This window comes from Arthrobacter sp. 9E16, from assembly GCF_002929435.1.
Classification (GTDB): domain Bacteria; phylum Actinomycetota; class Actinomycetes; order Actinomycetales; family Micrococcaceae; genus Arthrobacter_B; species Arthrobacter_B sunyaminii.
The window spans coordinates 288,358-401,388 of sequence record NZ_PJIU01000001.1; the positions used below are offsets into that span (position 1 = coordinate 288,358).

The 113,031-nt window shown below is 64.7% G+C and carries 110 protein-coding genes and 1 pseudogene (2 of these 111 cut by a window edge); 36 read left to right on the forward strand and 75 right to left on the reverse strand.

Translation table 11 applies throughout. The features are described 5' to 3' along the window. The 3 genes in view from CXR00_RS01275 to CXR00_RS01285 are tightly spaced (at most 47 nt apart) and all read left to right on the forward strand, a layout consistent with a single transcriptional unit that may run on beyond the window. Positions 1-490 carry the 3' portion of a TetR/AcrR family transcriptional regulator gene (locus tag CXR00_RS01275; RefSeq protein ID WP_104052604.1) on the forward strand. 125 nt of this gene lie to the left of the window's left edge, so the window shows 490 of its 615 coding nt (coding positions 126-615); its start codon lies off the left edge, out of view; its stop codon occupies positions 488-490. A gap of 47 nt (positions 491-537) precedes the next feature. Then, complete coding sequence (locus CXR00_RS01280) at positions 538-762, forward strand: DUF3107 domain-containing protein (RefSeq protein ID WP_104052605.1); 225 nt, start codon at positions 538-540, stop codon at positions 760-762. Positions 763-780: 18 nt separating this feature from the next. After that, positions 781-1,083 (forward strand): hypothetical protein, encoded by a 303-nt coding sequence (locus CXR00_RS01285; protein ID WP_104052606.1) that lies wholly within the window; start codon positions 781-783, stop codon positions 1,081-1,083. Positions 1,084-1,093: 10 nt separating this feature from the next. On the opposite strand, the gene CXR00_RS01290 is transcribed toward CXR00_RS01285, so the two are convergent. After that, on the reverse strand, positions 1,094-2,161 hold the full coding sequence (locus CXR00_RS01290) for an SGNH/GDSL hydrolase family protein (protein ID WP_104052607.1): 1,068 nt from the start codon (positions 2,159-2,161) through the stop codon (positions 1,094-1,096). 83 nt (positions 2,162-2,244) lie between these two features. Beyond that, complete coding sequence (locus CXR00_RS01295; protein ID WP_104052608.1) at positions 2,245-2,961, reverse strand: ferritin-like fold-containing protein; 717 nt, start codon at positions 2,959-2,961, stop codon at positions 2,245-2,247. A gap of 395 nt (positions 2,962-3,356) precedes the next feature. Between CXR00_RS01295 and CXR00_RS01300 the strand changes: the two genes are divergently transcribed. Beyond that, positions 3,357-4,973, forward strand: a complete 1,617-nt coding sequence (locus CXR00_RS01300) for a DEAD/DEAH box helicase (protein ID WP_258060292.1) — start codon at positions 3,357-3,359, stop codon at positions 4,971-4,973. Positions 4,974-4,992: 19 nt separating this feature from the next. Continuing rightward, positions 4,993-5,883 (forward strand): site-specific DNA-methyltransferase, encoded by an 891-nt coding sequence (locus tag CXR00_RS01305; protein ID WP_104052609.1) that lies wholly within the window; start codon positions 4,993-4,995, stop codon positions 5,881-5,883. 2 nt (positions 5,884-5,885) lie between these two features. Here CXR00_RS01305 and CXR00_RS01310 read toward each other — a convergent pair whose 3' ends face one another. Continuing rightward, complete coding sequence (locus tag CXR00_RS01310; protein WP_104052610.1) at positions 5,886-6,734, reverse strand: PHP domain-containing protein; 849 nt, start codon at positions 6,732-6,734, stop codon at positions 5,886-5,888. Between the two features lie 124 nt (positions 6,735-6,858). Here CXR00_RS01310 and CXR00_RS01315 point away from each other — a divergent pair, with 124 nt between their 5' ends. After that, positions 6,859-8,430, forward strand: a complete 1,572-nt coding sequence (locus CXR00_RS01315) for an aminopeptidase P family protein (RefSeq protein WP_104052611.1) — start codon at positions 6,859-6,861, stop codon at positions 8,428-8,430. Between the two features lie 77 nt (positions 8,431-8,507). Here the strand turns inward: CXR00_RS01315 and CXR00_RS01320 are convergent, their stop codons facing one another. After that, complete coding sequence (locus CXR00_RS01320) at positions 8,508-9,392, reverse strand: general stress protein (protein ID WP_104052612.1); 885 nt, start codon at positions 9,390-9,392, stop codon at positions 8,508-8,510. A gap of 162 nt (positions 9,393-9,554) precedes the next feature. On the opposite strand from CXR00_RS01320, the gene CXR00_RS01325 reads away from it, so the two are divergent. From CXR00_RS01325 to CXR00_RS01335, 3 genes are read left to right on the forward strand one after another with little or no spacing between them, the layout of a single operon-like run. Continuing rightward, complete coding sequence (locus tag CXR00_RS01325) at positions 9,555-10,841, forward strand: magnesium transporter (protein WP_104052613.1); 1,287 nt, start codon at positions 9,555-9,557, stop codon at positions 10,839-10,841. Next, positions 10,834-11,451, forward strand: coding sequence for a DUF1003 domain-containing protein (locus CXR00_RS01330; RefSeq protein WP_104052614.1), 618 nt, complete (start codon positions 10,834-10,836; stop codon positions 11,449-11,451). Before CXR00_RS01325 ends, CXR00_RS01330 begins: the two co-directional genes overlap by 8 nt. Positions 11,452-11,454: 3 nt before the next feature. Then, positions 11,455-12,597, forward strand: coding sequence for an Mrp/NBP35 family ATP-binding protein (locus tag CXR00_RS01335; RefSeq protein ID WP_258059879.1), 1,143 nt, complete (start codon positions 11,455-11,457; stop codon positions 12,595-12,597). A gap of 36 nt (positions 12,598-12,633) precedes the next feature. On the opposite strand, the gene CXR00_RS01340 is transcribed toward CXR00_RS01335, so the two are convergent. From CXR00_RS01340 to sigE, 3 genes are all read right to left on the reverse strand, one after another. Beyond that, positions 12,634-13,053, reverse strand: a complete 420-nt coding sequence (locus tag CXR00_RS01340; RefSeq protein ID WP_104052615.1) for a Sec-independent protein translocase TatB — start codon at positions 13,051-13,053, stop codon at positions 12,634-12,636. A gap of 73 nt (positions 13,054-13,126) precedes the next feature. Continuing rightward, a complete protein-coding gene (locus tag CXR00_RS01345; protein WP_104052616.1) occupies positions 13,127-14,062 on the reverse strand; it encodes a zf-HC2 domain-containing protein in 936 nt (311 codons plus the stop codon). Between the two features lie 4 nt (positions 14,063-14,066). Next, positions 14,067-14,672 (reverse strand): RNA polymerase sigma factor SigE, encoded by a 606-nt coding sequence (gene sigE, locus CXR00_RS01350; RefSeq protein ID WP_104052617.1) that lies wholly within the window; start codon positions 14,670-14,672, stop codon positions 14,067-14,069. A gap of 242 nt (positions 14,673-14,914) precedes the next feature. Between sigE and CXR00_RS01355 the strand changes: the two genes are divergently transcribed. Then, positions 14,915-15,550 (forward strand): O-methyltransferase, encoded by a 636-nt coding sequence (locus tag CXR00_RS01355; protein WP_104052618.1) that lies wholly within the window; start codon positions 14,915-14,917, stop codon positions 15,548-15,550. Positions 15,551-15,577: 27 nt separating this feature from the next. Here CXR00_RS01355 and CXR00_RS01360 read toward each other — a convergent pair whose 3' ends face one another. From CXR00_RS01360 to CXR00_RS01385, 6 genes are all read right to left on the reverse strand, one after another. Then, on the reverse strand, positions 15,578-17,233 hold the full coding sequence (locus CXR00_RS01360) for a M17 family metallopeptidase (RefSeq protein ID WP_258060240.1): 1,656 nt from the start codon (positions 17,231-17,233) through the stop codon (positions 15,578-15,580). 12 nt (positions 17,234-17,245) lie between these two features. Further along, the gene (locus CXR00_RS01365; RefSeq protein WP_104052619.1) at positions 17,246-17,413 is read right to left on the reverse strand and encodes a DUF3117 domain-containing protein; all 168 of its coding nucleotides are present in this window, start codon (positions 17,411-17,413) and stop codon (positions 17,246-17,248) included. A 155-nt stretch (positions 17,414-17,568) separates the two neighbouring features. Continuing rightward, positions 17,569-18,855, reverse strand: coding sequence for a hypothetical protein (locus tag CXR00_RS01370; protein WP_258060241.1), 1,287 nt, complete (start codon positions 18,853-18,855; stop codon positions 17,569-17,571). Next, on the reverse strand, positions 18,815-19,393 hold the full coding sequence (locus tag CXR00_RS01375) for a DNA-3-methyladenine glycosylase I (protein WP_104052621.1): 579 nt from the start codon (positions 19,391-19,393) through the stop codon (positions 18,815-18,817). Before CXR00_RS01375 ends, CXR00_RS01370 begins: the two co-directional genes overlap by 41 nt. After that, positions 19,390-19,767 carry a DivIVA domain-containing protein gene (locus CXR00_RS01380; RefSeq protein ID WP_104052622.1) on the reverse strand — a complete coding sequence of 126 codons (378 nt, stop codon included), beginning with the start codon at positions 19,765-19,767 and terminating at the stop codon, positions 19,390-19,392. Before CXR00_RS01380 ends, CXR00_RS01375 begins: the two co-directional genes overlap by 4 nt. Before the next feature lie 53 nt (positions 19,768-19,820). Further along, a complete protein-coding gene (locus tag CXR00_RS01385) occupies positions 19,821-20,591 on the reverse strand; it encodes a TIGR00730 family Rossman fold protein (RefSeq protein WP_104052623.1) in 771 nt (256 codons plus the stop codon). Positions 20,592-20,727: 136 nt separating this feature from the next. Between CXR00_RS01385 and CXR00_RS01390 the strand changes: the two genes are divergently transcribed. The 4 genes from CXR00_RS01390 (at position 20,728) to CXR00_RS01405 (ending at position 24,117) form a co-directional block, all read left to right on the forward strand. After that, positions 20,728-21,504, forward strand: a complete 777-nt coding sequence (locus CXR00_RS01390) for an amino acid ABC transporter ATP-binding protein (RefSeq protein ID WP_104052624.1) — start codon at positions 20,728-20,730, stop codon at positions 21,502-21,504. Between the two features lie 113 nt (positions 21,505-21,617). Then, a complete protein-coding gene (locus CXR00_RS01395; RefSeq protein ID WP_104052625.1) occupies positions 21,618-22,463 on the forward strand; it encodes a glutamate ABC transporter substrate-binding protein in 846 nt (281 codons plus the stop codon). A gap of 101 nt (positions 22,464-22,564) precedes the next feature. Further along, on the forward strand, positions 22,565-23,242 hold the full coding sequence (locus CXR00_RS01400) for an amino acid ABC transporter permease (RefSeq protein WP_104052626.1): 678 nt from the start codon (positions 22,565-22,567) through the stop codon (positions 23,240-23,242). Next, the gene (locus CXR00_RS01405) at positions 23,239-24,117 is read left to right on the forward strand and encodes an amino acid ABC transporter permease (RefSeq protein ID WP_104052627.1); all 879 of its coding nucleotides are present in this window, start codon (positions 23,239-23,241) and stop codon (positions 24,115-24,117) included. Before CXR00_RS01400 ends, CXR00_RS01405 begins: the two co-directional genes overlap by 4 nt. Positions 24,118-24,219: 102 nt before the next feature. Here the strand turns inward: CXR00_RS01405 and dapE are convergent, their stop codons facing one another. Continuing rightward, positions 24,220-25,311: a succinyl-diaminopimelate desuccinylase gene (gene dapE, locus CXR00_RS01410; protein ID WP_104052628.1), complete on the reverse strand. Its 1,092-nt coding sequence runs from the start codon at positions 25,309-25,311 to the stop codon at positions 24,220-24,222. A gap of 88 nt (positions 25,312-25,399) precedes the next feature. Between dapE and dapD the strand changes: the two genes are divergently transcribed. The 3 genes from dapD to galE are packed head-to-tail and all read left to right on the forward strand — an operon-like array spanning position 25,400 to position 28,318. Continuing rightward, on the forward strand, positions 25,400-26,380 hold the full coding sequence (dapD, locus tag CXR00_RS01415) for a 2,3,4,5-tetrahydropyridine-2,6-dicarboxylate N-succinyltransferase (protein WP_104052629.1): 981 nt from the start codon (positions 25,400-25,402) through the stop codon (positions 26,378-26,380). A gap of 12 nt (positions 26,381-26,392) precedes the next feature. After that, positions 26,393-27,265 (forward strand): hypothetical protein, encoded by an 873-nt coding sequence (locus CXR00_RS01420; protein WP_104052630.1) that lies wholly within the window; start codon positions 26,393-26,395, stop codon positions 27,263-27,265. Positions 27,266-27,301: 36 nt separating this feature from the next. Further along, positions 27,302-28,318, forward strand: coding sequence for a UDP-glucose 4-epimerase GalE (galE, locus tag CXR00_RS01425; protein WP_104052631.1), 1,017 nt, complete (start codon positions 27,302-27,304; stop codon positions 28,316-28,318). Positions 28,319-28,416: 98 nt separating this feature from the next. On the opposite strand, the gene CXR00_RS01430 is transcribed toward galE, so the two are convergent. The 3 genes from CXR00_RS01430 to fdxA form a co-directional block, all read right to left on the reverse strand. Then, entirely contained in the window at positions 28,417-29,709 is a 1,293-nt protein-coding gene (locus CXR00_RS01430) for a citrate synthase (protein WP_104052632.1), read from the reverse strand. 195 nt (positions 29,710-29,904) lie between these two features. Beyond that, positions 29,905-31,059: a succinyldiaminopimelate transaminase gene (dapC, locus tag CXR00_RS01435; RefSeq protein ID WP_104052633.1), complete on the reverse strand. Its 1,155-nt coding sequence runs from the start codon at positions 31,057-31,059 to the stop codon at positions 29,905-29,907. Continuing rightward, the gene (gene fdxA, locus CXR00_RS01440) at positions 31,056-31,382 is read right to left on the reverse strand and encodes a ferredoxin (RefSeq protein WP_104052634.1); all 327 of its coding nucleotides are present in this window, start codon (positions 31,380-31,382) and stop codon (positions 31,056-31,058) included. Before fdxA ends, dapC begins: the two co-directional genes overlap by 4 nt. A gap of 121 nt (positions 31,383-31,503) precedes the next feature. Between fdxA and CXR00_RS01445 the strand changes: the two genes are divergently transcribed. Then, positions 31,504-31,737, forward strand: a complete 234-nt coding sequence (locus CXR00_RS01445; RefSeq protein ID WP_104052635.1) for a hypothetical protein — start codon at positions 31,504-31,506, stop codon at positions 31,735-31,737. Between the two features lie 73 nt (positions 31,738-31,810). On the opposite strand, the gene CXR00_RS01450 is transcribed toward CXR00_RS01445, so the two are convergent. From CXR00_RS01450 to CXR00_RS01480, 7 genes are all read right to left on the reverse strand, one after another. Next, positions 31,811-32,242 (reverse strand): hypothetical protein, encoded by a 432-nt coding sequence (locus tag CXR00_RS01450; RefSeq protein WP_104096775.1) that lies wholly within the window; start codon positions 32,240-32,242, stop codon positions 31,811-31,813. A 19-nt stretch (positions 32,243-32,261) separates the two neighbouring features. Further along, on the reverse strand, positions 32,262-34,184 hold the full coding sequence (typA, locus tag CXR00_RS01455; protein ID WP_104052637.1) for a translational GTPase TypA: 1,923 nt from the start codon (positions 34,182-34,184) through the stop codon (positions 32,262-32,264). 281 nt (positions 34,185-34,465) lie between these two features. Beyond that, a complete protein-coding gene (locus CXR00_RS01460; RefSeq protein ID WP_104052638.1) occupies positions 34,466-36,175 on the reverse strand; it encodes an ABC transporter ATP-binding protein in 1,710 nt (569 codons plus the stop codon). Positions 36,176-36,189: 14 nt separating this feature from the next. Beyond that, entirely contained in the window at positions 36,190-37,182 is a 993-nt protein-coding gene (locus CXR00_RS01465; RefSeq protein WP_104052639.1) for an ABC transporter permease, read from the reverse strand. Beyond that, positions 37,175-38,101, reverse strand: coding sequence for an ABC transporter permease (locus tag CXR00_RS01470; protein ID WP_104052640.1), 927 nt, complete (start codon positions 38,099-38,101; stop codon positions 37,175-37,177). The genes CXR00_RS01465 and CXR00_RS01470 overlap by 8 nt, the downstream gene beginning before the upstream one ends. A gap of 132 nt (positions 38,102-38,233) precedes the next feature. Beyond that, the gene (locus CXR00_RS01475) at positions 38,234-39,877 is read right to left on the reverse strand and encodes an ABC transporter substrate-binding protein (RefSeq protein ID WP_104052641.1); all 1,644 of its coding nucleotides are present in this window, start codon (positions 39,875-39,877) and stop codon (positions 38,234-38,236) included. 319 nt (positions 39,878-40,196) lie between these two features. Next, positions 40,197-41,996: an ABC transporter family substrate-binding protein gene (locus CXR00_RS01480; RefSeq protein WP_104052642.1), complete on the reverse strand. Its 1,800-nt coding sequence runs from the start codon at positions 41,994-41,996 to the stop codon at positions 40,197-40,199. Between the two features lie 177 nt (positions 41,997-42,173). Here CXR00_RS01480 and CXR00_RS01485 point away from each other — a divergent pair, with 177 nt between their 5' ends. Beyond that, positions 42,174-42,785, forward strand: coding sequence for an NAD(P)-dependent oxidoreductase (locus CXR00_RS01485; RefSeq protein ID WP_104052643.1), 612 nt, complete (start codon positions 42,174-42,176; stop codon positions 42,783-42,785). Positions 42,786-42,811: 26 nt separating this feature from the next. Here CXR00_RS01485 and CXR00_RS01490 read toward each other — a convergent pair whose 3' ends face one another. The 11 genes from CXR00_RS01490 to CXR00_RS01540 form a co-directional block, all read right to left on the reverse strand. Next, positions 42,812-44,443, reverse strand: coding sequence for a glycoside hydrolase family 43 protein (locus CXR00_RS01490; protein ID WP_104052644.1), 1,632 nt, complete (start codon positions 44,441-44,443; stop codon positions 42,812-42,814). Continuing rightward, positions 44,436-46,748 carry a glycoside hydrolase family 3 N-terminal domain-containing protein gene (locus CXR00_RS01495; protein WP_104052645.1) on the reverse strand — a complete coding sequence of 771 codons (2,313 nt, stop codon included), beginning with the start codon at positions 46,746-46,748 and terminating at the stop codon, positions 44,436-44,438. Before CXR00_RS01495 ends, CXR00_RS01490 begins: the two co-directional genes overlap by 8 nt. 105 nt (positions 46,749-46,853) lie before the next feature. After that, the gene (locus CXR00_RS01500) at positions 46,854-47,672 is read right to left on the reverse strand and encodes an ABC transporter ATP-binding protein (protein WP_104052646.1); all 819 of its coding nucleotides are present in this window, start codon (positions 47,670-47,672) and stop codon (positions 46,854-46,856) included. Further along, positions 47,672-48,559 carry an ABC transporter ATP-binding protein gene (locus CXR00_RS01505; RefSeq protein WP_104052647.1) on the reverse strand — a complete coding sequence of 296 codons (888 nt, stop codon included), beginning with the start codon at positions 48,557-48,559 and terminating at the stop codon, positions 47,672-47,674. The genes CXR00_RS01500 and CXR00_RS01505 overlap by 1 nt, the downstream gene beginning before the upstream one ends. After that, positions 48,556-49,479, reverse strand: a complete 924-nt coding sequence (locus CXR00_RS01510) for an ABC transporter permease (protein WP_104052648.1) — start codon at positions 49,477-49,479, stop codon at positions 48,556-48,558. The genes CXR00_RS01505 and CXR00_RS01510 overlap by 4 nt, the downstream gene beginning before the upstream one ends. Before the next feature lie 11 nt (positions 49,480-49,490). Then, complete coding sequence (locus CXR00_RS01515) at positions 49,491-50,480, reverse strand: ABC transporter permease (protein ID WP_104052649.1); 990 nt, start codon at positions 50,478-50,480, stop codon at positions 49,491-49,493. A 65-nt stretch (positions 50,481-50,545) separates the two neighbouring features. After that, positions 50,546-52,231, reverse strand: a complete 1,686-nt coding sequence (locus tag CXR00_RS01520) for an ABC transporter substrate-binding protein (RefSeq protein ID WP_181032447.1) — start codon at positions 52,229-52,231, stop codon at positions 50,546-50,548. A gap of 228 nt (positions 52,232-52,459) precedes the next feature. Further along, positions 52,460-53,491 (reverse strand): LacI family DNA-binding transcriptional regulator, encoded by a 1,032-nt coding sequence (locus CXR00_RS01525; RefSeq protein WP_104052651.1) that lies wholly within the window; start codon positions 53,489-53,491, stop codon positions 52,460-52,462. A gap of 139 nt (positions 53,492-53,630) precedes the next feature. Beyond that, the gene (locus CXR00_RS01530; protein ID WP_104052652.1) at positions 53,631-54,098 is read right to left on the reverse strand and encodes an NUDIX domain-containing protein; all 468 of its coding nucleotides are present in this window, start codon (positions 54,096-54,098) and stop codon (positions 53,631-53,633) included. Next, positions 54,095-54,622, reverse strand: coding sequence for a GNAT family N-acetyltransferase (locus tag CXR00_RS01535; protein ID WP_104052653.1), 528 nt, complete (start codon positions 54,620-54,622; stop codon positions 54,095-54,097). Before CXR00_RS01535 ends, CXR00_RS01530 begins: the two co-directional genes overlap by 4 nt. A 166-nt stretch (positions 54,623-54,788) precedes the next feature. Continuing rightward, positions 54,789-55,799 carry a hypothetical protein gene (locus tag CXR00_RS01540; protein WP_104052654.1) on the reverse strand — a complete coding sequence of 337 codons (1,011 nt, stop codon included), beginning with the start codon at positions 55,797-55,799 and terminating at the stop codon, positions 54,789-54,791. 89 nt (positions 55,800-55,888) lie between these two features. Here CXR00_RS01540 and CXR00_RS01545 point away from each other — a divergent pair, with 89 nt between their 5' ends. Then, on the forward strand, positions 55,889-56,461 hold the full coding sequence (locus tag CXR00_RS01545; protein ID WP_181032448.1) for a TetR/AcrR family transcriptional regulator: 573 nt from the start codon (positions 55,889-55,891) through the stop codon (positions 56,459-56,461). A gap of 259 nt (positions 56,462-56,720) precedes the next feature. Beyond that, positions 56,721-58,646 (forward strand): annotated as a pseudogene (locus CXR00_RS01550) (beta-glucosidase); the annotation flags it as partial. A 22-nt stretch (positions 58,647-58,668) separates the two neighbouring features. Here CXR00_RS01550 and CXR00_RS18480 read toward each other — a convergent pair. From CXR00_RS18480 to CXR00_RS01570, 4 genes are all read right to left on the reverse strand, one after another. Next, positions 58,669-60,159, reverse strand: coding sequence for a glycosyltransferase (locus tag CXR00_RS18480; RefSeq protein ID WP_104052657.1), 1,491 nt, complete (start codon positions 60,157-60,159; stop codon positions 58,669-58,671). A gap of 64 nt (positions 60,160-60,223) precedes the next feature. Next, on the reverse strand, positions 60,224-60,781 hold the full coding sequence (locus CXR00_RS01560) for a dihydrofolate reductase family protein (protein ID WP_104052658.1): 558 nt from the start codon (positions 60,779-60,781) through the stop codon (positions 60,224-60,226). A 46-nt stretch (positions 60,782-60,827) separates the two neighbouring features. After that, entirely contained in the window at positions 60,828-61,046 is a 219-nt protein-coding gene (locus CXR00_RS01565) for a GNAT family N-acetyltransferase (protein WP_258060242.1), read from the reverse strand. A 139-nt stretch (positions 61,047-61,185) separates the two neighbouring features. Further along, the gene (locus CXR00_RS01570; RefSeq protein WP_104052659.1) at positions 61,186-61,539 is read right to left on the reverse strand and encodes a DUF1801 domain-containing protein; all 354 of its coding nucleotides are present in this window, start codon (positions 61,537-61,539) and stop codon (positions 61,186-61,188) included. Between the two features lie 263 nt (positions 61,540-61,802). Here CXR00_RS01570 and CXR00_RS01575 point away from each other — a divergent pair, with 263 nt between their 5' ends. Continuing rightward, positions 61,803-62,447, forward strand: a complete 645-nt coding sequence (locus CXR00_RS01575) for an NAD(P)-dependent oxidoreductase (RefSeq protein WP_104052660.1) — start codon at positions 61,803-61,805, stop codon at positions 62,445-62,447. A gap of 80 nt (positions 62,448-62,527) precedes the next feature. Here CXR00_RS01575 and CXR00_RS18175 read toward each other — a convergent pair whose 3' ends face one another. After that, positions 62,528-62,683, reverse strand: a complete 156-nt coding sequence (locus CXR00_RS18175) for a hypothetical protein (RefSeq protein WP_181032449.1) — start codon at positions 62,681-62,683, stop codon at positions 62,528-62,530. Positions 62,684-63,409: 726 nt separating this feature from the next. Here CXR00_RS18175 and CXR00_RS01585 point away from each other — a divergent pair. Further along, positions 63,410-64,036, forward strand: a complete 627-nt coding sequence (locus CXR00_RS01585) for a hypothetical protein (RefSeq protein ID WP_104052662.1) — start codon at positions 63,410-63,412, stop codon at positions 64,034-64,036. Between the two features lie 218 nt (positions 64,037-64,254). Here the strand turns inward: CXR00_RS01585 and ychF are convergent, their stop codons facing one another. From ychF to CXR00_RS01600, 3 genes are all read right to left on the reverse strand, one after another. Then, positions 64,255-65,340, reverse strand: coding sequence for a redox-regulated ATPase YchF (ychF, locus tag CXR00_RS01590; protein WP_104052663.1), 1,086 nt, complete (start codon positions 65,338-65,340; stop codon positions 64,255-64,257). Between the two features lie 22 nt (positions 65,341-65,362). Further along, a complete protein-coding gene (locus CXR00_RS01595; protein WP_104052664.1) occupies positions 65,363-66,442 on the reverse strand; it encodes a 4-hydroxy-3-methylbut-2-enyl diphosphate reductase in 1,080 nt (359 codons plus the stop codon). 86 nt (positions 66,443-66,528) lie between these two features. After that, positions 66,529-67,344: a hypothetical protein gene (locus CXR00_RS01600; protein WP_104052665.1), complete on the reverse strand. Its 816-nt coding sequence runs from the start codon at positions 67,342-67,344 to the stop codon at positions 66,529-66,531. A gap of 64 nt (positions 67,345-67,408) precedes the next feature. Here CXR00_RS01600 and xseA point away from each other — a divergent pair, with 64 nt between their 5' ends. Together xseA and CXR00_RS01610 are read left to right on the forward strand one after the other, a co-directional pair. Beyond that, positions 67,409-68,698, forward strand: a complete 1,290-nt coding sequence (xseA, locus tag CXR00_RS01605; RefSeq protein WP_104052666.1) for an exodeoxyribonuclease VII large subunit — start codon at positions 67,409-67,411, stop codon at positions 68,696-68,698. A gap of 41 nt (positions 68,699-68,739) precedes the next feature. After that, a complete protein-coding gene (locus CXR00_RS01610; protein ID WP_104053671.1) occupies positions 68,740-68,979 on the forward strand; it encodes an exodeoxyribonuclease VII small subunit in 240 nt (79 codons plus the stop codon). A gap of 17 nt (positions 68,980-68,996) precedes the next feature. Here CXR00_RS01610 and CXR00_RS01615 read toward each other — a convergent pair whose 3' ends face one another. The 11 genes from CXR00_RS01615 to galU form a co-directional block, all read right to left on the reverse strand. Beyond that, on the reverse strand, positions 68,997-70,214 hold the full coding sequence (locus CXR00_RS01615) for a pyridoxal phosphate-dependent aminotransferase (RefSeq protein ID WP_104052667.1): 1,218 nt from the start codon (positions 70,212-70,214) through the stop codon (positions 68,997-68,999). An 82-nt stretch (positions 70,215-70,296) separates the two neighbouring features. Beyond that, complete coding sequence (locus tag CXR00_RS01620; protein ID WP_104052668.1) at positions 70,297-71,259, reverse strand: ABC transporter substrate-binding protein; 963 nt, start codon at positions 71,257-71,259, stop codon at positions 70,297-70,299. Beyond that, positions 71,256-72,041 carry an ABC transporter permease gene (locus CXR00_RS01625; RefSeq protein WP_237688599.1) on the reverse strand — a complete coding sequence of 262 codons (786 nt, stop codon included), beginning with the start codon at positions 72,039-72,041 and terminating at the stop codon, positions 71,256-71,258. Before CXR00_RS01625 ends, CXR00_RS01620 begins: the two co-directional genes overlap by 4 nt. Before the next feature lie 10 nt (positions 72,042-72,051). Continuing rightward, entirely contained in the window at positions 72,052-72,825 is a 774-nt protein-coding gene (locus CXR00_RS01630) for an ABC transporter permease (RefSeq protein ID WP_104052669.1), read from the reverse strand. A 1-nt stretch (position 72,826) separates the two neighbouring features. Beyond that, complete coding sequence (locus tag CXR00_RS01635) at positions 72,827-73,969, reverse strand: ATP-binding cassette domain-containing protein (protein WP_308470487.1); 1,143 nt, start codon at positions 73,967-73,969, stop codon at positions 72,827-72,829. 115 nt (positions 73,970-74,084) lie between these two features. Beyond that, the gene (locus tag CXR00_RS01640; protein ID WP_104052670.1) at positions 74,085-74,537 is read right to left on the reverse strand and encodes an NUDIX hydrolase; all 453 of its coding nucleotides are present in this window, start codon (positions 74,535-74,537) and stop codon (positions 74,085-74,087) included. Further along, a complete protein-coding gene (locus CXR00_RS01645) occupies positions 74,530-75,456 on the reverse strand; it encodes an N-acetylglucosamine kinase (protein WP_104052671.1) in 927 nt (308 codons plus the stop codon). Before CXR00_RS01645 ends, CXR00_RS01640 begins: the two co-directional genes overlap by 8 nt. A gap of 58 nt (positions 75,457-75,514) precedes the next feature. Beyond that, positions 75,515-76,714 (reverse strand): aminoglycoside phosphotransferase family protein, encoded by a 1,200-nt coding sequence (locus CXR00_RS01650; RefSeq protein ID WP_181032450.1) that lies wholly within the window; start codon positions 76,712-76,714, stop codon positions 75,515-75,517. A 25-nt stretch (positions 76,715-76,739) separates the two neighbouring features. Next, positions 76,740-77,810: a hypothetical protein gene (locus tag CXR00_RS18180; protein ID WP_181032451.1), complete on the reverse strand. Its 1,071-nt coding sequence runs from the start codon at positions 77,808-77,810 to the stop codon at positions 76,740-76,742. Positions 77,811-77,897: 87 nt separating this feature from the next. Next, positions 77,898-78,512 carry a GNAT family N-acetyltransferase gene (locus CXR00_RS01655; protein WP_104052673.1) on the reverse strand — a complete coding sequence of 205 codons (615 nt, stop codon included), beginning with the start codon at positions 78,510-78,512 and terminating at the stop codon, positions 77,898-77,900. Between the two features lie 4 nt (positions 78,513-78,516). Beyond that, positions 78,517-79,422 carry a UTP--glucose-1-phosphate uridylyltransferase GalU gene (galU, locus tag CXR00_RS01660; RefSeq protein WP_104052674.1) on the reverse strand — a complete coding sequence of 302 codons (906 nt, stop codon included), beginning with the start codon at positions 79,420-79,422 and terminating at the stop codon, positions 78,517-78,519. Between the two features lie 78 nt (positions 79,423-79,500). On the opposite strand from galU, the gene CXR00_RS01665 reads away from it, so the two are divergent. From CXR00_RS01665 to cpaB, 3 genes are all read left to right on the forward strand, one after another. After that, the gene (locus tag CXR00_RS01665; RefSeq protein WP_104052675.1) at positions 79,501-80,124 is read left to right on the forward strand and encodes a 5-formyltetrahydrofolate cyclo-ligase; all 624 of its coding nucleotides are present in this window, start codon (positions 79,501-79,503) and stop codon (positions 80,122-80,124) included. A 98-nt stretch (positions 80,125-80,222) separates the two neighbouring features. Next, complete coding sequence (locus CXR00_RS01670; protein ID WP_104052676.1) at positions 80,223-80,546, forward strand: FmdB family zinc ribbon protein; 324 nt, start codon at positions 80,223-80,225, stop codon at positions 80,544-80,546. 109 nt (positions 80,547-80,655) lie between these two features. After that, entirely contained in the window at positions 80,656-81,330 is a 675-nt protein-coding gene (cpaB, locus tag CXR00_RS01675; protein ID WP_258060243.1) for a Flp pilus assembly protein CpaB, read from the forward strand. Positions 81,331-81,373: 43 nt separating this feature from the next. Here cpaB and CXR00_RS01680 read toward each other — a convergent pair whose 3' ends face one another. The 11 genes from CXR00_RS01680 to groES all read right to left on the reverse strand — a co-directional run bounded on the left by CXR00_RS01680 (position 81,374) and on the right by groES (position 95,854). Continuing rightward, the gene (locus CXR00_RS01680) at positions 81,374-81,562 is read right to left on the reverse strand and encodes a hypothetical protein (RefSeq protein ID WP_104052677.1); all 189 of its coding nucleotides are present in this window, start codon (positions 81,560-81,562) and stop codon (positions 81,374-81,376) included. After that, positions 81,559-85,518 carry a DUF4011 domain-containing protein gene (locus tag CXR00_RS01685; protein WP_258060244.1) on the reverse strand — a complete coding sequence of 1,320 codons (3,960 nt, stop codon included), beginning with the start codon at positions 85,516-85,518 and terminating at the stop codon, positions 81,559-81,561. The genes CXR00_RS01680 and CXR00_RS01685 overlap by 4 nt, the downstream gene beginning before the upstream one ends. A gap of 84 nt (positions 85,519-85,602) precedes the next feature. Then, positions 85,603-87,192, reverse strand: coding sequence for a glutamine-hydrolyzing GMP synthase (gene guaA, locus CXR00_RS01690; protein ID WP_104052678.1), 1,590 nt, complete (start codon positions 87,190-87,192; stop codon positions 85,603-85,605). Between the two features lie 57 nt (positions 87,193-87,249). Further along, positions 87,250-87,690 carry a DUF3817 domain-containing protein gene (locus CXR00_RS01695; protein ID WP_104052679.1) on the reverse strand — a complete coding sequence of 147 codons (441 nt, stop codon included), beginning with the start codon at positions 87,688-87,690 and terminating at the stop codon, positions 87,250-87,252. Further along, positions 87,687-88,517 (reverse strand): SURF1 family protein, encoded by an 831-nt coding sequence (locus CXR00_RS01700; RefSeq protein WP_258060245.1) that lies wholly within the window; start codon positions 88,515-88,517, stop codon positions 87,687-87,689. Before CXR00_RS01700 ends, CXR00_RS01695 begins: the two co-directional genes overlap by 4 nt. Positions 88,518-88,600: 83 nt before the next feature. Next, positions 88,601-89,041 carry a PTS sugar transporter subunit IIA gene (locus CXR00_RS01705; protein WP_104053676.1) on the reverse strand — a complete coding sequence of 147 codons (441 nt, stop codon included), beginning with the start codon at positions 89,039-89,041 and terminating at the stop codon, positions 88,601-88,603. Between the two features lie 70 nt (positions 89,042-89,111). Continuing rightward, on the reverse strand, positions 89,112-90,836 hold the full coding sequence (locus CXR00_RS01710; protein WP_104052680.1) for a glycerol-3-phosphate dehydrogenase/oxidase: 1,725 nt from the start codon (positions 90,834-90,836) through the stop codon (positions 89,112-89,114). A 63-nt stretch (positions 90,837-90,899) separates the two neighbouring features. Next, the gene (locus CXR00_RS01715; protein ID WP_104052681.1) at positions 90,900-92,039 is read right to left on the reverse strand and encodes a GuaB3 family IMP dehydrogenase-related protein; all 1,140 of its coding nucleotides are present in this window, start codon (positions 92,037-92,039) and stop codon (positions 90,900-90,902) included. A gap of 106 nt (positions 92,040-92,145) precedes the next feature. Then, positions 92,146-93,666 carry an IMP dehydrogenase gene (gene guaB / locus CXR00_RS01720; RefSeq protein ID WP_104052682.1) on the reverse strand — a complete coding sequence of 507 codons (1,521 nt, stop codon included), beginning with the start codon at positions 93,664-93,666 and terminating at the stop codon, positions 92,146-92,148. A gap of 200 nt (positions 93,667-93,866) precedes the next feature. Then, positions 93,867-95,477, reverse strand: coding sequence for a chaperonin GroEL (gene groL, locus CXR00_RS01725; protein WP_104052683.1), 1,611 nt, complete (start codon positions 95,475-95,477; stop codon positions 93,867-93,869). 80 nt (positions 95,478-95,557) lie between these two features. Continuing rightward, positions 95,558-95,854 carry a co-chaperone GroES gene (groES, locus tag CXR00_RS01730; protein ID WP_104052684.1) on the reverse strand — a complete coding sequence of 99 codons (297 nt, stop codon included), beginning with the start codon at positions 95,852-95,854 and terminating at the stop codon, positions 95,558-95,560. 370 nt (positions 95,855-96,224) lie between these two features. On the opposite strand from groES, the gene CXR00_RS01735 reads away from it, so the two are divergent. From CXR00_RS01735 to CXR00_RS01750, 4 genes are all read left to right on the forward strand, one after another. After that, positions 96,225-97,184: a siderophore ABC transporter substrate-binding protein gene (locus tag CXR00_RS01735; protein WP_104052685.1), complete on the forward strand. Its 960-nt coding sequence runs from the start codon at positions 96,225-96,227 to the stop codon at positions 97,182-97,184. An 86-nt stretch (positions 97,185-97,270) separates the two neighbouring features. After that, a complete protein-coding gene (locus tag CXR00_RS01740) occupies positions 97,271-98,308 on the forward strand; it encodes an ABC transporter permease (RefSeq protein ID WP_104052686.1) in 1,038 nt (345 codons plus the stop codon). Next, the gene (locus CXR00_RS01745; protein ID WP_207347917.1) at positions 98,301-99,317 is read left to right on the forward strand and encodes an iron chelate uptake ABC transporter family permease subunit; all 1,017 of its coding nucleotides are present in this window, start codon (positions 98,301-98,303) and stop codon (positions 99,315-99,317) included. Before CXR00_RS01740 ends, CXR00_RS01745 begins: the two co-directional genes overlap by 8 nt. Continuing rightward, positions 99,314-100,072 (forward strand): ABC transporter ATP-binding protein, encoded by a 759-nt coding sequence (locus tag CXR00_RS01750; RefSeq protein ID WP_104052687.1) that lies wholly within the window; start codon positions 99,314-99,316, stop codon positions 100,070-100,072. The genes CXR00_RS01745 and CXR00_RS01750 overlap by 4 nt, the downstream gene beginning before the upstream one ends. On the opposite strand, the gene CXR00_RS01755 is transcribed toward CXR00_RS01750, so the two are convergent. From CXR00_RS01755 to CXR00_RS01770, 4 genes are read right to left on the reverse strand one after another with little or no spacing between them, the layout of a single operon-like run. Continuing rightward, positions 100,069-101,451 carry a hypothetical protein gene (locus tag CXR00_RS01755; protein ID WP_104052688.1) on the reverse strand — a complete coding sequence of 461 codons (1,383 nt, stop codon included), beginning with the start codon at positions 101,449-101,451 and terminating at the stop codon, positions 100,069-100,071. The genes CXR00_RS01750 and CXR00_RS01755 overlap by 4 nt on opposite strands. Continuing rightward, positions 101,448-101,840: a hypothetical protein gene (locus tag CXR00_RS01760; protein ID WP_104052689.1), complete on the reverse strand. Its 393-nt coding sequence runs from the start codon at positions 101,838-101,840 to the stop codon at positions 101,448-101,450. The genes CXR00_RS01755 and CXR00_RS01760 overlap by 4 nt, the downstream gene beginning before the upstream one ends. A gap of 47 nt (positions 101,841-101,887) precedes the next feature. Beyond that, the gene (locus CXR00_RS01765; RefSeq protein WP_104052690.1) at positions 101,888-103,189 is read right to left on the reverse strand and encodes a hypothetical protein; all 1,302 of its coding nucleotides are present in this window, start codon (positions 103,187-103,189) and stop codon (positions 101,888-101,890) included. Then, complete coding sequence (locus tag CXR00_RS01770) at positions 103,189-103,551, reverse strand: hypothetical protein (protein WP_104052691.1); 363 nt, start codon at positions 103,549-103,551, stop codon at positions 103,189-103,191. Before CXR00_RS01770 ends, CXR00_RS01765 begins: the two co-directional genes overlap by 1 nt. A gap of 248 nt (positions 103,552-103,799) precedes the next feature. Between CXR00_RS01770 and CXR00_RS01775 the strand changes: the two genes are divergently transcribed. Further along, positions 103,800-104,099 (forward strand): hypothetical protein, encoded by a 300-nt coding sequence (locus CXR00_RS01775; RefSeq protein ID WP_104052692.1) that lies wholly within the window; start codon positions 103,800-103,802, stop codon positions 104,097-104,099. An 18-nt stretch (positions 104,100-104,117) separates the two neighbouring features. Here the strand turns inward: CXR00_RS01775 and CXR00_RS01780 are convergent, their stop codons facing one another. Next, entirely contained in the window at positions 104,118-105,281 is a 1,164-nt protein-coding gene (locus CXR00_RS01780) for a MalY/PatB family protein (RefSeq protein WP_104052693.1), read from the reverse strand. Positions 105,282-105,335: 54 nt separating this feature from the next. Between CXR00_RS01780 and CXR00_RS01785 the strand changes: the two genes are divergently transcribed. Then, a complete protein-coding gene (locus CXR00_RS01785) occupies positions 105,336-106,559 on the forward strand; it encodes a class I SAM-dependent methyltransferase (RefSeq protein WP_104052694.1) in 1,224 nt (407 codons plus the stop codon). A 10-nt stretch (positions 106,560-106,569) separates the two neighbouring features. Here CXR00_RS01785 and CXR00_RS01790 read toward each other — a convergent pair whose 3' ends face one another. After that, complete coding sequence (locus CXR00_RS01790) at positions 106,570-107,382, reverse strand: shikimate 5-dehydrogenase (protein ID WP_104052695.1); 813 nt, start codon at positions 107,380-107,382, stop codon at positions 106,570-106,572. A 162-nt stretch (positions 107,383-107,544) separates the two neighbouring features. On the opposite strand from CXR00_RS01790, the gene CXR00_RS01795 reads away from it, so the two are divergent. Together CXR00_RS01795 and CXR00_RS01800 are read left to right on the forward strand one after the other, a co-directional pair. Continuing rightward, positions 107,545-108,693: a glutamate--cysteine ligase gene (locus CXR00_RS01795; protein ID WP_104052696.1), complete on the forward strand. Its 1,149-nt coding sequence runs from the start codon at positions 107,545-107,547 to the stop codon at positions 108,691-108,693. Between the two features lie 132 nt (positions 108,694-108,825). Further along, positions 108,826-110,499 (forward strand): HNH endonuclease signature motif containing protein, encoded by a 1,674-nt coding sequence (locus tag CXR00_RS01800; protein ID WP_258060246.1) that lies wholly within the window; start codon positions 108,826-108,828, stop codon positions 110,497-110,499. 64 nt (positions 110,500-110,563) lie between these two features. Here the strand turns inward: CXR00_RS01800 and tsaD are convergent, their stop codons facing one another. The 4 genes from tsaD to tsaE all read right to left on the reverse strand — a co-directional run. Then, a complete protein-coding gene (gene tsaD / locus CXR00_RS01805; protein WP_104052697.1) occupies positions 110,564-111,631 on the reverse strand; it encodes a tRNA (adenosine(37)-N6)-threonylcarbamoyltransferase complex transferase subunit TsaD in 1,068 nt (355 codons plus the stop codon). Beyond that, complete coding sequence (gene rimI / locus CXR00_RS01810; RefSeq protein ID WP_104053679.1) at positions 111,628-112,098, reverse strand: ribosomal protein S18-alanine N-acetyltransferase; 471 nt, start codon at positions 112,096-112,098, stop codon at positions 111,628-111,630. The genes tsaD and rimI overlap by 4 nt, the downstream gene beginning before the upstream one ends. A 38-nt stretch (positions 112,099-112,136) precedes the next feature. Beyond that, complete coding sequence (gene tsaB / locus CXR00_RS01815; RefSeq protein ID WP_104052698.1) at positions 112,137-112,805, reverse strand: tRNA (adenosine(37)-N6)-threonylcarbamoyltransferase complex dimerization subunit type 1 TsaB; 669 nt, start codon at positions 112,803-112,805, stop codon at positions 112,137-112,139. Positions 112,806-112,873: 68 nt separating this feature from the next. Beyond that, positions 112,874-113,031: the 3' portion of a tRNA (adenosine(37)-N6)-threonylcarbamoyltransferase complex ATPase subunit type 1 TsaE gene (gene tsaE / locus CXR00_RS01820; protein WP_104052699.1), read on the reverse strand. It continues 424 nt past the right edge of the window; only the last 158 of its 582 coding nucleotides appear in the window; its start codon lies beyond the right edge, outside the window — the gene reads right to left on this strand; its stop codon occupies positions 112,874-112,876.

Here is a 113,031-nt window from a genome sequence, read left to right on the forward strand (position 1 = left end):
TGCCGAAGCGGCCCAGGTCAGCAAACCCGTTCTCTATCAGCATTTTCCGGGCAAGCGGGAGCTCTATCTCGCGCTGCTCGAGGACCATCTGGGCACCCTGACAGAATTCCTCACCAGCGCCCTGAACTCCACCAGCGACAACAAGCTGCGCGTCCGGGAAACGATGCGCGCCTATTTCCGCTTCGTGGCGCAGGACAGCCAGGGCCACCGGCTGGTTTTTGAATCCGACATGACCAATGACGCGGAAGTCAGCTCACGCATCGAGGAATTCAACGCCCGGTTCGCGTCCAATATTGCCGGCGTCATCGCCGAGGACACCAAGCTTTCACCTGTGGAGGCCACGCTGCTGGGCCGGGCTCTGGCCGGAATGGCCCAGGTCAGTGCCCGTTACTGGCTGGAGACAGATGGGGACTTGGACATCGACGCGGCGTCCGAGCTTATCTACCGTTTAGCTTGGCGCGGAATCAGTCGGTTCCCCAAGGAGATTTAGAGTAGATTTCGAAGCGGATATGTTTCATTAATACAGGAGGCACCACGGTGGAAGTAAAAATCGGCATTCAGAATGTTGGCCGCGAAATTGTCTTTGAATCGAGCCAGAACGCCGACGCCGTTGCTGACGTCGTGGCCGAAGCCCTGAGCAACCAGAAGGAACTGCGCCTGAAGGATGACAAGGGCAGGCTCATCATGGTTCCCGCCGGCGTCATCGGCTATGTGGAAATCGGCGCCGAAGAGGTTCGCCGCGTCGGCTTCGGCGCCCTCTAGGTCCCGGCAGGCCGGACGGTGATCAGCCTGATTATTGCCGCCCTGGCCGCGCTGGCGGCCGGCTTCATCGTCCGGGGCGCGGACCGGCGCCGGACCCGGTACGGTCTTTTCCTGCTGCCGGGCTTGTCGCTGGCGGCAGCCATGATCCTGTGGGTGGGCCTCCAGCTGGGCGGTGTCGGCTCCGATCCTGACCTCTTTTGGCTTGCTTGGGTCCTGCCGCCGGTTGCCGGGGCGGCCGCTGCTGTCATTGCTGCGGTTGTCACAGGTCCCGGGCGCGAAGCCCGGGATGCGGCAGAGCTGGAAAGGGTGCTGCGGTTCTGACGGCCCGCGGCTAGCCGGAGGACAGGAGGGTGCCCAGCTCGCGGGCCAGGATGTGTCCTGCGGCCTGGTGCCCCGCCGCCGTGAAATGGCGGCCGTCACGCTCCCGGTACTCCCCCAGCGAGAACCGGCTCCACCAGTCCCCCACACTAAGGAACTCCACCCCCTGGCTCCGGGCCACCCCGGCCAGCAGGGTGTCAACCGCCGTGCGCCTGCTGCCCGCCGAATCCAGGCCGGAGGAAATGACGCCCACCATGACCAGCCGGGACTGAGGATAAGTACGCCGGGCTTCCCGGATCATGCTCTCCGCCGCTTCGGCAATCTCTGTGTCCGACGCGTTTGAGGCATCATTTCCTCCGCCTTCCAGGACAACGAGCTTTGGGGTTCCCCATGGCAGGACCCATTGCTGCCGTGTCAGGGCTGTGTAGTAGTTGCCAATAGTGCCGTTGCCCTGGACGTAGCCTGTCCCTCCGGCGCCGCGGAGCACAGTCCGGTAGCCCAGCTCGGCCAACCCCTGATCCACCCAGGTGCCCGGCCCTGCCTGTGAGTCTCCGATGACGACTGCGGAACCGGCAATTTCAGGATCCCAGGTCATCACCCGGTCCAATTCCGGGACGCGGATCAGCGAACCGTTCTCAAAATCCGTACGGTAAACGGCTCCCTGGGCGTACTCGGAGGTCAGCGGTTTGCCCAATGAGGAAAAATCGCTCCGTTTGCTGAGGGCATCCACTGATTTGTGAAGCGCCAACGCTCCGTTTCCGGCCGTCCAGAAAACCACTTCGTCGCCAAACTGCCTGCGGCATACGGCCGGTTCCGGACAGGACAAGCCGGATACGGATGGCTCCAGGGGATGTCCTTGCGCTGCCCGCAGCAGCTGGAACGCCCTGATGTCTTTCCAGGCCGTCTGCGGCAGTCCCCCGGCCGGTTCGGCGCTGTTCTTTTCCTGCAGATACCCGGCCAGCAGCGAGATGCGCGGTTGCGTCTGCTGCTGCAGGCCGGAGGTGTCCGTTGCCCCGGCCGAGACGGCGAGCGCCGCCGCGCAGGCCAGCAAAAGGCCGCGTTTAGCCACAGATCTGCTCATGATGCTCCCCCATGCGTTGTAGAGCGCCTGTCGATCATCCGCGCCTGCCGGCTGTTGTGCGGCAGCGGCTGCGGGAGTCGCTGTCAGGCGGTAAGACCGAGCCGGCTCATCCGCCGGGAGTGGTTCCGGGTCAGTTCGGCGAACAGAGTCTTGAGCTCATCCCCGTACACTCCCTGTGCTGGTCCCTGCAGGTGCCCGCCTCCAACCGCACGCTCAAGCACCACGCGCTGGGCCTGGGTCAGCGCTTCACCAACCAGCCGCCTCCCCCACAGGGCCAGACGGGACGCGAGGCGGGGATCATCGGCTAGTGCCTGCTGCAGCCTGGCTTCTAGGACTTCTCCCGCGGGCTCCGCTTCTTCCTTCAGCCCAAGAACCAGTTCTGCCGTGGCGGGATCCAGCCGTGCGGCAACCGACTGATAGAAATCATCTGAAATGGCATCCGTGACGTAGAACTTCATCAGGGACTCAAACCAGTCCGCGGGCCGGGTCCGGTCATGGAAGGCATCCACTGACGGCTGGAAGGGGCGCATGGCCGCCTCCGGATCAAGGCCCAGCTTCACCAGGTGCTCCGTGACGCACTCAAAGTGTTCGTATTCGCGCACGGCCAGCCGGCCCAGGACCGTGCGGTCATGCAGGGTGGGTGAAAAACGTGCATCGGAGGACATTCGTTCGAACGCTGAAAGCTCTCCATACGCCATGACGCCGAAGAGGTCCGCGAGGAAGCGGCGGTAAATATCCCCGTCATCTGAGGATCCCGGGCCGTAGGCGGAGTCTGGTTCAGTGCGGGTCCCGTTTGTCATGGACCCCAGCGTACCGCCGGCACCGGACAGTCGTCTGCGCGCCGCGCCCCGCCAATGCATGGCGGCTGGCACCCACCGGGTAGACTGGTTGGTAGTAAAAGGATGCCCGGTCGTCTGATAGACCTTAGCCAGACCCGCAATACCTACGCGATCTTGAAATTTTTGGCCGCCGGCCGTGCCCGATGCACCGCGGCGGACCTGCAGTTGTTAGCCCGCGATCGGCTTCCGCTGGACGCATCATGCGCCCGCCATCCGCTCCGGTGTGGACTCTTGCAGCCACTCGTCGAGCCTGGCGCCGCGATGCCTAACTGAACGGTACTTAATTGAACACTGAACTTTCCCAGGTGGACGACACCCGTCACCTCACCGCCGATGACAGCAATGAAGCTTTGAACGTGGCTGAAACCCTGGCCACTACGCAGGCAGCGGCCGTAATCCCGGAACTGACCTTCGCGGATTTCGGCGTCCGCTCCGACATTGTGGAATCCCTTTCCGAAGCGGGGATCACCCATCCCTTCCCGATCCAGTCGATGACCCTGCCGGTGGCGCTGGGCGGCCATGACATCATTGGCCAGGCCAAGACCGGTACCGGCAAGACACTGGGATTCGGCATTCCTGCCATCCAGCGTGTCATTGCGCCCGACGACGAGGCCTACGCCTCCCTGGCCGTGCCCGGCGCCCCGCAGGCCCTCATTGTGGTTCCCACCCGTGAACTCGCCGTTCAGGTTGCCGGCGACCTGTCCACCGCTGCTAAGCGCCGCGGTGCACGGATCGTCACGATCTACGGCGGCCGCGCCTACGAGCCGCAGACCGAGGCCCTGGCCGCCGGCGTCGAAATCGTGGTCGGCACCCCGGGCCGCCTGATCGACCTTTACAACAAGAAGCACCTCTCGCTGAAGAACGTGCGGATCGTGGTCCTCGACGAGGCCGACGAGATGCTGGACCTTGGCTTCCTGCCGGATGTGGAAACCCTGATGGCCGCCACGCCCGCAGTGCGCCAGACGCTGCTGTTCTCGGCCACCATGCCCGGCGCCGTCGTCGCCATGGCCCGCCGCTACATGACCAAGCCCACCCACATCCGGGCAGCGGATCCTGATGACGAGGGCATGACCAAGAAGGACATCCGCCAGGTTGTCTACCGTGCCCACAACCTCGATAAGAGTGAAGTGGTGTCCCGCATCCTGCAGGCCAAGAACCGCGGACGCACCATCATTTTCACCAAGACCAAGCGCACGGCCGCCAAGCTGTCCGAGGAACTGGCGGACCGCGGCTTTGCCGTTGCCGCCATGCACGGCGACCTGGGCCAGGGCGCACGCGAACAGGCCATGCGCGCCTTCCGCAATGAAAAAGTTGACGTACTGGTAGCCACCGACGTGGCTGCCCGCGGCATCGACGTTGATGACGTCACCCACGTCATCAACTATCAGTGCCCCGAAGACGAGAAGACCTACCTGCACCGCGTGGGCCGCACCGGCCGCGCCGGCAACAAGGGCACTGCCGTGACGTTCGTGGACTGGGATGACGTCCCCCGCTGGGGCCTCATCAACAAGGCTCTGGGCCTGGACCAGGCCGAGCCGGTGGAAACGTATTCCTCGTCCCCGCATCTCTACACTGATCTGGACATCCCCGAAGGCACCAAGGGCCGGCTGCCGCGCAACAAGCGCACGCATGCGGGTATTGACGCCGAGAAGATCGAGGACCTGGGCGAGACCGGCAAGAAGAACGGTTCCGCTCCCTCCCGTGACGGCGCCCGTGACAGCTCCCGCGGCCGTGACCGGACCCGTACGGGCGGCACCCGCGGCGACCGGCCCCGCAGCGGCGGCGACCGCGGACGCTCCGACAAGCGTGAAGAGTCCCGGCGTTCCGGCGACCAGCAGGCTGCCCCGGCGCGCGCTGCCGAAGCGCCGTCGGCATCCGCTGACACTGCTGCAGAGCGGCCCCGCCGCAGCCGCACCCGTACGCGCCGCCGCAACGGCGAAGTGGTCGGCAACTCCGCACCCGCAGCCGAATAACCGGGCAGCACTCCTTTTTATGAGCACTCCCCTTTGGTCACCGTCCGGCAGGTCGCTGGTGGTACACGCGGACAACGCCGTGTTCCTGCCGACCCTGCCGGACGGCGCCTTCACCATGATTTACGTGGATCCCCCGTTCAACACCGGCCGCTCGCAGCGGCGGCAGCAGACCACCATGGTCCGCAGCACCGACGGCACCGGCGACCGGGTGGGGTTCAAGGGCCGCAGCTACAGCACGGTCAAGGGCCTGCTTTCGAGCTACGACGACGCCTTCGAGGACTACTGGGCGTTCCTGGAACCACGTTTGGCCGAAGCCTGGCGCCTCCTGGCCGACGACGGCACCCTGTACGTGCATCTGGATTACCGCGAGGTGCATTACGCCAAGGTCATGCTGGACGCCCTTTTCGGCAGGGACTGCTTCCTTAACGAGATCATCTGGGCCTATGACTACGGCGGACGGGCGAAGAACCGCTGGCCGGCCAAACACGACAACATCCTCGTGTACGTCAAGAATCCCGCGGCGTACCACTTCGACAATGCCGAGGTGGACCGCGAGCCGTACATGGCGCCGGGTTTGGTCACTCCCGAAAAGGTGGCGCTGGGCAAGCTGCCCACCGACGTCTGGTGGCACACCATTGTGTCCCCCACCGGCAAGGAAAAAACCGGCTACCCCACCCAAAAGCCCGAGGGTTTGCTGCGGCGCACCGTGGCCGCCAGCAGCCGTGAGGGCGACTGGGTCCTGGACTTCTTTGCCGGTTCCGGCACGCTGGGTGCGGTAGCCGCCAAACTGAACCGGAAGTTTGTCTGTGTGGATGCCAATCCCCAGGCCATTGAAGTGATGTCCAAGCGGCTTGGGCATGCGGCCGACATTGTTTCCGGTGACGCGGTTCAGTCCGTGGCCAGCGCCTGATCCTACGGCCGGACGACGGCGGTCCCGGTTGCCAGGGACTCTATCTTGTCCAGCACCTCCGGGCCCGTAGTGAACTCCCCGAGCAGGTTGGGTTTGCCGGTCCCGTGGTAGTCGCTGGATCCGGTGACCAGCAGCGAATGCTCCGCTGCCAGGCTGCGCAGCCACGCCCGGCCTTCCTCCGGGTTGTCGCGGTGATCCGCTTCCACACCCAGCAGCCCGGCGTCGATCATTTCGCGGAAAGTTTCTTCGCCCACCACCCGTCCGCGGGAGGACGCCACCGGGTGGGCAAACACGGGCACTCCCCCGGCCGCGCGGATCAGCTCGACGGCGTGGGCCGGGTCCGGCGCATAATGCGCCACAAAGTAGCGCGAGCGTGCCGTCAGGATGCCGGAGAAGGCAGCCGAGCGGTTGGGCACCACTCCGGCGGCCACGAGCGCATCAGCGATGTGCGGCCGCCCGATGGTCGCCCCCGGAGCAACATGGCGCTGTACCAGGTCCCAGTCGATGGGAAAGTCTTCCGCCAGCCGCTGGACCATCATTTCCGCCCGTGACACCCGTGCGGTCCTGGACCTGGCGATTTCCGCCAACAGTTCCGGGTTCGCCGGATCATGCAGGTAGGACAGCACGTGAACGCTGATCCCTTCGCTGCTCCGGCAGGAAACTTCCATCCCGGGCACCAGGATCAGGCCCTCCTCACGGGCGGCCTGCATTGCCTCTGTCCACCCGGAGGTGGAGTCATGGTCGGTCAGGGCCACCGCGTCCAGCCCTGCCTCTTTCGCCGAACGCATCACCTCCGCCGGCGGCTGCGTTCCGTCGGAGACTGTGGAGTGCGTGTGCAGGTCGATTCTCACCCCATCAATGTACTTGCTTCAGGCCCTTGCGGGATTGCACGCTGCCGCAGGAAGCTTCTGCGCATGTTTGGCCGCCCCGTCCGCACAGTGAGACCATGGAGGGGTGACTACTGATGCGAATCCAATGACCACCGCCGACACGTCGGGACTCGGGGAGTTGTCCGAAGGGCAGCCCTTGGATGACCGCGTAAACAACCGCTCCCAGAAACCGTCCAATGAGGCCTACAAGGCTTTCATGGCAACCGGCTGGGCCGAGGACGACGCCGAGCTTCCCGCGCGCGCAGAAGTTGCCCCCTACGCCGCCCAGCGCCGTCGTGCCCTGTCCGAGCGGTTCCCGGGTGAGCGCCTCGTGATCCCCGCCGGCCCGCTCAAGGTCCGGTCCAATGACACCGATTACCGTTTCCGCCCGCACTCCGGCTTTGCGCACCTGACTGGCCTTGGCCTGGACCGGGAACCCGACGCCGTGCTCATCATGGAGCCGGTCGAACCGGGAACAGGCGACGACGGCGGCAACCACACTGCCGTCCTCTACTTCCGTCCGCTCGCCGGCACGGACAGTGAAGAGTTCTACTCCAACGCCCGCTACGGCGCTTTTTGGATCGGCTCGCGCCTGGGCCTGGAACAGGTCAGCGCCCTGCTGGACCTGCCCACCCGCCACCTGGACGAGGCCGAAACGGCCATCACCTCCAACGTCGGCGATCCGCAGTTCGGCGGCGTCTCCGTCCGCCTGCTGCGCAAGGTGGACGAAATGGTGGATGCACTGGTGGACACCGTCCGCTACAACACCGCCATGGACCCGGAAAACGTTGACCTCAGTGCCCTTGACGCCCTGGACGGCGAGCTTACCGAGGCCCTGTCCGAACTGCGCCTGATCAAGGACGCGTGGGAGGTGCAGCAGATGAAAGCCGCCGTTGCGGCGACGGTCAACGGTTTCACCGAGGTCATCAAGGCCCTTCCCCGCGCAATTTCCCACCCCCGGGGCGAGCGGGTAGTGGAGGGCGCATTCTTTGCCCGAGCCCGTGAAGAGGGCAACGACCTCGGTTATGACACCATTGCCGCGGCCGGCAACAACGCCACCGTCCTGCACTGGATCCGCAACAACGGCACCGTGAACGCCGGCGAGCTCCTGCTCCTCGACGCCGGAGTGGAAGCTGACAGCCTCTACACCGCCGATATCACGCGCACCGTTCCGGTCAACGGCACCTACTCAGAGGTGCAGCGCAAGATCTACCAGGCCGTCCTCGATGCCGCCGACGCTGGCTTTGCCGCCGCCAAGCCCGGCGCCAAGTTCCGCGACGTGCACCAGGCTGCCGTCAAGGTTCTGGCCGAGCGGCTGGCCGACTGGGGCCTCCTGCCGGTCTCCCTGGAGGAAGCCCTCTCGGACAACGGCCAGCAGCACCGCCGGTGGATGCCGCACGGCACCAGCCACCACCTCGGTCTCGACGTTCACGACTGCGCCCAGGCCCGCAAGGAGCTTTACCTGGACGGCATCATCACCGAGGGAATGGTGTTCACCATCGAACCGGGCCTGTACTTCAAGAACGAGGACCTTTCCGTTCCCGAGGAATACCGGGGCATCGGTGTGCGCATTGAGGATGACATCCTCATCACCGCCGACGGTCCGGTGAACCTCAGCGCCGCTCTGCCGCGCAATCCGGAAGATGTGGAAGACTGGATGGCCGGACTCGCCGAGTAACTGACGGTGTCCTGACAGACGACTAAACAGCGGAAGGCTCCGCACCCTTGGGTGCGGAGCCTTCCGCTGTTTAGTCTTTATGCCTGCTGGCGGGGAACCCCGCCTTCTCCTTCGCCGTGCTCCTTCTCTTCGCCGCTGTGCGTCGCGGCGGGCGGGGCTGCCGCCGGGGCGGACGGAAGCCGCACTCCGTACTGCGGACGGCCGTCGGGAAGATCCGGGAACTGCCCCCGGGGGACGGTTCCAGTGGGGGCCTGCTCTCTGCCCGGAGCCTGCCCTTCCTGCCCGGCATCCGCCGGCTGGGTTGGCTGGGTTGGCTGCCCGCCGGTTGCCGCCCCGTACGGGTTGGCCCATCCGGCCGGCCGCTCCGGAGCTGCTCCGGCCCCGCCCTGCGGCGGCCCCTGCTGCCCATGAGGTCCCTGGGGGCCGGTGTACGGCGGACGGTACTGCGGAGGCTGGGGGTGGCCGTGCTGGCCGATCATCGGCAGCTGCTGCAGCAGGCGGCGGGCGTCATTGGCTGCCTGTGGTGCCACAATCACGTCGTAACTCGTGGCAATGACCTGGCTTGTGGAGGTGAAGTCCCGCCGGCCCCGCTGGAGAGCGTAGGCGAGCACACCGAACAGCAGCCAAAACACTGCACCAAGAGCCATGGACGGGATCAGGGAAACATAGCTTTCCCCGCCGGCAAAGAGCATCAGCGCCAGTCCAACGAACAACCCGAACCAGGCACCGGTAGCCATCGAAGACAGCGCAACCCTGGGGTAGGACAACCTGCCGGTCACCCGTTCCACCGACTTCAGTTCGCTGCCGATAATGGAGACCATCTGCACCGGAAACTTGCTGTCTGCCAGATAGTCCACCGCCTTCTGGGCATCCAGGTAGGCGGTGTAGCGGCCCACCGTTTCGCCCTGGGGCAGGGCGCGGCCTTCATCACGTGGCGGCTTTGAACCAAAAAGGGTAGACATCCCTCCATTCTGTCCCACTTACCGCTCCCATGGGGGCCGTATCGCTCGAAGTGAACTTCATCCCGCGGCGGTGCCGGGACCGGCCGTGCATTCCTCCCCGGCCGGTGCTGCGGCGGAGCCGCCGATACGGCGGAAGCGCCGGGCACCCCGTAGCCTAAGAATGTGAGCAAAAATCCTACCCGCGTCTTCATCGCACGCCTGCTCGGCCTCGACGTATTCGACCCCCTGGGTGACCGTCTGGGCCGCCTTCGCGACGCCGTCGTGCTGGACCGCGGGCCCGGGCGTCCTCCGCAGGCCGTAGGCATTGTGGTGGAGGTGCCGGGCAAGAAGCGCGTCTTTGTGCCGCTGACCCGCATCACCTCCATGGATCCAAGCCAGATCATCTGCACCGGACTGGTCAACCTGCGCCGTTTCGAACAGCGCGGCGCGGAGATGCTGGTGGTGGGAGAGCTCTTCGACCGCAAGGTCACGCTGCGGGACGGAAGCGGCGAAGCCACCATTGAAGACATTGCCATTGAGCAGAACCGTGCCGGCGACTGGCACGTGTCCAACCTCTTCGTCCGCCGCAGCGGTCCGGAATCCCGCCTGCGCCCCCTGCGCAGGCGCGGTGAACAGATGATCGTGGACTGGAAGGACATCATCCACTGGGACACCTCCGGCCCCCAGGCCGCCACCTCCTTCGTGGCCCAGAATGATGACCTGAAGGCTGCCGACTTCGCCGATGCCCTGCATGAGATGACCGGCAAGCGCCGGATTGAAGTGGCCAGCGAACTCCAGGACGAGCGCCTTGCGGATGTCCTGCAGGAACTTCCTGACGACGACCAGGTCCAGATCCTGCAGTCCCTGGATGTGGAGCGCGCTGCCGACGTCCTGGAGGAAATGGACCCCGACGACGCCGCTGACCTGCTCAACGAACTTCCGGAGGACCAGAAGGAAGAGCTTCTGCAGCTGATGGAACCCGAGGACGCCCGCGATGTGCGGCGGCTGCTGAACTACGAGGAAGACACCGCCGGTTCCCTGATGACCCCGGTTCCCGTCATCCTGCCGCCGGAGGCTACGGTTGCCGAAGCGCTGGCCCATGTGCGCCGCGAGGAGCTGACCCCGGCCCTGGCTTCCTCGATTTACGTGTGCCGCCCTCCCCTGGAAACACCCACGGGACGGTACCTCGGTGTGGTGCACATCCAGCAGCTGCTGCGTTCGGCTCCCCCGGAGGCGCTGGGGAATATCCTTGATACGGACTTGGAGCCGGTCCGGGACTACGCCAGCATCAGCGAAGTGTCCCGGATGCTCGCCACCTACAACCTCAATTCATTGCCTGTCGTCAATGACGCCGGCCGTCTGGTGGGGGCGGTGACCGTGGATGACGTCCTGGACCACCTGCTTCCGGACGACTGGCGTGCCTCCGACGACGCACCAACCGATGTGAAGCAGGGAAGGACCCATGGCTGAAAAAGTAAAGTCGCAGACCAGCGGCCTGGATACGCCCCGGACCGCCCGTGCACGCTGGCTTCCGCGCTTGTCTCCGAACCCGGACGCCTTCGGCCACGCCACCGAGAACTTTGCCCGCTTCATGGGCACCCCGCAGTTCCTGCTCTACATGACGGTGTTCTGTGCCGTCTGGTTGATTTGGAACACCTGGGGACCGGAGCCCCTGCGCTTCGACGACATAGCCCTGGGCTTTACGCTGCTGACCCTCATGCTTTCGCTGCAGGCTTCCTACGCCGCCCCGCTGCTCCTGCTGGCACAGAACCGCCAGGATGACCGGGACCGTGTGTCGGTTCGCCAGGACCGCGAACGCGCTGAGCGAAACCTGATGGACACGGAGTACCTGACCCGGGAGATCGCCGAGCTGCGGATCGCCCTGCGCGAAGTCGCCACCCGCGACTACGTACGGTCGGAGCTAAGAAGCCTCCTCGAGGAACTGCTCGAAGCCAACAACAGCGAATCATCCGAGGACGCTCCCGCAAAGCGCAGCCAGCGCCGTCGTCCTGATTCCTCAGGATCTTCCGCGGCCACGGAACACATGCCCAAACTCAATCCGGGCGGGAGGGAAAACTAGAGCGTGGCACCACTGCAACACACAGCCGACCGTGCGCTGGCTGCGCTTGACGCGGTCCTGGACCCGGAGCTCCGGCGCCCCATCACTGAGCTGGGAATGGTCAGCGGGGTGTCCGTGGACGACGACGGCGTCGCCTCCGTGGGCGTCCTGCTCACCATCTCCGGGTGCCCCCTGCATGAAACCATTACCGCCGACGTCGAACGCGTCCTGGGCGGCGTTGAGGGCATCACCGGGGTCCGTGTTGACCTTGGTGTCATGACCGCGGAGCAGCGGACAGCGCTTAAGGAAAAACTGCGCGGTCCCGGCGGAGCCAAGGACATTCCCTTCAACCGGCCCGGTTCCCTGACCCGCGTGTACGCGGTGGCCAGCGGGAAAGGCGGGGTGGGAAAATCCAGTGTCACCGTGAACCTTGCCGCGGCCATGGCCGCCTCCGGACTGCGCGTGGGGATCGTGGACGCTGATGTTCACGGCTTCTCCATCCCCGGGCTGCTGGGCATCACCCAGCCGCCCACCCGCGTGGATGAAATGATCCTTCCGCCCGTGGCCTACGGGATCAAGACGATTTCCATTGGCATGTTCGTTGCCGGCAACGCTCCGGTGGCCTGGCGCGGACCCATGCTCCACCGCGCTCTGGAGCAGTTCCTGACCGACGTGTATTTCGGCGACCTTGATGTCCTGTTCCTGGACCTGCCGCCCGGAACCGGAGACATTGCCATTTCTGTGGCGCAGCTCCTGCCGCAGTCGGAAATTTTGGTGGTAACCACCCCGCAGGCAGCCGCAGCGGACGTCGCCGAACGTGCGGGAACAGTGGCTTCCCAAACCGGTCAGAGCGTGGCAGGCGTTATCGAGAACATGTCCTGGCTGCAGCTGCCCACCGGAGAACGGATGGAGCTGTTCGGCTCCGGCGGCGGAGACATCGTGGCCAAACGGCTCAGCGAAGCACTGGGCAAGGACATTGCGCTGCTGGGAAGCATCCCGCTCGATGTTGATCTGCGGACCGGCGGCGATTCCGGTGCACCCGTGGTGCTCTCGGAATCAGCCCTGGTGGAAGGTTCGGCGGGCGCTGAGCTTCGCCGCATCGCCGGTGCCCTGGCCAGGCGTCCCCGGGGACTCTCGGGCTTGAAGCTCGGTGTTACACCGCGCTAGGAGTTCCTGTTCCGCCGCTTTGGCTTCCCAGCGTGTCTAGGTGGCTTCGGTGTCAAAGGGCGCCCGGTCCCCGTCCTGCAGCCGCATGAGCGGCTTCACAGCCGGAGCTCCGCTGGGCGCAGCGGCGCGTCCGGGGGCACCTGCGGTTGCCTGCGGTGCAGCAGGCGCGGGCCGCGCACTGACGGGCTTGACGGCGTCTTCGAAATCATCCAGAAGTGCTTCCTTGATGATCCGGCGCGGGTCATACTGCCGCGGATCAAGTTTGCGCCAGTCAACCTCGTCAATTTCGGGGCCAACCTCTTCCCGGAGCTGTTCCCGGGCACCAGTGGCCATCCGCCGCACTTCACGGACCAAACGTGCAAGCTGGGAGGCGTATTCCGGCAGCCTTTCGGGACCCAGCACCGCTACGGCAAGGATCGCCAGGACGAGCAGCTCATAGCCGTTGATTCCGATCACCTGTGAAGACTACCTTTCATGCTGCACCGCAAGCCAGTTCCCGTTCCGGACGGACGGTTTTCCTGCGGTCCGGTCAATCCTGTCCACCGGTGCCCGTCATGATGGTGAAACCGCTCTTGATGCGGTCCCATACCCCATGGGCCTTCTCCCGGGCATGAAGCGCCAGCCTCGATGACTCGGTGAGGGAAATCTCGCTGACAGCTTCGTTCAGAACGTCCCCGGACGAAGACACCTCCACGGTGTAGGTAACCCGCTTCGAGGCCACAACAGCGCGATGGGGACGCTGGGGATGAATCCATATCTGCGGGCGTCCGGGACGCTCTTCCTGCAGGATGAACCCTTCCTCCGTGACCGGTTTCCCGCTGACGCCGTCCACCACGGTCTCTTCGGACCAGGAAGCGGGGTGGGTCTCATACACGTTCACGCTGGCCCCCTCGCCTTCCAGGGTCATGATGACCGCCGGTTCCCCGTCAACCAGGGCAGCCCGGGCCCCTGCGACGGCCATTCCCGCCGACGCGAGCTCCGGGCAGGCCCACCCGCGGGACCGCAGTTCCGCGAGCTGTTCAGGAGCCAGCTGGTCATCCCGGCCTCCGCCGGTTACGTCGTTCCACACATCGGCCAGACCCGGCGCCGCCTGCTGCGTTACCGGAGGCTGGACCCAGCCTCCCAGCAGGTAGGCGGTGGAAAGGACCAGCCCGACGGCGGCAGCCACTACTCCTGTGGCAGCTGCGAAGCGTCGTCGGCGGTTCCGGCTTGTTCCGGGAGCATGTGCATAATCCGCCGGTGTCCCGTCATCTGCGGGGTGTGCCGTGCGTTCGATGCGTTCGCGCAGCACGGGATCCGGTTCAGGAACCGCAAATGAGTTCAGGCGTGCCCGCTGCCGGCGTTCCCTGGCCGCTTCGGAACGACACCGGGCACACCGCGAAAGGTGTGCCTGCAGTACAGCGGCACGGGCCGGGCTGGCCTGACCGTCCAGGTATTCCTGCAAAAGGCGTTTGGGGTGTCGCATGAAATCAGTTGGCGCCTGCCACGCGCGGCAGCTTGAGCCGCGGTCCGGTTTGGGGGCGGACCTGGGGATCGCGGTGCGCCAATTTCTCTTTCAGCATGGTGCGGCCGCGGTGAATCCGGGAGCGGACCGTTCCAAGCTTGACGCCCAGGGCACGGGCCACTTCGTCATAGGACAGGCCCTCAAGGTCGCACAGGACTACGGCAGCCCTGAAGTCGGGCGGAAGTTCATCCAGCGCCCGGGCAATATCCACGTCGAGGTTATTGAACTCAAAGCTTCGCTCGGGTCCGGGCCCGTTGCTGGGGAGCCGGCTCTCAGCCTCTTCGGTCATACCGTCAAACCGAATGCGGCTCTTGCGCCGAGCCTGGTCCAGGAAGAGATTTGTGGTGATGCGGTGCAGCCACCCGTCCAGGGTTCCGGGCTGGAAATTCTCCAGGGAGCGGAAGACACGGACAAACACCTCTTGCGTGAGGTCTTCGGCGTCGTGCCGGTTGCCGGTCAGGCGGTAGGCCAGCCGGTACACTTTGGCTGAGTGCGCCTGCACTACTTCTTCCCAGGTGGGCCGCACCCACTCGGAGTCAGCCGGTCCGCCGGTTGCTGAGGTCGTGGACATGGCTGCCCTCCTTCCCGTGAAGTAATGTCATCCGGCCCGCGGCCAAACGAAGCCCTTGTTAGCGTCCTGCATAATTATGTTGACGCATCAGTCTGGGAATTCGCTGTTAGCACTCTTGCCGTGCGCACACAAGAGCGGTGTTTTACCGGCTGCCGCGGCCCGCGTCCCGCAAAGCCAACCCGGCCGCCGCCGGGCCTTAAGCTTGACTGAGCATGGTTCCCCAACAAACGAAAGTGACACGAATGAGCGCCGACAAGCAGACCAGCTGGTCCTACACGGAGGGACTGCCCTTCGAGGACGAGGTCCTGCTGCGCGCGCGGGAGCGCTCCTATGAACTGGGAGTTTCGCCCGTCTCGACCGGCGTCGGCGCTGCCCTGACGGTTCTCGCCGCAGCGTCCAAGGCACAGACTGTGGTGGAAGTGGGCACCGGTGCCGGGGTCTCCGGCGTCTGCCTGCTGCGGGGTCTGGGACGCCAGTCCGTCTTGACCACCATTGATTCCGACGTCGACCATCTTCGGGCGGCGCGTGAGGCCTACCGCGAAGCCGGCGTGGCCGGCAACCGGACCCGCACCATTTCGGGCCGTGCCGCCGAGGTCCTTCCGCGGCTCACCGACGGGGCCTACGACATGGTTTTCATCGACGCCGACAAGCCGTCTTTTCCGCTCTATGTGACGCAGGCCGTCCGTCTGCTCAAGCGCGGCGGACTGCTGGTGGTCAACGACGCCCTGGACCACGGGAAAGTCTCCGATCCGGCCATCCGCGAAGAGACCACCAACACCATGCGGAAAGTCGGAAAAGCGATCCGGGACAATGACGCTCTTGTGTCGTCACTGCTGCCCACCGGTGACGGCCTGCTGCTGGCGGTCAAGACCAGCTAGCGGTCCGGGGCTCCCCAGCGGCGGCGGTCAGGGCCGGAGGCCGGGCAGGTTCTGAAGGAAACTGATCAGCAGCCTGGCTCCGAATCCGGTAGCCCCCTTGGCGATCTCATGCCTGTCCGCACGAGCGCTCATCGGCCCGGCAATGTCCAGATGCGCCCAGGGAACACCGTCAACGAACTTTTCGAGGAACAGTGCGGCCACAATTGCCCCCGCACCGAACTTGAGCGCCGGCGGAGCCACGTGCGCCACGTCCGCTGTCACCGAGTCAAGAGCGTAGTCATATTCATGGACAAGGGGCAGCGGCCAGACGCGGTCCCCCGAAGCCTCCCCCGCTTCCTCCATTGCATCCAGCAGAAGCTCGGTATTGGAGAACACTGCACCGTACTGCTGGCCCAGACCCAGGGCTGCAGCTCCCGTCAGGGTGGCAATATCCACCAAAACGTCCGGGGCGAGGCCCGCGGCTGCATAGGCCAGCGCGTCAGCGAGGACCATCCTGCCCTCGGCGTCCGTGTTCCCGATCTCCACAGTCGTGCCGCCGTAAGTGGTGACAACGTCACCGGGCCGGTAAGCGGAAGCGCCGATGGCATTCTCCGCCAGGGCCAGGATTCCCGTAACGCGGTGCGGCAGCTCCAGTTCGGCAGCGGCCTCCACAGCAGCCAGCACCACGGCGGCGCCGGCCATGTCCATCTTCATGGACATCATTGCGTCACGGGGCTTCAGTGAGATGCCGCCGGAATCAAAAGTGATCCCCTTGCCAACCAAAACAACGTGTTCCGCGGTCTCGGCGGAAGGCTGGTAAGTAACCTGCACCAGGCGCGGCGGATTCGCAGAACCGGATCCAACCGCGGTCAGGCCGCCGAACCCCTGCCGCAGGAGTTCGGCCTCCTCCAGGACGGTGATCTCCAGGCCCGCACGCTTCGCAACGGCACGGCTTTGTGCCGCCATCCAGGCGGGGGTTGCGACGTCGGGCGGAAGGTTGGTGAGATCCCTGGCCAGCCACACAGCCCGGGCGGTGATCTGTGCCTGGCGCTGCGCATCTGAATCCAGACCGGTGACTTCCATGGCGCGGGCCATGGCAGGGCCGGCTGGCGTTTTTCCCTGGCGGGGCGCCTGGTATCCGCCCAGCAGGAAGCCTTCGAGAAAGGCCTGCTGCGCGGCGGGACCGAGTCCGTCAACCACCGCGGCGCGTATCCGGCGCGCACCTTTGGTGGCTCGGGCCAGTGCCGCTCCGGCACGGCGCAGGTTTTGGACGGACTCATCGCCGACGCCTACAAAAATCAGTTTGGCCGGCAGGTCAGCGGCCCTGTCCGACGGCGGTTCCACCAGCAGTGTTTCACCGGCTTTGCCGGTAACGCCGGCCGCGGCCGCGCGGGCAGCGACGTCCACGCCATACCAGAGGGCTGTTTCCACAGCGCCCCGCCGGGGCTGCGGCGTGGGATGCAGCGACTCCTCGGAGTCCTCTCGGGGCGAGGAATCAGGAGCGGCGGCCATGGCAACGGCCAGGACATCAACTTCTTCCTCAGGGGCGGGCCGCAGCCCGGTGCCGGCGGTGGGGGCACCGGCACCGGTCAGCAGCTGATCCACCGCTGTCACCGCCGTCATGGCAATGCCAGACAAATCGGTCCCCGGAGCCTCCCCCGCGGAGGAGGTGGCCGGTGAGGATCCTTTGGGGAGTCGCTGCATTGGTTTCGCTTCCTAGCTCGTGGCGCCCAGCAGGCAATCCTTGAGCTTGCCGGCTTCCTCAGCATTGAGTTCGACGACGAGCCGTCCGCCGCCGTCGATCGGCACCCGCAGGATGAGGCTACGCCCCTCCTTGGTGATTTCCATGGGTCCGTCACCCGTACGCGGTTTCATCGCTGCCATGTTCCAGTTCCCCTTTCACAGTGCGCTGCGGGCGATCCCCCAGTCACACATGTAACCTCTGTCGCACGGCCTACAACCTGCTCCGGCGGCAATTGCCTTCATTATTCCGCACAAACATCGTCCAAACGAAATTTCTTGTGTTCCGCGCCACAATCCTAAGGGGGATAATCCCCTCCGCCCGGAAGCGGAGTCCAGCGCCAGAGCCACACCACCCAGACAATCTGCAGCACCAGGAAGGCCAATGCGACCGTGGTCCGGTAGGCCCGGGAACTGCTCAGGGATGCCAGGGCCAGCCCCAGCGGGAACAGCGGCAGCAGCAACCGGAACGTACTGGTCAGCGGATTCAGGAAGGCCAGCAGGTACAGCACATAGGCGGCACACCACACCTGCATTTCCACGCCGAGCCGGCGCACAGGCTCGGAATTGAGGCACAGGACGGTGAGAGCCACCAGGGCAATCAGCGCCACCGGCCCCATGACCGGACCGAAGAGCCGCTCCGCCTCGACAAACCACGGCTTGAAGACCAGCAGGGTATCTCCCCGCCAGGCCGTTTCCGTGTCCGTGTAGGCACCCGCCTCCCCGGTGTACCACCACGCCAGTGCGGGCCAGGCGAGGGCGCCGGCTCCGGAGGCCAATCCCAAGACCACCATCCGCCATGCCTCGGCCGGCGGGAAGGCTTCCTTCCGGCGCAGTATCCAGCGGCGCACAAACAGGATCCCCATCATCAGGGCAAAAGCGACACCCACCGGCCGGGACAGGCACATCACCAGAACCACCGGCACTGCGGACAGGTAGCGGCGGGTGATCAGCAGGTACAGCGATGCCGCCAGCAGCAGCAGGTTCAGCGACTCCGCATAGGGAACCTGCAGGATCGGGGATACCGGGTTGACCGCCACAAACACCACGCCCCAGAGGGCGGTGCCGGACGAGGCCCGCAGCGCGAAAAGCCGGTACACCATCAGAGCGGCGCCGAATCCGGCGGCGGTGGCCACTATGGGTGCGAGGACTTCCCAGCCCAGCCCGGTGAGGGCTGCGAGCGCCCGGACCAGCCCCGGAAAGAGAGCGTAGAACGCCCACTGGTTCTCCTGCGCCCGGCCCGTTTCATCACGGGGAATTTCGGACGGGTAGCCGCCGGCGAAAATGCGCTGGTACCACTCGCTGTCCCAGGCTCCGATGAACTGCAGGTACGACGGCGTTCCCTCCCATCCCCACGGGTTCAGTCCCTGCTGCGCCGCTACGGCAACGAACACCGTGAACGAAAACAAGCGCGCGGCCGCCCAGACGGCCAGGACCTTGATGTACCAGGGCCAGCGGTTGAAGGCCGCGGCCAGGCGCGCTGATGCACGCACCAGCGCGGTGTTGGCGGCCGACGCCGGACGGGTGTCCCCCTGCCGGGCAGCGCTATCCGCCATTGCGGACCCAGCAGCTTGCCAGATGGTCATTGACATACCCGGTGGCCTGCAGCATCGCGTAGGCAGTGGTGGGTCCCACGAAACGGAAACCGCGCTTTTTCAGGGCCTTTGCCAGCGCAGCGGAATCCTCCGTGATAGCCGGAACGTCGGAAATAGTCTGTGGTGCCGGGCGCTGCGGGTCAGCGCGGTGTGCCTCAAGCAGCTTTTCCAGGCTCTCCCCTGCCGGCAGGTCCAGGAGTGCCCGGGCGTTGGCGATGACGGCGTCGATCTTTGCCCGGTTACGGACAATTCCCGCATCATTCATCAGCCGTGTCCGGTCCTCGTCCGTAAACCGTGCCACCGCCGCAGGATCGAAGCCTGCAAAGGCACGGCGGAACGCTGGCCGCTTACGCAGGATCGTGATCCAGCTCAATCCCGCTTGGAAGGCCTCCAGGCTCAGGCGTTCAAAAAGGGCTGCCTCGCCGGTAACCGGGCGGCCCCATTCCTCGTCGTGGTACTGCTGATAATCGGGGCTGCTGACTGCCCAGGGGCAGCGCAGAAGCCCGTCCGAACCTGCCACAGTGCTCATGACGGCATCCCCGGATCCTGCCGCGCATCGTTCCCCGGCTGCGGCGGAACCCTTCCAGGAGCCTGCACGGCAGCCAGAGCGGCATCCCTTTCCGCCAGCACCTCTTCCAGCCGCGCCAGGACAGCGTCCACCTGGTCCATCCGGTAACCCCGGAACGCCACCGAAAATCTCAGCCGCCCAAGGTCAGCGGGCTGCACGTCCTCCGGCAGGAGGACCGGAGGAAGCCTTGGATCCGGTTCCGCCAAGCCGGGATCCCCCGCCGACGAAGGCTCCCCGGACGCCGTCCCGGGTCTGCGGAAAGGCGGAAGCCCGGTAGCGGCAAGCGCCACTGCACCTGCTGCGAGAACGGCCACGAAAATTAGGAAGGTTGTCACAGGACCATCGTGCCAGAGAGCACCCCGTGCTCCCCCCACCGGAAGCCGGTGCGTTAGGGCGAGACGTGCCCGGCACTGTCGGTAATCATCAGTTCCACGGCTTCCGCCGGATCATCCACGATATGGATCAGGGCGAGGTCCTTCTCGGAGATCATCCCCTCGGCCAGCAGCGTGCCCTTGACCCAGTCCATCAGGGGACCCCAGAAGTCCGTGCCGATCAGGACAATCGGGAAGGACGTCACCTTCTGCGTCTGGACCAGGGTCATGGCTTCGAAGAGCTCGTCCATGGTGCCGAAGCCGCCCGGCAGGACGATGAACCCCTGCGCGTACTTTACGAACATGGTCTTCCGCACGAAGAAATACCGGAAGTTGATTCCCAGATCCACCCAGTCGTTCAGACCGGTTTCGAAGGGAAGCTCAATGCCCAGGCCAACAGACAGGCCGTCCGCCTCGACCGCGCCCTTGTTCGCCGCCTCCATCGACCCCGGGCCGCCGCCCGTGATGACGGCCAGCCCCTCTGCCGCGAGCAGCCGCCCCACTTCCTCGCCGAGCTTGTAATAGGCAGACCCCGGCATGCTGCGGGCGGAACCAAAGACGCTGACAGCCGGCCCAAGCTCCGAAAGGCTGCCGAATCCCTCCACAAATTCGCTCTGGATGCGCAGCACCCGCCACGGATCAGTGTGCGTGAAGTGCGTCTGGTCCGAAGAGTCAAGCAGGTACTGGTCCGACTGCGGCGCACGGGCCTGCGCCCTGCGCAGTTCCACCGGTCCGCGTTTGCGGGGGCTGATATCCCGGCCCCGGGAGCTGTTGTCGCTGAATTCCATGATTCAAGGGTAGCCACATGTGTGTTCCGGGCCTCACAGGACTCCCCCGGTACGTTTGGTTGCTCTTGCGTCACGATTATCGGCGTTTTGTGGACTCTGACACATTCCGGACACAATCGTTGGCTATCTTCTTCTTATGACCCGTGACACAACCGAAGGCGCAACGCCTGATTCCGCCGCACCTCTTGTCTCACTCAAGAACGTCAACAAACACTTTGGCGACCTGCATGTTCTGCAGAACATCAACCTCAATGTGGCCCGCGGTGAAGTGGTCGTAGTGATCGGCCCCTCCGGTTCCGGAAAATCGACGCTCTGCCGTGCCATCAACCGGCTGGAGACGATTGACGACGGCGAGATTGCCATCGACGGCAAGGTGCTGCCGGCCGAAGGAAAGGCACTGGCAAAACTCCGCGCCGACGTCGGCATGGTGTTCCAGTCCTTCAACCTGTTTGCCCACAAGACAATCCTCGACAACGTGTCCCTTGGCCCGGTCAAGGTCAAAGGCATGAAGAGTGCCGAGGCAAAGGCACTCTCGATGGAACTGCTGGAGCGGGTTGGCGTTGCCAACCAGGCCAATAAGCTGCCGGCGCAGCTTTCCGGCGGCCAGCAGCAGCGCGTGGCCATTGCCCGGGCCCTGGCCATGAAGCCCAAGGTCATGCTCTTTGACGAGCCCACCTCGGCCCTCGATCCCGAAATGATCAACGAGGTGCTGGACACCATGGTCAGCCTGGCCAAGGAGGGCATGACCATGATCGTGGTAACCCACGAAATGGGATTCGCCCGCAAGGCCGCTGACCGCGTCATCTTCATGGCTGACGGACAGATTGTCGAAGAAGCCACCCCCGAAGAGTTCTTCACCAACCCGAAGAGCGACCGGGCCAAGGACTTCCTCGGCAAGATCCTTTCGCACTAGACCGTCCACAGCAGTACCGGCAGTACCGCAGTACCGGGATTTCACCAGTTGGGGGAAATCCTTATGAGGCTAGGTGCCCCGTCCACCGGAGCACCGCAATGCAAGGAGAAATCATGCGCAAGACCCGTTACGCCGCAGCAGCCATGGCTGCCGTGGCTGCCCTGACCCTGTCCGCCTGCGGCGGAGATTCCGGCTCGGATTCCGGCAGCACCGAAGGTGCCGGCGAGAAGATCCGCATCGGCATCAAGTTCGACCAGCCCGGCGTCGGTTTCAAGGACGGTAACGAGTACACGGGCTTCGACGTTGACGTCGCCAAGTACGTGGCCAATGAGCTCGGCTACCCCGAGGACCGGATTGAGTTCATCTCCACGCCCTCCCCGCAGCGTGAAAACATGCTCGAAAATGACCAGGTGGACATGATCCTGGCGAGCTACTCCATCACGGATACCCGCAAGGAAAAGATTGCCTTTGCCGGCCCCTACTTCGTTGCCGGCCAGGACCTGCTGGTTCCCACCGACAGTGAAATCGGCGGCCCCGACGAGCTCGACGGCAAGAACCTGTGCTCAGTCTCCAGCTCCACCTCCGCCCAGAAGATCAAGGACAACTACGCCGCCGGCGTGAACCTGCTGGAGCAGCCCAGCTACGCCGAGTGCGTGACCGCCATGCAGGGCGGCTCCATTGATGCCGTCACCACTGACGACATCATCCTCGCCGGCCTGGCGTCCACGGACGCCAACAAGGGCAAGTTCAAGGTCATCGGAAACACCTTCTCGGAGGAGCGCTACGGTGTGGGCCTTCCGAAGGAAGACGGACTCGTCAAGTGCGAGGACATCAACACCGCGATCACCAAGATGGTCGAAGAGGGTGCCTGGGAAGAAGCCATCAAGAAGAACACCGAGGGCGTCGACTACACCTACAAGGCCGAGCTGAACCCGCCGGAGACGGACGCCTGCGCCTAACCGGTACCCCCGGTGCCTGAGGCACCGTCCGTTCCACCCCGCGGCCGGGAGGGCATTGCGCTCTCCCGGCCCGGGCTTCGTCCACCATAAAGAGGTGAAACATGGAGGGTTTTACTGCCCTCTTCGAGCAGTACGACGTCGTCGGCGCTTTCTGGGTCAATATCCAGCTCGCGTTCTGGGCGGCTCTCTGGTCGCTGATACTCGGTACCGTCCTGGCGCTGATGCGGATCTCGCCGATCCCCAGCCTGCAGTGGTTCGGTGCCGCCTACGTGAATATCTTCCGGAACACTCCGCTGACCATCATCATGGTGTTCGGTTCGCTGGCACTCTGGTCACAGCTGAACGTCAGCCTGTCTTCGGACTTCAACACCAACTTCTTCCGCCTGGCAGTACTGTCCCTCACCGTGTACCACGCAGCCTTCTTCTGTGAAGCCATCCGCAGCGGCGTCAATACCGTTCCGCTGGGACAGGCTGAAGCTGCCCGTGCCATCGGTCTGGGGTTCTTTGCGGCGGCGCGGATCATCATCATGCCGCAGGCCTTCCGCGGCGCCATCGCGCCGATCGGCAACGTGCTGATCGCTCTGGTGAAAAACACTACCGTCGCCGCCACAGCCGGTGTTGCCGTGGAAACCTCCAGCACGATGAAGACCATGATCGAGTTCTATCCCAACCTGATGACACAGATCTTCCTGACCTTTGCCATTGGCTACGTCATCATCGTTATCCCCATCGGCCTGCTTACCACCTGGGCTTCGAAGAAACTGGCGGTGGCACGATGACACAGAACGTCCTGTTTGACGCCCCGGGTCCCAAGGCCCGGCGCAACATTCGAATCGCAAACATCCTGGGTGTCCTGCTGGTGGCGGCACTGCTCTGGTTCGCTGTCTCCGGGCTGGCGGAGAAGGGCCAGTTCGAGGCCGCCAAGTGGACGCCGTTCCTGGAATGGAGCACCTGGCAGTACTATCTCCTGCCCGGTCTGCTCTCCACCCTGAAGGCTGCCGCCGTAGCAGTGGTGGCGTCCATCGCTTTCGGCCTGCTCTTCGGTATCGGCCGGCTTTCACCCTTCAAACCCATCAGGTGGGTCTGCGGCATCGTGGTGGAATTCTTCCGAGCGGTTCCCGTGCTGCTGATGATGGTGTTTTTCTACCAGTTCCTTTCCAAGTCCACCCCGGTGGACTCGGCACAGGTTCCGTTTTGGGCCGTGGTGATTGCCCTGACGCTGTACAACGGTTCGGTCATCGCCGAGCTGGTACGCTCCGGTGTCTTTGGCCTGCCGAAGGGCCAGCGCGAGGCAGGCCTGGCCATCGGGCTGACCCCGGGCCAGTCGCTGCGCAGCATCGAGATGCCGCAGGCCCTGGTTGCCATGCTGCCGGCGCTGCTGAGCCAGTTTGTGGTCATCCTGAAGGACTCAGCGCTGGGTACCTTCATCGGTTACACGGAACTGCTTGAGTACGCGCGCCGCCTGGCCAGCGGCGAAGGCAACATCCTGCCGGCGCTGCTGGTCACCGCGGCGATCTTCATCCTCCTGAACTGGCTGCTGACCTTCGCCGCCCAGCGTCTTTCACGCCGTCTGGGCGCGCGTGCCGGCAAGGTGCTGAAGATCGAGGACACCATCGAGCCCGAAGGCATTGAGGCTCCGGCTCCGGCCAAGTAGCTGCCGGAACCGGCATAAAGAAGGGGAGGACCGGCACCGCCGGTCCTCCCCTTCTTTATGCCGTGCCTCTGTATGCCGTGCTTCTTTATGCTTTGCGCAGCCTCAGCTCAGCCAGGTCCGCAGCGCGGCCAGGCAGGCCCGCACAGCCGCCGCCTCAACGTGCTCGTTGTCCGTATGCGCCAGCAGGGCGTCCCCGGGACCGAAGTTCACGGCCGGGATGCCCAGGGCGCTGAACCGGGCAACGTCGGTCCAGCCGTACTTGGGTTTGGGTTCCTGCCCGACGACGGCGACAAAACTCGCCGCGGCGGTCCGGTCCAGTCCCGGCCTGGCACCGGCGGCGGCATCAGTGCGGACCAGATCGAAGCCGGACAGCAGGTTACGGACGTAGGCCTCGGCCTGTTCCACCGATTTGTCCGGGGCAAAGCGGTAGTTGATTTCCACGGTGGCTGCATCCGGAATGACGTTCCCGGCGGTTCCGCCCCAGATCTTGACGGCGTTCAGCGATTCCCGGTACTCCAGCCCCTCCACGGAGACGGTGGCAGGTTCATGGTCCCGCAGCCGGGTCAGGATTTCCGCTGCTGCGTGGATGGCGTTCTCCCCCATCCAGGCGCGGGCGGAATGCGCGGCCCGGCCGGTGGTGGTGGCGTGGAAGCGCATGGTGCCGTTGCAGCCGCCCTCCACCGTGCCGTTGGTGGGCTCCAGCAGTACGGCGAAGTCTGCTTCCAGCCAGTCCGGGAAGCTCTCCTGGAGCCGGCCCAGACCGGACAGCGACGCTTCCACTTCTTCATGGTCATAAAAGATGAACGTTACGTCCCGTGTCGGGTTGGCCAGCTCTGCGGCCAGCGCCAGCTGCACGGCCACCCCGCCTTTCATATCCGTGGCTCCACGGCCGTACAGCACCTCGCCGTCCCAGGAGGAGGGAACGGTTCCGCGCGAGCCCGGGACGGTGGGCAGCGGAACGGTGTCCAGGTGCCCGGCGAGGATCACCCGTTCGGCGCGGCCCAGCGACGTGCGCGCCATGATGGAGTCGCCGTCGCGCACCACTTCCAGGTGCGCCAAGGTGCGCAGCGCAGCCTCCACGGCGTTGGCCAGCTCCGTCTCATTGCCGGACACGCTTTCAATGTCCATCAGGTCTGCGGTCAGCAGGGCAACGTCGCGGGTCAGGTCCAGGGTGCGGGATGGCGTTTGAGTCATGTCTCCACCCTACCGATCCCATGCCTGGGCGCCGGAAGCAACCCCCTGCGCCCGCGTCCGGCGGACACCAATCGGTAGACTTGAATCCATGACTTCAAGCTCCTCCTCCCCCACTGCCCGCATCGCCTCCGGCCTCGGCCTGGCCACGATCACCGACGACGGCACAGTGCTGGATGTCTGGTACCCCCGGCCCGTGCTCGAAGCCCGGGACGCGGCCGCTTCGGCTGACGCCAATTCCCTTGCTGCAGAGCTGGAAGCCGCAGCCGCCGCCATGACCGATGCCGAGCGCGGCACGCACGGCGAGGTCCTGCGCACCGAGATTGACCTCGACGAGGCGCCGGCGGATACCGCCGATGCGTACCTGCGCCTGCATCTGCTCTCCACCCGCCTTGCCGCGCCCAACACGCTGAACCTGGACGGCATCTTCGGCAAGCTCCCCAACGTTGTCTGGACCAACTTCGGGCCGTGCGCGGTGGAAGGCTTTGAGACGGTCCGCCTGCGGCTGCGGGCCCGCGGGCCGGTCACTGTGTACGGCGTGGACAAGTTCCCCCGGATGACGGACTACGTGGTTCCCTCCGGTGTGCGGATCGCCGACGCCGGCCGGGTCCGGCTGGGTGCGCACCTTGCCGAAGGGACCACGGTCATGCACGAAGGCTTCGTGAACTTCAACGCCGGAACACTGGGCGTCTCCATGGTGGAGGGCCGCATCTCCGCGGGCGTGGTGGTGGGCAACGGCACCGATGTGGGCGGCGGCGCCTCCATCATGGGCACCCTCTCCGGCGGCGGCAGGGAAAAAATCACCCTTGGCGAGCGTGTGCTGCTGGGCGCCAACTCCGGCGTTGGCATCAGCATCGGCAATGAATCCGTCGTGGAAGCCGGCCTGTACATCACCGCCGGCACCCGGGTGGCCGTGCTGATTCCCGGTGAGGAGCCGCAGACCGTCAAGGCGGTGGAGCTCTCCGGCGTGCCCAATCTGCTCTTCCGCCGTAATTCCACCACCGGTGCGGTGGAGGCCCTCGCCCGCAGCGGCGCGAGCGTGGAACTCAACGACGCCCTGCACGCCAACTAGCACGTTCGCCCCTTGGCCTCCGACCCCAGCCGCCGGCGCAGCACCGGATTTGTTCCGGTGCTGCTGCTGGTGGTGCTCTTCCTGGCAGCAGTCACCGTGTACGCGGTCTCCGTCCTGCGGGAGCCGGAAGACAAGAGGCCGGAACCCGCAGCCTGCACGGCCACAGCGGACGGTGCGGCCTACCATCTGACACCCGCCCGGACGTCCACGGCGGCCCTGATTTCCGGGATCTCCGTTCGGCGGGGCATGCCGGCACGCGCCGCCTCCATTGCCGTGGCCACAGCCATCCAGGAATCCGGGCTGCGGAACCTCGATTACGGGGACGACGCCGGACCGGATTCCCGCGGCTTGTTTCAGCAGCGACCGTCCCAGGGATGGGGCAGCGAAGAGCAGGTGATGGAGCCGGTATATGCGGCAAATGCCTTTTACGATGCGCTGGAAAAGGTTCCGAATTACGCGGACCTCCCGCTGACGGTGGCGGCACAGACGGTCCAGCGCAGCGCTTTCCCTGACGCCTACGCCGATCATGAAGCCGAGGCCAAGGCCTTCGCTTCCGCCCTGACCGGGCACTCCCCCGCAGCGCTGACCTGCACCCTGGCTCCGCCGTCGTCCTCCGGCAGCCCGGAAGCCGTCCTGGCGGCAATGACCACCGTGTACGGGCCGGTGGAGTCAACCGTCGAAGGAGACCGCATTACGGTTGCCGGCAGCGGAACCTACGGCTGGTCCCTGGCTCAGTGGGCGGTTGCCAACGCCGAAGCCCTGTCGCTGGACTCCGTTGCGTTCGACGAACTGCGGTGGACGCGCGCAACCGGCTCCTGGGATCCCGCGCCCGCCCCGGACAACGCCGTGGTCCTTACGGTCCATCGGGCCGCTGAACAGTCCTGAACCGGGGCCCGCGACGGGATCCACTAGTCTGGAACCATGCGAATACTAGTTACCGGAGGCACGGGATACATCGGCTCCCACACGACACTGGCACTGCTGGAAGCGGGCCACGACGTAGTGGTCCTGGACAATTTGGCCAACTCGAGCGAAGAATCCCTGAAGCGGGTTCAGGAGTTGGCCGGACGCAGCGCGGTCTTCGTGCACGCGGATCTGCTGGACGAGGGCGCTGTTGACAGCGTATTCGCAGAGCACGGGATCGACGCCGTCATCCACTTTGCCGGCCTGAAGGCTGTCGGCGAATCCGTCGCAAAGCCGCTGTACTACTACCACAACAACGTGGGCGGCACCCTGAATCTGCTGCGGATGATGGACAAGCACAATGTCCGCACCCTTGTCTTCAGCTCTTCGGCCACGGTGTACGGCGCCAGCGAAGAAGTTCCGCTGACCGAAAAGATGCCCATGGACGCGGTGAATCCCTACGGCCGCACCAAGGAGCAGATCGAAGACATCCTGGCGGATCTGGGCGCTGCCGACGGACGCTGGAATATTGCGCTGCTGCGCTACTTCAACCCCGCCGGCGCCCACGAGTCCGGCCGGATCGGTGAAGATCCCACAGGCGTGCCCAACAACCTGCTGCCGTTCGTTGCGCAGGTGGCTGTGGGCCGCCGCGAGAAGGTCATGGTGTTCGGCGATGACTACCCCACGGAGGACGGCACCGGCGTGCGGGACTACATCCATGTGGTGGACCTGGCCGCCGGTCATCTCGCCGCACTGGAATACATCACCGTAAAGCCCGGCGTGCACCGCTGGAACCTGGGCACCGGCAACGGTTCCTCGGTCCTCCAGGTGCTGGCCGCCTTCTCCAAGGCCGCGGGCAGGGACATCCCGTATGAGATTGCTCCCCGCCGTCCCGGAGATGCCGCCGTCAGCTACGCGGATCCCTCAGCAGCCCTGGCAGACCTCGGCTGGTCCGCGCAGCGCGCGCTGGATGCCATGTGCGAGGACCACTGGCGCTGGCAGAAGAACAATCCCCAGGGCTACGCCGCATCCTGACCCGCCGGCTCTGACGGGCGAAACGCAAAAAGGCCCCCGGAATCCTGAACGGATTCCGGGGGCCTTTGCCGTTACTGTCCTGCCGCAGGCTGTGACGCCTAGCGGACGGGGTAGCTGCGCTCCAGGGAGCCGGTGTAAAGCTGGCGCGGACGGCCAATCTTCGTCTGCGGATCCAGCATCATTTCACGCCACTGTGCAATCCAGCCCGGCAGGCGGCCAATGGCGAACAGGACCGTGAACATCTTCTCGGGGAAGCCCATGGCCTTGTAGATCAGGCCGGTGTAGAAGTCCACGTTGGGGTACAGCTTGCGTTCGATGAAGTAATCATCGGCCAGGGCCTTCTCTTCCAGGCGCATGGCGATGTCCAGCAGCTCGTCGTTGCCGCCGAGCTTGGCCAGGATGTCGTGGGCGGTTGCCTTGACGATCTTGGCGCGGGGATCGTAATTCTTGTAGACGCGGTGCCCGAAGCCCATGAGCTTCACGCCGTCTTCCTTGTTCTTGACCTTCTCCATGAAGGTTTCCGGTGCCATGCCCGTGGACTTGATCTCGCGGAGCATGTTCAGCACGGCTTCGTTGGCCCCGCCGTGCAGCGGTCCGGACAGGGCACTGATGCCCGCGGAGACGGAGGTGAACATGTTGGCACCGGCGCTGCCGACCAGGCGGACAGTGGAGGTGGAGCAGTTCTGCTCGTGATCAGCGTGCAGGACCAGCAGCTGGTCCAGTGCCTTGACCAGGTCCGGGTCAATCTCGTACGGCTCGGCCGGCAGGCCGAAGCTCAGACGCATGAAGTTTTCCACGAGGTTCATGGAATTGTCCGGGTAGAGCATCGGCTGTCCGAGGCTCTTCTTGTGCGCGTAGGCAGCGATGACCGGAAGCTTGGCCATCAGGCGGATGGTGGAAAGTTCCACCTGCTCCTCGTCGAACGGGTCCAGGGAGTCCTGGTAGAAGGTCGACAGAGCGCTGACAGCCGAAGACAGTACCGGCATCGGGTGGGCGTCGCGCGGGAACCCGCCGAAGAAACTCTTGAGGTCTTCGTGCAACAGCGTGTGCCGGCGGATCCGCTGGTCAAAGTCTTGCAGCTGGGCCTCAGTGGGCAGTTCTCCGTAGATCAGCAGGTAAGACGTTTCCAGAAAGCTTGATTGCTTGGCCAGCTGCTCGATCGGGTAGCCGCGGTACCGCAGAATTCCGGCGTCACCGTCAATGTAGGTAATGGCGGACTTCGTGGATGCAGTGTTCATGAAGCCCGGGTCAAAGGTGACGGTTCCGGTCTGTTTCAGCAGTTTGGAGACATCAAAGCCGCCATTGCCTTCCACCGCGTCAACGCGGGGAAGCTCAAGGCTGTCTTCGGTGTTTTCCCCATAGCGCAGCTGTGCACTGGGACGCTCAGTCATTAAGTCTCCTTCAGGAGTTTGAAGAAACCAGAGCTATGGGCCCCGCTGGTTCCGGGCCACCCATAGGGTCAATTCCGCTAGATCTATTTACGCAAAACGCTACACTTTAGCCGGGCTTTAGGACTAATCGGCGGCCGGGTTGTTGTCTAAGCGAAACATACAACCCGCCCGGCCCCGGGTTATCCGCGACGGGGTTTATCCGCCGGCAGCGGTCAGACGCCGGGCGGCGGCTGCCACGCGCTCATCCGAACCGGTCAGCGCAATCCGGACAAAGCCGTCACCTGCGCTTCCGTAAATGCTGCCCGGTCCGGACACAATGCCCAGCTTCGCCAGCCGCTCCACTGTGGTCCAGGTGTCCTCGCCCGCGGTTGCCCACAGGTACAGCCCTGCCTCGGAATGATGGATCTGCAGCCCAAAAGCTTCCAAGGCGGGAACCAGGAGTTCTCTCCGCTTCCGGTACAGGTCCTTCTGCGTTGCCACGTGGGTGTCATCCCCCAGCGCTGCCTCCATGGCGGCCTGCACGGGGGCGGGCACGATCATGCCGGCGTGTTTGCGGCTGTTGACCAGGTTGGCCATGATGGCTCCGTCACCGGCCACGAAAGCGGCACGGTAACCGGCCATGTTGGACTGCTTGCTCAACGAGTAGACGGAGAGCAGCAGCTCATTGCTGCCCCCGCTGACGGCGGGATCCAGGATGCTCGGCACCGGAGACCCTCCACGCGAGGGATCCCAGGAGCCCCAGCCCAGCTCCGCGTAGCACTCGTCGGAGGCAACCACCGCTCCGAGGGCCCGCGCGGATTCCACCACTGAGCGCAGTGAGGCCGCTGAGCGGACAATTCCGGTGGGATTGCCGGGCGAGTTGACCCAGACCAGGCGCACCCGGGCCCGGACGTCGTCGTCGAGCTCCTCCAGATCATCGGCGGCCACCGGGGTGGCGCCGGCCAGGACAGCACCCATGTCATAGGTGGGGTAGGCAACCATGGGGCGGACGACGACGTCGCCCTCGCCCAGTCCCAGCAGCAGCGGCAGCCAGGCCACCAGTTCCTTGGAACCGACCGTGGGCATAATGTCCTGCGGATTCAGGTTCGGAACTCCGCGGCGCCGTGCGTACCAGGCAGCTATCGCTTCGCGGAGGGCCTGCGTGCCGTGGGTAGTGGGGTAACCGGGCGCATCAGCGGCCGCTGCCAGGGCCTCGCGAACGAGCGTGGGAGTGGGATCAACCGGGGTTCCGATGGACAGGTTCACCGCCCCGTCAGGGTGCTGTGAGGCCAGTTGCACGTAGGGAGCCATGGCTTCCCACGGGTACTCCGGCAGATTCAGCCCAAAAGTGCGGGACGGAACGGAGCTCATGCCTCTTGGTTCTGCGGAGGCAGCACGGCGATGATCGGATGGTCCTTGTGCGTGTTGCCGATCTTGGCAGCTCCGCCCGGGGAGCCCAGGTCATCGAAGAACTCAACATTGGCCTTGTAGTAATCGGCCCATTCCTCGGGAGTGTCGTCCTCGTAGTAAATGGCCTCAACGGGGCAGACCGGCTCGCAGGCACCGCAGTCCACGCACTCGTCGGGGTGGATGTAGAGGGAGCGTTCACCTTCATAGATGCAATCCACCGGGCATTCCTCAATACATGCCTTGTCTTTTACATCTACGCATGGCTGCGCAATTACGTACGTCACGTCCCTTGCCTTCCTGATCTGCGGACCGTCCCGGACGGGAAAGATCCACGAAGTGTTGGTTCCACGTTAGTAGCCCGAACCATTATCTCCCAGCCGGGCCCTGCCCGCGTACCATTGAACGGTGAACGTTTCGAGCCCTGCGGCCGTCCTCCGGTCCCTTCCCGACGGTGCCCGCGTGGTGGTCCGTTACCGCATAGACGGCGGTTTCACGGATGTGCTGGGTTATCTGGTTCAGGCCACGGAGGAGTCCGTTACGGTGGCGGGCCGGCTGGAAAACGTCACGGTTCCCTGTGCACTCATTACGGCAGCCAAGCAGGTACCTCCGCCGCCGGAGCGCCGTGCACCGCGGCGCTGACCCGCTGAGCCTGTGACCCGCTTAAACGTAGGAAGGCCGCCGCGGTGTCCCGCGGCGGCCTTCCTTCGTTTATCTAAGCTTCCTGCTGCGCCCCGGCGCGGCGGGCCATGGCCAGCACACGCGAGGTGATCAGGAGGGCGGCAATGGTCGCCAGTGCCTGCCCAAAGAGCCAGATCCGTCCGGCCAGGACAATCCCCGGCTGCTCCTCCAGAATGGTTCCCGTGATGATCAGCGGAGTGTCCCAGAGGTCAAGGGTGAACAGGCCGAGCACCACGTAGGCCAGCAGCCCGGCTGCCGCGCTCCACAGCGCCGCACCGGCCCAAAGCCCGGCAAACACCGTGGCCGCGCAGCTAAGCACTATGGCAGCCGCGGCCCCCAGGGGAAGCGGCGTGTCTCCGATGTAGAGAATCTGGGCGTGCAGCCCTGTTCCCAGCACGGAGGCCAGCAGACCGCCAAGCACAGCTGCCAGCGGGCCCCGCCAGCGCGGGGACCGACTCAGCGGCACTGTTGCCGAGCTAATGGGATTAGCTCTTGGCGCGTGCGCGGGTGACCTTGGCGCGCTCGGAAGCGCCCAGGACCAGCTTGCGGATGCGGATGGACTCCGGAGTAACTTCCACGCACTCGTCTTCGCGGGCGAATTCGAGGGACTCTTCCAGAGTCAGCTTGCGCGGCGGGGTCAGGTTCTCGAAGGTGTCCGAGGAAGCGGCACGCATGTTGGTGAGCTGCTTTTCCTTGGTGATGTTCACGTCCATGTCATCGGCGCGGGAGTTCTCGCCAACGATCATGCCCTCGTAAACCTCGGAGGTGGGCTCCACGAAGAAGGAACCGCGTTCCTGCAGCTTGATCATCGCGAACGGGGTGACAACGCCGGAGCGGTCAGCGATCAGGGAACCGTTGGTGCGGTACTCGATCGGGCCAACCCAGGGCTCGTAGCCTTCAGCGATGGAGGAGGAGATGCCGGCACCGTGGGTTTCCGTGAGGAACTTGGTGCGGAAGCCGATCAGGCCGCGGGCGGGAACGATGAACTCCATGCGAACCCAGCCGGTGCCGTGGTTGGACATGTTGACCATGCGGCCCTTGCGGACGGCCATCAGCTGAGTGACCGCACCGAGGTATTCCTCGGGTACGTCGATGGTCATGTGCTCCATCGGCTCGCACTTCTTGCCGTCGATCTGCTTGGTGACAACCTGCGGCTTGCCAACGGTCAGTTCGAAGCCTTCGCGGCGCATCTGCTCCACGAGGATGGCCAGGGCGAGCTCGCCGCGGCCCTGAACTTCCCAGGCATCCGGACGCTCGGTCGGAAGGACCTTCAGCGAAACGTTACCGATCAGTTCCTTGTCGAGGCGGTCCTTGACCTGGCGGGCCGTAACCTTGGCGCCCTTCACGCGGCCGGCCAGCGGCGACGTGTTGATACCGATGGTCATGGAGATTGCCGGATCATCGACAGTAATCAGCGGCAGCGGCTTGGGGTTGTCGATGTCGGTGAGGGTTTCACCAATGGTGATGTCCTCGATACCGGCAACGGCAACGATTTCGCCGGGGCCGGCGGATTCGGTCGGAACCCGGTCCAGGGCCTTGGTGGCCAGCAGTTCGGTGATCTTGACGGACTTCATGGTGCCGTCGGCACGGGCCCAGGCAACGGTCTGACCCTTGTGCAGGGTGCCGTTGAAGATGCGCAGCAGTGCCAGGCGACCCAGGAACGGAGAAGCGTCAAGGTTGGTCACGTGGGCCTGGAGGACGCCCTCGGGATCGTAGGTGGGGGCCGGGATGTGGTCGATGATCGTCTGGAACAGCGGTTCCAGGTTGTCATTGGCCGGAGCGGAGCCGTCAGCCGGCTGTTCCAGGGAAGCAGCGCCGACGCGTGCGGCTGCGTAAACAACCGGTACGTTCAACACCAGGTCCAGGTCCAGGTCCGGGACTTCGTCCGCGAGGTCCGAGGCCAGGCCCAGGAGCAGGTCCATGGCTTCGCTGACGACCTCGTCGATGCGGGAGTCGGGACGGTCGGTCTTGTTGACCAGAAGGATGACGGGCAGCTTGGCGGCCAGCGCCTTGCGCAGCACGAAACGGGTCTGCGGCAGCGGGCCCTCGGAAGCATCAACGAGCAGCACAACGCCGTCCACCATGGACAGGCCGCGCTCAACCTCGCCGCCGAAGTCGGCGTGGCCGGGGGTGTCGATCACGTTGATGGTAATGGTTTCACCCTTGGCAGCCGGACCGTTGTAGAACACGGTGGTGTTCTTGGCCAGGATGGTGATGCCCTTTTCGCGCTCCAGGTCACCGGAGTCCATCACGCGTTCTTCCACGTTTCCGTGGGCGGCAAACGAGTTCGTCTGCTTCAGCATGGCGTCGACGAGAGTCGTCTTACCGTGGTCAACGTGGGCCACAATCGCAACGTTGCGGAGATCGCTTCGTACTGCGGTGTTTACAGCCGTGTTGGTTTCTGACATGCGTGAGGACTCAATTCATAGGAGATAAGTTCGAAGGTGGTGCACAGTAGCCCAGTCGTGTGACCGGGCTAATCCGGCCGTTCTGTACGAATCCCGCTCTGCACGTATGCTCCGTAAGAATGTACCGAAGGCGCCGCCGTCAGCGGGCACGCTAATATTCTAGTCCGAAGACCATAAGTTCCCTAATGGACCCGATTTGTCCCCGCCGCTGCGCGGATCCTGACACACGGAAGGCAGGCCGCCCGCGGGCAGCCTGCCTTCCGCCGGTATCGGGAAATACCCTAGGCAACTTCCGGAGGAAGCATCAGCCCGGCACCCGGGATGGCCGCCAGCAGAGCCTTCGTGTATTCCTGCTGCGGATTGTCGAAGACATCGTCCGTGGACCCGGTTTCGACGATCCGGCCCTTCTGCATCACGCACACCTCGTCCGCGATCTGGCGGACCACGGCCAGGTCATGGGTGATGAACAGGTAGCTCAGCCCCAGTTCGGACTGAAGATCGGCCAGCAGGTTCAGGATCTGCGCCTGGACCAGGACGTCCAGGGCCGAAACAGCCTCATCACAAATGACCACTTCCGGGTCCAGCGCCAGTGCGCGGGCAATGGCCACGCGCTGACGCTGTCCGCCCGACAGCTCGTTCGGGTAGCGCCGCATCATCGATGCCGGCAGCGAGACCTGGTCCAGCAGCTCCCGGACCTTCTTCTCGCGGCTCTTGGAATTACCGATCCCGTGAACGCGAAGGGGTTCCTCGATGGTCCGGAAGATGTTGTACATCGGGTCCAGCGAACCGTACGGATCCTGGAAGATGGGCTGCACACGGCGCCGGAAATCGAACATCCTCTTGCGGTTCAGAGTGGTGATGTCCACTCCGTCGAACAGGATCTGCCCCTCCGTTGCCTTTTCCAGGCCCAGGACCATCCGTGCCACTGTGGATTTGCCGGAGCCGGATTCGCCGACGACGGCGGTGGTGGTGCCGCGCGGAATCGTAAAGGACACGTCGTCGACGGCTTTGAAGTCGGTGGACTTGCCCAGCGCCCCGCGCAGCTTAAACACCTTGGAGAGCTGCTTTACCTCAATGACGTTCTCGGTCTTGACTCCGTCAGGATGTGCCGCGAGGAGTTCCGCCGAGTCATCCAGGCCCAGTGATTTGGCCGTCTCAATCCGCCGGGAGGCGAGCGAGGGCGCGGATTCCACGAGCTTGCGGGTGTACGGGTGCTGCGGGTTGGTGAGGATTTCCAGTGCGGGACCGGATTCCACCACCTGCCCCTTGTACATCACGACAACCTTGTGGGCGCGCTCGGCTGCCAGGCCGAGGTCATGGGTAATAAGCAGGACTGCAGTGCCAAGCTCGTCGGTCATGCGGTCCAGGTGGTCCAGGATCTGGCGCTGCACCGTGACGTCCAGGGCCGACGTCGGCTCATCGGCGATGAGCAGCCGCGGCCGGCAGGACAGGCCAATGGCAATCAGTGCACGCTGGCGCATGCCGCCGGAGAACTCGTGCGGGTACTGGTTGGCCCGCTCCGCGGCGTCAGGCAGTCCGGCCTCGCTGAGCACCTGAGCAATATCCTTCGCGGTGTGCGGCAGGCCGTTGGCCTTCAGCGTTTCCTTGACCTGGAAGCCGATCTTCCACACGGGGTTCAGGTTGGACATCGGGTCCTGCGGAACCATGCCAATGGAGGAACCGCGCAGCTCAACGATGCGCTTTTCGCTCGCATGGGTGATGTCTTCACCGTCAAAGATGATGCTGCCTCCGGAGACTGCACCGTTGGCGGGCAGAAGACCGATGGCGGCCAGCGCCGTCGTCGACTTTCCGGAGCCGGACTCCCCCACGATCGCGACCGTTTCTCCGGGCATGATCGTCAGGTGGGCGTTGCGCACAGCCGGGACGTCGCCGTTGTTCGTCTTGAACGTAATGGCGAGGTCCCGCACTTCGAGCAGCGGCTTGGGCAACCCGTTCAGGGGCTGCGACTGGTCCATGGAATGCGTGGACATGGTTCCATCCTTAGTCATCGCTTACGCGACTTGGGGTCGAGCGCGTCCCGCAGAGCATCACCGAGCATGATGAAGGACAGCACGGTCAGCGACAGTGCAAGTGCCGGCCAGAACAGGGCCATCGGATTGGTGCGCAGGGAGGGCTTCGCGGAGAAAATATCGTTGCCCCAGGACATGACGTCCGGCGGCAGGCCAATGCCTAGGAAGGACAGTGTTGACTCGGCCACGATGAAGGTGCCCAGCGAAATGGTTGCGATGACGATGACGGGTGCCATCGCATTCGGAATGACGTGCTTGATCAGCGCGGACATCCGTGAGACGCCCAGCGACTGGGCTGCCGTGACGAAGTCCGCGTTGCGTATCTCAAGCACGGCGCCGCGCGTAATGCGGGCAACCTGCGGCCAGCCGAACGTGACCAGGATCAAGACGATGGTCCATACGTTGCGGTTCTCCCGGAAGAACGGAAGCTGCACCACAACAATGGCGCCAAGGATCATCGGCAGCGCAAAGAAGATGTCGCTGACGCGGGCCAGGATGGCATCAACCCAGCCGCCGAAGAAACCGGCAAGGGCGCCAATGACGCCGCCGACAACAACCACGCCGAGCGTGGCCAGCAGGCCGACCATCAGCGATGAGCGCGTTCCATAGACCACTCGGGCCAAAACATCGCAACCCTGCTGGGTGAAGCCGAGCGGGTGGCCAGCAATCGGACCGCCGTCTGAATTGGCCAGCAGGCAGTTGTCGTTGGGCTGTTCGCTGGTGAAGATGCCGGGGAACAGTGCCACGACAATTACGGCCAGAAGCAGCAGGGCGCTGATGATGAACAGGGGCTGCTTGCGCAGGCTGCGCCAGGCTTCGCCCCAGATGCTGCGGGGCGCGCCGTCTGCGGTCGAGCTGTCCACGGGCTGGACCGGAGTCTCCTCCACGTCCGCCACAAAATGCTCGATCGGGTAGGGAGAGACCTTGCCGCGTGAAGCGGGGGTCAGTGCTTTGTCATTCTCAGGCATATCGAATCCTCGGGTCCAGCCACGCGTACAGAAGATCTACCAACAGGTTGGCGAGGCAAAAAATCAGGATCAGCACGGTGACGATGGAGACGACCACCGGAGCTTCACCATTGAGCACGGCGCGGTACAGAGTGTTGCCGACGCCGTTGACGTTGAAGATCCCTTCGGTCACGATCGCGCCGCCCATCAGGGCGCCCAGGTCGGCACCCAGGAAAGTGGCAACCGGAATCATGGAGTTGCGGAGAATGTGCACCGTGACGACGCGCGGACGGCTCAGGCCCTTGGCCGTTGCGGTGCGGACATAGTCAGCGTTGGCGTTCTCAATCACGCTCGTGCGGGTAAGACGCAGCACATAGGCGAAGGAAACCAGGCCCAGCACAATGGCAGGCAGCAGCAACTCAGTGAAGGACGCGTCACCGCTCACGGTGGGGTTGGTCCAGGCGAGTTTGACGCCAAAGACGAACTGCATCAGGAAGCCGAGCACGAAGATCGGGACGGAGATGACCACCAGGGACACCACGAGAACCGTGGAGTCGGAGATCTTGCCCTTGCGCAGGCCGGCGAAGAGGCCGAAGACGATGCCGAAGACGGCTTCGAAGACGAGGGCCATGACGGCCAGCTTTGCGGTGGTCGGGAAGACCTCGGCGATGATGGTGGAGATCTCGCGGCCGGCGAAGTTTGTTCCCAGGTCGAAGGTCAGAACGCCCTTGAGGTACAGGAGGTACTGCATCCAGAACGGCTGGTCCAGGTTGTACTGGGCACGCAGTGATGCTTCGACGGCGGGGGTGCAGCCCTTATCGCCGCAGATGGCGGCCGTCGCGTCGCCGGGAAGGCTGAAGACCAGGAAGTAGAGAAGCAGTGTTGCACCCAGGAAAACGGGGATTAACTGCAGGAAGCGCCGAAGAACGTATCCGGCCATCAGATGTTTGCCTCTGGCACAGTGCGCACACGGGGGCGCTGGTTGGTGAAACTCATGTTAAGAGCACCTTTACATTGGAGCGGCCCAAGGGCCCGGCTGCGGTGTGCGGCCGGGCCCCCGAGCTGTGAGGAATTACTTGCCGGTGATGGCGTAGTACAGGGGTACGCCGTTCCAGCCGAACTCAACGTTGGTCACGTTGGTGCTCCAGCCGCCCTGGGCAACCTGGTACCACAGGGGGATGGCGGGAAGATCTTCGAGGAGCATTTCCTGCGCCTCGTTCATCTTCTCGTTGCCTTCTTCAACGGTGGATGCCGAGAGACCCTCGCTCAGCAGAGCGTCGAACTCGGGGTTCTCGTAACGTGCGTCGTTGGAGCCGGCTCCGGTGGCGTAGATCGGGCCGAGGAAGTTGTACAGCGACGGGTAGTCTGCCTGCCAGCCGGAGCGGATGGCTCCGGTGAGGACAGCGTCGCTGGCTTCGGTGCGGACTTCCTTGAACGTCGCGTACGGCTTGCCGGTGACCTCGATGCCGAGGTTGTTCTTGAGACCGTTGACTACGGCTTCAACCCAGGTCTTGTGGTCGCCCTTGTCCGCGTTGTACGCGATGGTCAGGGGCTGGGACTCGTCGTACGGCGAGATCTTCTCGGCTTCTTCCCAGAGTTCCTTGGCCTTTTCCGGGTTGAACTCCAGGTTTTCACTGCCGGGCAGGTCCGCGGAGTAGCCATCCAGCACGGGTGCTGTGAAGTCTTCCGCCGGGGTGCGGCCGTTGCTGAAGATCACCGAGGTGATTTCTTCGCGGTCGATCGCCATGGAGAGAGCCTGGCGGCGCAGCTTGCCGGCTTCACCGCTCCAGTTCTCCAGGTAGTAGGGGATGGCGATGGTCTGGTTGCCCGCGTACGGGGACTCGATGGAGCGTTCCTCGCCGAGGTCATTCTTGAAGTTCTTGACGTCTGACGTCGGAATGGTCTTCAGGACGTCCAGGTTGTTGGAAATCAGGTCCTGGTAGGCCGTGGTGTCGTTCTGATAGATCTTGAACGTAATACCGGCGTTCTGGGCTTTCTGAGGTCCTTCGTAGGACTCGTTCGGGACCAGGTTGATCTCCTGGTTGTGCTCCCAGGCGCCTTCTCCGTCGAACTTGTACGGACCGTTGCCCACGGGGTTCTCACCGTAGGTCTTCGGGTCTGCAAGGGCTTCGGGGATCATCGGGTAGAACGCGCTGTAGCCCAGGCGCAGCGGCCAGTCGGACTCAGGCTGCTTCAGCGTGACCTCGAACGTGGTGTCATCGATGACCTTCAGCCCGGACATGGTGTCCACTTCCGAGCCTTCGGCGCTGGCTTCGTCGTATCCCTCGATGCTCTCGAAGAAGTAGCTGGAGAGCTGGGCGTTCTTAGCCGCGGCGCCGTAGTTCCAGGCATCCACGAAGGACGAAGCAGTTACCGGCGCACCGTTGCTGAAGGTTTTGCCTTCCTTCAGCTTGATGGTGTAGTTCTGCGCGTCTTCGGTCTCGATCGACTCGGCCATTTCATTCTGCGGCTTGCCGTCAGCGTCGTAGCTGATCAGGCCGGCAAAAAGCAGGTCCAGTACCGCCCCGCCGCCCACCTCATTGGTGTTCGTGGGGATCAACGGGTTCTGGGGCTCTGAGCCGTCGGCAATGATGACACGGCTGGTGTCACCTTCTGCGCCGGATTCCGAGGAACCATCTCCCCCGCCGCAGGCGCTCAGCGCCAGAACGGCCACGGCCGCGACGCTCAGCATTTTGGAAGTGCGTGTGAAGCGCATTCCGCCTCCTATGTTGTCTATGGGTGCCAACGTGTTGCGTCGGCATTGCGGCTCGCAGACAGTGAGCCGACTCACAAGGTCAAAAGCATATTGCTTTGGAGTACACCGTACTCACCACGGGGAGCCGTGATTGACTCCCGGGACGCCTCCGGCGGCCCATAGCAAGGCAAAAAGGTGCCCCTCGTCTGGAATTATATAGAAAGACATGTCGAGATAACGATTTGGCATACCCCTGACGTGTTACGACACAATGGTGTCCTTTTGCCTTCCGACCTGCCATTATGCCGACGGTCGCGGGGGCATGCCATGACCAACGTCACTACCGGGCTACGGACCACTCCCAGAGGTTCCACCACAGTCCGGTCTGGTTGGGCATGTATTCGACATGCTCGATGGTGTCCGCTGAAGCTTGCAGCCCCGGCACCTGATAGAGGGGCAGTCCGTAGCGCGCGTCCCAGATGAGCCGGTCTATCCGGGTCTGAAGCTCATCCCGGCGCTGGGCATCAGTCTCCGTCACGAGTTCGTCCATCAGCGCATCCGCTGCGGGACTGGAAAAACCGTTGAAGTTGGAGGCCGAGCCGGTTCGGAAGACCTGAGGCACTCCGGACACCCCGACCCCGGAGGCAGTCCAGCCAAAGATGGCAGCGTCATGGCTGTCCGTTCCCAGTTGTTCCGCCCAGTCAGAGGCGGGAAGTCCGCCGTCGACGACGGTGAACCCGGCTTCGGACGCTGACTCTTGAATCAGCTTGAACGCAGCCGCCCGGTTGGTGTTGTCACGGTTGTAAAGGATGCGCACCTCGGGTGTGGCGCCGTCGAGCAGGTCCCGTGCACGGTCCGGATCCACCGCGGCGAACTCCCGGGAGCCGTTGGTGGCGGCTGCCTCCTCATAGGCGGACTGGTCGGTGAGGAACACTTCAGAGTCCAACGGCTTCGCCTCGGGCTGCAGCGGCTGCACGGTGGCCTCCACGATGGCTTGGCGCGGCACGGTATGAAGAAAGGCTTCGCGGACAGTCTTGTCCGTGAAGACGCCGTCGAATTTCAGGTCCAGATGGTCATAGGCAAGCTGGTTTCCCCGGTGCAGGTTGATGTTGCCCATCGACTCGAGTTCAGTCAGCGTGCCGCTGTCCGCCGGCGGAGAGATGATGTCCACGGTGCCGTCTTTCAGGGCTGCCGCCTGGCCGGAAGAATCCTGGAGGAACCGCACCGTGATCCGGTCCAGCTCCGGCTGGGGACCCCACCGGTAATCGTCGTTCCGCACCAGCGTCAGGGACGTTCCCGGTTCGATGCTCTGAACTATGTAAGGGCCGCTGGAAAGATAAAGCGCCGGGTCATCCGGAAGTCCGTCGGTGGTGAAGGCTGTGTTCCAGTAGTCTGCGACAGCCCGCAGTTCCGGGTTGACCGGAGCAGGATCCAGGGCATCGCCTGCGGGGGTGTTCCGGATCAACCGGGTCAGTTCTTTTTCGTCTGCCAGCCCTGCACCCTGGGCGACGACGTGCGCCGGGACGCCGATCCCGCCGTCGTCGGCCAGTGATCCGAACGCTGTCTCCCAGTCCGCGTACGGCTGTGAATAGGTCAGGGTGATGGACCGGTTGTCATCACCGATTTCCGGAAGGCCGGTCAGGGCCAGGGCCTCAGTGGATCCCGCGTAGTCGAAATAGCGCGTGCCTGAGAGAACAGTGCCGTTGCTGGCCGTGAGCTCGTCATCGAACCGCCCGGATGCTGCGGCCCAGGCGAGCATCATGTCATCCGCACCCACCGGAGCTCCGTCGGACCAGGCCACCCCCTCATTGACCGTGTACTTTACCGTCAGCGGATCCTCGGAGATTCTTTCGTAGGTGCCGAAATCCTCCAGCGGAACAACGTCCAGGTTGTTGTCCACATAGTTGAAGCCCGAGTGGGTGGCATAGGCAATGCGGTTGTTGATGTCCGTGTTCCCGTCCGCAGTTTGCGGATTGAAGGAGCTGAAGGCGCTGGTCTCCGCCACGGAGATCTCACCTCCCGGAGTCGGCGAGGTGCCGGGCACTTCCTCGACGGCATCCGGCTCAGCGGTGCAGGCACCCAGGACCAGGACCCCTGCCGCGCACGCAGCGATGAGTTTGGTCAGGCGGTCAAAACGCATAGTTGCTCCCCGGGACGTTATGGCGTTGATCGCACACCCTGTGATGATGACACACGGCGCCCTGTTCCCACGAGCATCAGCCGGGTGAGCCGATGTTGGAGTCAGGCGTAGTCGGCCTGGGCGCCGATAAGATAGTTTCAGGCTCTGAGAGCACGTCACAACGAATAAGAGGACCCTGTGAAGATCACCATTGTCGGCGGCTCAAAAGGCACCGGAGCACAGCTCGCCGCGCTCGCGCAGGCAGCAGGCCACGAGGTTACGGTCGTTTCCCGCAGCGGCAGCGCACCCGCAGGCGTACACGCGGTCACCGGCGATGCGACCGACCCCGCCGTAGCAGCCCGGGCGGTGGCGGGAGCCGACGCCGTCGTTGTCACCGTGGGCGGCGCCAAGGGTGTTTCCCGGCAGCGGACGGCTGTCACCGAAAGCGTCATCGGTGCGATGCAGAAAGCCGGCGTGCACCGGCTCCTGGTGCAGTCCTCGCTGGGTGCCGGAGATTCCGGCTCGCAGATGCCCGCACCGCTGCGGCTCGTCATGCAGGCAGTGCTCGCCAAGGCCCTGGCGGATCACAACAAGCAGGAGGCTGCCGTGCAGAGTTCCGGCCTGGAATGGACGATCGTCCGTCCCACCGGCCTCACGGACAAGGAGCCGACCGGCACCTGGAAGGCGCTGACAACGGGCGACGGCGGCCGGCTGGGCGGGTCGATCCCCCGCCGTGACCTGGCCGCCTGCATGCTCGGGTTGCTTACTGACGATTCGAGCGTGGGCAAGGCCCTTGGGGTGAGCAGCTAGCTCAGGCAACTCCAGCTGCCCCGGGGTCAGTGTTCGTAGACCATCTCCGCGAAAACCGCTCCGGTACCGGCTGTTCCCATCGAGTAGACCGAGGCCACGGCACCGACAAAACCGCCGGCGGCTTCAGTGCTGAGCACCCGTGCCGGGAGGTCTGCGCTAAGAACACCGGCCCCGTCTGTTCCTGTTTCCACGCGCACCGTGGCACCATCGAGAACGGCCATCCGCAGTTCGATACCGGCAGGTTCACCAGCCACAAGACGGTCGAACGTTTCGCCGTCGAGGTTCCGGGATTCAACTATCCGGCTCACACCGCCCGCCACCTCTACGATGTCGATACGAGCCTCCTTCTCCACGCTGAGCTCGGCCCGGATCTGTGATTCCGGGCTCTGCGACAGACTGATTCCCACCAGGGTCTGCATCGGCCCGCCAGCCGCCGGGGACCTGAGCAGGCGTTCGACCGTGGCGGCGAACGCGGCCGTGTGGTGGGAGAGGCGAACCCCCAGCGCCGCGGCAGGTTCCGTCCGGTCGACGCGCGCCCCCGTGGACAGCAAGGCGATCCTGTTCTCGCTGCCCGCCTCCCCCATATGCTGAGCCGGGAATCCCCGGGCCGTTATCCACGGTTCGTCCCGGCCCAGGACCCTGCGCACCGGGTTGGGGGAGGTGATGAGAGGTTGCTCAGCCGCTGCAATGGTTTCAGCAGTCACAAACGCAGGCACTTCTCCCGATTCAGGCAGGCATCCCAGACCGGGGTTGAACACCGGCCAATCGTTCTCCCACGCCACCGGCGCCAAGAAGGTCTCCCGGCCCAGCAGCGTCAGACTGTGCCGTGGTCTCGTCGCGAGCGCCACGGCCCACCAGGATCCGTCGGTTGCCTGAACCAAGTCGGCGTGGCCGACGCATTGAACGGCGGCGGTGCCGCCGAAGTTCCGATGCGTGAGCACCGGGTTACGGGGATTGCCAAGGTACGGACCCGTGACATGGTTCGCGCGCGCCACGCTGACGGCATGGTTGTCGCCCGTGCCGCCTTCCGCGGCGAGCAGGTAGAAGTACTCACCATGTTTATAGAGGTGCGGCCCCTCCGCCCATATGGCCCCTTTGACTGCCCCGGTCCAGAGAATGTGTTCGGGCCCCGTCAGGCGGCCTTCGACAGGGTCAAGGCGCTGCAACCAGATCTCGGTCTGTCCCTCGTATTCCGGCTCAACAACCTGTCTGCAGCCCGCCCACCAGATATCGTCACCGTCGAAGAAGATGGTGGGATCGATGCCAGCGGCGTCGGGCAGCCATACGGGGTTGCTCCACGGTCCCGCAGCGCTGGCGGCTGTGATGTAAAAGCTTCCCGACGGTCCGTCAACCCCCACCGCGGTGCAGGCGATGTAGAAGAGGCCGTTGTGTTCCCGGATTGTCGGCGCAAACAGGCCGCCGGAGGCCCTGGCAGAGGAAAGGTCGAGCTGTTCCGGCCGTGTGATGGCGTGCCCGATCAAGTCCCAGTGCACCAGGTTGGTACTGGCGTAGACAGGAAGTCCCGGCAGGTACTCAAACGTGGAATTTACCAAATAGAAGGTGTCACCCTGTCGACAGATCGACGGGTCCGGGTGCATTCCCTCCAGCAGGGGGTTCGTGAAGGTAAGGGACTGCTCCGGGGCCGGGACTTTACTCATTGTATACGGCGACCGGCGTGGTCAGGACCCGGCCGCTGCTGAGAATCCGTCGCTGACCCGTCACGGCAATGCGTGCGTTCTGGCCGTCATCCTCTGCATTGTGGGCGACGGCGAGAGTGGCTTCGAGCGGACCGATCTCCCACTGTCCCGACTGTCCCACATAGCTGAGGCGATCAGCAGACACGGTAAACGTGACGGTCCGGCTTCCGCCGGCCTCGATGTCCACAGCGGCATAACCAATGAGGGTCGAGACGGGACGCGTCACGTGTGCCGTGACCTCGCGGACGTACAGCTGCACCACGTCGGTGCCGTCCCGTTCACCGGTGTTCTGTACCTTGACGGCCACCTGCAGTGTGCCGGTGCTGTCAATCTCATGTGCATCGAGTATCAGGCTCGAGTGGGTGAAGGTGGTGTAACTCAGGCCGTGGCCAAACGGAAACACGAATTCGGCGCCCAACGAGGTCACCGCCGACGTCCCGGCGAGAGCCGGTCGCAGATAAGTAGCTGGCTGGCGGCCGGCGGGTCCCGGGTAGGACAGTGTGGTGCGGCCACGCGGATTGATGCGGCCGGACAGGGCGCCCGCCACAGCCGATGCTCCTTCCTGCCCGGGGAACCAGGACTGCACAATAGCGGCGCAGCGGTCCGCCGCCCAGGACAGGTCATAGGGGCGGCCGGTGATGAGGACGAGGACAACAGGTTTTCCGGTGTCCAGCAGCGCCTCGACGAAGCGGCGCTGCACACCGGGCAGCTCGAGGCTGTCCACGTCGTTGCCCTCTCCCACCGTGCCGCGGCCGAACAGTCCGGCTTGGTCCCCCATCACGGCCACCACAACATCGGCGGCACCGGCCTGGGCTACGGCGGCGTCGAATCCCCCGGCATCGTCACCTTCAACCTCGCAGCCGCGGGCGTAGTCAAGGGACGGGAATTCGTTCCTCAGGGCGTCCAAGACGGTGGGGATATCGATCCCGGCGGCAACATCGGGGTAATGGGCCTCCACGTGGTTGGTGAAGCTGTAATCTCCGAGCAGGGCGGTCCTGCTGTCCGCATTGGGCCCTACCACGGCGATCCGGGCGGCGGCTTCCAGCGGCAGCGTGCCGTCATTCGCGAGCAGGATGATCGATTTCTCGGCCACTTCCCGTGCGAGGTCCCGGTGGGCTGCGGGGTTGAGGTCCGGAGCCACGGCCTCGGTGCCGGCGCGCTCCGCGTAACCGGCGGCGGCCGCGAAGCCGGCCGGCAGCAGCCCGTAGTGCTGCTTCTGCAGCAAAACCCGGCGGAGTGCGGCGTCAACCGCTTCCTCCTCCAAATCCCCCGAGCGAACGGCGGCAACCAGGTGCGGGAATGCTGCGGCGTCCGGGAGCTCGACGTCGACGCCGGCTGAAATGGCGCGCACCGCGGACTCCGCGCGGGACCGGGTAACGCCCTGCGTTGTCTGCAGGAAATTCACGCCGAAGTAGTCGGAAACCACGGTGCCGTCGAACCCGAAGCCGGTGCGCAGCACATCCGTGAGCAGGTGTTTGTCACCGTGCGAAGGCACGTGGTCAATCGCGGAGTAGGACGGCATGATGGACCGTGGCGAGCCTTCGCGGATGGCAACTTCAAAGGGATAGAGGAAGACTTCGGCCAGTTCCCGGGGCCCGGCGTCCACGGGTGCGTGGTTGCGCCCGGCCCGGGAAGCGGAATACCCCACAAAATGCTTAGGGGTGGCGATGATGTCCCTGCTTTCCAGGCCCCGGATGTAGGCGGCACCCAGGGTTCCCACCACGTACGGATCCTCGCCCAAGGTCTCCTCGGTGCGGCCCCAGCGGGCGTCACGGGCGACGTCCAGCACCGGTGCGAGTCCCTGGTGGACCTCCAGCCCCTGCAGGCTGTCGCCGATCGCAGCACCCACGCGCTCGATCAGTTCCGGGTCCCAGGTTGCTGCATACGCGGGAGGTGACGGGAAGGTGGTGGCTCCCCATGCCGCCACGCCGGTCAAGCATTCCTCGTGGACGATCGCACCGATTCCGTGCGGGGCGGCGTCGCGCAGTCCTGCCTGCAGCCGGCGCAGTGTTTCCAACCCGTACTGGGCCGAAACCGGGCGCGTGCCGTAGAGCCGCGTGATCTGGCCGAGGCCCTCGGCCTCCGTCTCCGCCCAGGCCTTGGCCCGGCCAGTGTTCTCGGCCTGGGCCGGTGCCACCTCGCCGCCGTCGGCCACTCCGATCCAGAGGCCGACCAGCTGGGCCACCTTCTCTTCCAGGGTCATGGCGTTGATCAGGCTCTCTACGTCGGGGGCCTCTGTCAGGGTGTGCGCAGTCTCGTCAGTCATGGGGTGCTTCCTTTGGACTCGGTGAATCGAAGATCGGTGAAGAAAGGGTTCGGTGCGTGGCCGGGCAACCCCGGAGCGAGTGTGCGGCCGCAGCGGTGCGCAGGGTCAGGCTCTGCCCTGCAGCTCGGCGAACCGAGGATGTGTTCCCGGGTCGGGAGCAGCCGCCAGCAGCCGCTTCGTGTATTCGTGCCGGGGATCGAGGATGACGGCGTCGGACGGTCCGTGCTCAACCACCTCGCCCCGGTACATCACCAGGATTTCGTCCGAAAAATGGCGGGCTGTGGCCAGGTCATGGGTGATGTACAGGACGGCCAGGTCCTCCTCCCGCTGCAGCTGCGCCATCAGGTTGAGCACGCCGAGCCGGATGGAGACGTCGAGCATCGAGACTGGTTCATCGGCGATGAGCACCCGCGGTTTCGGGGCCAGCGCCCGTGCAATGGCGACCCGCTGCCGCTGTCCGCCGGAGAGCTCATGCGGGCGGCGGTGGATGAAATCAGGAGCCGGGGTGAGGTTCACCCGTTCCAGCAGCCGGAGCACTTCCCGGTCGTATCCGGCGGCGGATTCGGCCTGCCGGTTCAGCTGCAGCGGCCTTCGCAGATGATGGCTGATGGAGTGGTAGGGGTTCAGCGAGGCGAACGGATCCTGAAACACCATCTGCACTGCGCTCCGGTACCGGCGCAGCGCACGGCCGGCGGATGCGATCTTGAGACCGTCGAGTTCAATGCTGCCGGCGGTGGGTTTTTCCAGCTGGGCGATCATGCGTGCCACGGTGGATTTACCGCTCCCGCTCTCCCCCACCAGGGCAACCGTCCGTCCCGAAGTCAGTTCAAAGGAAACGTCGTTGACTGCACGGAATCTGCCCCTGGCGCCGCCGGAACGGGAGGGGAAGTCCTTGATGAGGCCGTTGACTGAGAGGGTGGACATCAGATTGCCCCTGCCGTTGTGGTTGAGCTGTTGATGGATTCCCCGGTGCGGATGAAGTCTCCGCGTGCTCCGGTCAGGGAGGGGAAGGACTTGAGCAGCTTGCGGGTATAGGGATGGTCTGCGTCGGCGTAGATTTTCTCCGCCGTCGCCAGTTCAACGATCTCCCCGGCGAGCATCACCGCTATCCGGTCGGAGATTTCCAGGAGCATGGGCAAGTCGTGGGTGATGAAGATGACCGCAAAGCCGAACTCGTCGCGCAGCCGCTGGATTTCGCCCAGGATTTCCCGCTGCACCACCACGTCTAAGGCTGTCGTCGGCTCGTCCATGATCATCAGCTGCGGGTTCAATGCGAGCGCCATGGCGATCATGACCCGCTGGCGCATGCCGCCGGAGAGCTCGTGCGGATAGGCCCGCATCCGGTCGGCTGACACCCCTACCAGTTCAACGAGGTGGCGGATGCGGTCGCGGCGTTCAGCGCGTTTCATCTTTGGGCGATGCGTCGTTAGAACGTCGTCGATCTGGTCCTGCACCGACAGCACCGGATTCAGCGAGTTCATCGCTCCCTGGAACACCATGGATGTCTTGTCCCACCGGTAGCTGCGCAGCCGTTCACCGGACAGTGCGAGAACATCGATGTCACTGCCGGAGGCGTCGTGAAAGGTCACCGCACCGTTTTCGATGACGGCGGGCGGCTTCAGCAGCTGGTTGATGCCGTACGCGAGGGTTGATTTGCCGCAGCCGCTCTCCCCTGCCAAGCCGAGGATCTCTCCGCGGCGGACGGTGAGGCTAACGTCCTTGACCGCATGAACCCGGGTGGCGGCGTGATAGATCACGTTGAGGTTCTCAATGGTCAGCAGCGCTTCGGCGGTATGGGGTGTCTCGCTCATCGGGTGGCCTTTCGTGCGGCTTTGGCGGCGGTGGCCAGGCGGAGCTTGGGGTTGATGACCTCGTCAATGGCAAAGTTGATCAACGCCAGTCCGGCGCCGAGCAGCGCAATCATCAGTCCCGGCGGAATGAACCACCACCAGGCGCCCAGTCTGAGCGAGAAGGCATTCTGCGCGTAGAACAGCATGCTGCCCCAGGAGAACGTGCCGGAAACACCCAGGCCAAGAAAGGACAGGCTCGATTCGCCGAGGATCGCGAAGATGACCGCGAAGACAAACTGGGAGGCCAGGACGGGCAGCAGGTTGGGCAGGATTTCAACGAGGATGATGCGCCAGGTCGGTTCGCCCGCCACTTTGGCTGCCAGCACGTAGTCCCGGTTGCGCATGGACAGGGTCTGGGCCCGCAGCACCCGTGCGCCGCCGGCCCAGGAGGTGAGGGTGAGGACAACGATGATCATCAGCAGCCCTTTTTGCTCCACATAGCTGGCGACCACAATCATCAGCGGGATGCCCGGAATAACCAGGGCCACGTTGGTGAAGAGGGAAAAGCTTTCATCCCAGCGTCCGCCCAGGTAGGCACCGAGGATCCCGACCAGCCCGGAAAGCGCCACGGCAAGGAACCCGACCGTGACGCCCACAATCAGCGAACCGCGCGTGGCGTGGGCGAGTTGGGCGAGGACGTCCTGCCCCGTCTGGGTGGTGCCCAGCAGGTGCTCTCCGGAGGGCCCGGAAAGTCCAATGTTGCTGATCGCCATGGGATCGGTGACCAGCAGCGGCCCGATAAGCCCGAACAGCGCAATCGCAAAGGTGATCCCCAGGCCGATCACCAGTTTGGGCGTCCGGGGCGGAAGGCTTCGCCGCATCCCGTCGAACCGCCGCTGCGGCTCGGGGCTGAAGGTGGAAAGTTGAGCGGTGGACGTCATGATCTGGCCCTCTATCCTTGGTGCCGGGTTCGGGGATCGATGAGTCCGTAGACCACGTCGACGAAGAAGTTGGTCAGCAGCACCGAGGTGGTGATGATCAGGAAGACACCCTGCATCAGGGCGTAGTCATTGTTCTGGACCGACTGCAGGAGGGTCTGGCCGATACCGGGGTAGGAAAACACCTGCTCGGTGAGAATGGACCCGCCCACGACGGCGCCCAGGGCAATGCCGAAGCCCGCCACCGAGGGCAGGATGGCGTTGCGGCCGGCGTACATGGTCATGATGCGGCGGGGCCGCAGCCCCTTGGCCTCGGCGGTGACGACGTAGTCCTCGGCCATGGTGGAGACCATCATGTTGCGCATGCCCACGAGACCGGCCCCCAGGGAGCTGATCACGATGGTCAGGGCCGGCAGGGTGCCGTACTTTACCGCGCTGGCCAGGAACTCCCAGCTCCAGCCGGCGCTCACTGTGCGGTAGTCGTATCCTCCGCTGATGGGGAAGAATCCCAGCGTCACGGCAAACACGTAGCTGAGGATGAGGGCGAGCCAGAAGTAGGGCACCGCCTGCAGGACTGTCGACGTCGGGATGAGGCTGTCGAGCCAGCCCCCGCGTTTCCAGCCGGCCAGCATGCCAAGCAGCTGGGCGATGACAAACGAAATCACGGTGGCGATGCCCACCAGCAGGATGGTCCAGGGCAGCGCCTGCCCGATGACGGTGACCACCGGCGTGGGAAAGAAGGTGACCGAGACGCCCAGGTCGCCGCGGAAGATGTTGACCAGGTAATCGCCGAACTGGGAAAGCAGCGATGCGTCATCGGTGGTTCCCAGCATGGCCTCAATGGCCTCGCGGGTTTCGGGTGCAACCTGGCCGCGCTGGGCCAGTTTTGCCAGCATCACGTCCACGGGGTTGCCCGGGAGCAGGCGCGGCAGGGCAAAGTTGATGGTGATCGCCGCGCAGAAGGCAACGATGTAGAAGAGGATTTTCCTCAGGAGGTATCTCACGCGGTTCTCGTTCCGACATAGATCAGTGGCGGGCCCGAAGCCCGCCACTGATCTCGATGGGATTTTTACTTAAGGGTGAGGTTCTTGAGGACCTGACCGTAGTCAGGTGCCTGCCACACCATGGGAAGCGCGTAGAGATCGTCGTCGCTGGGCCAGCCCGTGACGACGTCCGTGCGGAATGTGCTCAGGCTGCCGTAGGACTGGATGGGAATGTACGGCATGTCCTCGGCAATGGCTTCCTGGATGATGGCGTACTGCTCCATCTTCAGGGACTCGTCGGTGGTGCCGTTGAGCACATCCAGCGCTGCGTCCACATCCGGGTTTGAGTAGCGGGCCCAGTTCGGGTTGGCCGACTCGCCCACCGGCGCCGTCGATTCGCTGTCGAAGAAGGCCTTGTACAGGTAGTAGGGCTCGGAGCCGGCGCCGGGCCACAGGTTGTTTACCAGCATCTGGAAGTTTCCGGTGTTGGTGGCTTCGGTCCACTCGTTCCAGGACATCTGCTCTGCTTTCAGCTCAATCCCGACCGGCAACAGCTGCTGGGCCATCGTCTCGATTCCGGCAATCCAGTCCGTCCAGCCGGTAACGGTCTTGACCGAGAAGCTCAGGCGCTCGCCGTCCTTGGCGTAGATGCCGTCGGCGCCTTTGGCAAAGCCAGCGTCGGTCAGCAGTTTCTCGGCCTTGGCGGCGTCACCCTTGTTGGAGGCAACCGGCTCCTTGATCGACGGGGAAATCCACTTCTCATCCCGGGGAAGCAGCGCGTACGTGGGGCTGACGTCGCCGTTGAGGTTGGAGAAGGCCAGGGAGTTGAGCTGGTCGCGGTCCATGGCCGCGTAGATCGCCTGGCGGACAGCCGGGTCCGTCTGCGGACCGGTGCAGCCGAGCTCAACATTGGAGCAGGTCACCAGGGACAGCTGGTTCTGGACGGTGTTGACGTATTCCACGTCCTCCTCCGGGCCCAGGAGGGTATCCACCTCGGGGATGAACATGCTCATCCAGTCAACGTCGCCGTTGAGGATTGAATCGACGCCGGCCTGGTTGCCGGACAGGGACACGTACCGCACGCCGTCCAGCTCGGGCTTGCCCGCTTCCCAGTACTCTTCATTCTTTTCCAGCAGGTAGCTCTGCGGGGAGAAGTCGGACACGACAAACGGCCCTGTTCCGACGGCATCCTGGTTGATGAACGTGGCCGGGTCCTCCACGTCGGCCCAGATGTGTTCGGGAACAATGTAGATGGAGCTCAGGGCACCAATCGAGTTGAGCACATCGGGCTTGGGGTAGGTGATGGTGAGCTCGGTGTCGCTCACGGCCTCGGCCACGCCGTCGAACCCGCCGGTGTTCAGCGCGGGCGTGTTGGCGATCAGGTTCAGAGTGAAGACCACGTCGTTGGCGGTGAACGGTTCACCGTCGCTCCACGAAACCCCTTCGCGGGTTTTGATGGTGAGAACGTTGCCCTCGTCGTTGTACGAGTACTCGGTGCCCAGGACCGGGACGGGGTCCCCCTCGGCCGCCCGGTTGACGAAGAACAGGGTTTCATAGACGGTCGACTGCACGCCCAGCAGGGCAGTGGTGGAGAACGGGTTAAAGTTCTCGGTGAACTGAGTGGATGAAGCGCCGGGCATTGTCAGAATGGCGTCACCGCCCCCGGAAGCGCTTTCCTCGCCTGCACCCCCGCCCGACTGGCAGCTGGTGACCAGCAGGGCCGTGGCGGCCAGCGCCGCAATGCCGGCGAGTCTCTTTCGTGAAGTGAACATCATTGTCCTTTCGACGATCGAGACCACCCCGACCGCTGTGTGCCCGAACTCACATCCAAGCCTCCGGCCTGGTGTTCAGTAAGCGCTATCTCGGAGACTAACGTCGATGTTTTGGCGCGTCAATGGTTTCTTTTGGCGCTCCATAAACGGAACATGTGCAAAAGTGGCGGATCACCGGTAAGCGCGTGCTGAGAAGGACGCGCTACAGACGCCGGCGGAATAAGCCGCTTAGAGGGAATCCCGGCGGGTGAGGCTGCTCGGCAGGACGCGCTGCACAACGGAGGTGCCGGAGCTGGCCATGAGGGCGGCGAGCGCATCAACCATCTCTTCACCCATTCGTTCCAACGGCTGGCTCACCGAGGTTAGCGGCGGATTCGCCACCTCAGCCAGGACGGAATCGTCATAGCTCACCACTGAAATATCGTGGGGTACCCGGCGTCCGGCCGCGGCCAGAACCTGCAGCGCTCCGGAGCCCATGTAATCCGAGCAAACGAAGACACCATCAATGTCGGGGTAGGCGGCAAGAAGCCGTGTCATGGTCTCCGACCCTCCGGCCGGCGAGAACGCCCCCCGGGCAATTCGATGGGCCTCGAGGCCGTGCTCGGCCATAGTTGACCGCCACCCCTCGAGCCGGTCTCTCGCCGCCGTCAGCCGATCGTTGCCAGCCAAGATGGCAATTCGGGACCGGCCTGCTTCGATGAGAGCCTCGGTGGCCAGCCGGGCGCCGCCCACGTTGTCAACGTCGACATAAGACTGGGCTTTTGCATCTCCCAGCGGCCTGCCCAGATAAACAACGGGCACACCGGCATCGCGGAGAAGCTCAGGAAGGTGTGAAATCTCGTCTTCCAGGATGACCATCGCTCCGTCCACACCGGTTCGACGCAGATACTCGAGGAGGTATGACTCCTGCTGTGCGCTTCCGGAAAGAAGCATCACGATCTGCAGGTCATGCCGGGCAACTGCGGACAGCACACCGTGCAGCGGCGCCGAGGTAAACGAGTACGGCTGGGAGAGATCGGCCTCAGAGATAATCAGGGCAACGGCCCCGGTGCGTCCGGTGGCCAGCGTGCGGGCAGCAGCATTGAACTGGTAGCCCATCTGCCGGGCGATGGCCTCCACCCGAAGCGCCAGATCCGCATTGACTGTAGGCACGCGGTTCATCACGCGGGACACTGTCGCGGTGGATACCCCTGCAGCGGCCGCCACATCGGCAAGGGTGGTGACGGCACGCCCGGGGCGCCGCGCTCGAGTCTCGCTCATGGCTACATATTGCCACAGTGCCGCGGCACTGAAGCGCCGCCGGGTAAGCGCTTACGTCATTTGTCCTGACAATCCAAAGACAAGCCAGGCGCACTCCCGGTTCGATGCCCGCTAGTAAGCGCTCTCTCGGGAGCTTGCGTCACCGCGGATGTGACACGTCAAGAACAAGCTCCCCCAGCCTGGCACCGAAACCCGCACAGAGAACATGGGCGTTCTCCAGGGGCGCCCACCAGCACGTCCAAGTGTGAGCTGCACCGCCGTCTGACGGGTGCTCTTCCCCAGCAATCCAGCGCTCACGCGGCGGCGTGTCATCCAGAAGCTCGAGCTGGAAGAAGTGCCGTTCATGAATGTCCGGTTTCGCGGGCCACACGTCATAGCGGTCCACTCCGAGCGCACGGACGACGCGCGTTCGCATCCCGGTCTCTTCGAGTACCTCGCGAACCACAGCTTCCTCGGGTGCCTCACCCGGCTCGATAGTTCCGGCGGGGACCTGCACGCCGGCGGCCTCGATCGGCACGTGATGGTGAGTGAACACCAGCAGCCGCTCCCGGTGGACAACATAGCCGACGGCCTTCCGCACGGAACGCCGGTGCAGATGGCCGGTCATGCGATATCCGGCGTTCGCGCGCCCGCCCCGCTCGGAGTTAGCGGCTTCACCATGATCAGGCAGGGCGTGTCCGCGCCCCAAAGGTCCGTTTCCTCCAGGGGAAGAAAACCCCGTCTCTCGTAAAAGTGACGGGTCCACGCATACCCGGTATCCGGATGAGAGGGGCCGAGGGTCTTGACCTCCAGCAGGCGGACACCCCGGGCGACGGCATCTGCCTCGATGGCCGCGAGCATCGCCGTTCCAACGCCGAGCCCGTGTGCTGCTCGTCCGACCACTGTGAGATGGATTTCCGCCACGTGGGGAAAGTGGCGATCAACGAGAGTGGCCCCGACAACCCTCCCGTCGGCGTCGCGCGCGGTCCACGTCTCCTTGGTTCTTGCCGCCTCGATGTATTCGGCATTTGAGTCCGGCTGCCCAAACCACTCGGGGACCGTTGCCAGCAGCCGGGCGACGTCGTCGGGCACAGGCTCGTCCCGGACTGCAATCCAGTTGCCATTGGTCTGCTTTACGCCAGTGCCACCCATGAGTCCTGTCTACCAAGACATCTGTCGTCCGTTTGCCAGCGACACAGTCCGGCGCACGCACGGGTGCCCTGCACGGACGGTCCGAAACGGCGCCCGTTGTTCTTCAGCAGCAAAAAGGGAAAGCCCCACCAAAGGCGGGGCTTTCCCTTCCAGCCCGCACAGGCGTTTAGACCGTGGCGGGTGCTGCCTCTTTCCGGGTCTTGGCAGCCGAGATGCGCGGACCGCTAAACCACAGCACGATCCCCGCCAGAACCCAGATACTCAGGGTCAGGGCCGCAGCGCCTCCGCCGACGCCGTCGAAGTACGCCACGGAACGGACCAGGGTGCCGGCAGCGCCGGGCGGCAGGAGCTGGCCGACCATGGCCACCCCGGCGGGCAGCCACTGGGCGCTCGTCGAGATGCCGGCGAAGGGGTTGCCCACAAACATCATGGACATTGCCGCAATAGTGAACCCTTTGGTGCCAAAGCACTCATTGAGGCCGGCCAGGGGCAGGGCCAGTGCTGCGATGCCAAGGGCAACGCTTGCCGCCACCGGGACCAGGGGGCCCTCGATGCTGCCAAAGAGGTACTTCAATACGGCCGCGACCACGAACCCGCCCGCCACCGAAAAACCGGTGAGGCCGGCGAAGATCCACCAGCGCTGGCCGGACAGCATGGAACGGAACGCCACGGCCGGCACAATGCCGCCGAACACCAGCGGAAAAGCCAGACCGCCGATGCCCACGCCTGTCGGGTCTCCAGAGGGAAGCGGAACCACGTCCACGATCTCGGCGGTCTGTCCCATGCTGCCCGCCATGGTGGCCCCGACATTGCTGACCGTGCCGGAAACGGCCGTTGAGCCGGCGCTAGCCACGTAGACGGTCATATCCGGATCGGTGAAGTCGAATCCGCCAACGATCTCCCGGTTACGGATGCCCTGCTCGAGGTCCTCGGCATTCTCGTAGGACTGCACCACGAAGGCCCCCGGTGACTGGTCCTCCAAGGTTTCTGCGACTGACGCTGCCCGGTCCTGCGGCCCCACCACACCTAGACCCAAATCACGGGGTCCGGAATGGAGCGAGGGCGAGATGAACAGCATCAGGAGGGCCAGCAGGATGACGGAAAGCCCGGTGGTTAAACCGACCCAAACGGCCGCGTGCTTTCGATGAGAGCCGGATGACGGCGTTTGTGTTGTCATGATCCTTCTTCTTTTCGGAGGAACTTCCTCCGCTTCTACGGATGATGTTCCTCCGGTTTAGACTGAAGGTCAATTTGAAGGGAGTGCGGATGAGAGCTGACGCTGCGCAGCGAAGAGATGCGATCATCACCCAGGCGAGGCACCTGTTTGCCGAGCGGGGCGGCGATGTTGCACTAGAGGCTGTAGCCGCTGCAGCCGGGGTGGGGATTGCCACCCTGTACCGCAACTTCCCCTCCCGTGGGGACCTTGTCCACGCCGTGGTCCAGGACATTGTGGAACAGATCATCCACGCTGTGGATCAGACCCGGAGCACGCTGAACACTGATCCGGCTGCGGCATGGAAGGACCTGCTGTCCAGCCTGACGGCAATGGAACTCGGTGCGCTAACGGACGGGCTCGCGCTGCAGGCTGGGGCCGTCCAGGATTTGGAAGCCACACCTCTGGCGCAGGTTCAGCAGCCGGCAGTAGATGCCCTCAACGATGTGCTTGCAGAGCTCAAGCGGCACGGTGCAGTGCGGGAGGCCCTCTCTGCCCTGGACGTAATAGTTGCGGTCGCGACGATCACCCGTCCACAGGTCTCCCCCATCCGAGGAGCAGCACCGGGTGTGCCGGACCAGCTGGCCGAGGCGTATCTTCTCTGGAGCCGAAGCCAAAAGACCTAACCCACGGGCGGCGCATGATCCCCCGGGTCCAGGCCCGGGAGAAGCGGCTAACGCGCGCTGCGCAGACGCAGGGTGGAGAATGCAGTGCATGAACATCACTCCGGAGGCCAGCGCGTACGGTGAGGCAGTCCGCGCGGTCCGGGAGGGCGCGCTCGGTCCGGACCAGGCAGCCGAGCAGCTCATCAGCCAGATGACGGCAACGGAGCTTCTCGGGCTGCTCGACGGCGACTCCCCCGGGCTGCTGCTCCCGCTCATCCCGATGCTGCTGCGCCGGCGGCCGTTCGTCGCCGGGGCGGTCCCGCGGCTGGGCATCCCGGGAGTCCGGTTCAGCGACGGCGGCCGCGGCGTCGTCATCGGCGCCTCCACGGCCTTCCCCGTGACCATGGCGCGGGCCGCAACCTGGGATCCGGCACTGGAGGAACGGGTCGGGCTCGCGGTGGGCTTGGAGACCAGGGCGCGGGGGGCAAACTACTCCGCCTCCGTCTGTGTGAACCTGCTTCGCCACCCGGCGTGGGGCCGGGCGCAGGAGTGTTACGGGGAGGATCCGGTGCTCACCGCCCGAATGGGATCGGCGATGACCCGGGGTGTGCGCGTGCACGCGATGGCGTGCGTGAAGCACTTCGCGCTGAACTCGATGGAGGACGAGCGCTTCGAGGTGGATGTGTCCGTCGACGAGCATGCCCTGCACGAGGTGTACCTGCCGCATTTCAAGGCCGTTGTGGAAGCCGGTGCCGATTCCGTGATGAGTGCCTACAACCGGGTGCGGGGCGAGTACATGGATGTCAATCACGCCCTGCTCACCGACGTGCTGCGGGATGAGTGGGGCTTCCGGGGATTCGTGACGAGCGACTGGGTTTTCGGCACCCACGACGCCGTCACCAGTCTCCAGGCGGGGATGGATGTGGAGATGCCGCTGCGGCTGCTCCGCGCCCGTACTTTGCCTGCAGCGCTGCGGAGCGGTCAGCTGGCGCGCGCGACTGTAGTGGAGTCCGCGCGCCGCATCCTGCGCACCAGCGTGCTGCACGCCGCAACACGGGAGACGGCGGAGCCGGGCGCGGACCTGATCGCTTCCCCGGCGCACCGGGCGCTTGCCCGCCGGGTCGCCGCGGAATCGGTCGTGCTGCTGAAGAATGAAGTTCTTGGCGAAACACCGCTCCTGCCGCTGGCGCCCGCCATTTCCCATCTTGCGGTGATCGGACGACTAGCGGCCCGGGCAAACCTGGGCGATCACGGCTCCTCACGCGTCCGGCCTCCCTCCGCGGCTTCGGTGCTGCAGGGGCTGCGTGAGGCGCTCCCCCGGGTGCGCATCACGACCGACTCAGGACGGAACGAACGCGCCGCGGCCGCGCTGGCAGCCGCCGCAGACACGGCGATCGTCGTCGTCGGCCTGGACCAGCACGACGAGGGCGAGTCCGTTGTCACCGGAGGCGTTAACGTGGGCGTGCTCGGTCCGGCCTTCGGGTCGGGTGCCCTCAGTCGGGTCGTCACCGGTCTCGCGCATCTGGCCTCTCGGTTCGTCCGAGGCGGCGACCGCAGCTCACTCGACCTGCGCCCCTCCGATGTGCGCCTCATCCGTGCCGTCGTGGCTGCGAACCCGCGGACCGTCGTCGTACTAATCGGCGGCAGCGCGATCCTCACGGAGGAATGGCGGGAACAGGTGCCCGCACTCGTCCTCGCCTGGTACGGCGGTATGGAGGGCGGCCGCGGGCTGGCGGACGTGCTGACCGGTGCTGCGGACCCCGGCGGGCGGCTGCCGTTTGTGCTGCCCACGGACCCCGCGCATCTGCCGCCCTTTGACCGCACGGCGAAGTCCGTGGTTTATGACGACTTGTGGGGTCAACGCCGGCTCGACGGCGAGGGACACGCGCCGGCGTTCCCGTTCGGGTTCGGCTTGAGCTACACCACATTCGAACACCGGCTTCTCGAGCATCGCTTCGACGACACGGGCGGCTGGGCTGACGTGCTCGTCACGAACACCGGCGGTCGCCGGGGGTCCACTGTTGTTCAGGTCTACGCCGCAGACGTGTCAGTCCGCAGGCCGGTGGCTCAGCTCCTGGGTTTCCAAAAGGTGACGCTGCAGCCCGGCATGGAGACAGCTGTGCGGGTTTCCCTGGATGCCGGGCCTACGCTGCAGCGCGATCCGGACACCCGGTGCTGGTCCCCCCGCGCCGGGGACTGGGCCCTGCTCGCCGGCCAGCACTGCCCGGTCAGCTGGGCGGACGCGGTCCGATTGCGGCGCCCTGCGGAACCGGCCGATGAGGACGGGATCTCTCAACACGAACGGCCAGCGTGTCATCCCCCCGCAGGATGGCGCGGAGCAGCCGCCGCTCCTCCCACCTGAGCGACCTGAACGCTTGGCTGCGCCGCAGCACCAGGCTCCCGTCCGGGGTCCCGTACCGCTTCTGCAAATCCTCCAGCTCCTGGGCCTGCAGCAGGGCGACCGTGCTGCCCGTAGCCGAGTCGATCAACCGGACCAGCGCGGATGGTCCGCTCAGATCCGTCGCCACAACGCGGTCCTCACTGGCGGAGAGGATTGTCTTCTGCGCCGCGCGGGTTATCACCAGCGGACGGGACGGCCCGTCCAGCAGTCGGGACAGCACATCTGCCGCAGCTTCAGGTCGGCCCGTCCTCTGCGCCGCGGCCTGCATCTGCTGCAGGCGGCCAGGCTCGCGCAGCACCTCGTCGATCTTCCAGCCAATTGTCGCTGAAGTGTTGCAGCGGACCGCCGCCCCCTGTTCCAACAGGTAGTCGCCGTTGCGGACCTCCTGCCCCGGAATGGGGTTCACCATCACCATGGGCAGGCCGGCAGCCATGCACTCCGACACGGACAGCCCGCCGGGCTTGCCCACAAACAGGTCGGCGCGGCGCACCAGCTGCGGCATCTCCGTGGTGAAGCCGAGCACGCGGTAGCGGTTCCCGGCGGGTGCCACCAGCTGCTCGATACGCTGCCGCAGGGCATCGTTTCGTCCGCACACTACCGTTGCCGTGAAGGGCGAGCGCATGTGCAGCGTCTGCCGCACCACCGCGGCGGCGTAGTCGCCGCCGGACGCGCCCGCGGAGATCAGCAGCATGGGGGGCTCGCTTGCATCGCGGGAGGGCGCGGCCTTCAGCTGTGTGGCGATGGGAATCCCCGGAGCCGCAACCCGATCGGAAGGCAGGCCAAGCGCCATCAGTTCCACCCTCCCCTCCTCCCGGGCCAGGAAAAGCGCATGGAACGCGCCGGTAAGGGACAGCCCCTGGAAGTCATAGTCCGTCGTGACGACGGCGGTCCTCGCGTTGGTCACGCCACGAAGGAGCAGCGACGCCAGCAGCTGGGCGGGCAGGAAATGCGTGCACACGATCGCGGTCGGCCGGAACCGCTTAATGGCATCAATGACCGGAACGGAGTTCATCCGTGTCCAGGGGTCTATGGGGCCCCGGCGCCGGAAGGGACGGTCACTGATGTCGTAGCCCCAGTCAATCAGCCACGGCAAGCCCTCGACCAGGACGAAGTAGCCCTTGTTCAGCAGTGCCCGGTAGAGCACGCTGCTGACCTGTAGCACGTCCAGAACCTGGACCTCGGCGACGTCGGCACGCGCGGCGCACGCCTGCTGCACCGCTGCTGCGGCACTGTTGTGCCCGGCGCCCACGCCTGCGGACAGGATCAGTACGCGCTCCCCTGCAGCGGTCTTGGGGGTTCGTCCCGGCGTTTTGCGCATGAAGCGAGGCTAGCAGGGGCTGCATCGCCGTCTGGACGGAAGCGCAGCATCAGCGCTGTGGGTCTCAGTCAGTCCGCCGGTAGTGCATGGAAACTGCACCGTTGCTCATCGGTTCCGCCGAGATCAGCTCGAGGCGGCGTGTGCTGTCGAGAAGTCCCTCGTAGAGCGTGGGACCGTGGCCGGTGATCATGGGGTGCACCAGGAACCTGTATTCATCAATCAGGTCCAGCCGGTCAAGTCCCGCCGCAAGCCGGCCGCTGCCGAGGAGCACCCCCTCCGGGGTCCGGTCCTTGAGGTCCTGCACCCCGGTGCGAAGGTCGCCGTCGATGCGGTGGCTGTTGTTCCACGGGAAGTTACTGCGGGTTGAGGACACGACGTACTTCGGTTTGGCCTCCAGCGTGAGGGCCCAGTCGCGCACCGCTGTCGGCGCTTCGACCTCACCCCGCGCAACTGCCGGCCAGTAGCTCTCCATCATTTCGTACGTGGTGCGCCCCCAGAGCATGGCGCCGGACTCGTTCAGGAGCCGGGTGTAATGGGTGTGCGTCTCGTCGTCGACGATGCCCTCCTGGTGGTCGGCGCAACCGTCCAGGGTGACGTTGATGCTGAAAGTCAGAGCGCCCATGCAGCGATTCTAAATCTCGGGCCCTCCCCTGCAACCGTTTGCGGAGTCAGCCGGTCCAATCGCGGCGCAGAAGGCCGTATATCCAGGAATCGGAGACCTCGCCGTTGACGATGCAGTCCTCGCGCAGTTCGCCCTCGCGCAGGAAGCCGAGCTTCTCCAGGACCCGGGCGGAGGCGATGTTGCGTGTGTCCGTTTCGCCCTGGACCCGGTTCAGGTCCAGGGTAAAGCACTTCGGAAGGCGGGGTTCCAGCTGTTGAAGGTGCACCAACCCAGGAAGAGCCCGTCTGTCTTCCTGGTAATCGCCGGCTCATGGCTGCCAGCCTGTCATATGTGTGCCTGTGGTGTGGTCCCACCCTCCGCCGACGCCGGTCCCGTGTTCTGCCGGCGAAGGGCGGGAGCCAGGCTCAGTCGAGAACCGAGCGGACGATCTCCGCGACGCGCTTCTCCGTATCGGCGTCGATGGTTTCGAAGTACCAGGCGGCAGGCATAAGCGTGCCGTCCGGCCCGCCGGTGGGGCGGAACGGCGCCTTCTCGGTGACCGACAGGTTCAGGCGTTCATCGTTGCGCAGGGTCAGCAGCGCCGGGGAGCCTGCAGACCTGGCGTACGCGGGCATGCCGTACCAGATACGCGGTTTCAGGCCCGGAGCCGCATCCATGATGACGTCATGCACCCGCTGCATCAGCCCCCGCTGCGGCTCATCCATGCCCGCAATCTTGTCCACGACCTGACCCAGGTTCTTTTCGTCTTTCGATGACATCTCGCGTCCTTTCGACAGCCGATACCGCGGCATCGGTGCAATGAAGCTGGCGCATCAGTGCGCCGCACTCCATCGGGACGTGTCCTGGGGAGCCAGTCCTCTCCGCGATGATTCACGTGGTCTTCACGTGGAAGCGCCCTCGGTGGCAGGGCCACCGGCATCAGGATAACCCTGCCCCGAGTGGGGAGGGAATACGTGGACTCGGCAGCTGGTTGCATCTTCGCCGGGGAATTGCCGGCTCCTACTGCAAGGAGAGAACGCACATGGCACGAGTAGTGATCTTCGGCGGAACCGGCTACGCCGGCGGACACATCGCCCGCGAGACGGCTTCCCGCGGGCATCAGGTGATCTCCTACACCCGCAACGCACCGGAGGAGCCGCTGGACGGGGTGGGCTACCGCACCGGATCTCTGGCTTCCCCGGAAGTGCTCACCGCGGCGGCCGCCGACGCGGATGTCCTCGTTGTCGCGGTGCACGGAGCCGACGTCGACGGCGCTCCGCTTGCCACGTACATGCCGCAGCTGATCGAAGCCGTGCGCAGCAGCGGCGCGCGCCTCGCCTTCGTTGGCGGGGCAGGCTCGTCGCTGGTCGCGGAAGGTGGTCCGCGGCTGGTCGACACACCGGACTTCCTCGATGACTGGAAGCCCGAAGCTCTGGCGCACGCCGAAGTTCTCGAGGCGCTGCGGCAGGCACCCGAGGACCTCGACTGGTTCTATGTCAGCCCGGCAGCGCTCTTCGGCGTCTTCGCTCCGGGCGAGAGCACCGGCGCCTACCGGACGGGCGGCGAGATCCTGGTGACCAAAGATGACGGCTCCTCGGAAATTTCCGGTACCGACTTCGCGCTTGCCTTCGTCGACGAGATCGAGAACCACGCCCATCCGCGTCAGAGGTTCACCGTCGGGCACTAAGGCGTACGTCCAGCACCGCAGAAACAGCCCCTCTCCCCACGCAGGGAAAGGGGCTGTTTCAGACGAAGCTTCCCTTCCTCTCAGCGACCCGAACCGTACGTTGTATCCACTTCGGCAAACGACGACAATTCGAGCATCCCGAGGAGGAACGGTGCCAGTGCGACGATCGTCAGGGCCCCGGCAACAATCCACAGCGCTAGTGTCCGCTTCCTGGATTCCCGCAACCGGGTGGCCATCGCCGTTCCGGCCACCACTAAGGGCAGTCCCGGGAAGACAGTGAAAGCAAGGACTTCAAGAGCAATGAAACCCGCAAAGATCCATTCCGTCCGGCTGTAGAGACTCTCAGGTCTGGTCTGTCTGGTCTGTCTCGCTCATCGGGCCAGTCTGCCATGCCTCTATGTGCCACCTATGAACCCGCGGATCGGGGCGTGGCAGCCCTGTGCTCTTTTCCGCTAATACATAAGAAAAATGCCGCCCCCGAAACTTAACGGAGGGCGGCATTTCCCTTGATTCAGGCGAATAACCTAGACGTTGAAGCGGAACTCCACCACGTTCCGTAGCCGAATACCCTCTGGAAGCTGCCAGTCGAGTCCGGCGCCCGGGACCGACCATCCCGCGTCCATAGTCGTGCTCGCGGTGCGAGACGCGGACCAGCAGGATCGGACCGGCGGCATCGTGAGCGACCAGTCGGACTCCAGCGCTGCTGCCGCCCGGATCAGCCGGCCATTGGACACGTACGAGCAATGCGAGGCAAGGGAACCGCCCACCTCCGGCTTCAAGACACCCGACACATGCGCATCGGCTCGCAGCCGCATATCTAGGTCGGAAGGCGCGCCTTAATCGGCCAACTCCTGCTTGCGTATATGGTTCGAGGGGACTTAGTGCGGCTTTCTGTTATGACCGTTCAACACCGCGGAATTCCGAAGGCGTTTTGACGTCGAAAAACTGGAGACTTAATCGTAATGAACATTTTCAAAGCGCGGGTTCTGCTTTGGCCTCTCCTGCTGATCACCTTCTTGGTTCTCGGGGGAATGGGCGCCGCTTTCGCATTCGGTGGACTCAACGCTCTCGCTCTCAAGTCGCTGTTCACCAGCAGTTCGAGCGAACGCGATTCGCAGGTGGTTCAGTCCGTCACGCAAATGCAAGAGGTCGCCTTGCTGAGCCTTCACATCGAGGGTATCGACAGAAAGGAAAGCAATCGCGAGATTTTCGGCGTGGCCGTACCCGCGAGCGAGAAAACGACGCTGATCCAGTACGAGTTCGACGCAAAATTAGGCATCGATGGGTCACAGGTGAAGATCGAACCCACCGGCCCAGGGTCGTTTCTCGTGACTATCCCTGAATTCATCGGCATCGGCTTTGACGATCCCGTGTTCAAGGACCCCCTCGAGGACAACAACGCGCTTAGCTGGCTGACACCGCCAGTGGTTCAAACTCGCATGGTCAACAACATTCTCAGCGACGAGAACAAGCAGACGCTCATCAGCAAAAACGAAGCAGCGTTGAAAGAGCAGGCCAAGGTGACCTACTCCGGGATCATCGCAAGCGTCGATCCCGAGATCACCGTCGCCTTTGAGTTCGCAGGGTAGATGCCCGCAGCGCCGCGTCCTAGTTTTAATTTGGTTTTTCGGGCGCCTGCCGGGCGAGAAATACTGGTTGGTGGTGTAAGCATCGTCGGCAATCAGTCGAAGGTAACCGACTGGCGCCTGCCGGAATAGACACTTATCAAAGCTTGCCCCCGATATAGAAATGCCGCCCTCCTGCGTTTTCGCGGAGGGCGGCATTTCCTTTGATTCAGGCGAAGAACCTAGACGTTGAAGCGGAACTCCACCACATCGCCGTCAGCCATGACGTATTCCTTGCCTTCGATGCGGACCTTGCCGCGGGACTTGGCCTCAGCCATGGAACCGGCTTCCACCAGGTCATCAAAGGACACAACCTCGGCCTTGATGAAGCCGCGCTGGAAGTCGGTGTGGATGACACCGGCAGCCTGGGGCGCGGTGTCACCCTTGCGGATGGTCCACGCACGGGTTTCCTTGGGACCGGCCGTCAGGTAGGTCTGCAGGCCCAGGGTGTGGAAGCCGACGCGGGCCAGCTTGTCCAGGCCGGACTCTTCCTGGCCGCTCATCTCCAGCATTTCGCGGGCTTCTTCCTCGTCCAGCTCCACCAGATCGGCTTCGAGCTTGGCGTCAAGGAAGATGGCGTCAGCCGGGGCCACCAGGGCGCGCAGTTCTTCCTGGCGCTCCGGGTTGCCCAGCACGGCGTCGTCGACGTTGAACACGTAGATGAAGGGTTTGGCGGTGAGCAGGCTCAGCTCGCGCAGGTGCTCCATCTCCAGCTTGTCCTTCGCCACGGAGGAGAAGATGGTGTCGCCGCGCTCCAGCACGGCCTGCGCGGCCTGCATGGCAGCCAGCTGCGCGGGCTCGCGCTTCTTGATCTTGACTTCCTTCTCGACCCGCGGAATCGCCTTTTCCAGCGTCTGCAGGTCGGCCAGGATCAGTTCGGTGTTGATGGTCTCCATGTCAGAGCGGGGATCCACCTTGCCGTCCACGTGGATGACGTCGGGGTCATCGAACACGCGGATGACCTGGGCAATAGCCTCGGCTTCACGGATGTTGGCGAGGAACTGGTTGCCCAGCCCTTCACCTTCCGACGCGCCCTTCACGATGCCGGCAATGTCCACAAAGGAGACGGTTGCCGGAAGGATGCGCGCGGAACCGTGAATCTCGGCCAGCTTGGCCAGGCGCGGATCCGGAAGGGACACGACGCCGACATTCGGTTCGATGGTGGCGAACGGATAGTTCGCCGCCAGAACGTTGTTGCGGGTCAGCGCATTGAACAGGGTTGATTTGCCGACGTTGGGCAGGCCGACGATGCCAATAGTAAGAGCCACGTTGCCATCATACCGGTGCCCGTCAGGCTCCGGCGCGCCGCCCGCCCAGACCGCGTGAGGTATCCCCCATCGCCTTCAGCGTGGCACGGATCTCCTTGGGCAGGGAGAAAATGATGTCCTCCTGCGCAGTGACCACTTCCTCTACGTCGCCGTAGCCGTACTCGGCCAGCAGGTGCAGGACGTCCTGCACGAGGTTTTCCGGCACGGAAGCGCCGGAGGTCACACCAACAGTGGCCACGCCCTCAAACCAGGTCTCATCAATCTCGTTGGCGAAGTCCACGCGGTGCGAGGCCTTGGCGCCGTATTCCAGTGCAACTTCCACCAGTCGCACGGAGTTGGAGGAGTTCGCGGAACCTACCACCAGCACCAGATCCGCTTCGGGAGCGATCTTCTTGATCGCAGCCTGCCGGTTGGAGGTGGCGTAGCAAATGTCGTCGCTGGGCGGATCCTGCAGCGTGGGGAACCGCTTGCGCAGCAGGTTCACCGTGTGCATGGCTTCATCCACGCTCAGTGTCGTCTGGGACAGCCAGATCACCTTGTTCGGGTCCCGGACCACAACCTTGTCCACGTCTTCGGGACCGTTGACGATCTGCGTGTGCTCGGGTGCCTCGCCGTAGGTGCCTTCAACTTCCTCGTGGCCGGCGTGTCCAATCAGCAGGATGTCAAAGTCGTCGCGCGCAAAACGCACCGCTTCCTTGTGGACCTTGGTCACCAGCGGGCAGGTGGCGTCGATGGTCTGCAGGTTCCGGTCCTTCGCGGACTGCACGACGGCGGGAGAGACGCCGTGTGCGGAGAAGATCAGGCGGGCGCCTTCCGGGACCTCGTCGGTTTCATCAACGAAGATGGCACCCTTCTCCTCCAGTGTCTGGACCACGTGCAGGTTGTGCACAATCTGCTTGCGGACGTAGACGGGCGGGCCATAGGCTTCCAGCGCCTTCTCCACGGCAATCACTGCGCGGTCGACGCCGGCGCAGTAGCCGCGCGGTGCGGCCAGCAGGACGCGGCGGGCGCCGGAGACGGGAGCGGCGGCGGATACCTCCTGCGGGCTGCGGCGCCTGCGCGGAACGGTGGGCATAGGCACGGAAACGGCAGTGCTGGTCATGCCTCCATGCTATCGGGTGGACCGGCACCGAACGCGCGCGACGGCTTTCCGTCCGCTGTCGGCGCACTGCTCCCGGATCAGAGCACTCAGCGCCGCCCGGAACCGCCGATGGCACGCACCAGCAGTCCCAGCACCAGCAGCACAGCCGCACCCATCATGAAGGGAAGCGTCCATGCCTGCAGGCTGGGTCCTGCTTCCGCAGCGAACGCTGCGGCAAAAGTCTCCGCCAGGGCGCTGCTGTAGGCGGGACGTGCGGCGAGCGAAGGAAGGGACCCGGCGGCAAACCACAGCGCTCCCCCGGCCAGCAGTGCCCCTCCTCCCATCCAGGCCAGTGCCCCTCCCCGGCTCCGAGCCACCAGCAGAGCCAGCACCGCTGCTATGCCCGAGCCCAGAGCCAGAAAAGGCCAAGCCTTGGCAGCGTTGGCTGCGAACTCGATGTCCGCACGCTGATCCACCCCGCCCAGCTCCAGCAGCGACTGTTCCGGTGCCTGCACATCCGTCCCGGCGGCGCTGCCGAGCTCGTTCGCCACCAGGCCCACCACCGGCGCGACATCCAGGGTGACTCCGCCGCCGCCGTCGAACGTTTGGGCGTGCGAGCGCTGCAGCGTCTCGTCCCAGGCCTGCGGATAGCCGGGCAGCGACTGCACTCCCTGCACCGCGCTGGTGATCAGCGGCTGCACAAAGGAAGCGACGGCGTCGGGCAGCTGGACGCTGTCCGTCACCTGTGCCCCCAGCTCCTCGGCGAGGTCCTGCTGGAAGGCCTCGTTGGTGCCCAGCGGCTGGCCCAGGGCAACAAATCCGTCTTCAGACACCACGTTTTCGGCCAGCCAGGCCGAACACAGGGCGGCAACTGCCAGCAGGACGGCGGCAAAACCCAAGATGGCCGAGCCGAATGTTCGCATCGGGTGTTTCCTCACTCTGGTTGCGGAACCCGCGTTGTGGGCGGCACCTGATAGACATTAACTTATGCAAGACCCCATAGAGCGCACCGAACCCGATGAGTCCGCCGCTGCGACGAGCCTCCCGAAGACCGCCGCGGAAACCAGTCCCGAGAATCCGTGGCCGCTGCAGCTGCTGTCGAGGAACCTGAAAAGCTACATCGACCGCGCCCCTGCCACCTGGGTGGAGGGGCAGATTATCGAGCTGAACAAACGGGCCAACGCCTCCTACATCACACTGCGCGACGTCGATGCGGAGATTTCGCTGTCCCTGACAGTGTGGAGCACGGTGATGAACCGGCTGGAGCTGCCGCTGGAACGCGGCGCCCGGGTGGTTGCCCAGGTCAAGCCCGATTTCTGGGTCAAAACCGGACGGCTTTCCATGCAGACCAGGGACATCCGCCCGGTGGGCATCGGTGATCTCCTGGCCCGGATCGAACGCCTGCGCCAGGCCCTGGCCGCCGAGGGGCTGTTCCGGGAGGACCGGAAGCTGCCGCTGCCGCTGCTGCCGAACCGGATCGGGCTGATTACCGGACGCAACTCCGATGCCATGAAGGACGTCATCCGCAACGCGTCCCTGCGCTGGCCGGCCGTGGTCTTCGAAGTGCGCGAAGTAGCCGTGCAGGGCGTCAACGCCGTGGCGGAGGTGACCCGGGCGCTGGCCCAGCTCGATGCCATGCCGGAAGTGGACGTCATTGTGATTGCCCGCGGCGGCGGGTCCCTGGAGGACCTGCTGCCGTTCAGCCACGAGGACCTGGTCCGGGCCGTGTCCGCCGCGCAGACGCCTGTGGTCAGCGCGATCGGCCATGAAGCGGACCGGCCGCTGCTGGACGAGGTCGCAGACCTCCGGGCCTCCACGCCCACCGATGCTGCCAAGCGGATTGTTCCGGACGTCGGCGAGGAACTGCAGCGCATTGGTGCAGCCCGTGCCCAGCTGAGACGCATCGTGGACCTGACAGTCGGCCGGGAGATCGAACGGCTGAACCACATCAGGTCCCGTCCCGTGCTGGCCGCTCCGGAAACCATGGTGGACCTGCGCCAGCAGGACGTGTCCCGCCTGCGCGAGCGCGCCCTGTCCTGCATCACTTCCGAAGTGCGGCGGGACACCGACCGGATCGCGTACCTGCGGGCGCAGGTCCGCTCCCTCTCACCCCAGAACACACTGGACCGCGGCTACGCCGTCGTGCAGCTGGCCGACGGCTCCGTGGTCCGGGAGGCAGCGGCCGTTCCCGGCGACGCGCACCTGCGCATCCGGGTTGCCGTGGGCGAACTGGCCGCTACGGCAGCAGCGCCGGCTGAAGAAAAGCCCGGCGCATGAACATGCAGAATCAACAGCTCCAACCGAAAGAAGACCCGAAAATGAACCCCGCAGCAAACGAAGCATCAACCATCCCGGCAGACATTGAAGCCATGAGCTACGAGCAGGCCCGGGACGAACTGGTTTCCGTGGTCGGCAGGCTGGAAACCGGAGGCGCCTCCCTGGAGGAATCTTTGGCTCTATGGGAGCGCGGCGAGCAGCTTGCCACCCGTTGCGAGTCCTGGCTGGAAGGTGCCCGCCGCCGCCTCGATGCCGCCCGCGAGGCGGCGCAAGCCGAATAGGCCTGCCCCGAACAGCCCTACTGCTTGTAGGTGCTCAGGAACTCGGCGAGCCGGATCATGGCGTCCTCAATGTCATCCACGTTGGGCAGGGTCACCATCCGGAAATGGTCCGGCCGCACCCAGTTGAAGGCCGTGCCCACGGAGATCAGGATCTTTTGCTGCTTGAGCAGGTCCAGGGCAAACTGCTCGTCGCTGGCGATCGGATAAACCTCGGGGTCCAGCTTCGGGAACAGGTACAGGGCCCCCATGGACAGCTCGCAGCTCACGCCGGGAATGTCGTTGAGCATCTTGTGGGCCAGATCGCGCTGCGCCTTGAGCCTGCCGCCGGGCAGGATCAGGTCATTGATGCTCTGGTAGCCGCCCAATGCGGTCTGGATGGCGTGCTGCGCGGGAACGTTGGCGCACAGCCGCATGTTCGCGAGCAGATTGATGCCCTCGATGTAGTCCAGCGCCTCATGTTTCGGTCCGGAGATGGCCATCCAGCCGCTGCGGTAGCCGGCAATCCGGTAGGCCTTGGACAGGCCGCTGAAAGTCAGGCACAGGACATCTTCGCCGGTGATGGTGGCTGAGTTCAGGTGCACGGCGTCGTCGTACAAGATCTTTTCGTAGATTTCGTCCGAGAAGATGATCAGCCCGTGCTTGCGGGCCAGGTCCACGATCGCCTTGACGACGTGCTCCGGATAGACCGCCCCGGTGGGGTTGTTGGGGTTGATCAGCACAATCCCCTTGGTGCGGTCGGTGATTTTGGACTCAAGGTCCTCGACGTCCGGCCACCAGTGCTCGTTTTCGTCGCACAGGTAGTGCACAGCGGTGCCGCCGGCGAGTGAGACGGAGGCTGTCCACAGCGGATAGTCCGGAGCGGGCACCAGGATCTCATCGCCGTTGTTCAGCAGCGCCTGGAGCGAAAGCGTAATCAGTTCGCTGACCCCGTTGCCGAGGTAGACGTCATCGACGTCAATGTTCTGGATGCCGCGGCTTTGGTAGTACTGGACGACGGCGGTGCGGGCGGAGAAAATGCCGCGGGAATCGCTGTAGCCCTGGGCTTTGGGAAGGTGGCGCATCATGTCCACCAAGATCGCTTCCGGCGCCTCGAAACCAAAGGGCGCGGGGTTGCCGATATTCAGCTTCAGAATCCGTTGACCGGCTGCTTCCATGCGCTGTGCATGCTCCAGCAGCGGCCCACGGATGTCATAGAGAACGTTGTGGAGCTTGTGGGACTGCTTGAATTCGGCCATGAAAACATGGTGCCACAGGCAGGGACCCCTCCCCGCACATGTGAAGCGGAAAGGGGTCCCTGTAACAACGGCAAACCAAGGGTTAGGCGAAGCCCTTTTCCTCCAGCCACATGCGGGCTGCTTCACTGGGATCCATCTTCTGGTCTCCGCTGACGGCCTGGTTCAGGTCGATCAGGTCCTCGGTGGTCAGTTCCGCAGACACTTTGTTCAGCACCTCTGCAGCCTGGTCATTCACTGCCTGCGAGGAGGCCAGCGGAACCACCTGCTGGGCGGGCCAGTTCTGCAGCGGGTCCTCCAGCACCACCAGGTCATTTTCCACAATGGCCGGGGTTGTGGTGTAAATGTCTGCAACCTGCACGTCATCCTTGAGCAGGGCGTCCACGGTCAGCGGCCCGCCGCTGTCACCGATCGGCGTGAACTCCTTGAACTCGCAGCCGTACTTGTCCTTCAACCCGATCAGGCCCTGGACCCGTTCCGCGAATTCCGCCGGTGCAGCCAGCGTCAGCTGGTCACAGACCTTGGCCAGGTCCTCGATGCTCTCCAGCTGATACTTCTCCGCCGTGGCCTTGGTGACCACCATGGCGTCCTTGTTCTCGGCGTCGGACGGCTCGAGGATGACCAGACCCTCGGGCAGGGCACCGGGCAGGGCATCAATGATTTCCCCGGCGTCCACGAGTTCAGTGTCCGGGTCCACTCCCACCAGCAGCGCGCCGGTGTATTCGGGGATCAGGTCAATGGAGCCGTCCTCCAGTGCGGGGAGGTAGACCTCGCGTGAACCGATGCCGAGCTTGGTCTCTGCGGGAATGCCGGCACCGTTCAGAGCACCGGCATAGATCTCCGCCAGGGTGCTGGATTCGGGGAAGTCCGCCGATCCCACCACAATTGTTTCGGCAGCCCCGGACGCAGCGCTTTCCGACGGCGATTCCGAGGCCAGCGGGTCACCTCCGCCGCCGCTGCAGCCGGCCAGCCCGAGGGCCAGGGTGATGCCTCCGGCCAGAACGGTCAGTCCCTTGGGCCGGGCAATCCGGCGCTTGTGCTGCGTCATTGTTTTCCTCCTTGTGAGCCGGCAGCGGAAAATCCGCCGCCGGTGGGTGTAGGTGCGGTCGGAGCTGCTGTACCGGCCGCGGCGACGCGGCCCTTCTGCAGCCCGGGTGAAATCAAAAGACGTGCTGCCAACGCAATCACGGCATCCACTGCAAGCGCCAGCAAGGCAATGATGACCGCGCCGCCAAAGACCCTGCCGTAGTCGCCAACGGCCAGTCCGTCGATGAGGTACCGCCCGAGTCCTCCCAGGTTGATGGTTGCCACCACGGCAGCGGTGGCCACGACCTGCAGTGTGGCGCCCCGCAATCCGCCGAACAGGACCTTCAGCCCGTTGGGGATTTCGACCCGGAACAGGATCTGCAGTTCCGTCATGCCCATGCTGCGGGCCGAGTCCACGATGCTGCGGTCCACGGCAGCAATCCCCGAATAGGTGCCGGCCAGCAGCGGGGGTACGGCCAGCAGGACCAGGGCCCAAATGGGCGGCATGAGGCCCAGACCGGCCAGGAGGACAAAGAGGGTCAGCATGCCCAGGGTTGGCAGGGCGCGCAGCAATCCGGAGATGGTCACAACGGCCACCTGGCCGCGGCCGGTGTGTCCGATGAACAAACCAATCGGCACGGAAATGGCCAGGGCAATCAGCAGAGTCAGTCCGGTGTACTGCAGGTGCTCCAGGGTGCGCACGGGAATCCCGGCAGCTCCGGTCCAGTTTGCGGGATCCGTCAGCCATTCCCAGCCCTGCCCCAGGGCATTGGTGGAGGTGTACTCGGTGCGGGGAATCGTCACGGCCACCGGATTACGCCCCCTTCAGTGCGACGTCGGGCGCCGCTGCCGGGGTGCCGGGGGCGGCCTGGTCTCTGGTCCCGGGGACGCCGGCAGTGCCGGCGCCCCTGCGCCTGCGCAACCCGAACATGCCTGCGGAGGCTCCCGGAACCCGGCCGGCGCGCAGCCAGGGCGTCAGCGCACGCTGCAGCAGCACGAACACCAGGTCCATCAGGAAGGCCAGGACAAGCGTGGCAACAATGCCCACCACAATCTCGGTGATGAAGTAGCGGCGCAGTCCGTCCCGGAAGAAGAAGCCCAGGTTTTCCACTCCGATGAGGGCGCCCACGCTGACCATGGAGATGTTGCTGACCGACACCACCCGCAGCCCGGCAATCAGGACCGGAACGGACAGCGGCAGGTCCACGGTGAGGAACCGGCGCAGCGGCCGGTACCCCATGGCGACGGCGGCCTGCCGGACGCCGTCGTCCACTGAGTCGAAGGCGTCAACGGCCACGCGCAGCATCAGCGCCACGGCGTAGATGGTCAGCGCGATGATGATGTTGCTGATGTCCAGGATGCGGGTTCCAAGGATGGCGGGCAGCGTCACGAAAAGCGCCAGGGACGGAATCGTGTAGAGCAGCGACCCGGCGGCAAGAATGATGCCGCGGACGCGGTTGCTGTTGCGGACCAGAGCTGCCAGCGGCACCGCGATGAGGATGCCCAGCACCAGCGGCACGATGGACTGGTACAGGTGCAGTCCGGTCAGCCGGAACACCTGGTCGGTGTGGGCGAGGAACCATTCCATGTCAGCCCGCGCTCCGCTGCAGCCTGGCCTGCTCGATGAGTTCCAGCACCTCGGCGGCCCTAATGGTTCCCGTGACGCGGTTTTCCGGGTCCACCGCTACGCCCAGCCCCGCGGGGGAAGACAGTGCGGCGTCGAGCGCCTGCCGCAGGGTTTCCCCCTCGCGGTACAGCGACCCTCCCGGGACCAGCTGATCCGCGGCAGTGACCGACGCCCGGCGGGACGCCGGCACCCAGCCCAGCGGCCGCCCGCCGTCGTCGACCGCGAGCGCCCAGTCCTCCTCCACAGCCAGCGCAGGATTCGCCAGTTCGGCGGGTGTCAGGAGCTGCACCGGATGCAGCGGCACACCGTTTCCCGCTTGGAAGGACAGATGCCGGAACCCGCGGTCCCGCCCCACGAAGCCAGCCACAAAGTCATCCACCGGGGCCCGCAGGATTTCTTCGGGTGCTGCGTACTGGGCCAGCCGTCCGCCCGCGCCGAAAACCGCGACCTTGTCTCCCAGGATTGTTGCTTCATCAATGTCGTGGGTGACAAAAACAATGGTTTTGGCCAGGTCCCGCTGCAGGCGCAGCAGTTCCTGCTGCAATTCGGCACGCACCACCGGATCCACGGCGCTGAACGGCTCATCCATGAGCAGTACGGGCGGATCTGCGGCGAGCGCCCGTGCCACGCCGACCCGCTGCTGCTGTCCCCCCGATAGCTGGGCCGGGTACCGTCCGCCCATGGCAGAAGCCAGCCCGACGACGTCGAGCAGTTCTGCGGCACGGGCACGGGCGCTGGTCCGGGACTGGCCGTTGAGGCGCGGAACGGTTGCCACGTTGTCCAGTACGGTGCGGTGCGGCATCAGGCCTGCGGACTGCATAACGTATCCCATGGACCGCCTGAGCTGGGGAGCTTTGACCCCGCTGACGTCGGCGCCGTCCACTGTGATGGTTCCGGAGGTGGGTTCCACCATGCGGTTGATCATTCGCAGGGATGTTGTCTTTCCGCAGCCCGAGGGTCCAACAAAGACGGTGACGGCACCGCGGTCGATGTCCATGCTCAGGTTCTCCACGGCGGGCGAGGCCGAGCCGGCGAAGGACTTGGTGACACCGCGGAAGGTGATCATCGGTTCGACGGCCCGCGGGGCGGAGTCCGGCAGGGTCATGGGGAAACCTTCCGTTTTTTGTGCGGGAGTCCCGCCTCTGGCTGCGGGGGGTCCGCAGACGGGCCGTCCTGACGTGTGTTTACGGTAGGACACCCGGTGGATGTAGTCCAGCAGATCATTCGGAACGGACAGCCGGGCGGATGGCTGCCATCTTCAGCCCCACCTGCACCAGGGGTGCCGGTCCCAGCTCGGGAACCCGGTCCAGCGGCACCCAGGCTGCCTCGTCGGTGCTGCCGTCCAGCTCATGGGTGAGCGTCCCAGACAGGACACGGGCACGGTAGATGATCCGCAGCGCGTGGAGCAGGTTCCGGTTTTCGCCGGGAAAGCGGTGCTCCGGTTCGATGAAGATGCTGTCCACCCCCAGCAGCTCCTCCGGTTCCACAAAATAGCCGGTCTCCTCGCGGACTTCCCGCACGACGGCGGCGGTCGCGTCTTCACGCACCTCGAGTCCTCCCCCGGGCAGGGTCCAGCTGGAATAGCCGTGGTCACGCCAGTGCGAGAGCAGGATGCTGCCGTTTCGGATGATGACGGCGTATGCGCCCACCCGGGTGTCGAAACTTTCAGCCACGCTGGACGTCCTGCGCGGCCAAATACCGGACACCGTGCACCGGGTCCTGTTCCAGGAACCGGATGCCGGTCAGCCCGGCGCGTTCCAGGTCCTGGCGCAGCCCGTCCCGGAGCAGCGGCTGATACATGCTCAGGCCACCGCCAACCACCACGGGGCCGCTAATGTCCAGCAGCCGGGCAGTATCCGCCGCCAGCCCCGCCAGGTGACGCGCCCCTGCCGCCACAATTTCGCTGCCCGCGGCGCTGCCCTGCGTTGCGGCATCAAAGACCACTGAGGCTTTCGAAGCCCAGTACCGGCGCCCGGTGCCGGTGTCGTGAAACAGGGCGATGAGTTGCTCCGGATCGGTCACTGAGCAGGCGGTCAGCAGCGCGGCGGACAACTCATCCGGCTGCTGGCGAAGGTTGAAGCGGCGCAGGGTATGCCGGACGACTTCACGCGCCATCCAGTAAGCGCTGCCCTCATCGCCCAGAAGGTAACCCCAGCCTCCGCAGCGGGCCTCTTCCCCGGCCGGGTTGAGCCCCCACGCCACGGATCCGGTCCCGGCAATCAGGGCAATGCCGGCCGGCGTCTGTCCGGCCGCCAGGATCAGGCGGGTGTCATGGATGACGTCCACCGCGGCGCCTGGAACGTGGGGGCTGATCAGCGCACGGAGCGCGTCGGCGTCGTCGGCGGTGTCAATGCCGCCGGAACCGGCGATAACGCGGTTCGCCGGAACGGAGCCCAAAGCCGAAAAAATCTCGGCGAGGTTGGCGGCAGCCTGCGCCGGGGCAACGTTCTGGACATTGGCGCTGCCGCTCACGGCTTCCCCGGCGGGAACCCCGTCAACGAGGAGCAGCCCGTGGGTTTTGGTTCCGCCGATGTCCAGGCCAATGACGATCTGGCCGGAACCGCTGCTTTGTGCCCCGCGGAGAATGTCCATTTGTCCACCCTACTTTCCTGGAGCGCCGAGCGGCACTTGCGGAGCGCTTTCGGTGCGGTCAGGAATGTTCCCGGGAACGGACCAGAAGCTCCTGTGCTGCGGCCAGCGTTCGGTCCGCTGCCTCCGTGCCCCGCCCCGCCGCACCGGCCACGAGGGTCAGCGCCACGGCGGCCGCCCGGGAGTAGAGAGCGGCGGGATCCGTTTCGGCCGTGAAAGCGCCTGCAAAGCGGTCCGCGGAGGCCCTCAGACCCGGGCTCCGCGGGTTTACCGCGGCAAAAACAAACAGGTGCCCCGTAAAACAAGCGAGATCATCCACCAGGTGTCCGGGGCCGAGGGCGTCCACATCCAGCATTCCGCTGATCTTCCACCCGGCCCGGCCTGGGTTGTCTACGAGGAGGTTGCCGCCGTGAAAGTCACCGTGCGCGGTCACCAGCGGGCCCGGATCGGCAGCGCGGACCGCAGCGTCGATTTCGCGGGCACACCGGGTAATCCGTTCCGCCTCCTGCGGGAACGCGACGGCGGCTCCCGCGGCGTAGTCCACAACGCGTTCGGCCCACGCAGGTCTGCGGCGAAAAGCCAGTGCCTCCGGCGGCAGTCCCGCCAGGAGATCGAGCAGCGACTGCGGGTCAACATCATCCGGGGACACATGGAGGTGCTGATGCAGGGAACGGCCTGGAAGTGCCCGCAGGGCCAGGACACTGTCCGGCTCCGGAACGGCTCCGGCGGGGATCTCCAGCAGCGCAGGCACGGGAAGTCCCGCAGCTGCCGCCGCTTCCAGCCGGCGGCGAAGCCCGGGAGCCAGTCCCGGCTGCAGAACTTTGAGGTAGGCCGTGGCACCTTCGAAGGTGCCGCGGACGACTGCGCGGCGCAGCGGCCGGTAAGCCGCCAGGGTCAAAGACGCCCGGGCGCCGTCCGTTCCGGCGCCAAAGAGGTCCCGGGCCACGGCGCCGGGGCTGGTAGCCCAGGCCAAACCCGACAGGACAGGGTCCCGGGGATGCACCCAGAGTCTCACTGCCGTACCGTCCGCAGAGCCCCGCACGGTCCGGCGGCTTTGTTCAGGGGTCAATGCAGCGGTGGTTGCACCCACCTGCAGTTGTACGGGTTGCCGGCCGCTGTCGGCTGAACCGCGACGGGGTACTGCGTCGACCCGGTACAGGGCACTGATTCCTGCACCCGGACGGTGATGGGTGCGCAGGTGGCTCCAGGACAGGGGCACCAACCCCAGCGGACGCACCGCAGCCATCAGCGGTCCGGACATGCCCGGACCTTCCAAACGGGATTTCTTAAGCGCGGCGGCGCTGGAGCACATCGTCGAGATTGATCTTGCCGGTCCCGGGAGCTGCCTCGGCTCCGGCGGAGTCCGAGGACTCTGTAACCGCGGGGGTAACCCCGGCGCGGAGGGACGTGCGGCCGGCAGGCTTGGGGGTCTGCGGCGGAACAAGCGGTTCCGGTGCCGGGCGCTGGGCCACGGGTGCTTCCACATAAATCGGCTTGGGCACAGCAACCGGTTCCCACGGGGTGGTGGAGGTTTTCGGCGGTCCGGCAGGGCCCTGCGGGGTTGAGGCGGCAGCGAAATCGAGGGCTGCACTGCGCAGTTCCGCTGCTGTGAGCGGGCGGTCGGAAGAACCGGGCGCCGTGGTGACTGTGGCCTGACCCGGAGCTCCGGCCGCGGCGGACCCGCTGTCGACGCCCGGGGTGCTTTCAGCGTCAAACAGGACAGTTTCACGCTGCGGCCTTACGGGCTCCGGGGAAACTTCCTGCGGCTCGTCCGCCTCGTACGCCGGCTCCGGTGCTGACACCGGCTGGTGCCGGCTTCCGGCGCTCATGGCAGCCCGAAAGGCTGCGTCGACGCGGCGGCGTCGGTCCCGTACCGCGAGGGCACGAAGCGAGGCAACTGCTGCCCCGGCCAGGACAACTCCGACCAAGGGCATCCACCATGAAGCAGCACCGAAAGCGGCCAGCGGGAGTCCAAGGACAACTGCGGCCAGAGCCAGCGCACCCATCAGGGCCAGTGCGGTGCGGCCGTAACGGACGCGGAAAACCGGCTGCGGGCCCTGGTGCCCGCGCGGCGCGTCCGGGGACGGTGTCCGGGAAGCATGGTTTCCAAGCCCGGCGGCGGACTCGTTGTACGAGGTGGACTCGTTGTACATAGTGGTGTTTCCCTGCTGGGACAGTCCATCAGCGGAGATGGAAGAGCGGATGGCTGTTGAGGAGGGAGCCGGGCGGACCGCCGGCCGGTGGGCTGCCGGCACCAGTGCGGTGCCTGACAGGCGGAATATATAGGGGGCAACCCACAGCAGCCAGAGACCAACGGTGACGGCCAGGATCAGGGAGCTGTTAAGAGGGAAGTCCACAACTACGACGTTATGAGCTAATGCACAGGTGACTGCGCATTCGTGTCGGTGTGTCGGAGTTCAGTGCCAAAAAAGGATGCCCCGCTGTCATGTCCTGGCCAGCCAGCGGGTCAGCAATCCCTCCGGAACATCTTCGGTAGTGAGGGCAAAGCTGCGGTGATCAGCCCATTGACCGGCAATGTGCAAATATCGTTTCCGCAGCCCTTCATCACGAAATCCCAGCTTTTCGACAACGCGAAGGCTGGCGGCGTTCTCCGGTTTGATGTTGATTTCCATCCGATGGAGTCCAAGGGCACCAAAGCAGTGGTCCGTAGCCAGAGCAACCGCTGTCGGCGCGATCCCCCGGCCGGCCCTCGCTTCGTCCACCCAGTACCCCAGGGTGGCCATGCGGGCTGATCCCCAGACAATGGTGGACACGGTCAGCTGCCCCGCAATCGCCGGCGCAGAACGCAGTCCCTCGCGTTCAGTGATGAGGAAAGGGAGTGCTGTTTCCTGGCGCGCCTGCTGGTTCAGGCTGCGCACCATAGCCGCATAGGACGGAAGGTCGCCGCCGGGAAGCGGATTGCTTGCTTCCCAGGGCGCCATCCATTGGGCATTGCGGATGCGGAGGTCCGTCCACTCGCGCCGGTCGCGGTAGCGGATGGGGCGCAGCCCCAGATCGCCGCATTCCAGCGTCACCGGCCAGATGGCCGACCCCCACACAACATCAGCTTTCGAGCGTACCGGTGAAGTCCTTGAGCCACTCGCGCAGGTCCGGACCGAGGTCCTCGCGCTCGGAGGCCAGCGTCACTACGGCTTTCAGGTAGCTCAGCTTGTCACCGGTGTCATACCGGCGGCCGCGGAACACGACGCCGTACACGCCGGCGCCTTCACCCTCTTCCCGTGCGGCCAGGGTCTGCAGGGCATCGGTCAGCTGGATTTCTCCGCCGCGTCCGGGGCCGGTTTCCTCCAGCACATCGAACACCGCCGGGTGCAGGACATACCTGCCGATGACGGCAAGGTTGGACGGTGCGTCAGCAACATCCGGCTTTTCCACCAGCTTGTTCACACGGACGTAGTCTTCGCCTTCGACCACGGAGATGTCGGCGCAGCCGTAGGCGCTGATCTGTTCCGGCTCCACCTCGATGAGGGCAATAACCGAACCGCCGGTCTTGGCCTGGACCTCGACCATCTTGGTCAGGAGTTCGTCACGGGCGTCAATCAGATCATCACCGAGGAGTACAGCGAACGGCTCATCGCCGACATGAAGCTTGGCCCGCAGCACGGCGTGTCCCAGACCCTTGGGGTCACCCTGGCGCAGGTAGTGGATCTCGCCGAGTTCAGAAGCCGCCCGCACCAGTGCAAGCTTTTCGAGATCGCCCTTATCCTCAAGCGTCTTTTCGATAAAAGGGACGCGGTCAAAGTGGTCTTCGAGGGATCGTTTGTTACGGCCGGTAATCATCAGGATGTCAGACATACCGGAATTGACGGCCTCCTCCACCACATATTGAATGGCGGGCTTATCCACTACCGGCAGCATTTCCTTCGGCATGGCTTTGGTTGCCGGCAGGAAACGGGTACCCAGCCCGGCTGCGGGAATTACGGCTTTGGTTACGGTGGCACGTGAAGTCATGTCCGTAAGAGTACATAAGCGGGGCCCCATTCCACCAAATGCGCGCCATTTTCACGCCGCGGTTGGGACAATGGTCGGATGCCTCACTCTGCTGCCTCCAAGGACCAGGCCCGGAACGAATATCGACGGCGCCGGCGGGAGCTGTCATCCGCCGCTGCGCTGGTTGCCGGCCGGTCGCTGGCAGCCCGTGCTTTCACCGTCATTCCGCGTTTGGTGTCCCCCGCTGCCACGGTGGCCGCGTACCTGTCCGCCGGACGTGAACCTGACACAGGTCCGCTGCTGGCAGGACTGCACGCGGGGGGATACGACGTCGTGGTTCCGGTCTGCGAGCCTGAGCGCCAGCTTTCCTGGTGCCGCTGGACACCCGAATCATCCCTCGTACCCGGGTTATTCCCGTCCGTTCCCGAACCTGCCGGGCCCAGGCTGTCAGTGCAGGACCTCCCAAACCTCGAACTGCTCCTCATCCCGGCCCTGGCCGTTGATGCCGAGGGGATGCGGATGGGCAAGGGCGGCGGCTACTACGACCGGTTCCTGTCCGGTTTCAGGGCCAGGGGTAACGCCGCCCCGGCGGTTGGCGTGGTCTATGACCAGGAATTTGTGTCTGCACGGTCCTGGGAATCCGATTCCCTGGACCAGCCGGTGAACGCGGTGCTGACCCCCTCACAGTGGACGAATCTGCCGCTTAGGCCGGTGTATAGTTAGCACTCAAGGGCACCGAGTGCCAGCCGGGCCTGACAGTAGTCAGTGAATCAGCCGGGCCGGGGTCCTGACATCTTGGTTTTCAGGAGGAGTAAGTAACAGTGCCTACGTATGCCTATGCCTGCAAGGACTGCAGCCACACGTTCGATATCCAGCAGTCCTTCACCGATGACACCCTGACGGTTTGCCCCGAGTGCAGCGGCAACCTGAGGAAGAAGTTCAACAGTGTAGGGGTGGTGTTCAAGGGGTCGGGTTTTTACCGCACTGATTCCCGCGATGCCAAGAGCACCCTTCCGGCAGCACCGGCCAAGACTGACAGTGCTTCGTCCACTGCCTCTACAGCCTCGTCACCGGCACCGGCAACTTCTTCCGCGTCCGCAGGATCCTCCGGCTCGTCCTCAGGCAAGGGCTCTTCCGCCGCTTAGCGGCCCAACGCTCCTCCCCAGCGGGCATACGGGGACATTCGGGGAAGAAATATCCTCAGCAGCCCGAACGATGCGTTCCTGCCCGGGTGACCGGGCCTAGGTTCGGTGCGTGAGTCCTTACCCCGCATCACGTCCCCGTTTCGCCTCCGCACTTCGCCTGCGGTTAAAAAGATTCCTGCTCCGTCGCAGGCGCCTGCTTGCGGCCCTCTTGTGCTGCGCCGCCGCGGGCACAGCCGTCCAGGCGCTGTTGCCGCCTGCTGCCGGTGAAAACTCAATTGTCGTCTCGGCCTCGGACCTGCCGGCCGGAGCCGTACTCACGTCACGGGACCTCCGGACGGTGACGGTTCCGGCAGCAACAATGCCTCCGGGCTCATTCGCTGCCCCTGGTCAGGCTGCCGGCCAGCGGCTGGCCACTCCCCTGAAGCAGGGCAGCCCCGTGCTGCAGACATCGCTGGTGGGAACCGGACTCCTGACCGGCGCCCCGCCCGGTTCCGTGGCGGTGGCGATCCGCCCCGCCGATCCTGCCATGGTTGCGCTGTTGGCCCCTGGACAACTGGTGGACGTGGTCCTCGCAGGCTCCGACGGCATGCAGCATCCGGACAGCCCGGTGCTTCTCGCCGCCGGAGCACCCATCCTGTGGACGGCTGCGGACGGTGCTTCCGCGTGGCCGGGTTCCGCCGAAACCGATGCCATGGTGGTATTGGCTGCCGCACCGGACCAGGCTGCCGCCCTTGCCTCCGCCTCGGGGTCCGGCCTGGTTCACCTGATCCTTACCGGGGGCTGAGCTTTTCCCGGCGACGACAGTGACAGTCCCGGCGACGACAGTGTCAGTCCCAGTGCGGCGGCCGCTGTTCGAGCAGCCAGGTGTCCCGGTCCTCGGGTTCATCGCCCCACACCCGGGGATCGTCCTCCGCGGCCTTGGCCTTGAGTTCGGCCGGGGCTTCTTCCTTCCGTGCCGGCAGCGGGCGGGGGACGGTGCCCCCGCTCGCGCGGCGGTGCGGCTTCCGGGGCGTCACGGCCGCCGTGCCTCCCGGCTTGATGCATCAGGATCAGTCTCGGGCTTGGGGGCAACCGTGCCGCGTTCCCTGATCCGGCTGCTGCCGTGCGGCTTTGAGGGGAGGCTGCCGCGGCGGGCAAGCGACCCGCTGACGGAAGTCCCCCCGGACTGGACCGGCTTTCCCTCACCTTCCCTGGGTGCGGGCAGGTTGAGGTATCGTCCCACCAGATCCGCGCAGGCTGACGGATCGCTGAAAACCTCAATGGTCCACAGCGGCATATAGCGCCACCCCAGACGTTCCAGCAGCTGGGGCCGCAGCCGGCTGCGCTCACGCACGCTCATTGTCCGGTACCGCTCGGTGCCGTCGGACTCGATGGCCATCGGCACGGCGGGTTCACCGTCGGCGTTGCTGCCGTCAACGGTAGCCACAATATCGATGGCTCCCTGATAGTGGTCCCACACTTTGGCACCGCGGGCCCGCAGCCGGTTGACGAGGTCAGCCACCAGCGGATCCTCCTCCATGATCCCGCCTGCAATGTTCTCGGCTCCGCGGGGTGCCGAACCCGTTTCGGCAGCTTCGCTGCGCTGGGCGGCGGAAGGCGCCGACTGGTCCAGTTCCCGCTTGATGAGGTCGTAGAAATCGAGGGCACCATACCCGAGGCGGGACTTGTCCAGGTCCTCGGGCCGGAAACAGGTCAGGACATGCAGCCTGCTGCGGGCACGGGTCATGGCGGTGAGGAACTTTCCCCGCCCGTCGGACGCGGACAGCGGCCCGAAGGTGTGCAGTGCACGGCCGTGGGGAGTGCGTCCGAACCCGAGGGAGAAAATCACGCTGTCGCGCACCAGCCCGGCCGCGCGGTCCACGGGGACCACCCGGAAGGACTCCTTGCCCGGAGTGAAGAAGTCGGAGGCCCAGGGGAAATTGGCCATCTGCACCCGGATTGCCTCGGCAACACGCACGGCATGCCGCGGGCTGGCCGTGACAACTGCCAGGGACTGGTGCGGACGGCGGCGGATGTGCTCGAAGACCAGGTCTACAACGCGGTTGACCTCGGCGGCCACGCTTTCGACACCCTCGTGGTCGGCGCTGGGCATACCCGTGCCGTCCGCCAGGTATTCGACGGTGAGCGGACGTTCAGCGGAAGAAACCTCGGCGCCGCGCGGAACCATGGTCAGGCGGCCGTCATAGAAACTGCGGCTCAGCTGATTCATGAGTGCGCGGTCAGTGCCGCGGTACACGGTGGACAGCGTCCGGGTCGGCAGGACGGCGGTCAGGGCTTCGAAAACACTGACGAGGTCATGCTGCTCCCCCGCCGGACGGGAGGGTTCAACTCCAATCGTGAACGGCCTCGGACCGCCAAGCTCCCCGTCGCCGAAAGCGATGACCTGGGCGGCCCGTGCCAGGGCGGGAACCGCGGACTGCAGGGAGGTGGATTCGGCGTCGAGGACAATGACGGCGTCAAAGGACCTGGTGCCGGGCAGCACCATGGGCAGGACCAGCGGACTGGCGGCCCAGACCGGCAGCAGTGCGGAAACCAGCTCGGCTGACTGAGCGCACAGGTCCGGCAGGGTGAGCGGACCGTTCTTGATGGCGTCGCGCAGAGCGGCTGCATCGGAGGGCGCAGCCTTCACTCCACGGCGCCACCTGTCCGCGAGGGCAAACCGCACCCGGGCGCTGCCGGAGGCAATGTGCGCGTTGTCCGCCAGACGGTATTCGGCTTCAAGCCGGCGCAGGCTGTCGCCGTCGGACATAGCCAAATAATCATCGCCGCTGATCATCGCTTCAAGAGCCGACTGCCACCAGGCAAGCTCAAGCTCATAGCCAACCTGCCGCGGCTGGACTTCACGGGCTTCGAGGTCATCCAGCAGCTCGCCCAGACCCTGGCCGCGCATTTCGTCCAGCAGGAGGGTGCGTTCGGGCAGGGTTTCCAGAGTCTCCCGGTCCCCGGCCAGCGCATCGAGCTGCTTCTCCAGCTCATCCAGCGTCAGCTCGGCGAGGTTCGGCTTGGCAGGCGTCCCGTCAAGAATGCCCGTGAGGGTGTCCAGTTGGTCCTTGACGGTGATGTAGGACCGGTTGATGTCGGCCAGCCCGGTGGGCACCGAGGGGTGGCGCTGCGTAGTGGCGTAGCGGCCCCACACGGCGCGCTGCTGCTGGACCTCAACCAGTGAGGAGTGCAGGTCTGAAATGTGCACCCCGGGCCGGATGTACTCCTTGGCGACCCGCCGCAGGCGGGACCGGGTCATGGAGCTCATGTCCACGGCGCGTTCACGCCGCCAGGACGAGGACGCCGTGGCGGAAATCAGGTCACTGACCGGACGGTCAAAGATGTCCGGGGTGAACTTGTCCAGGCTTTCACGCACCGCGACCAGCAGCTCCAGCTGCTCGCCCCACTGTGCAAAGGTTTCACCAAGGCGGATCTGCGAGTGTTCGGCAACGGACTGCACCTGTGCGCGCAGTTCAGGCAGGTCCCGGGCCAGGCTTTGGGTGAGCTCGTACGCCTCTTCCGTTTCCTTGCGGTTGAGCAGCTTGGCACCGAACCAGGGGCTGGTGGTGGCGGCACGGCTGAAGCTGCCCAGTTCCGCGGCCCGGCGCAGCCTTCCGGTCAGCTCGGTCCGGTCCGTGATGCTGTCCAGGACACTGCGCTTGAGCCGGACAGTGGTGGCCGGGGCGGGGCTCATGGACGTGAGTTCCGCCAGGGACTGCATGGCCTGGTAGGGCGAGCAGCCCCAGCGCCGGCGAACGTTGTGCAGTGATTTCACGTGGTCGCGCAGCTGGTGCCGGTTGGAGACCAGAACCTTGTGCAGGCTTTCCAGATCCGGGTCCGCAGCCTTTTCGTTGCGGACGATGGCCCGAATCAACTGATCCTTCAGCTGCTGCTCAGTCAGGCCGGCGTTGATTTGGAGCACGGCGGATCCCAGGTGCAGGGAATCCAGCGCGGAGACAAACTGATTCAGCGTCCCGCGGCGTTCGGCCACCACGAGCACGGACTTCCCCGCATGGACCAGCGCAGCCGCGGCATTGAGGGCAGTTTGCGTCTGTCCGGTTCCGGGAGGGGCGGAGACCACGAGTGACTGGCCGTCCAGGATCAGGTCCAGGACGTCCTGCTGCTCATGGTCGGCATCCAGTACCAGCAGCTCATCGGCCGGCAGCCGGTCATCCAACGGCGGCAGTGCTGGATCCTTGGCATCCGGGGCGGCGTTGCCCGTGCCGCGTGCGGAGTCCATCAGGGCCCGCAGGATGGGGTGGGCGGGGTCCAGGGCGCTGTCTTCAGCCAGATCCGACAGATCAGCGAAGGTGGAGACCAGGAGGCGGTGTTCAATGTTGATGCCGCGGACCCCCTCCGTGACGGCCCGCAGTTTTTCCAGGACCGGATGCGGATCAAACCTCGCGGTGCCGTAGGCAAGACGCGCCAGTGCCTCGACGTCGATGTCCAGGCCCTGTTCATGCTGCAGGTGGCGGACAAAAGCGGGGTTCAGGGCTGCCTTGTCGGTGAGCTGCAGCTCATAGTCGTCCTGCGAGGGGTGCACGGTCAGCGAGACCGGGGTCAGCAGGACCGGAGCCGTGAGCGACTCGGGGCGGACGGCGTCGTCGTCAGCGTAGCGCCAGGAGGCGGTGCCGGCGGCCAGGTAGCCGACGTCGATGCCTCGGTCCGTGCCGAGCTCGTAGATTTTCGCACGCAGCAGGCGCCCGGCCTTCATGGCGGCACCGTACTGCTCTGAGTCGCGCAGCAGCGTGGACAGGCGCGTGCGGCGTCCCGCCAGCAGCTGGGCCAGCCCGGACGGGTGCGCATGGGTCAGATCGATGCTGTTGGAGGGTGACGGGGTGAAGTGAAGCAACGTGTCCGATCCGGCATGCTGTCCCAGTTGTCCCAGCCACGGCAGCAGGAAGTCCGAGGCGTTGTCCCCGGGATTCTGCTCAGACACTGGTGCCCTCTTTTCTGCACTTCCGCGCGACGTTCTTGACCAAATTGGCATACCTTCCAAACTATCGCTTCCTGCCGGGTTTACCCGACATAGCAACGCGGGGGACAGCCTGTTCGGCTGTCCCCCGCGGTCAATCTACTCCCACTCGATGGTTCCCGGCGGCTTGGACGTCACGTCCAGCACCACGCGGTTGATCCCGTCGACTTCATTGGTAATGCGGTTGGAGATGCGTGCCAGCAGGTCATACGGCAGGCGTGACCAGTCAGCAGTCATTGCGTCTTCGCTGGAAACCGGCCGCAGGACGATCGGATGTCCGTAGGTGCGGCCGTCGCCCTGGACGCCCACGCTGCGCACATCGGCCAGCAGGACAACCGGCATCTGCCATACGTCGTTGTCCAGGCCGGCTGCGGTCAGCTCGGCACGGGCGATCGCGTCGGCGCGGCGCAGCAGGTCCAGGCGTTCCTGGTTGACCTCGCCGATGATGCGGATACCCAGTCCGGGGCCGGGGAACGGCTGGCGTCCCACGATCTCGGCCGGCAGGCCCAGCTCGCGGCCCACGGCGCGGACCTCGTCCTTGAACAGGGCCCGCAGGGGTTCCACCAGCTCGAACTTCAGGTCCTCGGGCAGTCCGCCCACGTTGTGGTGGCTCTTGATGTTGGCTGCGCCCTCGCCGCCGCCGGATTCGACGACGTCCGGGTACAGGGTGCCCTGAACGAGGAACCGGATGGGTTCACCGGCAGCAGCTGCCTCGGCCATGATGGCGCGCTCGGCTTCTTCGAACGCGCGGATGAACTCGCGGCCGATGATCTTGCGCTTTGTTTCCGGATCCGTGACGCCGGCGAGGGCTTCGAGGAAGCGCTTCTGCTCATTGGCGACGTAGAGGTTGACGCCGGTGGATGCCACGAAGTCGCGCTCCACCTGCTCGGCTTCACCTTCGCGCAGCAGGCCGTGGTCCACGAACACGCAGGTCAGCTGGTCGCCGACGGCACGCTGCACCAGTGCTGCGGCAACGGCGGAGTCGACGCCGCCGGAGAGCCCGCAGATCACGCGGGAGCTGCCCACCTGCTCGCGGATGCGTTCGACCTGCTCTTCCACAATGTTGCCCGTGGTCCAGCTGCGGTCCAGGCGTGCGCCCTTAAACAGGAAGTTCTCCAGGACGGACTGGCCGTGCGCGGAGTGCTTCACCTCCGGGTGCCACTGGACGCCGTAGAGCTGCTTCTCTTCGTTGGCGAAAGCCGCAACGGGGGCACCGGCCGTGGTGGCCAGCACGTCGAATCCGGGCGGAGCTTCCTGAACGCTGTCACCGTGGCTCATCCAGGTGTTCTGCTGTTCCGGCGTGCCCTCAAGGATGGAACGCGGGCCTCCGACGGCGGTGGCGTCGGTGGAGCCGTATTCGCGCAGGCCGGTTTTGGCGACCTTGCCGCCCAGGGCGTTGGCCATGGCCTGGAAGCCGTAGCAGATGCCCAGGACGGGGACACCTGCCTCAAACAGGCCTTCGCTGACTGCGGGGGCGCCTTCGGCGTAAACGCTGGAAGGGCCGCCGGAAAGGATGATCGCGGCCGGGTTCTTCGCCAGGATCTGTTCCGTGGTCCAGGTGTGGGGCACCACCTCGGAATAGACATCTGCATCGCGTACCCGGCGGGCAATGAGCTGGGCGTACTGGGCGCCGAAGTCCACAACTAGGACAGGGCGCTCTTCTATGGGAGGGGTCGCGGAATTAGTCACGCTTCAAGGATAGTCGCCGGAGCATCCGTGCCGCACATCCGCGCGGGAGCCGGTGCCTCAGTAGCGCTTGGCCGCTTCCGGATGGGCAGCGAGTTCCGCAAGGACCTGTTTGTGCGTACGGCCCTCCACAATGAAGGACAGGAAGGGCACCACACCACCCAGGGCGATCAGGATGAACTTCGAGAACGGCCAGCGCATCAGCTGCCACAGGCGGAAGTCAGCCAGCAGGTAGACCACGTACAACCAGCCGTGGGCAATCAGCACACCCGTGAAAAGGTTCAGCGGACCAACGGTGATCTCCTCGATCTTCAGCCCGTATTTGAGAATCATCTCAATGCACAACAGGAGAAGAAACACACCGGTGACGTAGGAAGAAACCTTGTAAAAGGTCAGGGCCGAGCGGATCTGGGCGTGGGTGCCGCCAAAACGGCGCTTCTTCCGGCGCGGTTTCTTGGTTGCTGCGGGTGCCCCGGCGGGGGCCTGTACTGGATCGCTCACTTCTGTACCTCACTGGTCGGTGCCGGACGCCCCGGGACGGGGCCCTCGTCGTCGTCGTCGTCTTCTTCGTCATCGTCGTAGTACTCGTCGTCGTCCTCGAGGGAACGCTGGTGGGCATCCGCCACGAGGCGCCACCACAGGAAGACGGAGAACCCGGCGAAGACCACCCACTCGATGGCGTAGAAGATGTTCATCCAGTTCACTGAAGTTTCCTGGGGCTGCGCATCCACGTCGACTACGCGCATGTCTCCGGTTTCCGGAGCCTCACCGTCCACCGTGATCTCGTTGGCAGTGACGAACGCCGCATACCCCGGGGTGTCCCAGACATTGATCAGTTCGGCGCTGGAGAGGCTGGGCAGGACCCCTTCCTCTTCTGGTGCCTTTGCGATGGGCCCTTCGGGCGGCAGCAGGCGGCCGACGACGACGGCGTCCCCGGACGGGGCGGGTTCGGCATCGCCGGGCTCGGCAACCCAGCCGCGGACCACCGGCATGACGGCGCCGTCCGGTGCTCCCTCCACGGCGAATGCGGTGACCACCCAGTATCCGCGGTCCCCGTCGTACAGCCGCTGGTCAATCAGTACGGTGTCCTCACCACGGAAGGAACCGTTCATGGAGACCATCTGGTCTGCCTCGGTGCCCATCAGTTCCACACCGGGGGTGAACACCTCGGTGAGGGGACGGACCTTTTCGGTTTCACCTGCGGCGGGCGGCAGCTCACTCTCGGCGGTCGAAAACTGCCACTGGCTCAGGAGCACGAAGACCGTCGAGATCGCAAGCGCAAAGAGAAGGGCGGCGATCCAGCGGGGTTGCAGGGCAGTTTTCAGCACCCCTTAACCGTACTTCGTACCCGTGTAGAAAACCCAATGCCTGCTGTGCGCAGCTCCGGCACCCGCGGCATCAGCAGGCGCCGTCAATGGTCAAAAAACACCAGCGAGGAGTTGATCAGTTCGGAAATGACTTCGGCGTCGTTGGCCCGGCGGAGCGAATCCCGGAAGGCCGGGCGGAACAGCGACCGCGCGATGGTGGCCAGGACTTCCAAGTGTTCAGAGAAGGCTTTGGCAGGCGTGGCTATCAGCAGAACCACGGTGGCCGGTCCGTCCGACGCGCCAAAATCAATGCTGTGCCCGTAGCGGGTGATCCCCACGGCAATTGAGGTCTGCACCACTTCCTCGCTGCGCGCGTGCGGCATGCCGATGCCGCCGGGCAGCCCGGTGGCCATTTGGTGTTCCCGGGCATTGACCTGCTCCAGGAACACCTCCAAATTACGGATCCGTCCCTGGTCATACATCCGCCGGGCAAGCTGGGCTGCCGCATCCGAGCGGTCGGCCGCTTCCATCTGCAGAATGACCATTTCAGGGACCGTCAGGACGGCACCCTTTTCATTCAGGGAGAGTTCAGGTTCCACTTCCGTCGGTTCCGGTTCAGGCCAGCGGAGCGATGTCGTGGGCCTTCAAGCGTGCTGCGTCGGCCGAAACATCATCGGGCTGTTCCTGGCTGCGCCGCTCGGCTTCCACCCGCGCCTCGTAGTGGGCCACTTCCTGCTCCACCCGTTCCGGACTCCAGTTCAGGATGGGCGCCATGAGTTCGGCCACAACCGGGGCAGCGGAGACTCCCCGGTCCCACGACTCGATGGAGATGCGGGTGCGCCGGGCCAGGACGTCCTCCACATGCCGGGCACCCTCGGACGTGGTGGCATACACCACTTCGGCGCGCAGGTAATCGTCCGCTCCGGGCAGGGGCTCCCCCAGCTCAGGATTGGCACGGATCAGTTCCAGCACCTCGTTGGCCAGGGATCCGTAACGGTTGAGCAGATGCTCCACCCGGACCACATGGACTCCGTAGTGCTCCGCGGTGCGGTGCCGGAGATTCCAGGCCGCCTTATAGCCCACCGCACCCAGCAGCGGGATGGTGGAGGTGCAGCTTTCCGGCACCTTCCCGTCCAGCGCCCGGGCGGCCTCATCCACGGCATCCTTCGCCATGACCCGGTAGGTGGTCCATTTGCCGCCGGCAACAACCACCAGCCCCGGCACGGGATGGGCCACCACATGTTCGCGGGAGAGTTTGGCCGTGGAATCATTCTCGCCGGCAAGCAGCGGCCGCAGGCCGGCGTAGACGCCTTCAACGTCCTCGCGCGTCAGCGGAGTTTTCAGCACGGTGTTCACATGCTCCAGCAAGTAGTCGATGTCCGCCGAGGTCGCTGCGGGATGTGCCTTGTCCAGATTCCAGTCGGTGTCCGTGGTGCCCACAATCCAGTGCCGGCCCCACGGGATCACGAACAGCACGGATTTTTCCGTGCGCAGGATCATGCCCACGGTGGACTGGATCCGGTCGCGGGGAACCACCAGGTGCACACCCTTGGACGCCCGGACTTTCAGCTGTCCCCGGTCCGTCACCATGGCCTGGGTTTCGTCGGTCCACACGCCGGTGGCATTGACCACCTGGCGGGCGAACACATCGAATTCCCGGCCGGTCTCGGAGTCCTTGACCCGGGCACCAACTACACGTTCACCCTCGCGAAGGAAGTCCACCACGGACACCCGGTTGGCCACGGTGGCGCCGTAGTGCGCTGAGGTGCGGACCATGTTGGCAACGTACCGGGCGTCGTCCACCTGGGCGTCGTAGTAGCGGATGGAGCCAACCATGGCGTCATCCTTCAGGCTGGGCGCCGCCCGGAGCGTGGCTTTTTTGCTGAGGTGCTTGTGCATCGGCACCCCGCGGGAATTGCCGGAGGTCAGGCCCATGGTGTCGTACAGCATGATGCCGGCACCAACATAGGGGCGCTCATAGAACCGGTGTGTCAGCGGGTAGAGGAACGGTACGGGCTTGACCAGGTGCGGGGCGATCCGCTGAATCAGCAGGCCGCGTTCCTTCAGCGCCTCGGCTACGAGGGCAAAATCCAGCATCTCCAGATAGCGCAGACCGCCGTGAATGAGCTTGGAGGAACGCGACGACGTGCCCGACGCCCAGTCCCGGGCCTCCACCATGCCCACTTTGAGTCCGCGGGTGACTGCGTCCAGGGCGGCACCGGCACCCACCACGCCGCCGCCAACAATCAGGATGTCCAGTTGCTGGCCGGGCTCCGCCGTGGAACGCAGCGCCGCCAGGGCGTCCTCCCGGTATTCCGGACTGAGTGCATCTTTGCTCATGGTCAAGATTTCCTCTCTGGGACGCGCTGGCGGCGCAGTGGTCTTTGCAGCCACTGTAGGGAACTACATGGCGGATAGGTAGGGCGCGACCAGCACCTCAATGCGCTGGAAGGCTTTCACATCGGAGTAACCCGTGGTGGCCATGGCACGACGCAGGGCACCCATCAGGTTGGACGTGCCGTTGGTGTGGTGCGACGGACCCCAGAGAACTTCCTGCAGCGGGCCGACGGTGTCCAGCCGGACCCTGTCGCCGCGGGGAAGTTCGCTGTGGTGGGCTTCCTGGCCCCAGTGCCATCCCTGTCCGGGGGCTTCTTCCGCCCGGGCCAGAGCCGATCCGAGCATCACGGCGTCCGCGCCCATGGCGATCGCCTTGACGATGTCACCGCTGGTGCCCATTCCGCCGTCGGCGATCACGTGGACGTAGCGTCCGCCTGACTCGTCCATGTAATCGCGGCGCGCCTCGGCGATGTCTGCGATCGCGGTGGCCATGGGGGCGTGGATGCCCAGTGCCCGGCGGGTGGTGGTGGTCGCTCCCCCGCCGAAGCCGACCAGGACGCCTGCGGCTCCGGTGCGCATCAGGTGCAGGGCCGGGGTGTAGCCGGCTGCGCCGCCCACGATGACGGGAACGTCCAGTTCGTAGATGAACTGCTTGAGGTTCAGCGGCTCAACGGTCTTGGAGACGTGCTCGGCAGAGACGGTGGTGCCGCGGATGACGAAGATGTCCACGCCGGCGGCCAGGACGGTCTTGTAGAACTCCTGGGTGCGCTGCGGGGTCAGGGAGCCGGCAACGGTCACGCCGGCGTCGCGCACCTCGGCCAGGCGGGAGGTGATCAGCTCCGCCTGGATGGGTGCTTCATAGATTTCCTGCAGCCGGCGGGTGGCCGCGGGATTGAAGTTATCTTCACTGAGGACCGCGATCTCATCCAGCAGCGGCTGGGGGTCCTCGTAGCGGGTCCACAGCCCTTCAAGGTTCAACACACCCAATCCGCCCAGGCGGCCCATCGCTATAGCGGTGGCCGGGGACATCACCGAGTCCATGGGGGCTCCCATGACCGGCATTTCAAACTGGTAGGCGTCGATCTGCCAGTTGATGGAAACATCCTGCGGGTCCCGCGTCCGGCGGGACGGCACAATTGCCACATCATCGAGGGAGTAGGCTCGGCGCCCACGCTTGCCACGGCCAATTTCTATCTCATTGCTCACGCCTCTAGGTTATCCCAGCTTTGGAAGCCGGGCCTTAAAGCAGCAGCAACCGCATCCTTCCCCGTCATCTGGAGGATGGATGCGGCTGCTGCCGTCGGTGCCGAAATTAGCGGCGGGTGCCGTAGTTCGGCGCCTCCGCCGTCATCATGATGTCGTGCGGGTGGGATTCCTTGAGGCCGGCCGGGGTGATCCGGACAAACTTGCCCTTCTGCTTCAGCTCTTCGATGGTGCGCGCACCGGTATAGAACATGGTCTGGCGCAGGCCGCCCACCAGCTGGTGAGCGACGGCGGACAACGGACCCCGGTAGGGAACCTGGCCTTCAATGCCCTCGGGGATCAGCTTTTCGTCACTGGGGACATCGGCCTGGAAATAGCGGTCCTTGGAGTAGGACGTGTTCTTGCCGCGGCTCTGCATGGCACCGAGCGAACCCATGCCGCGGTAGGACTTGAACTGCTTGCCGTTGACGAAGACCAGGTCACCCGGGCTTTCGGCGGAACCGGCCAGCAGGCCGCCCAGCATGACGGTGTCTGCGCCGGCAACGATGGCCTTGCCGATATCGCCGGAGTACTGGAGGCCGCCGTCGGCGATCACCGGCACGCCCGCCGGGATGGCGGCTTTGGCAGCTTCGTAGATGGCGGTGATCTGAGGAACGCCCACTCCGGCCACCACGCGGGTGGTGCAGATGGATCCGGGACCCACGCCCACCTTGATGGCGTCGGCGCCGGCGTCGATCAGGGCCTGGGCACCTTCGCGGGTGGCTGCCTGGCCGCCAATGATGTCCACGTGCGCCACCGCCGGGTCCTTCTTCAGGCGGGCAATCATGTCCAGCACGCCTGCACTGTGGCCGTTGGCGGTGTCCACGACGAGGATATCCACGCCGGCGTCAACGAGTGTCATGGCACGCTCATAGCCGTCACCGAAGAAACCGATCGCGGCGCCGACACGCAGCCGGCCTTCCTCGTCCTTGGTGGCCAGCGGGTACTGCTCGGCCTTGTCGAAGTCCTTGACCGTGATCAGGCCCTGCAGGCGGCCGTCGTCGTCGACCAGCGGCAGCTTCTCGATGCGGTGCTTGCCCAGCAGTTCCACGGTTTCTTCGGCGCTGATACCCACGCGGCCGGTGATCAGCGGCATGCGGGTCATGACTTCATGAACCTTGCGGGCGGGGTAGTCGGCACGCGGGATGAAACGGGTGTCGCGGTTGGTCACGATGCCCAGCAGCTTGTCGTCCGCATCCACAACGGGCAGGCCGGAGACACGGAAGTGGGCGCACAGGTCATCCAGTTCCTGCAGGGTGGCGTCCGGGGAGATGGTCACCGGGTTGGTGATCATGCCTGATTCGCTGCGCTTGACGCGGTCCACGTGCTCGGCCTGGTCTGCGATGGACAGGTTGCGGTGGATGACACCGAGTCCGCCCTGGCGTGCCATGGCGATGGCCATGCGGGATTCGGTCACCGTGTCCATCGCGGCCGAAAGCAGCGGTGTCTGGACGGTGATCCGCTTGGACAGGCGGGAGGAGGTGTCCGCCTCGGACGGAATGACGTCCGTGGGGCCGGGCAGCAGCAGGACGTCGTCGTACGTCAGGCCGATGAAGCCGAACGGGTCATGCTCTGTGGACTGCTGGCTCAAAACTGCGCCTCTTTCGCGGAAGGACCGGAGGGATGGGGAAAACGCCGGAAAAAGGACCGGCTGGCTTCCTTACATCCTAAAACGAAAGACCGCCGGTCCCTATTCCAAATCCTTACTGGTGGCATCACTCACAGCCGGGCATGCAAAAGGCCCCGGTGCCGCAGCAAAATACTGCTGCAGCGCCGGGGCCTCTGTGTCACCTAGTGCTGGTGGCCGTGATCTTCTTCGTCATCGGCAGGCTTCTCCACCACAAGTGCCTCGGTGGTGAGGACCAGGGCGGCGATGGATGCGGCGTTGCGCAGCGCCGAACGGGTGACCTTGACCGGGTCAATGATGCCGGCCTCGATCAGGTTCTCGTATTCGCCCGTCGCGGCGTTGAAGCCGTTGTTGACCTCAAGGTCAGTGACCTTGGCGACAACAACCATGCCCTCGGCGCCCGCGTTCTCGGCGATCCAGCGCAGCGGCTGTGCCAGGGCGCGGCGCACCAGACCGACGGCGGTGGCGGCGTCGCCTTCCAGCTTCAGCACCTCCGCGTCGGTGTCCAGGGCCTTGGCAGCGTGGACCAGTGCGGAACCGCCGCCGGCCACGATGCCCTCTTCCAGGGCCGCACGCGTCGAGGACACGGCGTCTTCGATGCGGTGCTTCTTTTCCTTGAGCTCCACCTCGGTGGCTGCGCCAACCTTGATGACGCCAATGCCGCCGGAGAGCTTGGCCAGGCGTTCCTGCAGCTTCTCGCGGTCCCAGTCGGAGTCCGTGCGCTCGATCTCGGCACGGATCTGAGCCACGCGGTCAGCGACGTCGGCTTCGGAGCCGGTTCCGTCGACAATCGTGGTGCTGTCCTTGGTAACCGTGATGCGGCGGGCGGAGCCCAGCACCTCAAGGCCAACCTGGTCCAGCTTCAGGCCCAGATCCGGGGAGACAACCTGCGCACCCGTGAGGGTGGCGATGTCCTGCATCATGGCCTTGCGGCGGTCACCGAATCCGGGTGCCTTGACGGCAACCACGTTCAGGGTGCCGCGGATCTTGTTGACCACCAGGGTGGACAGGGCTTCGCCTTCAATGTCCTCGGCAATGATGAACAGCGGCTTGGAGGTCTGCAGCGCCTTTTCAAGCAGGGGCAGGAACTCGGCAACCGAGGAGATCTTGCCGGAGTTGATCAGGATCAGCGCGTCTTCGAGGACGGCTTCCTGGCGCTCCGGATCAGTGACGAAGTACGGGGACAGGTAGCCCTTGTCGAACTGCATGCCTTCGGTGATGACCAGTTCGGTCTGCGTCGAGGAGGATTCCTCGATCGTAATGACGCCGTCCTTGCCGACGGTGTCAAAGGCCTTGGCCAGCAGTTCGCCAATCTCCATGCTCTGGGCGGAGATGGCAGCTACGTGGGCAACCTGGTTGCCCTCAACTTCCTTGGCGTTTTCCAGCAGCCGTGCAGCTACCGCTTCCACGGCCGTCTCCATGCCGCGCTTCAGCTGGCCCGGAGCGGCGCCTGCAGCAACGTTGCGCAGGCCTTCCTTGACCAGGGCCTGAGCCAGCACCGTGGCGGTGGTGGTACCGTCACCGGCGACATCGTTGGTCTTGGTGGCTACTTCCTTGGCCAGCTGGGCACCGAGGTTCTCATACGGATCATCCAGCTCGACTTCACGGGCGATGGTCACGCCGTCGTTCGTGATGGTGGGAGCGCCCCAGGTCTTGGCGAGCACTACGTTGCGGCCGCGCGGGCCGAGGGTCACCTTGACGGCGTTGGCCAGCTTGTCGACGCCGGCCTCCAGCGAGCGGCGGGCGGAGTCGTTGAACTCCAATTGCTTTGCCATGTGTGTGTCCTTTCCGACAGCTACATCTGCACCTGCATCAGAAAACCCCGGCCAGATTGGCCGGGGTCTTCCTTTTTCAACTACTTAACGACGATGGCCAGTACGTCGCGGGCGGACAGCACCAGGTATTCGGAGCCGCCGTGCTTGACTTCGGTTCCGCCGTACTTGGAGTAGATGACAACGTCACCTTCGGAAACATCCACGGGAACGCGGTTGCCGTTGTCGTCAACGCGGCCGGGGCCTACTGCAACAACTTCGCCCTCCTGGGGCTTTTCCTTTGCAGTGTCCGGAATGACGAGGCCGGAAGCAGTGGTCTGCTCGGCTTCGAGGGGGCGGACAACAATGCGATCCTCAAGGGGCTTAATAGAGACCGACACTCGGGCTCTCCTTTGCGTAGTTACTAACGGATAGGGACCGTCGGTGGGCGCTGGCCGTCGTCGCGGTGCCGGTTGGCGCTTCCCTCAGGAATTAGCACCCTCACAGGGAGAGTGCTAGCTCCGACTTTATGCAAGGGCTGGCACTCGGTCAAGGTGAGTGCCAATTTACTTTGCCGCGTCATGATGCCCCGTAACCAAAGCCCGCTCACCGGGACATAAAAGTTGCTTAGCCTCACCTAACCCTGTAGTTTTCAAAGGCGCGCAAAATTAGCAAACATTTATATGTCCTAAATACGCAAACATCTGTGTCCTATTGGCGGGCCTCCCCCGCCGGGCCGGACGATAGACCCGAACAGCTGGAGCCCCTGACGTGAAGAAAACCCTCAAGTCCCGCCTTGTCGCCGGGACCGCCCTCGCCTCCCTCCTGGCCCTGAGCGCCTGCGGATCAGACAGTTCGGCCAACGCGGACGCCACCGCCGATGCGTCCGAGCCCACCATGGTTACCGTTGAACACACCCAGGGCACCACCGAAGTTCCCGTGAACCCGGAGACTGTCTACACGTTCGACCTCGGCGCATTGGACACCCTGGATGCCCTGGGTATCGAGGTTGACGGCGTTCCCGCCGCAAACTTCCCCGAAAGCCTCTCCAAGTACGGCTCCGATGACTACACCAAGATCGGCAGCATGAAGGAGCCCGACTTCGAGGCCATCAGCGCCGGCGCCCCCGATCTGATCATCATGTCCGGCCGCACCGCTGACTCCTACGAAGAATTCTCCAAGATCGCGCCCACGATCAACCTCAGCACCGACGCTGCGGATCCGTGGAATTCCTTCATCTCCAACACCGAGATCATCGGTGACATCTTCGGCAAGGAAGCCGAAGTTGAAGAGAAGCTCGCTGCACTCGAGACCAAGGTGGAAGACACCAAGGCAACCGCCGCCGACGCCGGCAACGGCCTCATCATCATGACCAGCGGCGGCGAAATGACCGCTTACGGTGAAGGTTCACGCTTCGGCCTGATCCATGACGTCCTTGGGGTTGCCACCGCTGCCGACATCAAGTCCGAAGCACAGCACGGTGAATCCGTGTCCTTCGAATACGTTGCCGAGATCAACCCGGACAACCTGTTTGTCATCGACCGCGACGTCGCTGTGGGCAATGCGGGTGAAGTTGCCTCCGCTGTACTGGACAACGAACTCGTGATGGGCACCAAGGCCGCCAAGAATGACCGCATCACCATGCTCGATTCCTCCAGCTGGTATCTCGTGGGTTACGGCCTGAACAATGTTGACTCCATGGTCAGCGCTGTTCAGGACGGCATCTCCTAACCGTCCAGCCCACCTGCCAATCCTTGCCGGCCGGCCTTCCTCCCCTCCGGGAGCAGGGCCGGCCGGCGGGGGAGACGGAACGCACCATGACCACTGCGCTAATCCCCACCGCCCCGGCAGCCGCCGGGGCCACTGCTGTTTCCGGCCGGCGCCGGTTCCTCGGCCCCGGAGCCAAGCTTCTGCTGGGAGGAACAGCTGTCCTGGTGCTTGCCGTTGTCAGCATGTTTGTCGGCGTGAGCGACGTTTCGCTTCCCGGCCTGCTCTCCGGCGATGAACACGCGTGGGACATCTTTTGGATCAGCCGGGTTCCCCGGACCCTGAGCATCATTCTTGCCGGGATGGCGCTGAGCGTCGCCGGTCTCATCATGCAGCTGATGGCCCGCAACAAGTTCGTGGAGCCGTCCACGGTGGGCACAGTGGAGTCCGCTTCCCTGGGCATCCTGGTGGTCACGGTGTTCCTGCCGGGGGCCTCGCTGTTCCTTAAAATGTCCACCGCAACCGTCTTCGCCGTGGCCGGGACCGCCCTCTTCCTTCTGGTCCTGCGCCGGATTCCGCTGCGCAACACGCTGATCGTTCCCCTCGTGGGAATCATGCTTGGCGGCGTTATTGCGGCTGTGACCACGTTCTTCGCCTACCGGTTCGACCTGCTGCAGACCCTGAATTCCTGGATGGTCGGAGATTTCTCCGGCGTACTGCGCGGGCGCTACGAACTGCTCTGGATTGTAGGCGCCCTGACCCTGATCGGTTATTTGGCAGCTGACCGCTTCACCGTCGCAGGCATGGGCCAGGAGTTCACCACCAACCTGGGCCTGAACTACAACCGGGTGATGACGCTGGGCCTCATCATCGTGTCCCTGATCAGCGCCGTCGTGGTTGTCAGCGTCGGCTCGGTGCCGTTCCTGGGCCTGATCGTTCCCAACCTGGTCTCGCTGATGATCGGGGACAACGTCCGCCGGGCCATACCGTGGGTCGCCATTTTCGGGGCCGGCTTCGTCCTGGCGTGCGACATCATCGGCCGGACCATCCGCTACCCGTATGAAATTCCGGTGGGGGTCATCGTCTCCGCCATTGGCAGCGCCCTGTTCCTTTACCTGCTCCTGAGAAAGCGCTCCGCCCGTGCCTAGCAGTCCAGTCAGCGCCCTTCCCTCCGCACTTACCGTGCAGCGCCGCCGTCCGGTGCGCAACCTCTCCCCCCGGTTCTGGATCATCCTGCTGTCCTTGGCGGCAGCCGCTCTGGTCGTGGTCTTCATGACCATCGATCTGCGCGGAAACATCGGCTATGTCCTTCCGCGCCGCGCCGTTAAGGTGGGCTCGATGATCCTGGTGGCCTACGCCGTCGGCGTCTCCACCGTATTGTTCCAAACTGTCACCGCCAATCGGATCCTGACGCCCTCGATCATGGGCTTCGACGCCCTGTACGTCTTGATCCAAACCATCCTGGTGTTCACCCTCGGCGGCGGCCTTGTCCTCGCCATGTCCGATCCGCTGCGTTACGGCATGGAAGTTGCCCTGATGGTGGGGTTCTCGTTCCTGCTGTACCGGTGGCTTTTTACCGGCGGCGGCAAGTCCCTCCATCTGATGCTGTTGGTGGGCATTGTGCTGGGCACGCTGTTCCGGGGTGTGTCCTCGCTGCTGCAGCGGCTGATCGAGCCCAGCGAGTTCATCATCCTGCAGGACCTGTTTTTTGCGTCCTTCAACAACGTCGACGCCAAGCTGCTTGGCTACTCGCTGATCGCTGCAGCCATCGTTACAGTTCCGGCCTGGCGCCTGCGGCACTCACTCGATGTGCTGTCGCTGGGCCGGGAAACCTCGATCAACCTGGGCATCAACCACAAACGCACGGTGACGCTGGTGCTGGTGATCTGCTCGGTGCTCGTTGCGGTGTCCACCGCTCTGGTGGGGCCGGTTACCTTCTTCGGTCTGCTGGTGGCTTCCCTGGCTTACCAGCTTTGTTCGCATTTCAAGCACGCCGCTGTTGTCCCCATCGCAGTGCTGCTGGGCATCATTGCCCTGGTGGGCGGCCAACTGGTCCTGGAGCGCGTGTTTGCGTTCGATACAGCCCTGAGCATTGTCATTGAATTTGTCGGCGGGATCGTCTTTTTGATCCTGCTCCTGAAAGGCTCCATCAAATGATCTCCGTCAACGGCGTCACCAAAAAATATGCCGGCACCACCGTTGTTGATGAGGTGAGCTGCCATATCAAAGAAGGCGGAGTTACCTCGATCATTGGCCCCAACGGTGCCGGCAAGTCCACGCTGCTCTCTATGATCAGCCGCCTGCTGCCCGCTGACGCGGGAACGGTGACTGTGGACGGCCTCGACGTCGTGAAAACACCGGGTAAGGACCTGGCCAGGAAGATGGCCATCCTGCGGCAGGACAACCATCTCACCGTGCGGCTGACCGTTCGCGATCTGGTCGGCTTCGGACGGTACCCGCACAACGGCGGGCGTCCGACGTCGGTGTGCCGGGAGAAGATAGAGCAGTCCCTGGCTTTCCTGGACCTGTCGGATCTGGCGGACAGGTTTGTTGACGAGCTCTCCGGCGGTCAACGGCAGCGTGCATTTATTGCCATGGTGCTGGCCCAGGACACCGACTACCTGCTGTTGGATGAGCCGTTGAACAACCTGGACATGAAGCACTCCGTGGAAATGATGCGGCTGCTGCGCCGGCTCACCGACGAGCTCGGCAAGACGGTGGTACTGGTCATCCACGACATCAATTTCGCTTCCTGCTATTCCGACGACATTATTGCCATGGCCAACGGCAGGCTCCTGCACCAGGGGCCGCCGTCCATGATCATGCGGCCCGAGGTCCTGAAGGATATCTACGAAATCGATATCCGGATCGAAGAGATCGAGGGCAACCGGATAGGCGTGTACTTCGCCTAGCCGTTGAAGCCCGGCACCTCGGGCAACCGGAGCGGAATCCCTTCCACAGCGGCGTGGATGAACCGCACCAGCATGTCCCAGACGACGGCCGAGGACATGGGTTCGAGACGCACGGTGCGGCCCTGCTCCTGATATCCATCACCGGGTGAAAGCCGGTATTGCCCGGCCGCCCCGGCGTTCACCCAGCCGAACCACCCGCCGGTTTGTTCGTTCAGGATCTGCCATTCGGCCCACGGTTGCTGCCACATCTGCCCCGCAGCTTGATCCAGGGTCTTCGGTGCCGGGGTCCGCGCCGACTTGAGCCGGGCCTCATAGTGGTCCATGCCCAGCACCACCGGCTCGTGCGGGATACTCCAGCCCGGAGAAAGACCTGCCCAGTCTGCAATCCGCTTAGGCACCATGTTGGCCTGCATAATGCTGGCGGCTACATCATCGGGTTCAAAGGCCGCCGACGCAGCCGGGAACAGCGACGGCCCGGCAGTGATCTTCCCAAGTCCGCCGCCAATCCAGGCCTGCAGCACTGAGCCTCCCGCTGCGTTGGATGCTTCCACTTGAAAGGAAGCATCCAGCTTCCGGACGGGCAGGAGGAACTGTTCCCCTGCCGGAGTCAGCTTTGCTGCAGCCGTAAGCAGACCTGCGGCTTGGAGCGTCGCCACAGACGGATCCTTCCGTTGAAACCGCCCCAACCGGTCCCTCACCAAAAGCGTATCGAGCAGTTCCAGGGCCGGAATCGGCAGCAGCCTTCCGCCTTCCCGATAGGGTTGTGCTGCAGCGATGCTGCCCAAATCCTCCAACTCGGCACCCGCGCACCGGGAGGCATAATCATCCAGCCGGGGCTCCTGCGGGGCTATCCGATCGATGTCACGCCGGCCCTCCCGGACGGCCTGGCTACCGGGCATATCCCGGACGGCGGTGTTGATCCGGATATCCCGGACCATCTGTTCAAACAGGAGTTTCATTCCGGTGTGCTGCTCAATGGTGTAGCTAGCGGTTGCCTCCATGACGAACCCGTCATCCATCCAGATCCAGCGGTCCACGCAGACCGGATGCCGGCCTGCCCGGTGGACAAACCGCTGCCTGCGGCCGCTGCCCTCCGTGCCCAACGCCTCCGGACTCCAGAGATCGTTGGAGAGAATCCGAACGTCCTGGAACTCCTCGAGCGTTGAGGCCAGTGCCGCCGTCGCGAACCGGGCAATGGAAATCCCGTCTGCCGGTCCCCCGCGCAACACCATGTTGGGCCGGAAGTCTCCATCCGTCACCGGCGGATGAGCTACTGCCAGGACCCCGGCTTCCGTCTCGACCCGCTCCCAGCCATCCGGACGCGGCAGGTTGAAAGCGTGCAGGCGCTCGTAGCTGAATCCCTGGGCAGCCGCCGTCATCGTTTGTCCTTCCCCTTGACGTACTGCCTGATGCGCCGAACCTTGCCGCGGGCCTTGAGCCGGTCAGCCTCCTTCAACCACGCCGGTTGCATAAACTTGGGCATCCAGAGCCAGCCAAGCATCCCTATGCCCTGGCAGGCGAACGTCAGCAGGGCATAGGGAACAAAAATGATGTCGCTGGAGGTTATTTCCCGGAAGTTCGAAGCCGGCAGAAGCATGAGCCACATGCCCAGGAAGGTGCAGGCGAGCGAGTGCTTTCCAGGGAACCGGTCATCCAGCGCCGGGGGCACCATCTTTTGTTTGTAGACCAGCAATCCGCCGACGAAGAGCAGCAGCCCGAAGGGGAACATAACGGCGAAGAGTGCCCAGTCGTTCGTTTCAGTTTCCATGTCTCATCCCTTGCCTAGCTGAGCACTGCATTGGTGTGAAGCCCGGACTATCGGCCAAAGAGCTTGTTCCAGCAGTCGGCAACCGCATCCGCTGCTCCCCGTGCCGCCTTGCCCGCGTCAGACTTCATCAGGTTTGATTCCATGAAACCGTCCACCAGGTCCAAGGCAGTGTCCGCGGCTGCATCCTTGATGGTGCGGTTGTCCAGGAAACCGAATTCGAGGGAGGTGACAACCGAAATACCGATGCCGATCGCGGCACCTGCCACTGTCCCCGCCGGTCCCCCTATTGCGCTCCCGATGAGGGCGCCGGTCCCGGCCGCCGCAAGATCGATTCCGGCCTTGGCACTGCCCTTCACCGCTCCCACCGAGTCCGCCCGCTCGTTCAGCTCGTCAGGGTCCATGTCCGGATGGGCCTGCAGGAGTTCGTTATAGGCATCCTGCCGCTCATCGGCGATCGTAAATCCTGCCGTTGCCACTGACAGCATTCCGCCGCCCACTCTGAAAGCAGCAGCGGTCTTAGTCAGCTCGTGCAACCCGCCCATGTCCGGCGCCCACTTCGCTCTGTCGGCATCCACCCGATTCCTGTAGCCGCGCGAGTATTTATGAAGCACCGTGCTGACTTTGGGCCTGAGTTCCAACTTGTTGACGGACACCAGCGCCCAGCGGCCGTCGGTCACCCATCGTCCGCGTGCCATGTACCGCACTCGTTCGGCCTCGGTTTCATAGCGGACGTAGACGGGGGAAGGGGTTGGAATTTTCACGACAGTCCGCCGTGACGAGGGCAAGCCGGCGAGTTTACCCGCGGCCCCCGTAGCCACCGTGCCTGTCCGGTCCGTGATGTGGTTAGTGAGGTTATGGTCCCCCAGGACGATGGCAGTCAGCTTGCCCGCCGTCGCTTCCTCCAACAAGGTGTAGTTCCGGGCCAGGACGGCGGCTGAATCCGCTGCTGCGCGCAGCAGAAGCTCCGTTGACGGCAGCGTGGATGCCGTGTTCGGATCCGGTTGGTCCGCGGACTCGAGCAGGGCGCAGTTGGCTGCATCAATTTGCACCATCAACGCATCCCGCTGAGCCACAAGCGCCCGGATTCCCTCCGCAAATTCGGCCAGCACGCTGGTGGCCTGCTCCGCACTTTGCGCCAGCAGGCCTGCGTGGGGCAGAACTGCCCCGAAGGCGTCCTGGATTTCCTCGGCGCCGTCACCGCGATAGTGGGCATTCAGCTGCACCCACGTGGCCGCAGCCCGCTCCACGCTCCTGAGATAGGCCCGGCCGCCGGCGCCGATCCCCGGTGCGGCACCCTCGACGGCATCCGGAGAAGGCCAATCGAAAAGTCCGGAGGTGTCAACGGACATCAGCGGGTCCCGGTCAGCGAAGGTGCCCGGCAGATCCCCGATTGCAGCTGTGCCAAGCTCGCCCCGGCTGCATCGGCCATCGCCCGGTCCGCCTCGGAGATGATGTTCACTGCTTGACGGACCCCGGCAACCGCATTGCCGATCCTCGTCTCGGCCGCATCTGCCTGGAGCAGCAGCGTATTGCACCAAAGCTCTTCCAAAGCCCGCACCACCACGCCTGAGCCGCTGGAACACGCCCACTGCGCATCCGTGACCCTGGTCCGCAGCGTGGACGACGAAGCTGCCCTGGCCTCGTCGTCCTCGACCTGCGCGAGAATACGCTCGCAACCCTCGGCATTTACGCTGTAATTGCCCAGCAGCATGGTTCCCACTCCCCTAGTCCGTTCCGTCCTGCCCTCAACCTAGGGGGTTCCCCGAACCCGGTCCACGGATGCATTACCCGGTGTGGATAACCTCCCCCTTGCCTTCGGCTGCACGCCAATCAGGGGTGTCCCGCGAGCTAATTGGGCTTAGGCGGCGGCAGTATTTCCTGTTCGCATTGCGGCGCGCCGCAGGCCTCTCCTACGTTGAGTGTTCGGCCAACTGGTCAGGCACACCGAGGAAGGTTTCCATGGAGCCCAAGCTGCGCGTCGTCGCCCAATTCGACATAGATCTCCGGAAGGTGCGTTTGGTGGTCAGGGGCCGTGTCACCGAGCAGAACAGCAGGGTGCTGTATGTGCTGGCGCGGCGGGCCAACGCCACCTTGCCTGGCCTCAACGTAGTGCTTGACCTGCATCTGGCGACAATTACTCCTGCTGCTCTCAACGACCTTCGCCTCAGTTCCGAAACCGGTGCGCTGCCCCTGCTGACCGGGCATAAGCAGGAATTACTGGCTCCGCAGCAGCTGAGCATCCTGGCCCCTGCCGCCTGAGACTCTGAGGTTCAGGCGCTATAGGTCCGACGGCGCCGCCCGCACTGCAGCCAGCCGCGTCACGGCCTCCGTCAGTACCTCCGGGGAGCAGGCAAAGTTCAGCCGGACAAACCCCGTGCCCTGCCGACCAAATTTGAGGCCTGATTCCAGTGCAACACGTCCCTGTTCCAGGGCCACTGCCGCCGGATCCCCACCCCAGCCCACGCCCCTGAAATCCAGCCACGCGAGATAGCCGGCCAAGGGAGGACGGTAGACAATCTCGGGCAGATACGCAGACAGGAGCTCGGCCAGCAGTTCCCGGTTCTCCGCAAGGGAGTTCAGCACCGCCGTCAGCCACGGTCCGCCGTCGTCATAAGCTGCCACGGAGGCATGCAGGCCCAGGATGGAGGTCCGGGCCGAGACCTCCTCGGGCATCGAATCCAGCTGCAGCCGCGTGCGTTCGCTCGAGGCCACCATGACCGCACATTTGGTTCCGGCAATGTTCCACGCTTTGCTGGCTGCGCTGACGCAGATGCCATATTCCCGTGCCGCGTCGGAGACTGAGAGGTAAGGCGTAAAGGAACGCGGGTCATAGGCCAGCGGGGCATGGATTTCATCGCTGATGACCGCGATTCCGTATTTCGCTGACAAATCGGCGAGCGCCCCCAGGGTTTCGGCAGAGTGCACCAGCCCCAGCGGATTGTGCGGGTTGCACAGCAGCAGGGCATCAGCGCCCCTGGCGAACGCTCGTTCCAGTGCCGGAAGGTCCAGCTGCCATCCTGTGCCGGTGAGTAGAAGGGGAACCTCCACCACTGAAGCGTCGGCCTCCAGCGGCAGCTCAAAGAAGGGCGGATACACCGGCGGCGTGATCACCACCGAACCGTCCACCGGGACGGTCTGGCGCAGGCACTCGACAATGGCCACGCTGACATCAGTGGTGGTCCGGACATCCCCGGGATCCACCTGCCAGTTCCAGGTCCGCCGCGCGTATCCGGCGAACGCATCGGCCACCGGTTCCGGTCCGGCGACATAGCCGGTATCCGAGGCCAGCACCCGGCCGATAATCGCCTGCTGCACCGGTTCAGCCAACGGATAGTCCATCTCTGCCACAAACAGCGGCAGGACATCTGCCGGGTAGGTCTGCCACTTATAGCTGGTGCGTGTACGCAGTACGGACAGCGGCTCGGCCTCGATCTTCCTCATGCCGCCCAACCTACAGCTAACGTGCCCGGCCGCAGAAGAACTAGGCTGGTAGTCATGCCGGATACTTCGCTTGCCCATGTCCTGACGTCCGAAGGCTGGGAACTGCTGAACTCCCTTGGCCCGTATCTGGAGTCCGAATCCTTCAAGCTCAACACTGACCTGCGTAAGGCCGGGCACTCCCCCGACGTGGTTGCCGCCGTCCTGACCCAGGCCAAGCTGCGGATGAAAGCACGGACCAAGTTCGGGCCGTTCGCCGAGCACATGCTGTTCACCGCGCCCGGGCTGGAACAGGCCACCCGGCTAAACGTGGCCGCCCTGCATGCCCAGCGCTACGTCCAGGCCGGCCTGGACAAAGTTGCCGACCTGGGCTGCGGGATCGGCGCCGACTCCCTGGCCCTGGCCACCCTGGACCGGCAGGTCACCGCCGTCGAACTTGATGAGATCACTGCTGCCGCCGCCACCATCAATCTCATGCCCTGGCCCAACGCAAAGGTGGTTCAGGGCGCTGCCGAGGAGTTCGATCTGGACGGGTTCGACGGCGTGTGGCTGGATCCGGCCCGCCGGACCACGTCCACCTCCGGGACCACCCGCATCTTTGATCCGGAAGCTTTCTCCCCGCCGCTGTCCTTCGTGGAGTCCCTGGCCGACCGCGGCCTGCCGGTGGGCGTGAAGATGGGTCCGGGCATTCCGCACGATGCCCTGCCGGCAAACTGTGAAGTGCAGTGGGTCTCAGTGGACGGTGACGTTACCGAGGCGACCCTGTGGTTCAACGCCCTGTGCCGCGACGGCGTCCGCCGCGCAGCGTTGGTGATTGGCCCGGAGGGTGCCGCCGAGCTCACCTCGCCTGTGGATTACGACGCCGGTGCCCAGGACGTGGGCATTGGTCCGGTGGACGCCTACCTGTACGAGCCCGACGGCGCGGTGATCCGCGCGGGCCTCGTCGCCGACGTCGCGCGTTCCCTGGGCGGGCACCTGCTGGATCCGCACATTGCCTACATTGGTGCCCCGGAGTTGCTGCACACGCCGTTTGCCCGCGCCTACAGGGTGCTCGAGGTCCGCCCGTACAACGTCAAGGCCCTCAAGGCCTGGGTAAAGGCCAACGGAATCGGTGTGCTGGACATCAAGAAGCGCGGCATGTCCGTGACGCCAGAGGAACTGCGCAAGCAGCTGCTCACCGGTTCCGGCAAGGGGCCCAACAAAGCAACGCTCGTCCTGACGCGCCTGGGCGAGGACCGGGTGGCGATCGTGGTGGAACCGGTGGCACTGCCCGCCGCGTAGGTTCCGCAGCCTACGCGCGGGAGAATTCGCTGGCCTCCCGGACCTGCTCCGGAGTGGGCCGCACCCCGGTGTACAGCACGAACTGTTCCTCTGCTTGGATAGCAATGACTTCCGCACCTGTAATTACGGGCTTTCCTGCGGCTCGGGCTGCAGTGATGAGCGGCGTTTCGGCCGGGAGTGCGACGACGTCGAACACTGTCCGTGCCGCAGCGATGGCCGGGTCAGTGAATGCCTGAACGGTTTCATGCTCGCCGGTCATTCCCAGCGGCGTGACGTTGAGGAGCAGGTCTGCGGTGCTTTCACCCTGAACGGGCCGCCAGTTGAAGTCGTAAAGATCGGCAAGTGCCCGCCCGGCAGCCTCGTTGCGGGCAACGATTGTCACGTCCGTGAAACCGGCATCCCGCAGCGCTGCGGCAACGGCTTTGGCCATGCCACCCGATCCCCGGAGCAACACAGACCAGGACGCCGGCACGTGGTGGTCCCGCAGAAGCCGGGAGATGGCCAGGTAGTCGGTGTTGTAGGCGGTGAGGACGCCGTCGTCGTTCACTATCGTATTCACTGAATGGATGGCTTCGGCGGACGGATCCAAGCGGTCCACGAGTGCTATGACGTCCTCCTTGTACGGCATGGACACCGCACACCCCCGGATCGGCAGGCCGCGCACGCCCATGATGGCCTGGGCCAGGTCCGCGGGAGCAAACGCCTTGTAGACATAGTTCAGGTCGAGCAGGTCATACAGGTAATTGTGGAAGCGCGTACCAATGTTTGACGGCCGGGCAGCGAGGGAGATGCACAGGGTCATGTCTTTGTTCAGGATGGGCATCCTCCCATTATGTCGGGGTATCCCGGCGGTGCGGCAGGTCCGGGATTAGGAGTGAGTGAACGGAATACCCCTCTCCCGCGGCTAGGATTGGATCCGGGTTCTCTACCGCAACGCTGCGGAAACCGAGTTCCTCCAACAGCTACACATACAGCAGGAGACAGTTTGGAAATCGGTTTCGCACAGTCGGCACAATCAACCCTTGGCGTTGAATGGGAGCTGGCACTTGTCGACCGGAACACCGGGGAACTGGTGTCCGTTGCCGACGAGGTTCTGCGCGGCGTCAGCGCCGCGCATCCCGGGATCAGTGAAGGTGACGAGCACCCGCACATCAAGCAGGAACTGCTCGAAAACACCGTAGAGCTGGTGACCGGTGTGTGCAACACCGTTGCTGACGCCAAAGCTGACCTGACGCGTTCCCTCGAGGCACTGCGCCGGGTGACCGATCCCATGGGCGTGGAGCTGTTCTGCTCCGGTTCCCATCCGTTCAGTGCCCCGCGCTCGCAGCCGGTCACCGACAAGGAACGCTACGCCAAACTGATTGACCGCACGCAGTGGTGGGGCCAGCAGATGCTCATCTACGGGGTTCATGTCCACGTGGGTCTGGACAGCCGGGACAAGGTGCTTCCGGTGCTTGACGGCCTGGTCAACTACTTCCCGCATTTCCAGGCGCTGTCCGCTTCCTCGCCGTACTGGTCCGGCGAGGACACCGGTTACGCCTCCCAGCGTGCCCTGATGTTCCAGCAGCTGCCCACAGCCGGCCTCCCCTTCCAATTCGGCTCCTGGGCCGAGTATGAGTCCTACGTTCAGGACATGTTCACCACCGGAGTGATTGACTCGATCAGCGAGATCCGCTGGGACATCCGACCTGTGCCGGGCCTGGGCACCATTGAAATGCGGGTCTGCGACGGAATGGCCACCCTGCAGGATGTGGGCGCCGTGGCAGCCCTGACCCAGTGTTTGGTGGACGAGTTCTCCACCATCCTGGACAACGGCGGCAGCATTCCGACCATGCCTCCGTGGCACGTTCAGGAAAACAAATGGCGTGCGGCCCGGTATGGCCTCGACGCCATCATCATCCTTGATGCTGCCGGCAACGAGAAGCTGGTGACGGACCATTTGCTGGAGGATGTCCTCCCCCGCCTGGCTCCTGTTGCGGAGAAGCTCGGCTGTTCTGCCGAGCTGGCGGACGTGGCATCGATCATTGAACGCGGTGCCGGCTACCAGCGGCAGCGCCGCATTGCTGCAGAGAACGACGGCGATTTGCGCGCGGTGGTGCAAGACGGAATCCGACAGCTGCGCGGCGAAGCCTGACCTCAGGCAGAGCCCTGGACGCTCACCCGGGCATGCCACCAGTAAAGTGATGCCCGGCATGGCCAGATTCGAGTAATTTACCCGTAATCATCCTCGGTGTCGGGTGTGAGATAACCCACTAAAATAGAACACATGTACGAGGAACTGTCGGGCCGCGAACCACAGGAGACCGTCCGGATCAGCAGGAACCCTGATCCGGACCCTTCCGTGGCGGGCCCGGCTGCTTCCCTCGTCCAGCACTGGACGGCCGTGCTGGCAGGGATGGCGTGTTCCGTACTGCCTGATGTCTCCTCACCTCCAAAGTCCTCATCCCTTTCGGGAGCCGCAGCGGGCGCAGCGGGCTTCGAGAACCCTGTCCCGGCGGCAACCGGAGCACAAGAAGTACTGGCAGCACCGGCAGCACTGGCAGCATTGATTGATCAGATCCGGGCGCTGGAAGAACTCAAGGCAGCCGCGTCCGCCGCCCAAGCCCGCGCAACAGCGGTGTTCGACGCCATCACCCGCCGATCCCAGGCCGCAGCCGGTGTCCTTGCCGAGGACCTCGGCAAGGGAGTCGGCGCGCAGATCGGCTTCGCCCGCCGGGAATCCCCGCACCGCGGAAACCGGCTGCTCGGTCTGGCCCGGATCCTGACCCGGGAAATGCCCCACACCCTGCACGCCCTCACCACCGGGGTCATCAGCGAATGGCGGGCCACCCTCCTGGTCCGTGAAACCGCGTGCCTAACCCGGGAGGACCGGCAGCGCGTGGACGAACTCGTCGCCGGCAACCTCTCCGCCCTGGAACAGCTCGGCGACCGGCAGCTCATCGCCCGGATCAAAACCCTCGCCTACACCCTGGACCCGCACTCCGTAGTGAACCGGACCGCCAAAGCCACCGCGGAACGGTTCGTGTCCTGCCGTCCGGCACCGGACACCATGACCTACGTGACCGCACTACTGCCCGTGGCCCAGGGAGTGGGCGTTTACGCAGCCCTGACCCGGGAAGCGGACCGGCTGCGCGCTGCCGGGGATCCCCGGACCAAGGGCCAGATCATGGCCGACACCTTCGTGGAACGCACCACCGGACAAGCCCGGGCCGAAGACGTGCGGATCGAGGTGCAGCTGATCATGACGGACCGGGCCCTGCTCGCCGGATCCGCCGAACCGGCCGTGCTGCCCGGCTACGGCATGATCCCGGCACAGACTGCCCGGAACCTCGTCCGGGGCGGACCGGACACTGCAGATACCCGCTGGCCCGCCGAACCGAACACCAGACCAGCCGCTGAACCCACCATGCCTGGCCCGGACATCCAACCCGACAAGACCGTTCACACCTGGCTGCGGCGCCTCTACACGGAACCGTCCACCGGGCAGCTCGTGGGAATGGACTCCCGGGCACGGCTGGTACCGTCCGGGCTGGCACGGTTCATCGCGGTCCGCGACCAGCTCTGCCGGATGCCGTGGTGCGGAGCGCCGATCCGGAACTTCGACCACATCCGCCCCTTCCACGAAGCCGGACCCACCACAGCGCACAACCTGCAGGGACTGTGCGAGGCCTGCAACCAGGCCAAAGAAGCACCCGGCTGGAAATCCACAGTTGTCACCGAGCCTCCGATCCAGCCCCATGCTCGCGAACCACGCACCCTCCAACCGCATACGGTCGAAACGCGCACACCCACCGGCCACGTCTACCGGTCAACCGCGCCGCCCCTACCTGGAACCACACGCTGGCCCGGACGTTCCGTGTCCGAGCCCCTGTCCCTGCCCCTATCCCTGGTAAACAAACCTGTCCGACTAAGAAAACCTGTCCGGTTGGGATTCTGCTAACCTCGGCTGCCATCGGTTGGCGTGGGCTAACAAGTTGGCTACGGAAGCCGGTTAGACGAGCTGATTAGAGATGGACGCTCGTGACCGGCATGGACGGATCCGGCGCGAAAGTGATGCCCGAGGGCTCGGCCCCCGCCATCACCACTTGGGCCCCCAGGGCAGCAACCATTGCACCGTTGTCCGTGCACAGGGAAATGGGCGGCACGCGCAGGGAAATGCCCTTGGCCTCGCAGCGCTGCCTCGTCAGCTCGCGGAGCCGGGAGTTGGCCGCCACTCCCCCGCCCAGCAGGAGATTTGTGATGCCGTGTTCCGTGCAGGCAAGGACCGCCTTGGCGGTGATGACATCCACCACGGCTTCCTGGAAGGAAGCAGCAATGTCGGCCACGGGAAGTTCTTCGCCCGCAGCTTCATATGCTTCAACGCAGCGGGCAACTGCAGTCTTCAGTCCCGAGAAGGACCAGTCATAGCGGTGCGGGCCGGGCTCTTCTGCAGAACCCATGTACTTGGGCTGAGTCAGTCCGCGGGGAAAACGGATGGCCTTGGGATTTCCCTGCCGGGCCAGCTTGTCGATGGCAGGGCCGCCCGGATAACCGAGCCCAAGGATGCGGGCAACCTTGTCATAGGCTTCTCCGGCAGCGTCATCGATGGTGGAACCGAGCAGCTGCACATCACCGGTCAGCGACTTCACGCGCAGGATCTCCGTGTGGCCCCCGGATACCAGCAGGGCGCCGAGATTGTCCGGCAGGGTTCCGCCGTCGAGCACGCCCACGCCCACATGGGCCACCAGGTGATTGATCGCGTACAGCGGCTTACCTGTGGCAACGGCGAGCGCCTTGGCAGCGCAGACACCCACCATCAGTGCTCCGGCCAGTCCCGGGCCGGAGGTCACGGCGATCGCATCCACTTCGGCCAAGGTTACTCCGGCCTCGTCCAGGGCCTGCTGCAGTGTGGGCACGAAGGCGTCCAGATGTGCACGGGAGGCGATCTCCGGAATCACGCCGCCAAAACGGACGTGCTCATCCATCGACGAGGAAACGGTGTTGGTCAGCAGCTGGTCGCCGCGGACAATCCCGACTCCGGTTTCGTCACAGGATGATTCGATGCCAAGAACCAGGGGCTCGGTGCGGTTCATTTCGGGTCCTTCGTTGTTGCGTGCGGGGACCCGTTCCATGTGGAAAGGTCCAGCCGCATGATGAGTGCGTCGGCGCCGTCACGGTAGTAGCGCGGACGGATGTGGATCTGCTCGAATCCGAACCAGCGGTAGAGCCGCTGGGCCCGGGGGTTGTCCGCCCGCACTTCCAGCAGCACGTCGTCAGCTCCGCGGGCTTTGGCCTCGTCGATGAGCGTGGTCAGGAGTGCAGAGCCGATGCCGGCGCCTTCAGCCTCAGGCGCGACGGCGATGGTCTGCACATCGGCTATGGGCAGCACGCACATGAGTCCGGCGTACCCAATCACCGTGCCGCGGCTGTCCACGGCGACGTAATAGGAACGGGTATCTGCTTGGTTCAGCTCGTCGTAGAACATTTGCAGCGGCCACGCATCCACCGGGAACAGGGCCCGCTCGAGTGCGTCCACGGCGGCGATATCGTCAACGGTCATGGTCCGAATCTTCGCGGGCACGGCAGCAGTATGGCCGGTCACAGCGCGCGCTTCCGCGGGCCTGGCACCTTGGCATCGGATTCGCGCAGGTACAGCGGAGTGCTGTCCAGCAGTGGAAGGCCGCGGACCAGCCGCACGACGGCGGTGCGGCCGAGGGCTTCCGCGGTGGGCGGGGTGCCGGCAAAGTCAGCGACACCGCGCAGGACCTCAGGGTACAACCCGGCCCCGGCACCGTAGGCCGGCAGGTCCGGCACCTCTGCTGGATCGCTCACGAACGGCCCGGCCAGGAGTTCGGGTGTTCCCCCGGTGCTGCGGTAATGCGCCCAGTAGACTTCCTTGCGCCGGGCATCGGTGGCCACGACAAATTCGTCAATGCCCAGCCGCCAGGCGTCCAGGGCTGCGTCAGCCGCAATCGCGTCCAGGCTCATCACTCCATGCACGGGTTTCTGCCACGCGAAGCCGAGGGTACGCGCTGTGGCAATGCCGGAGCGGAGCCCCGTAAACGGTCCGGGACCAACTCCCACCACTACGGCGTCGATGTCAGCGGCGGTGACGCCCGCTGTTTCCATCAGGTTCCGGATACCCGGTGCCAGCACTTCGGCGTGGGAACGGGTGTCCTGCGTGGCGAACGCGGCCAGGGTCTCCCCTTCCCCGGTCAGCAGTGCCGCACTGGCAATAGCGGAGGTGTCAATAGAGAGAATAAGCACGGTGCCTATTTTACGTCCCCTTTTGCTCCGCATTTTGCGTCCCGGACCGGTAGAAGCCCGCCGACAGGTTAGGAAAGGCGGTTGTCCTTCCACCGCGGGCCGTAGGCGGCGAACCGGATCACCCGTTCTTCATCAGGATCATCGTCGTACTCGAAGCTCAGGCCGGCGGCTTCCTGCACCGGCTGGCCGGTCTCCTGCCCACCCACAGTGCCGCCGCCGGTGGGAC

Bases quoted from the DNA above. Each gene is read 5' to 3' on its own strand.
- CXR00_RS01290 (WP_104052607.1), bottom strand. From the start codon at position 2,161: ATGAGCAGATCTGTGGCTAAACGCGGCCTTTTGCTGGCCTGCGCGGCG.
- CXR00_RS01295 (WP_104052608.1), bottom strand. From the start codon at position 2,961: ATGACAAACGGGACCCGCACTGAACCAGACTCCGCCTACGGCCCGGGA.
- CXR00_RS01305 (WP_104052609.1), top strand. From the start codon at position 4,993: ATGAGCACTCCCCTTTGGTCACCGTCCGGCAGGTCGCTGGTGGTACAC.
- CXR00_RS01315 (WP_104052611.1), top strand. From the start codon at position 6,859: ATGACCACCGCCGACACGTCGGGACTCGGGGAGTTGTCCGAAGGGCAG.
- CXR00_RS01320 (WP_104052612.1), bottom strand. From the start codon at position 9,392: ATGTCTACCCTTTTTGGTTCAAAGCCGCCACGTGATGAAGGCCGCGCC.
- CXR00_RS01330 (WP_104052614.1), top strand. From the start codon at position 10,834: ATGGCTGAAAAAGTAAAGTCGCAGACCAGCGGCCTGGATACGCCCCGG.
- CXR00_RS01345 (WP_104052616.1), bottom strand. From the start codon at position 14,062: ATGCGACACCCCAAACGCCTTTTGCAGGAATACCTGGACGGTCAGGCC.
- sigE (WP_104052617.1), bottom strand. From the start codon at position 14,672: ATGTCCACGACCTCAGCAACCGGCGGACCGGCTGACTCCGAGTGGGTG.
- CXR00_RS01355 (WP_104052618.1), top strand. From the start codon at position 14,915: ATGAGCGCCGACAAGCAGACCAGCTGGTCCTACACGGAGGGACTGCCC.
- CXR00_RS01360 (WP_258060240.1), bottom strand. From the start codon at position 17,233: ATGCAGCGACTCCCCAAAGGATCCTCACCGGCCACCTCCTCCGCGGGG.
- CXR00_RS01365 (WP_104052619.1), bottom strand. From the start codon at position 17,413: ATGGCAGCGATGAAACCGCGTACGGGTGACGGACCCATGGAAATCACC.
- CXR00_RS01370 (WP_258060241.1), bottom strand. From the start codon at position 18,855: ATGACCATCTGGCAAGCTGCTGGGTCCGCAATGGCGGATAGCGCTGCC.
- CXR00_RS01375 (WP_104052621.1), bottom strand. From the start codon at position 19,393: ATGAGCACTGTGGCAGGTTCGGACGGGCTTCTGCGCTGCCCCTGGGCA.
- CXR00_RS01385 (WP_104052623.1), bottom strand. From the start codon at position 20,591: ATGGAATTCAGCGACAACAGCTCCCGGGGCCGGGATATCAGCCCCCGC.
- CXR00_RS01390 (WP_104052624.1), top strand. From the start codon at position 20,728: ATGACCCGTGACACAACCGAAGGCGCAACGCCTGATTCCGCCGCACCT.
- CXR00_RS01395 (WP_104052625.1), top strand. From the start codon at position 21,618: ATGCGCAAGACCCGTTACGCCGCAGCAGCCATGGCTGCCGTGGCTGCC.
- CXR00_RS01400 (WP_104052626.1), top strand. From the start codon at position 22,565: ATGGAGGGTTTTACTGCCCTCTTCGAGCAGTACGACGTCGTCGGCGCT.
- CXR00_RS01405 (WP_104052627.1), top strand. From the start codon at position 23,239: ATGACACAGAACGTCCTGTTTGACGCCCCGGGTCCCAAGGCCCGGCGC.
- dapE (WP_104052628.1), bottom strand. From the start codon at position 25,311: ATGACTCAAACGCCATCCCGCACCCTGGACCTGACCCGCGACGTTGCC.
- dapD (WP_104052629.1), top strand. From the start codon at position 25,400: ATGACTTCAAGCTCCTCCTCCCCCACTGCCCGCATCGCCTCCGGCCTC.
- galE (WP_104052631.1), top strand. From the start codon at position 27,302: ATGCGAATACTAGTTACCGGAGGCACGGGATACATCGGCTCCCACACG.
- CXR00_RS01430 (WP_104052632.1), bottom strand. From the start codon at position 29,709: ATGACTGAGCGTCCCAGTGCACAGCTGCGCTATGGGGAAAACACCGAA.
- dapC (WP_104052633.1), bottom strand. From the start codon at position 31,059: ATGAGCTCCGTTCCGTCCCGCACTTTTGGGCTGAATCTGCCGGAGTAC.
- typA (WP_104052637.1), bottom strand. From the start codon at position 34,184: ATGTCAGAAACCAACACGGCTGTAAACACCGCAGTACGAAGCGATCTC.
- CXR00_RS01460 (WP_104052638.1), bottom strand. From the start codon at position 36,175: ATGTCCACGCATTCCATGGACCAGTCGCAGCCCCTGAACGGGTTGCCC.
- CXR00_RS01465 (WP_104052639.1), bottom strand. From the start codon at position 37,182: ATGCCTGAGAATGACAAAGCACTGACCCCCGCTTCACGCGGCAAGGTC.
- CXR00_RS01470 (WP_104052640.1), bottom strand. From the start codon at position 38,101: ATGGCCGGATACGTTCTTCGGCGCTTCCTGCAGTTAATCCCCGTTTTC.
- CXR00_RS01475 (WP_104052641.1), bottom strand. From the start codon at position 39,877: ATGCGCTTCACACGCACTTCCAAAATGCTGAGCGTCGCGGCCGTGGCC.
- CXR00_RS01480 (WP_104052642.1), bottom strand. From the start codon at position 41,996: ATGCGTTTTGACCGCCTGACCAAACTCATCGCTGCGTGCGCGGCAGGG.
- CXR00_RS01490 (WP_104052644.1), bottom strand. From the start codon at position 44,443: ATGAGTAAAGTCCCGGCCCCGGAGCAGTCCCTTACCTTCACGAACCCC.
- CXR00_RS01495 (WP_104052645.1), bottom strand. From the start codon at position 46,748: ATGACTGACGAGACTGCGCACACCCTGACAGAGGCCCCCGACGTAGAG.
- CXR00_RS01500 (WP_104052646.1), bottom strand. From the start codon at position 47,672: ATGTCCACCCTCTCAGTCAACGGCCTCATCAAGGACTTCCCCTCCCGT.
- CXR00_RS01505 (WP_104052647.1), bottom strand. From the start codon at position 48,559: ATGAGCGAGACACCCCATACCGCCGAAGCGCTGCTGACCATTGAGAAC.
- CXR00_RS01510 (WP_104052648.1), bottom strand. From the start codon at position 49,479: ATGACGTCCACCGCTCAACTTTCCACCTTCAGCCCCGAGCCGCAGCGG.
- CXR00_RS01520 (WP_181032447.1), bottom strand. From the start codon at position 52,231: ATGTTCACTTCACGAAAGAGACTCGCCGGCATTGCGGCGCTGGCCGCC.
- CXR00_RS01525 (WP_104052651.1), bottom strand. From the start codon at position 53,491: ATGAGCGAGACTCGAGCGCGGCGCCCCGGGCGTGCCGTCACCACCCTT.
- CXR00_RS01530 (WP_104052652.1), bottom strand. From the start codon at position 54,098: ATGACCGGCCATCTGCACCGGCGTTCCGTGCGGAAGGCCGTCGGCTAT.
- CXR00_RS01535 (WP_104052653.1), bottom strand. From the start codon at position 54,622: ATGGGTGGCACTGGCGTAAAGCAGACCAATGGCAACTGGATTGCAGTC.
- CXR00_RS01540 (WP_104052654.1), bottom strand. From the start codon at position 55,799: ATGACAACACAAACGCCGTCATCCGGCTCTCATCGAAAGCACGCGGCC.
- CXR00_RS01545 (WP_181032448.1), top strand. From the start codon at position 55,889: ATGAGAGCTGACGCTGCGCAGCGAAGAGATGCGATCATCACCCAGGCG.
- CXR00_RS18480 (WP_104052657.1), bottom strand. From the start codon at position 60,159: ATGCGCAAAACGCCGGGACGAACCCCCAAGACCGCTGCAGGGGAGCGC.
- CXR00_RS01560 (WP_104052658.1), bottom strand. From the start codon at position 60,781: ATGGGCGCTCTGACTTTCAGCATCAACGTCACCCTGGACGGTTGCGCC.
- CXR00_RS01570 (WP_104052659.1), bottom strand. From the start codon at position 61,539: ATGTCATCGAAAGACGAAAAGAACCTGGGTCAGGTCGTGGACAAGATT.
- CXR00_RS01575 (WP_104052660.1), top strand. From the start codon at position 61,803: ATGGCACGAGTAGTGATCTTCGGCGGAACCGGCTACGCCGGCGGACAC.
- CXR00_RS18175 (WP_181032449.1), bottom strand. From the start codon at position 62,683: ATGGCCACCCGGTTGCGGGAATCCAGGAAGCGGACACTAGCGCTGTGG.
- CXR00_RS01585 (WP_104052662.1), top strand. From the start codon at position 63,410: ATGAACATTTTCAAAGCGCGGGTTCTGCTTTGGCCTCTCCTGCTGATC.
- CXR00_RS01595 (WP_104052664.1), bottom strand. From the start codon at position 66,442: ATGACCAGCACTGCCGTTTCCGTGCCTATGCCCACCGTTCCGCGCAGG.
- CXR00_RS01600 (WP_104052665.1), bottom strand. From the start codon at position 67,344: ATGCGAACATTCGGCTCGGCCATCTTGGGTTTTGCCGCCGTCCTGCTG.
- xseA (WP_104052666.1), top strand. From the start codon at position 67,409: ATGCAAGACCCCATAGAGCGCACCGAACCCGATGAGTCCGCCGCTGCG.
- CXR00_RS01610 (WP_104053671.1), top strand. From the start codon at position 68,740: ATGAACCCCGCAGCAAACGAAGCATCAACCATCCCGGCAGACATTGAA.
- CXR00_RS01615 (WP_104052667.1), bottom strand. From the start codon at position 70,214: ATGGCCGAATTCAAGCAGTCCCACAAGCTCCACAACGTTCTCTATGAC.
- CXR00_RS01620 (WP_104052668.1), bottom strand. From the start codon at position 71,259: ATGACGCAGCACAAGCGCCGGATTGCCCGGCCCAAGGGACTGACCGTT.
- CXR00_RS01630 (WP_104052669.1), bottom strand. From the start codon at position 72,825: ATGGAATGGTTCCTCGCCCACACCGACCAGGTGTTCCGGCTGACCGGA.
- CXR00_RS01635 (WP_308470487.1), bottom strand. From the start codon at position 73,969: ATGACCCTGCCGGACTCCGCCCCGCGGGCCGTCGAACCGATGATCACC.
- CXR00_RS01645 (WP_104052671.1), bottom strand. From the start codon at position 75,456: ATGGACATTCTCCGCGGGGCACAAAGCAGCGGTTCCGGCCAGATCGTC.
- CXR00_RS01650 (WP_181032450.1), bottom strand. From the start codon at position 76,714: ATGTCCGGACCGCTGATGGCTGCGGTGCGTCCGCTGGGGTTGGTGCCC.
- galU (WP_104052674.1), bottom strand. From the start codon at position 79,422: ATGACTTCACGTGCCACCGTAACCAAAGCCGTAATTCCCGCAGCCGGG.
- CXR00_RS01665 (WP_104052675.1), top strand. From the start codon at position 79,501: ATGCCTCACTCTGCTGCCTCCAAGGACCAGGCCCGGAACGAATATCGA.
- CXR00_RS01685 (WP_258060244.1), bottom strand. From the start codon at position 85,518: ATGCCAATTTGGTCAAGAACGTCGCGCGGAAGTGCAGAAAAGAGGGCA.
- CXR00_RS01705 (WP_104053676.1), bottom strand. From the start codon at position 89,041: ATGGTCATTCTGCAGATGGAAGCGGCCGACCGCTCGGATGCGGCAGCC.
- CXR00_RS01710 (WP_104052680.1), bottom strand. From the start codon at position 90,836: ATGAGCAAAGATGCACTCAGTCCGGAATACCGGGAGGACGCCCTGGCG.
- groL (WP_104052683.1), bottom strand. From the start codon at position 95,477: ATGGCAAAGCAATTGGAGTTCAACGACTCCGCCCGCCGCTCGCTGGAG.
- CXR00_RS01740 (WP_104052686.1), top strand. From the start codon at position 97,271: ATGACCACTGCGCTAATCCCCACCGCCCCGGCAGCCGCCGGGGCCACT.
- CXR00_RS01750 (WP_104052687.1), top strand. From the start codon at position 99,314: ATGATCTCCGTCAACGGCGTCACCAAAAAATATGCCGGCACCACCGTT.
- CXR00_RS01755 (WP_104052688.1), bottom strand. From the start codon at position 101,451: ATGACGGCGGCTGCCCAGGGATTCAGCTACGAGCGCCTGCACGCTTTC.
- CXR00_RS01760 (WP_104052689.1), bottom strand. From the start codon at position 101,840: ATGGAAACTGAAACGAACGACTGGGCACTCTTCGCCGTTATGTTCCCC.
- CXR00_RS01765 (WP_104052690.1), bottom strand. From the start codon at position 103,189: ATGTCCGTTGACACCTCCGGACTTTTCGATTGGCCTTCTCCGGATGCC.
- CXR00_RS01770 (WP_104052691.1), bottom strand. From the start codon at position 103,551: ATGCTGCTGGGCAATTACAGCGTAAATGCCGAGGGTTGCGAGCGTATT.
- CXR00_RS01775 (WP_104052692.1), top strand. From the start codon at position 103,800: ATGGAGCCCAAGCTGCGCGTCGTCGCCCAATTCGACATAGATCTCCGG.
- CXR00_RS01780 (WP_104052693.1), bottom strand. From the start codon at position 105,281: ATGAGGAAGATCGAGGCCGAGCCGCTGTCCGTACTGCGTACACGCACC.
- CXR00_RS01785 (WP_104052694.1), top strand. From the start codon at position 105,336: ATGCCGGATACTTCGCTTGCCCATGTCCTGACGTCCGAAGGCTGGGAA.
- CXR00_RS01790 (WP_104052695.1), bottom strand. From the start codon at position 107,382: ATGCCCATCCTGAACAAAGACATGACCCTGTGCATCTCCCTCGCTGCC.
- CXR00_RS01800 (WP_258060246.1), top strand. From the start codon at position 108,826: ATGTACGAGGAACTGTCGGGCCGCGAACCACAGGAGACCGTCCGGATC.
- tsaD (WP_104052697.1), bottom strand. From the start codon at position 111,631: ATGAACCGCACCGAGCCCCTGGTTCTTGGCATCGAATCATCCTGTGAC.
- rimI (WP_104053679.1), bottom strand. From the start codon at position 112,098: ATGACCGTTGACGATATCGCCGCCGTGGACGCACTCGAGCGGGCCCTG.